Source organism: Marinobacter sp. C2H3 (assembly GCF_037080155.1).
Classification (GTDB): domain Bacteria; phylum Pseudomonadota; class Gammaproteobacteria; order Pseudomonadales; family Oleiphilaceae; genus Marinobacter.
Genome location: NZ_JBBBNZ010000002.1, coordinates 517153 through 630324 on the forward strand (window position 1 = coordinate 517153; position 113172 = coordinate 630324).

Below are 113172 nucleotides of genomic sequence, written 5' to 3' on the forward strand. Positions count from 1 at the left end.
CGAAGCCCTCGGCATCGTCCAGGTGGACGCCGGGCGGGAATGGGTGCGCCTCGAGTTCGGCGCCTCCACCCCGGTGGACCCACTGGTGCTGGTTAAAAAGGTGCAATCTGCTCCCGACCAGTTCCGGCTGGAGGGGGCCAACAGCTTCCGATTCAAGCTGAACGACGACTCCACCGATGGTAAACTCGACGGCATTTCAACCATGCTGGACCAGCTGACGGCCCGGGAGCAACGCCCCAAAGGCTGAAGTCTGCGCAGAACGGGAGTACACCCTTGCGACTGATCACTGCTTTACTTCAACGCCGGGCCCTGCGCCCGATCGCCCTCGTGGTGCTGCTTCTGGCCTCGGGCCAGAGCGGAGCGGCGGACGTTCCGGACGATTTCTACCGGGCCGAATTCGTGATCCTCGAGCGCATCGTTGATCCCGCTGGCATCGCCGAGCAGATGGCCGGACGTGAAGTGCCGGCCACACCGGACACTTCCGAAACTCTGATGGCCGTTAGCCAGGACGGTCAGGCCCGGAGCACGCTGAAACTGGTGCCGGCCAACGAGCTGTCCCTGAACGCCGCCGCCCAGCGCCTGGAGGCCAGCGGCCGCTATCGGGTGCTGATGCGCGCGGGCTGGTACCAGGCATTCCCCCCGGACTACCAGGGAGCGCCGCTGCGGGTCAGCGTTGGCCCATGGCTGGACGGACTGAACCAGCGGGCCGTTGAGGGCACGATCACCATCGACCGCAAACGATACCTGCACGTGGACGTGAACCTGAACCACTGGACCGTGGACGACGCCCCTTCCCTGTCCGACGGGATCTACCAGGCACCGCAGCGCAAGCTGGTCACCTGGATCCACGAGAATCGCCGCATGCGCAGCGAGGAAATCCACTTCCTGGACTCCCCCACCATCGGCGTACTGATCTTCTTCAAGAAAGTGGGCGAGGACTGAGCGCCCCAAGGCCGGCCACGGCGTCCGTGAGGATCCGCTTGACGCCGGCCATGCCTTCATCAATGGCCGCCTCGATCTCGGCCATGGTGATGATGTGGTCGGACTTGCCGGCCGCCCAGTTCACCACCAGCCCCAGGCAGACGTAACGCATCCCCAGCTCCGCCGCCAGTACCGCCTCGGGCATGCCAGTCATACCCACAATGTCACAGCCATCCCGCTCCAGACGCCGGATCTCAGCCGCGGTTTCCAGGCGCGGTCCCTGTGTGGCGCCATAAACCCCTTCGGCGGAATGTGCCACGCCGGCCTGACGGGCGCAGTCGATCAGGATGCGCCGACCGTCCTCGTCGTAAGGCCAGGTAAAATCGATGTGGGTCACGCCCTGCAGCTCACCCTCGAAAAAGGTGCTGGCCCGGCCCCAGGTGTAGTCGATGATCTGGTCGGGAATAACCACATGCGCCGGCCCCATGGCCGGGTGAATGCCACCTACCGCGTTTACGCCAACCACGGTCCTTACGCCAGCATCGTAAAGCGCCCTGAGATTGGCCCGGTAGTTGACCTGATGGGGCGGAATCCGGTGTGGGTGGCCGTGGCGGGCCAGAAACAACACCGACTGCTGGCCCAGGGTCCCGGATACCAGCGGCGCCGAGGGCGCGCCCCAGGGGGTGTCTACCGTGCGCTCACCCTCCAGGGTCAGCCCGGAAAGCGTGGTCAGCCCGGTACCGCCAATGATGCCGACGGGGCTGAGGGTCTGGTCATTCATCGCTTGCGTCCTCATGTTCCGGGTGGTCCGGGCCGCGGCCACCGGATCGGGGTTGTTCGGGTTTGGCTGCCGGCTCGCGATCGGCCTCACGGTCCAGGCGTTCCGATCGCTCGCCGCGGGTCAGTTGCAGACCGTCCGGCAGGTGCAACGTCCGGGTCGGGAACGCCACCTCGGCGCCGTGCGTTTCGATAATGTCGCTGATCCGCAGCAGCACGTCCTGCTTCACCTGCTGGAACGTCACCCAGTCCGTGGTCTTGGTGAAGGTGTACACCATGATGTCCAGGGACGAGTGGTTAAACGCCACCAGGTTAACGATCAGCGTCTGGCTGGGCTCGATATCGTCATGGTTTTCCAGCATGTGGCGGATGTCCGAGACAATGGCCGCCGTTTCGCTGACGTCTGCGTAGCGAATGCCGACGATCTCATTGATACGCCGGTTCTGCATCCGTGAGGGATTCTCCACGGAAATCGTGGTGAACGCGGCATTGGGCACGTACAAAGGGCGCTTGTCGAAGGTGCGGATGGTGGTCATGCGCCAGCCGATGTGCTCCACGGTACCTTCGATCTCACGATCCGGGGAGCGGACCCAGTCCCCCACTTTGAATGGGCGGTCCAGGTGCACGATCATGCCGCCAAAGAAGTTGGCCAACAGGTCCTTGGCGGCAAAGCCGACGGCGATACCGCCCACCCCGCCGAAGGCGAGCACCCCGGAAATGCTGAAGCCCAGCGTCTGCATCATGATCAGGGCAGCCGTAATGAACACCACGGCGCGGGACAGTTTGCTCACCGCATTGACCGTGGTGTAGTCCATCGGCGTCTTCATCTTCACCGGGGACACCAGAGCCTTCTCAACCTCCTTGATCAGGCGCAGCAGGGTCCAGACGATGACCCAGATGAAGCCGATTTCCAGGATTTTCCGATTGGCCGTAAATATCTCGGCTTCGGAAAAGTGGTAAGCCACCTCCGCCGCCCAATACACGCCCTGTAACCAGACAAACGCCACCAGCGGCACGCGGACCGCATGCAGCAGCGCATCGTCCCAGACGTTCCGGGTGCGGGAGAACTTGTTTTCCAGCACCCGGACCAGACGGCTGGCGAGATAGGCAACCACGGCGGTCGCCAGTACCAGAGCAAAAATCAGCAGACTCACCCGCCAGCCCTGGGACAGCACGCCAAAGTCCTGCATCCAGGTGTTCAGGGTGCCCAGAATACGTCCGATCATGGCGTTCCTCAGTCAGTCACCGGTCAGGTCTCGAGTATCGTTACGGGCGTGCCGGGCGCGACCTGATCGAACAGCTCGATCACGTCCCGGTTACGCATGCGAATGCAACCGTGGGAGCGGGGCACACCCATGGGTTCAGCGTCCGGCGTGCCGTGGATGTAGATATAGCGACGGAAGGTATCGACGTCACCGCCCCGATTGTGTCCGGGTTCACGACCGCACAGCCAGAGGATTCGGCTGAGTATCCAGTCGCGGCCGGGCGACGCCTGGGCCAAGGACGGAGAATAACGCTCACCGGTTGGCCGGCGGCCCCGGAATACGGTGTTCTCCGGCTGGCCGGCGCCGATCTTGGCCCGGATGTAGTGCTCGCCCCGGGGTGTGGCACCCGAGCCGTTCTCTTCGCCGGCGCCGACGCTGGCCGTGGAGACCGGCCACTGCGCCACTGTCTCGCCGTCCGCGCCATAGGCGAACAGCATTTGCCGGGCGATCGAGATCACCAGGCGATCAATGACAGGGCGTTGGGGGGAGGACAAACCAATCAGGCTCCGCTCTGAGATTCCAGAAGCGAAGCCTAACCGAGCGAGACAAACTCAGGCAACCGAGAAATTCCCGTAGATGGGTGGTGTGAGCATGGTTTTCTCGGCCTGCATCCCGGCAGCCAGGAACGGCACCAGACGCAGGGCAATCTCCTGAACCGAGGTTTCCACGCCGGTCTTGTTCTGCAGAATGTCCCGCAAAGCGTCCGAACTGGACATGGTGAACGCCGTGGCGCCGAGCATGAACTGGATGCGCCAGTAGCGATCCACCGCGGACAACTGGGGGGTCGCCTGCTTGAGCAATCGCATGAACCGGCTGAACGGCTGGCTGTATTCCTGCTCCAAAAATTTTCGCAGGTGCCCCTGGGACTGGGTGTAGGCGAGCCCGAGCAGGCGCATGAAAATGGCAATGCCCCGCTCGTTGCGCTGGGGCATGCGTACGGCGCTTTCGGTCAGGGCCCAGAGGGTATCATTCAGCGTGGGGGGCTGGCCCTCACAGCGCTCTTCAAGCTCGTCAAAGGCCTGCTCCAGAGTCCCGGAGAACGGCGTCAGGAAGCGCGCGAAGACGGCGTGAATCAGAGCGTTCTTTGAGCCAAAATGGTAATTGACCGCCGCGAGATTTACTTTAGCCTTACTGGTGATCATCCGCAGCGACGTTTCGGAGAAGCCGCGCTCGGCGAACAGTTCCTCAGCGGCGTCGAGAATGCGGTCGACGGTATCGGACTGGGCCATGTTGTTGTCATGCCTCTGGCAATGGTAGCAAACATCTGTTTAAAACATACGTTTGATGCATGACCTTGTCAAGTTCTTGGCTCCGGCGTCGCCGCCACTTCCTGCCAGCCCTCGTCGATGGCGCGCTGGTTGCCTTCAAAAAATGCGCTCTGCAGCCGGCCGTAGGCTTTCTCCGCCTCCAGCATGAAAATCAGATAGCGCCGGACATGCTCCCGGCGGGTCAGGTTCCGGGCCAGCGCCCGCCGTTCGGATAATGCCACCAGGTCGCTGAATCGGGGGTGCCTCAACGCCGGATTGAACTCCGCCATGCCGGCACACTGCCACACCAGCCCCTCCTTGCCCTCCAGATGGGCCACATGTTTACGGGCGTCAGAGAGCAGCCGCTGACGGGTCAGTACAATGTCCAGATAGGACGGCTGGCGACTGTAGACCCGGCGAATCACCGGCACCCCCATCAACAGGATGATGACGAACGCGCCGAAAGCGCCGCCGGCCAGCCAGGCCGGGACCACGCTGGTGAGGCCGCTCAGGAAAAGGGAGGCGGCGATCAGTGCGCTCAGAACCCAGAGGTCCCGGCGGCGCCGTGCTGCCGCCAGCGCGTAGTTGTCAGGCCATCCCTCCATGGCGAGTACGGTAAAATCCATCAGCAGCACCCGGTCGCACTGGCGCAGTTGGAGTCTGAGTTTGCGTTGGCGGGACTCGGCCAGGGCCTGCTCGATGGCGGCCGTCGACGGCCCGGCCTGGTCGGTGCTCTCTCCCCCGGCTTCACCCTCGCTCCCGCCCTGTGGCGCACCGTCGCGAACATCGTCGGTTACCGCGCGGGCAACCCCGGCCTCGGTTACCGACCCGGCCGTGCTTCCCGGTGCGGGACGCACACCGGCCTGCTCTGACACGGGCGCGGCGGGCCCCTCCGATGCCGGGTCTGCTGCGCGTCCCGGCCTGAGCACCGGCTCGCGGGGTGTGGGATGTTCGGCCATAGTAACGGGGTCTCTGGTCGTGAGGGGTCCTTGAGAGGCTATCGGCGGCGCCCGCCCATCCTTGAGCGCCGTGGGACCCGGCGCCGGTGGTAATCCGCTGCGCGGCGGGCAACCCAGCGCCCGGTTGGCAATCCAACGGCGGTGCCGCTATCCTCTGGGACCCATCCGTTACCCAGAGGTTTCACTATGTTTACAGGCATTGTTCAGGGTCTGGCCACCCTCGAGCGGGTGGATGCTCGCCCGGGCCTTTCTACGCTGGCGTTGGCCTTCCCCCAGCAACAGGTCCAGCAGGTCAGCGTTGGCGCCTCGGTGGCCATCAACGGCACCTGCCTGACCGTGACCCGGCAGGACGGCAACGTGCTGCTGTTTGACGCCATGCAGGAAACCCTGCGCCTGACTACCCTGGGCGATCTTACGCCGGGCGACACCGTCAACTTCGAGCGGGCCGCCCGCATCGGCGACGAAATTGGCGGCCATCTGCTGTCCGGCCATGTGCACACCACCGCCACCGTCGTTGACATTGAACGCCCGGAAAACAACGTCACGATCTGGTTCGAGGTGCCCGGCGACTGGCCCCGCTACCTGTTCGATAAAGGCTACGTGGCGATCAACGGCGCCAGCCTGACCATCGGTGAAGTCCGGGGCAACCGGTTTAACGTGCACCTGATACCGGAAACCCTGCGGGTCACCACTTTCGGCCAGGTGCAGGTGGGGGACCGGGTCAACATCGAAATCGACAGCCAGACCCAGACCATCGTCGATACCCTGGCTCGCCTCGGTTATGACCGGCCGGCCTCGAACACCACGAATTTGGGATCGGCGTCCAACTGACGTACCTGCCGGAACACCTGCCCCAGCGTCCGGTGGTAGCCGAGGTGGCGATTGCCCACTATCAGCAGCCGGCCCCCGGGCGCCAGGTGCCTCGCCGCCGCCCGAAAGAGCTTCTGGGCGAGGTGATCGCCCACTACCCCACCCTCATGGAACGGCGGATTCAGCAGAATCCGGTCGAAGTTCCCGGCGTCCGGCCGGATGCCGTCCGCATGGTGGAACTCAGCCCTTACGTCGGGCATGGCCCCAACCACGTTGTAACGGGCGCTGGCCACCGCCTGGCTTGACACGTCGCTGAAGGTAACGGCCAGATCCGGGCGTTCGTGCAACGCCGTCACTCCGAGCACCCCGTTACCGCAGGCCAGATCCAGCACGCGGCCGCCCTCGGGCAGCTCCGCCACCGTGCGGGCCACGTGGGGCAGCAACAGGCGGGTGCCGATGTCCAGGCGCTGGCGGGCGAACACCGCTGGCAACGCCATCAGCTGAAGGCCCTCAGCGGTTTGATAGCCCTTCCAGGCCTCCGCCCAGTCGACCAGTTGCGCCCGTCCCGCCCGACAGATCACCACCCGCGCTTTCTTGCGGGCCGGCAGTACGGCTTCCGTTTCCACCGCGTCAGCGAACACCGCCACGCTGTGATCCGGCAGGTGTTTGATCATGCCTCCGGCGATCAACCGGCCACCCTCCGCCAGCACACCGTTGACCCAGCGCAGAAGCCAAGCCAGATAGTCCGCCTGGCGCGGAATGCGAAGCACCACCAGGTCGAATGGCCCGTCCGGCGGCGACAGCCAGTTGGCCACGGGCCGGCCCGAGGGGTCGCCGTTCAGCGCCAGAGCGCCCGGCAGTGTGGCGCTGTCGGCCACCACGGTCAGTGGGTTGGCCGCCAACCCGAGGCTCAGCGCACCGAACTGATCGTCCACCACCAGCACCCGGGCGCCCGGGCGCTCAGCGAGGGTCGTCCCGGCGGCGTCCAGCAGTTGTTCGTCCGCCGCATCCCAGGCCCGCAATCCCCGGCCCGCCGTGGGCCGTCGCAGACGCAGGCCACCGGTCGGCGTTTGCAGCACATCACTTGTCATTTCAGGCATCCCTGGGCGAGAGTCGAACGCTTGTTCGGTTTTAGGCTGATTACTCTAGAAAATGGTTCTACCTTGAAGGCGTTCATGCAATTCACCCTTCGCCCCTCTACCCCAGGGGCTTTTTTTCGTCCCGGTAACCGGCCTAGCGGCGGCGGAACGCCCGGTACACGATGAATTTCCGGGTTTCCAGCAGCCGTTCAACCTGGCCAAACTGCTGTTGCAGGGCGGCTTCATAGGGCAGGAAGGCGTTGGCCACCACTCGCAGCTCGCCACCGGGTGCCAGGTGCGAGCGCACCGACGCCAGGAAACGTTCGCTCATGGACAGGTCGGTTTTCACGCCGGTGTGGAACGGTGGGTTGGTGACCACGGCGGACCACCGACGGCGGGCGGCCAGCCCGTCCAGCCCATCGGCAGCGAGCAGCTCGCCGCTCACGCCGTGTCGCTGATAGGTCTGCCGGGCGCAGAACACCGCCTGGGCCTGAACGTCCAGGCCATCGACGGGGCGGGGTGACATGCCCCGGGCCTGTTCATGGCGATGCAGCCAGGCGCCGATCACCCCGGCACCGCAGGCGAAATCCAGCGTCGGCCCGGCCAACAGCGGGAATTTCGCCAGCGAATCCAGCAGCAGCGCCGTGCCCTCGTCCAACCGACCAAGGCTGAATACTCCGGGCAGGCCCGCCACGACGAAGCCCTCCTCAGGGGCCGCCGGGCGGGCCACCGTGTCCCATTGCAACCAATCGTCCACCTGAAACGGCGAGGGGCTGGCAGGCGCGGACGCGACCCAGACCTGACAGTGCCGGGCGCTGTCCAGCTTGGCCGCATCCGGCGCGAAGGCCCGGAGCTGCTTGATGGCGCCGGCGATACCTTCGCGCTTTTCGCCGATCAGCATAAGCCGAGCGCCCGACGCCGCCAACGAGGCCGCCAGGGCCAGGCGCAGGTCCAGTTCGGCACGGGCCTTCGGCAGAAACACCACCACCGTGTCCCAGGCCGCCGTTGCCAGGCCGACGTCGTCATAACCAAAGGCCGTTTGCCAGACGCGCGCCTCGCCGGCCGCAGCCCGGAGCGCGTCATGAACGCCGGCCTGGTCGGTCATGGCCAGGCCGGCGTCGACACCGGCGAGTGCGGGCAGCAAGCGGGCGTCCTGAACCCCGAGCACAGCAACACGGCCGCGCAGGGCGCTCAGGTTACGGATCAGGGCATGGTGGGAGTTGGGGAGTTCGGACATCAGACGTGCCGCCCCCCTGGGCGGCCCGCACTACTCATGAGTGTTCTGGCAGCTTGCGCACCCGGCCCGAGCGGACCGGCCGGGCCACCAGCTCATCCACCGACTGGGCCAGCACCGGCTGACGCTCGTCTTCGGAGGAGATGGACAGGCCAAGATCCCGCAGCAGGCCGTCGGCCACGTCGTACACAAACCCATGCACGGTCAGCGGCTGGCCTCGGCGCCAGGCATCCTGGACGATGCTGTTCTCGCACACGTGGTCCACCTGCTCCAGCACATTCAGCTCGCACAGGCGATCCACCCGGTCCTGGGGATTGGCGATGGCGTCGAGCACCGCCTGATGGCGACGCTCCACATCCTGGATGTGGCGCAGCCAGTTGGTGATCAGGCCTGAGCCCTCGCGCATGAGCGCCGCCCGGACGCCACCGCAGCCGTAGTGGCCAACCACCAGGATGTGCTTCACCTTCAGCACTTCCACCGCAAACTGCAGCACCGACAGACAGTTGAAGTCCGTGTGAACCACCACGTTGGCCACGTTCCGGTGCACAAACAGCTCACCGGGCAGCAGATCCACAATCTGGTTCGCCGGAACCCGACTGTCGGCACAGCCGATCCACAGGTATTCCGGCGCCTGCTGATTGGCAAGCCGATCGAAGAACCGGGGATCCTCCGCCTTGATGCCATCGGCCCAGGCCCGGTTCTTGTCCAGAAGATGATCCAACTGCCCCATGACGCTCACTCCCTTGTTCAATTCAGTGAAATTGAACGTGAATCCGCCTTTCGGCGCAAGTCCCGGTTGGTCTTAGCTCTCCGCTACCGTCTCGGCGGCGGACGATTCGGCGGTCTGATGCATGGTGCTCTGGGCCAGATCCAGCAGCTCCCGCAGGGCCACCGAGAACATGGCGTATTCGGGCTCCCGCACGCCTTTGAACTCGCCCAGCATCGACTTCCAGCGATCAATCATCGGCTGGTGCCGCTCCTGCCACTGGGCCACACAACCGGCTACGTCATCGGGGGATTTCGCCAGACGAAGCACGCCGGTGGTCAGTGCCCGCTGCTGCCATTCCAGATCCTCCCGGAAGCTTTCCCGGGCCAGGGCCTGCCAGTGCGACGCCGGCTGAAGCCGGGCGATGGCGTTGGCGAACCAGTTCAGGTCAAGCCGCTCGCCCAAATCGTAGTAGAGGTTGGCGACCGTCTTCAGCGGCATGTCCACCGCCTCACGGGCCTCGATGATGCCCAGGGACGAATACAGGTAACCGGTACCGGCCATGACCGACGCCAGCTCGCTGGGCAGGCCTTTCTCCACCAGCTCATCGTGCCGGGCCTGCCAACTTTGCAGGGCGTGTTCGCCGAGGTAATCCGGCAGGTTGGCGGTAATCGCCCAGACGCTGTCGGCAAAGCGCTCCATGTGGCTGCGCACGTTCAGTTCCGCGCGGCGATTACGCAGCAGCCAGCGCACAGCACGGCGCATCAGACGCATCAGATCCTGCATCAGTTCCATCTGCAGGCTGGCGGGCACGTGGAAATCCAGGGCCTCAATCCGGTCCCACCAGTTGTCGATGCGGAACACATCCCGGGCGATAATCCACGCCAGCGCAATGGACGCGGGGTCCGCGCCGGTGGACTGGTTCAGCCGGTCGACAAAGGTGATCCCCATGTGGTTCACCATGTCGTTGGCAATCTGGGTGGCGATGATTTCCCGGCGCAACTGGTGCTCGCCCAGCTCGCTGGAGAATTTCTGGGTCAGCGCCCGGGGAAACACCTTGTACATCTCGCTGGCCAGCGACGGCTCATCCGGCAGGGCGCTGTCCAGCAGGGTCTGTTTGAGGTCGCCCTTGATGTAGCAAATCAGGATGGACAGCTCCGGGCGGGTCAGCCCCTGCTTGCGGAGCTTGCGCTCGCTCAGGGTTTCATCGTCCGGCAGGAATTCCAGGGCCCGGTTCAGCTTGCCTTCACTTTCGAAATGGCTGATCAGCCGGCGGTACTCCTCCAGACGGGGGCCAGCATCCTCACTGGCGATGCTGATGGCCTGGGTCTGGCGGTAGTTGTTCTTGAGCACCAGGGTGCCCACGTCGTCGGTCATCTCCTCGAGCATGACGTTGCGCTGCTTGCCGGTGAGGTCGCCCATGGCCACCGCCCGGTTCAGCAGGATCTTCATGTTCACTTCGTGGTCGGAACAGTCGACCCCGCCGGAGTTATCGATGAAGTCCGTGTTCAGGCGGCCGCCTTTGAGGGCGTAGTCAATCCGGCCAAGCTGCGTCAGGCCGAGGTTGCCGCCCTCACCCACCACCTTGCAGCGAAGCTCGTCGCCATTGATGCGCAGACCGTCGTTCGCCTTGTCGCCCACATCCGCATGACTCTCGGAGCTGGCCTTCACGTAGGTGCCAATGCCGCCAACCCACAGCAGGTCCACCTGGGCCCGCAGGATGTGGCTGATCAACATGTTCGGCGGCACGCGATCGGCCTTTATGCCCAGCAGTTTCTTCATTTCCGGGCTGACCGGGATGGACTTGGCGCTGCGGTTGAACACACCGCCACCCTTGGAGATGAGCTTGGCGTTGTAGTCGGTCCACGATGAGCGGGGCAACTCGAACAGCCGCTTGCGCTCCTTGTAGCTGGCCTCCGGGTCCGGCGTCGGGTCGACAAAAATGTGAACGTGGTTGAATGCCGCCACCAGTTTCATTTTTTCCGAGCTGAGCATGCCGTTGCCAAACACGTCGCCGCCCATGTCGCCAATGCCGATGGCGGTAAACTCGTCCAGGGCCGGGTTGATGCCCATTTCACGGAAATGGCGCTCAACGGACACCCAGGCGCCCCGGGCGGTGATGCCCATTTTCTTGTGGTCGTAGCCGTGGCTGCCGCCGGAGGCAAACGCGTCCCCCATCCAGAAGCCATACTCTTCCGCCAGACCGTTGGCGATGTCCGAGAAGGTCGCGGTCCCCTTGTCCGCCGCCACCACCAGGTAGTGATCGTCCTCGTCATGGCGGATCACCCGCTCCGGCGGCTCTATGCCGCTGTCCACCAGGTTGTCGGTGATGTCCAGCAGGCCGCGAATGAAGGTTTTGTAGGCCTCGATGCCTTCCGCCTGGAACGCCTCCCGGTCCGAGGGGTCCGGCAACTGCTTGGCCACGAAGCCCCCCTTGGCGCCCACGGGCACGATTACCGCGTTCTTCACCTGCTGGGCCTTGACCAGCCCGAGGATCTCGGTGCGGTAGTCCTCAAAGCGGTCGGACCACCGGAGGCCCCCACGGGCGACCTTGCCACCCCGCAGGTGCACCCCCTCCACCCGGGGGGAATACACGAAGATCTCGAACATGGGCATCGGCAGCGGCATGTCCGGAATCTGGTGCGGGTCAAATTTCACGCTGATGTAGGGCTTGTGACGGCCCTCGGCGCCCAGTTGGTAGTAGTTGGTGCGCAGGGTCGCCTGGATCAGCTCCAGGTATAGGCGCAGCACCCGGTCCTCGCTGAGATTGTCCACATCGTCCAGACCAGCGTTGAACTCCAGCTCCAGCTTCTGCTGGGCGGCCTCGCTCTTACCGGCGCTCTGGTAACGGTCCGGGTCGAACTTGACCTGGAAGGTGTCCAACAGCAACCGGGCGAGGTGAACGTGGTTGACCAGTGTGTTGGAAATAAACGTCTGGCTGTTGGAAAAACGGATCTGGCGCATGTATCGCGCGTAGGTGCGCAGCAGCGCGATCTCCCGCCAGTTCATGTAGGAGGAGAGCATCAGCCGGTTGAAGGCATCGTTCTCGGCCTGGCCGTGCCACACTCGCCGGAACAGATCTTCGAAAATCGGACGGATGCGGTGAATGTCCACCGCCTCGCCGCTGTGGGCCTGCAGCTTGAAATCGTGAATCCACACCGACTTGCCGTGCCGGTCGGCCACTTCAAACGGGTGCTCCCCCAGGACCCGGAAACCCAGGTTGTCGAAAATCGGCATCACATCCGACAGGGGCAACGGTTCATCCGGGTTGAACAGCTTGAAGTGGAGGGTGTTCTCGTCTTCCTCAAGAGCCCGGTAGAAGCTCATCGCCAGATCGTCTTCCGCGGCGGCCTCGGCAATGTGTTCCAGGTCGATCCCGGCCCGGCGCGGTGAGAAGAATTCGGTGTAACTGGCCGGGAATCCGCTGCCCCAGATGCGGAACAGTTCGTTGCCCCGCTCCTCACCGTAGGCTTCACTGAGGGCATCGTAGAGGCCGTCCCGCCAGGACTGGGCCAGCTCAATAACCTGCTCGCGGATCTCGGCCACCGGCAGCTGCCGGTTTTCCACCTGGGGCACCCGGATGGTGAACTGCACCCGCGCCAGCACGGACTCGGAGAAGTGGGTGACAAACTCGATGTCCTCGGCCTCCAGCCGCTCCAGCAGCACCTGCTCCACCCTCAGCCGCAGTTCGGTGTTGTAGATATCCCGGGGGAAAAACGCCAGGCAGGTGACAAACTGGCCGTACACGTCTTCGCGCATGAACAGCTCGATGCGGCGGCGCTCCTGGATGTACAGGATATTCTTGGCCACCTTCAGCAGTTCGTCGGATTCAATCTGGAACAGCTCGTCCCGGGGGTACAGGGTCAGGATCTGTTCCAGCTCCTTGCCGGCGTAATCGTCCCGCAGGAACCCGGAATCCTTCATGACCTTGGCAAACTTGCGGCGCAACAGGGGAATCTCGTCCGGCCGCTCGTTGTAAACCCGGGACGTATACAGACCGAGGAAACGGCGCTCGCCCACCACGTTGCCGTCCTTGTCGAATTTTTTCACGGCAATGTAGTCCGGGTACGCGGGGCGGTGAACGCGGGAGCGCTGCGCAGACTTGGCAAAAATCAGAATGTCGTCGGTCCGGGTCATCTCATGGCGAGTGCGCTGGGGCAGCTCGTCCAGACGAACCCGCTCCGGACGTTCGTTGTTGACCCGCAAAATCCCCCGCTCGGAATCCGGTACCCGCTGAACCAGCAGGCCTTTCTTGTCCTCGGCAAAATCGTATTCGTCGTACCCCAGGAAGGTGAAGTGGTCCGACACCAGCCACGACAGGAACGCCTTGGCCTCGTCCCGGGTTTCCGGGCTGATCCCGGCGGCAATGTCATCGAGTTCCTCGGCGATGGCGTTGACCTTCTCGATGATGCCGCCGAAATCGGACACCGCGATACGAACTTCGTGCAGGACGGCCTGCAGGACCTCTTCAATTTCACGAAGCTCGGCTGGATCGCTGTGACGGTCAATTTCCAGGGCGATAAAGGCTTCGTACTGGGCGTTGGTACCGCCCTTTTTGGTGGAGAACAGTTTCTTGAGTTTGCCCCCGGCGTCCCGCTCGACCCGCAGGATCGAATGCTGGATGGAATGGGTGCCAATCTCGCGCTGGTTGATGGCAATGCGCAGGGAGTCGATCAGGAACGGAATGTTCGGATGGAGGATAAACACGACGGTGTGGGTGGACTGCCAGCCATCGCTTTCCAGATCCGGGTTGAACACGGACACGGGGGTCTGGTCCGGGGCCCGCTTCTGCAGAAACTGCCAGGCCGCGAGGATGGCGCCGTAGGTATCCTGAAATCGTCGACTGACCAGTTCTTCAAGGGGGATGTGCGCGTAATGTTGCTTGGCAAACTCGCCGATGTTCTTTGCTTCCGTCTTTGCGATTTTGCGGGCAAAGGCCTCCGCCAGATGCTCAAAAAACTGTTCCTTGCTGGCCACAGTCAGCGCGTTCATGTGTTACCTCTGGTCTGTATGAAATAAACGTAATCGACGTGTCGTCACATAAGCATAGTCAAACCCTTGATTTTTGCCGGCCGCGCGCCAAAACTGCGGCATCTACTTACGCAACGCACGTTTCCGAGAAGACATCGGACAAGGGGGCTGTCGAATCCAATGTCAATGTCGAACCCAATGCCGTTACAGCATACGTTCACCGAACTCCGGTCTCAGTTAGCCAATCGGATTATTGGGCAGGAAAAGCTCGTTGATCGCCTCCTGATTGCGCTTCTCGCCGATGGCCATTTGCTCGTGGAAGGCGCGCCAGGACTGGCCAAGACCACCGCCATCAAGGCTCTGGCCGACCACCTAGTAGGTAATTTCCACCGCATCCAGTTTACCCCCGACCTGCTGCCCTCCGACGTCACCGGCAGCGAGATCTACCGTCCGGAAACCGGACAGTTCGATTTCCAGAAGGGCCCCATTTTTCACAACCTGGTCCTGGCCGACGAAATCAACCGGGCGCCGGCCAAGGTGCAGTCCGCGTTGCTGGAGGCCATGGGCGAACGGCAGGTCAGCGTGGGCCTGCGGACCTTCCCCCTGGACCGCCTGTTCATGGTGATGGCGACCCAGAACCCGATCGAGCAGGAAGGCACCTACCCGCTGCCGGAAGCCCAACTCGATCGCTTTCTGATGCACGTGGTCATTAGCTACCCCTCCCCCGAAGCGGAGCGCGCCATCCTGCAACTGGCCCGCAACGATTATCGGCAGGGCGCCCCCGCCGCCAGCGTTCGGATCAGCCCGGACCAGGTGTTTGAGGCCCGGAACGCCGTGGCCGACGTGTACATGGCCGAGTCGGTGGAGACTTACCTGCTGGCGCTGGTTCTGGCCACCCGTGACGCCGCCAGCCTGGATCCGGAACTGGCCCGCTGGACCGCGTTCGGCGCCAGCCCCCGGGGCACCATTGCCCTGGACCGCTGCGCCCGGGCCGCGGCGTGGCTGGATGGCCGAGATTACGTCACGCCCGAGGACGTCCGGGCCATGGCCTACGACGTACTCCGACACCGCATTCTGCTGACCTTTGAAGCAGAGGCTGAAGGCGTCACTGCCGATGCCGTGATCCAGCGGCTGCTGGACCGGGTGCCCGTTGCTGCGTGAGCGCCGGCCATGCCCTGACATCCTGTACCAGTCACCCTTACCCGTGCCAGGCCCCATGAACGCAACCGAACCGCTGATCCGTACCAGCCTGCCGGAGCTGATCCGCCTGCAGGCCGACGCCCGGGCCCTCACCCTGCCCGCCGCGCGGCCGGTGCGCAGCCGCCAGGCCGGCCTGCAGCGTTCGAGCCGCCGGGGCCGAGGCATGGTGTTTTCCGAAGTCCGGCAGTACCAGCCCGGTGACGACATTCGCAGCATCGACTGGCGGGTCACCGCCCGCCGTCAGTCCCCCCACACCAAGATCTACGAGGAAGAGCGGGAACGCCCGGTGCTGCTGCTGTGTGACCTGGGCCCATCCCTGTTTTTCGCCAGCACCGGCGCCTACAAGCAGGTGCGTTGCGCCCAGGCGGCGGCCATTCTGGCGTGGCTGGCGCTCTGGTCCGGCGACCAGGTGGGCGGCATCGTTTTCAATGAACACGGCATGGACGTACAACGCCCGGCCCGGCGCAAGAAATCGGTGCTTCGACTCCTTGATGCCCTCGCCCAGTTCCAGCGCTCGGACGCGGACAGCCGGCCAGGAACCGAGCCGCCGCTGACCCTCGACACCGTACTTCAGGAAGCCCGCCGGGTCGCGCACACCGGCGGCCGGGTGTTCGTGATCAGTGATTTCCTGAGTGTGACCGACGCCACCGGCACGCTGCTCGGGGCGCTGGCCCGGCACAACCAGGTCACGGCGTTGCGCGTCCAGGATCCGCTGGAGGAATCGCTCCCGGATCGGGGACGGTTTGCAGTAGCCGGCCAGAACGGACCGGTCTGGTTCGATGCCGGGGACCCGCGGTTCAAGGCGGCCTGGCAGCGCAAAGTGGACGAGCACGAAGCCCGATTGGCGGCCTGCTTCCGCCGCGCCGGGGTGCCGGTGGCCGTGGTCACCACCGCCGACAGCCCGGCCGCGACCCTTCAGCCCCTATTGGGCCAGCGGGGACGCATCGGATGAACGGCCAGGACCCGCTCGCCCAGCTGAGGGATATCCACCTGCCGGCCACCGGAGGCCTCTGGCCGCCGGCACCCGGCTGGTGGGTGCTCGCCATCGTCATCCTCACCGCCGTCGCCGCCCTGGCGGTTTTCCTGGTTCGCCGGCATCGCCGTCGCCGCTGGCGCCGGGAGGCCCGGACGGCCCTGGAGCGCCTGGAACAGCGCGCGGAACCGTCGCCGGCCTGGTTTGTCGATCTGAACACGCTGCTTAAGCAGGTCGCCCGGCACTGTCATCCCGGGCAGCATCCGGAGGCACTGACCGGCGACGCCTGGGCCCGTTTTCTGCTAGCCACTGCGGACGATGCCGACGCCGATGAAACCACGGCGCTGGAGCTGGTACGCGCCTGCTGGCGCCCGGCTTCCACCCTTCCCCCCTGGCAGGCGCTGGCGTTTGCGCATCGCTGGCTGGAGGCACAGACATGCTGACTCTGGCTTATCCCTGGGCGCTGGCTTTTCTGATCCTGCCCTGGTTCCTGCGCCGTCGCCGGCGAGCCCCGGTGGACGCGCCGGTGCTGCCCACCGGCCACTGGCTGGCCGGCCTGCCGGGGGTGCGCAGCGAGGGCAACGCCAGCCCCCGCTGGTACCGGGGCCTGTTGCTGCTGCTGTGGCTACTGCTTGTTCTCGCCATCGCACGTCCCCAGTGGCTCGGTGACGAAGTCCGCCTGCCCATGACGGGCCGGGACCTGATGCTGGTGGTGGACATCTCACCGTCCATGAACGAACAGGACATGTCGCTCCGGGGCCAGAGCATCAATCGCCTGCAGGCGGTCAAGCATGTGCTGGACGACTTCATTACCCGCCGTGAAGGCGACCGTCTGGGCCTGATCCTGTTTGGTAGCGAGCCATACGTGCAGGCGCCCCTGACCTTCGACGTGGCCACCGTCCGCACCCTGATGCAGGAAGCCGGCGTGGGCATGGCCGGCCGCGCCACCGCCATCGGCGACGCCATCGGGCTGGCGGTCAAACGCCTGAGGGAACGCCCCCAGGATCAGAGGGTGGTGATTCTGCTGACCGACGGCGCCAACACCGCCGGCGAGCTGCCGCCGGACAAGGCCACCGACATTGCGGCCGCGGCCGGTGTCAGGCTGTACACCATCGGCATTGGTGCCGATTCCATGATCCAGCGGGGGTTCCTTGGCTCCCGCACCGTCAATCCGTCCCGGGACCTGGACGAGGCGCTCCTCACCCACATGGCGGAAGCCACCGGTGGGCAGTATTTCCGGGCCCGCGACCTGAACGAACTCAACACCATCTACGGCACCATTGACCAGCTCGAGCCCATTGAGCAAGAAGGTCGCTTCTACCGACCCGTCACTGACCTGTTCTGGGCGCCCGCCGGACTGGCTGCGGGGCTCGTCCTGGCAATCTGGCTGGTGTCCGCGTTCCGGCACCGGCGGCCGGTTGGAGACCCCTCCCATGGCTGACCTGCATTTTCTCCGTCCGCTCTGGCTGCTGCTGATGCTGGCCGCACCCCTGCTGGTGTTCGTGGTTCGACGCGCAGGGCGCTCAGACAGTGGTTGGGGGCGATGGATTCCTGCCGCGCTTCTGACTCCCCTGATCCGCCCGTCCGGGCAAAAGCAGCCCGGGCAACGTTCGCCCTTGCTGCCGCTGATTGCGGCGCTGGTGGTCGTCTCGGTAGCGCTGGCGGGGCCGGCCTGGCGCAAGGCACCAACACCGCTGCGTCACACCAGCGATAGCCTGGTCATGGTGCTGGATCTGTCCCTGTCGATGCTGGCCACGGACGCGCAGCCGGATCGGCTCACCCGGGCCCGGCGCAAGATCCGGGACATTCTCGCGGCCCGCCCGGACGGTCTGAACGCGTTGGTGGTTTACGCCGCCGACAGCCACGTCGTGACGCCCCTGACCGACGACACTCGCACCATTGAATCCCTGCTGGACGTGCTGGACCCGGTCATCATGCCGGCCCAGGGCAACCGCGCCGACCTGGGCGTTGCCGAAGCCGTTCGCTTGCTCCGTCAGGGCGCGCCGGGCCGTGGCCGGATTCTCCTGCTGACCGACCAGGTGGCGCCGCGCTACGCCAGCCGGATTGACGACCTCCTGGCAGACACCCCCTATACCCTCAGCACGATCGCCGTCGGCACCCGGGCCGGCGGCCCCATGCCGTTGCCCCGGAACGGATTTATCCGTGACGATGACGGTAAGATCGTGATCACAAAGGCGGACCCGGAAGGCCTCGCCGAACTGGCCGCAGAGACCGGCGGTGGCAGCGCCTCGCTGACCCTGGACGGCCGTGACATTCACGCCCTCGGCCTGGACAACGTCTCTGCCACCGACAGCAAGGCCACCGACGACGACAAAACCGATCAACGCACCGTCCAGCGCTGGCAGGATGATGGTTATTGGCTGCTCTGGCTGGTGATTCCCCTGGTGTTGCTGGCCTGGCGCCGGGGCGGCTTTGCCACCCTGGCCCTGCTGCTGATCGCCTTAATGCCACTGGCGCCCCGGCCGGCCAGTGCCGCCAGTTGGGACGACCTGTGGCAGCGGGAGGACCAGCGTGCGCCGGCACTCATTCAAAAGGACCCGGAGCAGGCCGCGCAGGAGCTGGACGAGCCGGACTGGCGGGCGTCAGCGCTCTATCGCAGCGGCCAGTACGAGCAGGCCGCCAAGTTATTTGACCAGGTGCCAGGGGCTCAGGCCGACTACAACCGGGGCAATGCCCTGGCCCGGGCCGGCAAGCTGCGGGAGGCCCTTCGCGCCTACGACGACGCCCTTCAGGCGAACCCGGATTTTAAAGACGCCGCCGCCAATCGCGCGTTGGTAAAAAAACTGCTGGAGCAACAGCAGAACCAGAAAGGTAATTCGTCCCAGGGGTCAGGAAGCTCGGGAAACCAGAACAACCGCAACAATCAGGGTTCGCAGAACGGGCAGAATAAGAGTGGCCAGGACCAGGGCGGCCAGACCGGGAACGGCAACCGCGGTCAGCAGGGCGGGGACTCGCAGAGCAACAACACGCCTGGCTCGCAGAACGGCCAGTCCCAGTCTGCCCAGGACGGGCAGGGACAGAACAACGCCCATGGCAACGGTCAGCCAAACGACCGCACCGGAGACCAGCAGCCGCAAAACGGCGACGCTCAGGATGGCAACAACGGCTCGGGCGAACCGCCCGGAAAGGCGGCGTCACCGGCGCCCGGCGACACCTCACCGACTCCGCTGAGCCAGGGCCAGGAGCAGTGGCTGCGGCGGATTCCGGACGATCCCGGCGGGCTGCTGCGACGCAAGTTTCTCCAGCAGTATGAACAACAACAGACACCCTCAGACGAAGGTGACACACCATGGTAAACCGCTTCCTGGCACTGCTGGCCGGCTTCGGCGTACTGCTCGCGTTGGCCGCCCCGGCGCTGGCTAAAGGCACGGACACCCTGACCGTGGAGCCGGACCGGACGCAGCTGTACGACGGCGATGTTCTGACCCTGACAGTAAAAGGCAGCATGAAGCTGGACCTGAGCCTGACCGACCTGTTTGATCTGAACCTGTCCGACCTGCCGGCTCCGGACATCGACAAGGTGTCCCCGGACTTCAAGGTGCTGGCGAAAAACCAGCGGTACAGCGTGCAAACCGTCAACGGCGAGACGGTCGGCAACATTACCTGGACCTACCAGCTCGCGCCCACCCGCACCGGGACACTCACGATTCCTGCGCTGACGTTCAAAGGCGCCACCTCCGCGCCGGTCACCATCGAGGTGAAGGACGGGCCGCCCCCGGCCACAACGGGCAACGGCGCGCCCCGGGACAGCTTTATCGAGCTGTCCGCGGACAAGAACGAGGTGTACGTTCAGGAACAGCTGACCCTCACCATCAAGCTCTTTTTCACTGGCAACCTGATCCGGGGCGAACTCTCTGAACCGAGCGACCCGGATACCGTTGTAGAGCCGCTGGGCAAGCAGAGTGAGTACACCCGCTACCGGGACGGCGTGCGCTATCAGGTGGTGGAGCGCCGCTATGCGCTGTTTCCCCAGAAGCCGGGGGAACTGGACCTGGCCCCCATCCGGTTTGAGGGGCAGGCCCGCACCCCGGAAGGCCGGCTCAAATTTCTGCGGGACCGCGAAAACTTCTTCACCTTTACCGTCAAGGACGTGCCGGACAGCTTCTCCGGCGACACCTGGCTGCCGGCCGAATCGCTCACCCTTGCGGACAGCGGCCTGCCAGACAACGGGCAGGTAGCGGTGGGCGACAACCTGACCCGCACCCTGACCCTGACCGCCCGGGGCCTGCCGGCTGAAACCCTGCCACCGCTGCCGGACAGCGCGCCAGACGGTCTGAAGGCCTACCCGGACCAACCCGAGCGCAACACCGACAAACAGCGGGACGGGCTGACCGGTACCCTGACCGAAACCTCGGCCCTGGTGCCGGTGACCCCGGGCAACCACACCCTGCCGGAAATCCGGATTCCCTGGTGGGACACCACCACAGACTCGGAGAAAGTCGCGGTGATTCCCTCCCGGACACTGACGGTGGCGGCGGCCCCCCAGGCGGCCGCATCCCCGTCACCCGCAGGGAGTGACAGCGGCACAACGCCGCCGGACAGCGCGCAGCCCCCGACAAACCAAACGCCCGAGGCCGCCACCGAAAGCGGCGGCCACAGCGCTGGCTACTGGCTGTGGATCAGCCTGGCTCTGGGCCTGGCCTGGTTGGCAACGCTGGTGGCCTGGTATCTGAGCCGTCGGGCGAGCCGGGCCACGCTAACCGGTCAGATCGCGCCGAAAGATGCCCGGGAAAAGGAACAGTTTGACGCGTTGATGACGGCGGTCCGTGCCGGGTCAGCGGAGGCTCCGGCCGCCCTGATCCGTTGGCTCCGGGCACGTCACCCGGGACGCAGCGTGCAGACGCTGGACGACGCCCTGACCCTGGCGGGGGATACCGTGGTCCGTGAACAGATGCAGCGGCTGCAGGCCCGGCGCTTCGCCGCCAATCCGGCTGAGGCACCGGGGCCGGATCTGACGGCACTGGTCAGCGCCCTTGAGGCGCTTCGGCAACGTTCAGACGGGCAGCGCCGGACGGACGCCCTCCCGCCGCTGTACCCTGACACCCTGTCAGGGCGTTAACGGAGGCGCCGACTGACGGCGCCGCGCCTCCTCTATGCCCGCCCGAATGGTCTGGATCTGAGGGTGGTCCGGCGCCACCTCGAGAATGCGCTGCCAGTAACGGATGGCGTCGTCGTAGCGTTCCTCGCCGAAAGCGTTCAGGCCCAGCAGACCCAGCGCATTAATGTCGTCCGGATTGAGCGCCCGGGCTTGCCGGATCAGCCCGGCGATCTCCCCGGTCAGGCGACCCTCGCTGGTGAAAAACAACGCCTGGGCCGCCAGACCATAGGCCGCCGCTTCTGCACGTGGTTGTGCCTGATCACTCTCCGAGACCCGTTGTGCCAGCTGCCGGTAGGCCCAGGCGGCATCTTCATACCGCTGCAACTGCATGTAGCTGCGCCCCAGCATGGCCCAGCCGTCCGGGGACGTATCCTTCCCTGAGGTCAGACGGGCCCGCAAACCGGCGACCATGGCCTCAATGCGGTCGGCCTGGCTACCGTCGCCGGAGGCCAAGGCCGCCAGCGCGTTGGCCTGCTCAATCCGGTCCAGCCCGCCCCAGCGCTCGTAGAGCGTGATGGCCGCCACCGGCAGCACCAGCAGCACCGCAAATGCCACCGCCAGCGCGGCCTTGCGGCCGTCGTTTTTTCCCCCGGCGGAATCCGGCGGAGCCGATCCGGCCCCTGCCCCGTCTACGTCTTCCAAAAGCGCAGCCGCCAGCTCGTCCCGTAGGGTCTGATAGTCCGTGACCGAAAGGCGACCGCTGGCGCGTTCCTCGTCCAGCTCCGCCAGGCGGGAGCGGTAAGCGGCCAGGTTTGCCTGCCGGACAGTGTCGGTGCCTGGCCCAGCGCTGGCCCCTGGGCTATCGGGGTCGGCTTTCTGCGCCTGCATGGCGCGGCGCTGACGGCGCCAGGCCGCCAGCGGATAAAACACAAACGCCAGGGCCAGCGCCACCATCAGCGCCACGAGCAACCAGAACCCGCTGTTCATGCCCCGTCCCCACCGGAACGCCGGCGTGCGGAAGCCGCCGTCAGCAGCCGATCTGCCCGGGCCCGTTGCTGCTCGGTCAGGACGTCGGGTACCGCCCCGGCTCGTCGCCGCTGGCGTACCATCAGTGCAATGGCCACGGCGCCAATCAGCACCGCCAGGATCGGCGTCAGCCAGAGCAACGCCGTGCTGGCATCAAACACCGGCCGGTAACGCACATAATCTCCGAATCGCTGAGCCAGCGCGGTCACGATCGCGTCGTCACTGGCGCCGTCCTGCATCATCCGGTACACCCGGTCCCGCATATCCGCGGCGATGGGCGCACCGGAGTCGGCAATGGTCTGGTTTTCACACATGGGGCAGCGCAGCTCGGACAACAGCGCCTGAAAGCGGGCCTGCTCGGCGGCCGAGGGGAACGGGTAAAGATCCGCGGTACCCGCCTGAGCCTGTGCGTCGGCTGAGGCCGCCGCCACGGGGCTCGCAAGAGCGGTCAGAGCCAGGCACAGCAACAGCGCCAGACGCCCGTTGCCCCGGCCGGTCGGCTGAGCAAGGCCCGCCGTCACGATCCGGCCTTCAGTGTCTGGATCAGGGGCTTGAGCGTCTCCGCCCACACCTGTTCGTTCACAATACCCACGTGGCGATAGCGAATAACCCCATCTGCATCAATCACAAACGTCTCCGGGGCACCGTAGACCCCAAGATCAAACCCGAGGGTGCCGTCGGCGTCAAACACCACCTGCTGATAGGGATTGCCCAGATCCCGCAGCCACGCCTGGGCAGCATCCCGGGTATCCTTGTAATTCATACCGACCAGACGAACGGGTAGGCCCTGCTCCCCGGCCAGATTCCGGGCAAGGGTCACCAGATAGGGGTGTTCATGGCGGCAGGCCGGGCACCAGGTACCCCAGACGTTCAGCAGGGTGATCTGCCCCTGGAACATCGCCTCGGTGTAGCGCTGCCCGGGGTCTGCCAGCCCCGGCAGGTTGAACGGAGGCACCGGGTCGCCCACCAGAGCGGACGGCCGCTGGCTCTTGTCGGTGCCGAGACCAAAATACAGCACCAGTCCCAGGGCAATGGCCAGCAGTAACGGAATAAACAGCAGACTGCGCTTCATGACGCTCCTTGGTTGTTGGAAACACGGGGGGCGGACACGGGCGGTTCGTAAGCCCGTTCAGCGGTCGGCATGGCCACCCGGTAGCGCCGATCCGACACTGCCAGCAGGCCCCCGAGGGCCATCAGCACGGCCCCGAGCCAGACCCAGCGGACCAGGGGCTTGAACTGGATACGCACCGCCCAAGCCCCGTTGCCGAGGGGTTCAGCGAGGGCCACAAACAGATCCCGGAACGGGCCGGCGTCCATGGCGGCTTCGGTGAGTAGCTGACCGCCGGCCCGATACCGGCGTTTTTCCGGGTGCAGCACGGCCACCACGGCATCGGACCCGGCCCGGGTGATGGTAACGGTGGCCCGGTCGGCGTCGTAGTTGGGGCCAGCGGCAGTCACCACCTCGCCAAAGCGGAGGGAGTAGCCGGACAGGGCCACCGCATCACCGGGCGCCATGCGCACGTCCCTGGCCTCACCAAAGCCGGTGACGATGGTCACACCGAGCATGGTCACCGCCACACCCAGGTGGCCGAGCACCATCCCCCAGTAGCTGCGCCCCACCCGGCGCAGGCCGTGCAACCGGCCGCGGCGAGAGGCGGAACGATGCCAGAGGTCCCGTACGATGGCCACCACGATCCACGCCGCGACCACCACGCCTGCGAATACCCACGGCCGGAAGCCGCCGGCACCCACTGACACGGCCGCAGCGGACAGCAGGCTGATGGCCAGCGGCCAGAGCAGTTGCCGGGCCAGCCAGCCGCCGTCGGTACGCTTCCAGTGGGAGAACATACCGGCGCCCATGAGCAGGCCGGTGGCCAGGGCCAGCGGGGTGAAGGTGGTGTTGAAAAACGGCTCGCCCACGGAGACCTTGCCCAGGCCCAGGTAATCCAGCACCAGCGGGTAGAGCGTGCCCACCGCCACCAGCGCCGTGGCCGCCACCAGCAGCACGTTGTTGGCCAGCAGGAAAATCTCCCGGGAAAGCCCCGTGTACCCCGAGGTTGCCTTCACGACCGGCGCCCGGGCGGCGTAGAGCGCCAGGCTGCCCAGCACAGTCAGTGCCAGCAAGCCCAGCAGGAAGCGGCCCCGCTCCGGGTCCGAGGCGAAGGCGTGCACGGACGTCAACACCCCGGAACGGACCATGAAGGTGCCCAGCAGGCTGAGTGAGAACGCCACAATGGCCAGCAGTACCGTCCAGCTCTTGAACACGCCCCGCTTCTCCGTGGCGGCCAGAGAATGCATGAGCGCGGTACCCGCAAGCCAGGGCAGCAAAGAGGCGTTTTCCACCGGGTCCCAGAACCACCAGCCCCCCCAGCCCAGCTCGTAATAGGCCCACCAGCTGCCGAGCGCGATGCCGATGGACAGGAACACCCAGGCGACGGTGGTCCAGGGCCGGGACCAGCGCGCCCAGGCGGCGTCGAGGCGGCCGCTGATGAGCGCCGACAGGGCAAAAGCAAAGGCCACCGAAAAGCCAACATACCCCATGTACAGCATGGGCGGATGGAGAATCAGCCCGATGTCCTGGAGCAGCGGGTTCAGATCGGCGCCGTCGGTAGGTACCTGGGGCAGCGCCCGGTCAAAGGGGTTGGACGTCATCAGGGTAAACAGCAGGAACCCCACGGCTACCAGGCCAAGGATGGAAAGAACCCGGGCCACCATCGCCAGGGGCAGGCCCCGGCTGAAGCGCGCCACCGCCAGCATCCAGCCCGCCAGGATGAGCACCCACAGCAACAGCGAGCCCTCGTGCCCACCCCAGGCGGCACTGGCTTTGTAGTACCACGGTAGCGCCCGGTTGCTGTTCTGGGCCACATAGGACACGGAGAAATCGTCGGTCACGAAGGCGTGCACCAGCAGGACGAACGCCAGCGCGATAAACACAAACACGCCGGCGGCCAGGGGCCGGGCAAACGCCTGCAATGCCGGGCGCCCGGTAACCGCGCCGGCCATGGGCACCAGCGCCAGCAAGACCGCCAGCAACAGCGCGAGAATCAGCGACATCTGCCCCAGCTCCGGGTACATTCCTACTCCTTCCCTTCCCGCTGTGCGGATGGTGATTTAAGAGCCCCCGCCACCTCCGGCGGCATGTACTTTTCATCGTGCTTTGCCAGCACCTCGTCGGCCACAAACCGCCCGTCCGGCGCCAGGCGCCCCAGGGCAACCACACCCTGCCCTTCGGCGAACAGGTCCGGCAGGATACCGGTGTACTCCACCGGCACCGTCGCCTGAAAATCAGTAACCCGGAAACGCACGGTCAGGCTGTCCGGATCCCGCACCACCGATCCGCTCTCCACCATGCCGCCGGCCCGGATGCGGGCGCCCACCGGGGCTTCACCGGCGGCAATCTGGCTTGGGTCGTAGAACAGGTTGATGTTCTGCCGCAGGGCGTAGGCGGTCAGCGCCACCGCCAAGGCAACCCCCGCCAGCAGGAACAGCACCACGGACAGCCGCTTTTTTCTCAGCGCGTGCATGTCAGACGCTCCCGCCGGTATCACGTTCGTCAGAACGGGATTCCCGGCCCGGCCACGCCACTCGTTCGAAGCGGGCCGGTGCCACAGGGGTCCCACTGGCCTGATCGGTCGACGGCCGCTGGCGCAAACCGCGCATGACCGCCCGGCGCGCCACCACGGACTGCAGCACCAGCGTGACCAGGATTACCGCAAACGCCCCGTAACTGGACCAGACGTAGACGCCCCGCCCCCCCATGGCCAGAAAGGCCTCGAAGGATTCAAACGCCATGGCGGCCTCCTTCCGGGTCACGGCTGGCCATGCCCAGACGCTGCGAGACCCAGCGGGTGCGCCGTTCCCGCCAGAAGATGGCAGTCTGAAGGCGCAGGCACGCCAGACCGCCAAAGATCAGATACAGACCCAGCACCGCCAGTAACAGCGGCAGCCACATGGAGGGCGGCATCTCCGGCCGCTGGGTCAGGGTGAACGTGGCGCCCTGGTGCAGGGTGTACCACCAGTCGACCGAATACTTGATGATGGGAATGTTGATGACGCCCACCAGCGACAGAACGGCGACCGCCCGTGCGCCGGTGCGCTCGTCCTCGAACGCCCGATCCAGGGCCAGGACACCGGCGTACAGGAACAGCAGAATCAGCATCGAGGTAATGCGGGCGTCCCAGACCCACCAGGTGCCCCAGGTGGGGCGGCCCCAAATCGCGCCGGTCAGCAGCGCCAGGAACGTCATCGCCAGGCCCACGGGGGCGACGGCGCGGGTGAACAGCGCGGCCAGCTTGACGCGCCAGACCAGCAGGGCGAGCCCCGAGATCGCCATCATCACGTAGATGGATTCCGCCAGAAACGCGCTTGGCACGTGCACGAACAGAATCCGGTAGCTCTCGCCCTGGCGGCCGTCCGGTGGCGCAAAAGCCAACCCCCACACCAGGCCGGCAAGCAGCAGTGCGGTGCCGGACAACAGCAACCAGGGCGTCCAGCGATCGGCGAACCGACTGAATCCCTGAGGCGAACCGAGCCTGTGCAGCGTTGACCACATGCGGTCTCTTTCCTGTTTCAGGATGGTGTTTCTGTTCATGGGGCGTCACCGGCCAGACAGGGTGATGCGCAGCGCGGCGGCGCAGGCAAACGGAGCCAACGTGACCGCCATCACCAGGCCCGCCCCCATGAGCGCCAGTTGACCGGTCACCGGCACGCCGGCCTGGGCCGCCAGCACCGTGCCGGTACCAAAAATCAGCACGGGCACGTAAAGCGGCATCACCAGCAGCGCCAGCAGCAAGCCCCCGCCCCGCAGGCCAAGGGTCAACGCGGCACCGATGGCACCGATCAGGCTCAGTATCGGTGTGCCCAACAGCAGTGTCAGGCACAGCGCTCCCAGTGCCTGACCGGAGAGCCCCAGCAGAGTTCCCAGCAGCGGCGCCAGCAGCACCAGTGGCAAACCGCCCAGCACCCAGTGCCCGAGGACACGGGCCAGTACCAGCAGATACAGCGGCTGGGGCTGCAGCACCCACTGCTCCAGCGACCCGTCCGCGGCATCGTGCCGAAACAGATGGTCCACAGACAACAGCACGGAGAGCAGCGCCGATACCCATAGGATACCCGGCCCAACATCACGGAGAAATGACAGTTCCGGCCCGATGGCCAACGGGAACAGAGTGACCACCATGACAAAGAACAATAGCGGCGTCAGCAGATCCGCCGGTTGACGCAGGGCAAGGCAAAGATCTCGCCGGCAGGTGTCCGCCATAGCCATCAGCGGGCCCACCGTGTTCGGTCGACGCAGATTCACCGCCACGGGAGGCGCCGGCGTTGGCTCCGGGGCCGGTTTGCGCTCCGGCAACCGTTCGGCAGCACCCGCCAGCCGCACACGGTTCAGGCCCGGCCAGTCAAGGCCGTGATGGCTGGTCACCACCACGGCGCCGCCCTCGGCGGCCCGGTCCTGCAGCAACCGCTCCAGTGCCGACACGCCGTCCGCATCCAGGGCGGTGAACACTTCATCAAGCAGCCAGAGGGGCTCATCGGCCAGCAGCAGACGAGCCAGAGCGATCCGCCGCTGCTGTCCCTCGGACAGCAGCCGGGCGGGCATTCGCTCCAGGCCCGCCAGACCGGTGCCCGCCAGGGCCTGCATCAGAGCGGCATCAGGCACGGTCTGACGGCCTGCCATCAAGGCGCGAAGGTTTTCCAGGGGGGTTAGCAGGGGTTTGATGCCGGGCTGGTGGCCCAGGTAAAGCACATTCCGCCGCGTCGCTTCGTCATTCGCCAGCCGGGGCCGGCCGGACCAGAGCACGGTGCCGGCGGCCGGTTCGTCCAGGCCGGCCAGGGTCCTCAGGAGCGTCGTCTTGCCCGCGCCGTTGAGTCCCTCGATCCGCGTCATCGAGCCTGGACGAATCCCCAGCGACAGCGGGCGGAACAGTGGCCGCCCCTGGCGTTCACAGCTCAGATCAACGGTCTGTAGCAGGGGCTCGGTCATCTGGGCCTCAGTAACGATGGAGGGTGCGTTGAACCGCATGGGCCAGGCAGGGCCCGTCGGACCGCCGCAGGCATGGGCAACCCGCTGGCGCCAGTATAGCCAAAGCAATTGCGGATTACCGCGCCCGGTATCATCATGGGACCATGAAGCTACCCGGCCCTATTCCGACATCGTCGCCCACCCAGCCTCCCCGAGCGGGCTCGTCCCTGCCGGCAACCGGCCAGACCCGCCCCGGCGCAGCCACTGACCCGGCGACCGCGGGCTCGTCCGTGCCGGACGCCGCCCGACAGGCGCTGGACCAGCTGCGCCTGCGAGACGGCGAGACTGCCCTCGCCCGCGTCGTGGACGTGCTGAACCGCAAGGATGCCGCGCCGGAGCTGCTGTTGGAACTGCGCAACCGACCGCTTCAGGTCCAGGCGCCCGGCAACCTGCCCGACGGCGCCGCCCTGAAAGCCAATGACTGGCTGACCGTGATGCGTGCCGGCAACGAACTGCGCCTGGTGGGCCGGCTGGCGGAACCGCCGGAGGCCATGCTGTCCCGAGCGCTGATCCAGAAGTTGCCCTGGCAGCAAAGCCTGGGCAGCGGGCTTCAGGCCCTGGCCCGGGCGCTCAGTACCGGCATTCGGCCTGACCCGTCGCCGGGGCAGTTGCCCTCCATGACGCCGCCCAGACCCCTGCCAGAAGCGGCTCGGCAGGCACTGGCCGAGGTGCTGTCCCGGGCACCGTCGCCGGCGGTGCTGCAACCGGGGGCCGGACGCTCGGACACCGCACCGACGCGCATCCGCCAGTGGCTTTCCGACAGCGGGCTGTTTGCCGAACACCGGCTGACGCGGGCGCCCGAATTGCCGCCGGCGGATCTCAAGCTGGCGTTGATGCGGGCCATCACCGCCCTGCTCGATAGCCAGGGACAGCCCACCAGCGCGTTTACCCGGATTGTGCCGGCCCAGAGCCCGGACTTGCTTTCGGCGCCGCTGCAGTTCCCGCTCACCCAGACGGCTACGGCAGCGCCCCAGGACGGAGACAGCACCACCGTGGGCCAGACCCTCAAACTGCTGGCGGGCATGCTCAACCGGATCAGCGTGAACCAGTTGCACAGCCAGGTGCTCACGGCCAGGGCGGGCGGTGACAACACCGCACCCACGGCCACGGTGCTGCTGGAGTTGCCCTGGGTAAACGCCCAGCAGGAACCGCGCACCGCGCAGCTCCGGCTGGAGCAGTACGACTCCGACAAGAACGGCGCCTCGGCCAAGGCTCGCAAGGCCGTCAGCGAATGGCGACTGGCGTTGAGAATCGACCTGGACGACGCCGGTCCGATGCATTTTGACGTGTCCCTGAGCGCCACCTCCGTGGGCGCCCAGGTATGGGCCGCGCGTCACAGTACCCTGCGGCGGGTCAACGAGCAGTTGCCCCTGCTGCGGCGAAGTCTTGTGGATCTTGGCCTGGAGGTAACCGGCCTGGAATCCCGGCTGGGGCTGCCCAAGGGCCCCGAAACCCGGCTGGAACACCGGCTGGTGGATACCCGGGCATGAGCACTATGAGCGACAAAGACCACGCACAGAAACCCACCACCGCCGCCGTGGCGCTGCGCTACGACGGCGACCGGGCGCCGACGGTGGCGGCCACGGGCACCCATGGGCTGGCGGAGGAGATTGTCCGGATCGCCCGGGATCACGGTGTCCCTCTGTATGAAAACCCGGAGCTGGCGGCCACCCTGGCCCGCCTGTCACTGAACGAGGAAATCCCGGAAACGCTGTACCGGGTGATTGCGGAGATTCTGGCGTTCGCCTTTCACATCCAGGGGCGAACGCCATTCGACGACGATCAGGCCACCTGACGCCGACGCAGGGCCGAGACCAGTTCCGCCTCGGGCCGGGAGATGCCGCAGGTGTTCATCAGGTCGTCGATGTCCGCGCCCAGGTCCACCAGGCGAGACGCTTCATCGTAGGAGATCCGCAGCGGATCGTTCTGGCGCATTTCATCGAGGGTGGCGCGCAAGTCATGGAGCTGGCGTTCACAGGTCACCAGGCGCTGGCCGATGCCCAGGCTGCCGCTGGTGGTGGCGTGCAGTTCACGCCCGAGGGTATCGCAGCGTTCCTTGGTGGCGCGCTGCAAGAGCTGGAGCTGACGGCGCTGGCTGACGCCCTGAACAAACAGCAGCGTAAACGCCAGCACAGACAGGCCCCAGGGCAGGTATTCAAGCACTTCACTGACCATGACAAACGTCTCCCGTATTGCGATCCGCTGAGCGGTTGCGGCGGTGGACGTTGCCAGCCCCTGGTTCCCGGAGATTGAATCCGCGACGTTACAGGGAGGCGACCTCCGCCCACTCGTCTTCCGACAGCATTTTGTCGAACTCCACCAGAATGATGAGTTCGCCGTTCTTGTTGCACACGCCCTGGATGAACTTGGCGCTTTCCTCGTTCCCCACGTTGGGCGCCGTCTCAATTTCGCTCGACTTCAGATACACCACCTCGGCCACGGAATCCACCAGGATACCCATCACCTGGTTGGCGGACTCCATCACCACAATCCGGGTGGCGTCGGTCACTTCCGCGTCCATCAGGCCGAACCGGCGGCGGGTGTCGATGACGGTAACCACGTTGCCCCGCAGGTTGATGATGCCCAGGACGTAATCCGGTGCACCCGGAACCGGGGCGATCTCGGTGTACCGCAGGACCTCCTGGATCTGCATGACGTTGATCCCGTAGGTTTCGTCATCCAGCTTGAAGGTCACATACTGCAGGACCTGATCGTCGTGGGCCTGATGCTTCTGTCCGCTCGGGGATGCCATAGTGTGTTCTCCTCATGGGCTGCCCGGCGGGCAACCTGATCGTCAAAATTCCATCGTCGGTGCCCAATACTATAGTCACGGGCACAAACCGTGCCAGCCTGGCTCGGTTTCAATCAGTAACGGCGGCGGGTCAGCTCAGGTCGAGATGATGTTCCCGCTCCGCTCGCACCAGCAGGTCCGCCATGGCGCGCACGTCAATCAAGGCGCACATCTGCTCCACCACGGTCCCGGCCAGCCAGGGCCGCTTGCTGCGGGCGGTTCGCCAGCGCACCTGCTCCGGCTTCAAGGTAAAGGACTGAGCCACGTCGTCACAGGCCAGGCCCCATTCGCTGTTATCCAGCCGAATCACAAACCGGTAGCGCTCCCGGGCGTTGTCCGGGACCCGTCCCGCCATGATCCACTCGGCGGTGTCCACCACCCGCAGGTTCTGGACCTCGTCCGGCCGGATCCCCATGTACCAGCGCGGGCTGCCGGGAATCGGGCGGATGTCGTCGTCCTCAATGCGGTGGATGGCCCCAAGCAGGACCAGCGGCACGGCCAACTGCAGGCCGGCCACGGTGAATATCAGGCATTCAAAGGGCGCCTCGGACCAGTCCGGTCGGGCCGGCGGCGCCGGTTCGGCGGGCTCGGCCGGGCGGCTCGCCTCAATGGCGACCGGCACGGGCTCGGTCGGCACAGCCGCAGGCTTGGGAGCGACAACCGCCGGTTTGGCAGGCGCCATGACCGGTGGCGCAGACGCTGTCGGCTTTTTGACGGCCACAGCCGCCGGCGCCGATTCGGCTTTCGGTTCCGCCTCTGGCGCGAGCTTTGAGGCCGTTGGCGTCGGCACGTCCGGCTCCGGCGCCGCCAACGTGTCGTCAAGCGCGGTTTCCGTGGCCGTGTGCAGCAGGTCGTCGAGGTAACTGGCGAGCGCCGCTTCCGGGTCCGCCAGTTGCGTCGCCGGGCCGATGGGCGTCTTGGTAAACCGGTCAGCCATGGCGGATGCCCTTACTCGCGCCAGCCTTGCCCGCACCGGTGCGCGCCAGCAGGTCATCCAGCAGGCTGTTGTAGGCCCGGACGCCGTGGGTCTCGGCGTCCAGCGACGAGGGCACCTGGCCCGCCTGGCTGGCGTCGCGGAACTTGGTGTCCACCGGAATGGCAAAGCGCCAGAGTCTGTCGCTGTAGGTCTTGCGCAGCAGATTCAGGCTTTTCACGGAAGCCTGCGTACGCCGATCGTAGAGCGTCGGCACGATCGTGTACGGCAGTTCGTTCTTTTGGGAACGCATGATCATCTGCAGGGTGTGCAACATGCGCTCCAGGCCCTTGATGGCGAGAAACTCCGTCTGCACCGGGATGATCAGGTGCTGGGCGGCGGCCAGAGCGTTGACCATCAGAACACCGAGGGACGGGGTGTTGTCGAGCAGCACGTAGTCAAAATCGTCCCAGAGCTGGGCCAGGGCCCGGGAGATAATAAGCCCCATGCCCTCAACGCCCACCATACGCCGCTCCAGGGTGGCCAGGGCGGTGCTGGCGGGAATCAGGGACAGGCCAGGGCAGTTGGTGTCGACAATCAGTTGCGCCGGCAGGCCATCGGGCACCTTGCCCTGATGCTGGAACAGGTCGAACACGCTGTGGGCCAGGGTGTCCGGATCGTGGCCAAACCAGCTGGTCAGTGAGCCGTGGGGATCCAGATCCATCACCAGCACCCGGTGCCCGCGCTGGGCCAGAAGTCCGCCCAGGGTAACCACGGACGTCGTTTTGCCCACACCACCTTTCTGATTTGCGACTGCCCAGATTCGCACGTGTTTCTCCAATCCCGCCGGTGCTGGCCTCACTGGCCTGTAAGCCGGTTATCGGCTACCCCAACGACAACTTGAATAGGTTGCAACGGCAAGCCCTTGCCGTCGCTCGTTCCCGGACGGGACTCAATACAGGATTCGTGCCAGCGCGCGCCGGGCAACCACCCGCCACTAGCGCACGGCACCCCGGACGTTGGCGTCCCGGGAGATCAGCAGCACCACTCGGCGATTTTCCCGGCGCCCCTTGTCGGTGTCGTTCCTGGCCACCGGCTGGTACTGGCCGTAGCCCACCGCTGCCAGCCGCTCCGGCTCAACCCCTTCTCGCACCAGCATGCGAACCACGGCGGCGGCGCGGGCGCTGGAGAGCTCCCAGTTGGAGGGGAAGCGAGCGGTCTGGATGGGCTCGTTGTCGGTAAAGCCTTCCACTTTTACAGCATTGTCACGCCCCTTGAGCACCGTGGCAATCTTCTCCACCAGCTCAAAGGCATCGTAATGGGGTTCCGCGTCGCCGCTGCCGAACAGCAGGCTGTTGGGCAGGTTCAGTTCGATCCAGGCATCGCTGGTTTCAACGCTCACAACGCCCTGACGGATCAACTGATCGAACTCCTGGGACAGCTCATTGGCCATGGTCTGGAGTTCAGCACTGCGGGCCCGCTGCTCTTCAGCGGTCGCCGGCTCGGTGACCGCCGGCGGCGTGGTGATGGTGTCCGTGGCCTCGGGCGCGCTCTGCCCGGGGTTCTGTCCGACGGCGATCGGCTCCAGGGAGCGCTGGGGCGCGTTGAACACGCCGTTCAGGGTCTCCGAGAGCACCTTGTACTTGCCTTCGTTAATGGAAGAAATGGAGTACATGACCACGAAGAACGCGAACAGCAGCGTGATGAAGTCCGCGTAGGAGATCAGCCAGCGCTCTTTGTTGTGCAGGTCGTCCTGGGGTTGCCGGCGTCGCCGCATGCTGTCTCCACGTCGCTCTGGTCCGTCTGCTGTGCGTCAGGTCTGCGCCTAGCGCAAAAAGCCCCGCAGGCGCAGCTCGATGGATTTGGGATTTTCCCCTTCCGCGATGGCAATGAGCCCATCGATCATCATGTCCTCATAGCGGGTCCGGTCCCGGACAATGCCCCGCAGCTTGTTGGCCATGGGAAAGAACAGCAGGTTGGCCAGGGCGACGCCGTAGATGGTGGCCACAAACGCCGTGGCGATACCGCCACCGAGGGTTTGCGGGTCCTCCAGATTGGTCATCACCTGGATCAGGCCCATGACCGCACCAATGATGCCGATGGTCGGCGAATACCCACCCATGGCCTCGAACACCCGGGCGGATTCCAGATCCCGCTGTTCCCGGGTTTCCAGTTCCACTTCCATGATGCCCCGGATGGTGTCGGTTTCGGCGCCGTCCACCAGCAACTGCAGGCCTTTACGGGCAAACCGCTCGGGCTCCCGCTCTGCCAGGGTCTCAAGGCCCAGCAGACCCTGCTTGCGGGCCTTCACGCTCCAGTCGATGACCTTGCCAATACCGTCTTCCAGGCTGACAAACGGCGGCACAAAGACCCAGCGGGCCTGGATCATGGCGCGCTTGAGGGTCTGCCAGGAGGTCTGCAGGATGGTCGCGGCGACCGTGCCCCCGACCACGATGAGCAGGGCGGAGCCGTTGAACAGCGACTCAACCGCACCGCCCTCCAGGAAATTTCCACCCAGGATGGCGGCAAAGCCCAGCACAATTCCGAGCAGGCTGAGCAGATCCATCAATTCACCCCTTCCGCCAGGCGGGGGCCAATGTCATCCAGGGGCAACACACTGTCGGTCAGGCCGGCCTTGGCGACCGCCATCGGCATGCCGTAGATTACCGACGTCTTTTCATCCTGGGACCAGATTTCCGAGCCGGTCTGCTTCATCATCCGACAGCCCTCCCGGCCGTCGGCGCCCATGCCGGTCAGGATCACCCCCAGGGTTTTGCCCGGGAAACTCCGGGCCAGGGAGCCGAAGGTCACGTCCACGCACGGTTTGTAGTTCAGGCGCTCATCCCCCGGAAGAATCCGCACCCGGGCCTGGCCGCTGCGGTTTTCTATCATCATCTGCTTGCCGCCCGGCGCCAGCAGAGCCAGGCCGGGGCGGAGCACGTCGCCGTCCTCCGCCTGGCGCACCTCAATGCGACAGAGCTTGTTCAGTCGCTCGGCAAACGCGGGAGTGAAACTGGCCGGCATGTGCTGCACCAGAACGATGGGGGCGGCGAAGGACGCCGGCAGCGCCGTCAACACCCGCTGCAGGGCCACCGGGCCACCGGTGGAGGTGCCAATGGCCACCACGCTGTAGTGCCGCGGCGCCCGGGACGGGCTGCGTCTCGGGACATCAGCGGTGGGTGCGGGGCTTTCCGGCCGGGGCGTGGCCGGCGGCCGGCGGGCCGATTCCGGCCGAGCCGGCTCCGGGCGGGAAGAGCCGGCGGCGTTGTGGCCAAGCGGAGGCCGAGGCTCGGGCGCCGGCGAAGGGCTGCGCGGGGCCGAGGAACTGGCGCCCCCGCCCCCCGGCCGGCTGCCGGCCACATCCAGCACCCGCTGCACCAGAATGGTTTGCAACTGGCTGAAGCTTCGAGCGATTTCCTCAAAGTTCTTGGGCAGGAAGTCCACCGCACCGGCTTCCAGGGCATCCAGGGTCACCCGGGCGCCCTCGTAGGTCAGTGACGAGAACATCAACACCGGCACCGGCCGGCGACGGAGGATTTCCCGGACCGCGGTGATGCCGTCCATCACCGGCATTTCGTAATCCATGGTGATGACGTCCGGACGCAGTTTTTCCGCCATCTCGACGCCTTCGCGGCCGTTGGAGGCCGCCCCCACCACCCGGATCTTGCCGGACGCAGACAGAATTTCTGTCAGGCGTTTCCGGAAAAACCCGGAATCATCAACTATCAGGACGGATACCGTCATTCCTTTCTCCTGGCAACCGGCCCAACGCCCCATCGGCCAGGCCGGGTCCGTCAATCCTGTCTGTGTTAACCGTAGTGCTGAAGCAGGCTGGGAACATCAATGATCAGCGCGATGCGGCCGTCCCCGGTGATGGTGGCACCGGCCATGCCAGGGGTGCCCTGGAGCGCACGGCCCAGGGGTTTGATCACCACCTCTTCCTGGCCCACCAACTGGTCCACCACAAAGCCCACCTGCTTGGTGCCCATGGCCACAATCACCACGTGGGCGTTCTCGGGCTCCGCTTCACCGGCACTGCGCACCAGCCAGCGCTTGATGTGGAACAGCGGGAACACCTTCTCGCGGACCACGATGCACTCTCGGCCATCGACGATGTTGGTCTTGGTCAGATCCAGGTGGAAAATTTCCACCACGTTCACCAGCGGCAGTGCGAACGACTGGTCCCCAAGCATGATCATCAGCGTCGGCATGATGGCCAGGGTCAGCGGCACCTTGATCAGGATCTTGGTGCCCTTGCCCACCTCGGAGACAATGTTGATCTGGCCGTTGAGCTGGCTGATCTTGGTTTTGACGACGTCCATGCCGACCCCTCGGCCAGACACGTCGGATATCTGCTCCTTGGTGGAGAAGCCGGCGGCAAAGATCAGGTTGAAGCATTCGTTGTTGGTCAGCCGGTCTGCCGCATCCTGATCCAGCAAGCCTTTTTCCACCGCCTTCTGGCGCAGTTTGTTCGGGTCCATGCCGCCGCCGTCGTCTTCGATCACCAGCAGGATGTGATCCCCCTCCTGCTCGGCGGACAGGGTCACGGTGCCGGCCCGAGGCTTGCCGGCCTTTTCCCGCACGCTCGGCAGCTCAATGCCGTGGTCAACGGAATTCCGAACCAGGTGAACCAGCGGATCCGACAGGGCCTCGACCAGGTTCTTGTCCAGATCCGTGTCTTCCCCGTGCATGACCAGGTTGATTTCTTTATTCAGGTTCCGGGCCAGATCGCGCACCACCCGGGGGAACCGGCCAAACACCTTCTTGATCGGCTGCATCCGGGTCTGCATGACCGCAGACTGGAGATCGGTGGTGACCACATCCAGGTTCGCCACGGCTTTGTGCATGTGCTCGTCTTCGCTGGCAGCGCCCAGTCGCTGCAGGCGGTTACGGACCAGCACCAGCTCGCCGACCATATTCATGATGTCGTCGAGACGTTTGGTGTCCACCCGTACCGTGGTTTCTGCCGCAGGGGCGGCGTCCCGGGCGGGTGCCGCCGGGCGGGACTTCTCGGCCGCGGGAGGCGGGCTGTCTGCGGGCGGCGAAGACGCCGTGGGCTTCCGCTGCGGGGAGGTATCCGCCGGGGTCGCCGGGCCCGCGCCGGTGGCGGAGGGGCCGCCGCCCTTACCGTGGAGGTCGTCCAACAGCTTTTCAAATTCGTCGTCGGTGATCAGATCGCCGCCGGCGGTGCCGCCGTCAGCGACCGGCTCCGGTGCTTTAGCCGCTTCGGCAGGATCCTCACCTACCGCCGTCGCGCCGGAAAATTGGCCCTTGCCATGCAACTGGTCCAACAGTTTCTCGAACTCGTCGTCGGTGATTTCATCGTCGCCACCGGCGGCCGGTGTACCGGCGGGTTCCGTCGGGGCGTCATCGCCGCCCTGCTTGCCGTCACTGAGGGCGTCCAGCAACTGCTCGAATTCATCGTCGGTGATGTCACCGTCGCTGTGACTCGCCGTTTCAGCTTCCGGTTCGGGGGCCGCCGCCGTCGCGCTGTCGGCCGGCTGGGCCAGGGCATCCAGGGCGTGAATCAGGGCGTCCGGGGCCGGCGTCGGCTCTTCCCGGTTGCGCACCTCGTCGAACATGGTGTTGACGTAGTCCAGCGCCTCGAGCACCACGTCCATCAGCTCGGCATCGACCCGGCGCTTGCGGTTGCGCAGGATATCGAACACATTCTCCGCGGAGTGACAGCAGTTCACAAGCGCGTCCAGCTGCAGGAAGCCCGCACCGCCCTTGACCGTGTGAAAGCCCCGGAAGATGGCGTTCAGGAGATCGCCGTCATCCGGATGCTGTTCCAGATCAACCAGCTGCTCAGACAGTTTCTCGAGAATTTCACCGGCTTCCACCAGGAAGTCCTGGAGAATCTCTTCATCGGCATCGAGCGCCATGGACTACCCTCTTTCGTCAAAAACCGAGACTGGACAACAGGTCGTCAACGTCGTCCTGCCCAGACACCACATCTTCCCGCTCTGCCGCCTTGATCTGCGGGCCAACGCCCTGCTCGGCGGATTCCTTTTTCTCTTCCAGCTCGTGCACGGTACCGGTGAGCTGGTCGACGTGGCTGGCCATGACCACCAGGCCCAGCAGGTGTTCTTCCACCTCTTTCACCAGGGCGGTCACTTTCTGGATCACCTGGCCTGTCAGGTCCTGGAAGTCCTGGGCGAGGAGGATTTCCGAGAGATTGTTGTAAATGGCGTCGGCATCGCCGGACAGGCTGTCAAAAAACCGGTCAATGCGGCCATACAGTTCCCGGAATTCAGCCGGCGCCATCTCCCGCCGGCGCAGGCGAACCCACTCGTCTTTCAGGGCCACGGCCTCGTCCCGCATGGCGTGGGCCCGGGGCATGGCGTCCTCCACCAGATCCATGGTGCGGTTGGCGGCCTGGCCGGTCATTTTCACCACGTATTCCAGCCGGTCCGAGGCGTCGGACATCTTGGACAGGGCTTCCTGCTGCTCGGCGTTGCGCGGGTCGATCTGGAAGTTGCGGATGGCCTCGTGGAGGCTGCGGGTAAGCCGGCCCACCTCGCGGTACAGGCTCTGATCCCGCACTTCGCTGAGCTCGTTGATCAGCGCCATGGACCGGGCGTAGTCGCCCGCCTGCACGCTCTCGGCCAGCTCCGCCGCCTGGCGCTCCAGGGTTTCCGTCACCTCCGGATCGAGGCCCTGATGGTTCTTCTTGCTGTCGCTCATGAGAGCCATCCGACCTCTGGTTATTGAATGCGTTCGAAGATCTTTTCAATCTTCTCCTTGAGCACCGCGGCGGTGAACGGCTTGACCACGTAGCCGTTCACGCCGGCCTGGGCGGCGGCGACGATCTGGTCCCGCTTGGCCTCGGCGGTCACCATCAGCACCGGCAGGTTCTTCAGATTCTCGTCCGCCCGAACCGCCTTGAGCAGGTCGAATCCGGACATACCGGGCATGTTCCAGTCGGTCACCAGGAAATCGTATTTGCCGCTCCTGAGCATCGGCAGCGCGGTGTTGCCGTCGTCGGCCTCGTCGGTGTTGGTGAACCCGAGGTCACGCAGCAGGTTCTTGATGATCCGTCTCATCGTCGAAAAGTCGTCCACGATGAGGATTTTCATGTTCTTGTCCAAAGGGACCTCCCGTTGGTTGCTCCCGGAATTCGTTCGACCTGTGTGCCTGCATCGCCGGCACCGCCCGGATGAATGGTCTATTGTCAGTCGTTTGGCCCGGTTGTAAAGCGCCGGTTACCAAAAAACACCGTCAGGACATCGTCTTGCGCCGGGCGCCTAGCCGTGCCAGTCCGCCAGACGGCCTCGCAACCGATGGGCGGCCTGGCTGTGAATCTGACTGACCCGGCTCTCGCTGACCCCGATCACCGCACCAATCTCCTTCAGGTTCAGCTCTTCCTGGTAGTACAGGCTCAGAACCAGCTTTTCCCGCTCCGGCAGTTCGTCGATAGCCTGCGCCAGGCTGCGACGGAAGGCGTCTTCGGACAGCCCGTCCAGGGGATTGTCGTCATCGTCTGTGTGGTCTATCGGCAGCTCGCCGGATTCATTGAGCTCATCGAGGCTAAAAAGTCGTCCGCCGTTGGCGTCGGACAGGGAGGAATGATACTCCGCGAGATCCATGCCCAGTTCCTCGGCCACTTCGGCGTCCTGGGCTTCCCGGCCGAGCCGGTCTTCCACGGCCTTGATGGCCTGGGCAATGCGGCGGGAATTGCGGTGAACAGACCGGGGCACCCAGTCACCTTTGCGGATTTCGTCCACCATGGCGCCGCGGATGCGGATGCCGGCGTAGGTTTCGAAGCTGGCTCCGCGAGTGGAGGTGTAACGCTGGGCCGCCTCGAGCAGGCCAATCATGCCGGCCTGCATAAGGTCTTCGAGCTGCACGGAGGCCGGCAAGCGGGCCAGCAGGTGCAGGGCAATTTTCTTGACCAGCGGGGCGTGCGTCTCGACCAGTTCAGAGGGCCTGGCCGACAGCGTCTGTTGGTACATTCCCAGGTGTTTCGCCAATGTCATCTATCCATTATTTTTGGGGCTTGGCTGGATTCGATTCAGACTTCGACGAGCCGCTCCACAAAAAATTCAAGATGCCCGCGGGGGGACGACGGCAGTGGCCAGCTGTCAACCTTATCGGCCAACGCCTTGATGGCCAGCGACGCCTTGGCCCGAGGATAGGCATCAAGCACGGCCCGTTGCCGTTGGACGGCTTTTTTGACGGCCTCGTCGTAAGGAACGATACCGACATATTGTAGCGCGACTTCCAGGAACCGGTCGGTCACTCGCGTGAGCTTTTCGAACAGGTGGCGGCCTTCCTGGTCGTTCGCCACCTGGTTGGCCAGGATGCGGAACCGGTTGGTGCCGTAGTCCCGATTCATCAGTTTGATCAGGGCGTAGGCGTCGGTGATGGATGTGGGCTCATCGCACACCACCAGCAGCAGTTCCTGGGACGCCCGCAGAAACGACACGACCGACTCGGAGATACCCGCGGCGGTGTCCACAATCAGCACATCGATCTGGTCGCCGAGTTCGCTGAAGGCGTTGATCAGGCCAGCGTGTTCCATGGCGCTGAGCTGGGTCATGCGCTGGGTACCGGAGGAGGCCGGCACGATTTTGATCCCACCCGGACCATTGACCAGCACGTCCCGAAGGTCGCACTCCCCGGACAGCACATCCTGCAGGTTGCGGTTGGCGGTGATGCCGAGCAGAACGTCAATGTTGGCCAGCCCCAGGTCGGCGTCCAGCAGGACGACCCGGCGGCCTTTCTGGGCCAGGGCAATGCCGAGGTTGACCGAGACATTGCTCTTGCCAACGCCGCCCTTGCCTCCGGTAACCGCGATCACCTGAACCGGATGTGCTTTGCTCATAGTCTGTCTCTAGTCCTGTGGCCCGGCGGGCCCGGAGTTGTCACCGGCTCAGGCGCCCCGTGCAGCCGCCTCGGATGCCTGTACCGTTTTCAGTCGTTCAACCGCCAGCCGCACCAGCGGAATGGCCTCGGCCGGGTGCAGATCTTCCGGAATGCGTTGGCCATTGGTGTACCAGGCAACCGGGAGGCTGGTTTCCATGACGAAGCCGAGGGATTCGCCCAGGGTCAGGGCTTCATCGAGCTTGGTCAACACACAGCCGGCAAGCTTTGCCATCTTATAGCAATGCCAGACGGATTTCATGATGCGCGGCTGGCTGGTGGCGGCAACGACCAGGTGAGTCCGAACCCCATGCCGGCTGCGGGCGAGCTCCGCCAGTTGCTGCTGGTAGCCCTGGTCGCCGCTGGTCAGGCCGGCGGTGTCGATCAATACGAGGTGCCGATCCGACAGTTCGTCCAGGATGTCATCGAGGGAATGGCTGTCGTCCACCACTCGAACCGGCACGTTCAGGATACGGCCGAAAACGAACAACTGCTCGTGGGCGGCGATCCGGAAGCGGTCCGTGGTCACCAGGGCAATGGAGTCCGGGCCATGACGCAGCACGTAGCGGGCGGCCAGCTTGCCGATGGTGGTGGTTTTACCGGAGCCCGTGGGGCCGACGAGCGCATAGACTCCGCCTTCGTCGAGCCAGTCGGTACGGCCGGTGCGAACGCCCGCCGCCAGCATCTTCAGGGATTGTTTCCAGCCCTCATCCAGCCGTCCGCCCTTGTGCCGACGGGCCAGGGAACCGGCCAGGTCGACGCCCAGGCCGAACTCCTGCAGCCGCTCGCCCAGGCGCTGCTGAACCGCGTTGCTGGCCGGCGCCTGGACCGGGGCTTCCGGCTCACCGCCACCACGCACCAGATCACGCAGGGAGCGCAGCTCCGCCCGCATCTGGGCGAGCTCGTCGGCGTAACCGGCGGACGCCGCGGGCATCGTCGCTGGCTCGGCCAGTTCGGGGCCAAAGGCATCGGCCATTGCCGATTCATCCAATCCAGCACCACCCCGGGCACCGGCCTGGGCCCGCGCTTCCCGGACGTCCCGAATGCGTGCCCGGGAGCGGGCGAGTTCGTCCTCCAGCTGCCGGTGCTGCTCGGCCTGAAGCTCTGCCAGACGGGAGCCGTTGCTGGCCTCGGCGGCTTTGTCCCCCAGGCGTTGGCGCGCCATGTTTTCGTCGTAGTCCAGTGCCGTCACGATTTCGACGCCACCGTCGACCCGGCGGTTCGAGAGAATCACGGCGTCCGGCCCCATGTCCTGGCTCACCTGCTTCAGGGCCTCGGCCATGGTCTTGGCGAAAAAACGTTTAACTTTCATACCTTTGCCTCCCTCGACGCGGCAACGGATGCCCGCCGCTCAGGCGCCTGTGGCCGTTACTGGCCCACCGACGCCACAATCGTGACCTGTTTGTTGTCCGGTATTTCCTGGTAAGACAGCACGTGCAGCCGCTCCACTCCGTAGCTGGCGAACCGCGCCAGCACCGGCCGCAGCGGCCCGGAAACCAGCAGGATGGCCGGTTTGCCGAGCATTTCCTGTCGCTGCACGCTGTCCTGCAGGGAGCGCTGGAGTTTTTCCACCATATTCGGCTCCAGCACCAGCCCGATGTCGTCCTGACCGCCGGATTGTTGACTCTGCTGAACAGACTTAAGCAACAACTGTTCCAGGTCCGGATCCAGGGTGATCACCGGGATTTCCTGGTCGCTGCCGCACAGGCTCTGGACGATCATCCGCCGCAGGGCCTGTCGGGCCACCGTCGTCAGCACTTTCGGGTCCTGGCTGCGGGGGTGGACGTTGACGATGGCTTCGGCAATGGAACGCATGTCGCGCACCGGCACCTCTTCCTTGAGCAGGTTCTGCAGCACCTTCAGCAGCAGGCTGATGGAGATGGTGGTGGGTACCAGCTCCTCCGCCAGCTTCGGCGACAGTTTCTCCAGCTGGTCCAGCCATTTCTGGGCTTCCTCGTGGCCGATCAGCTCGTGGGCGTGCTTCTGCAGGATCTGGTTCAGGTGGGTCGCCACCACCGTGCTGGCATCCACCACGGTGTAACCCAGGGTCTGGGCCTGATCCTTTCGATCCGGCTCAATCCAGCAGGCGTCCAGACCAAAGGCCGGGTCCTTGCCCTCAATGCCCTCGATCTTGCCAAACACCTGGCCCGGATCGATGGCCAGTTCCCGGTCTGGATGGATCTCCGCCTCGGCCAGGGTCACGCCCATCAGAGTGATGCGGTAGACGTTGGGCATCAGGTCAAGGTTGTCCCGGATGTGCACCGAAGGCATCAGAAAGCCTAGGTCCTGGGACAACTTCTTGCGAACGCCCTTGATGCGGCTGAGCAACTGGCCACCCTGGGACTTGTCCACCAGGGGAATCAGGCGATACCCCACCTCCAGGCCGACGATGTCCACCGTGGCCACGTCGTCCCAGCCCAGCTCCCGGGTCTCCCCAGCCGGAGCGGGCAGTTGCCGGCCATCGGCCCCGGCATCTCCCGGGGCCAGTTCGCGGCCCGGCCCGCCGGTGCCCGTCCGGCGGGGGAACGCCTCACCTTCTTCGACCGTCTGCTGGCTCCGGGTCCAGATGAACCAGGCCGCCCCGGCGGCAATGCCACCCAGCCCAAGGAACGCCAGATGCGGCATACCGGGGATCAGGCCCAGCAGAATCAGGATGCCAGCGGCGATGGCCAGCGCCTTGGGGGCGTTGAACATCTGCTCCAGGATCTGGCTGCCCAGTTCCTGGCTGGTGGTGACCCGGGTGACCATGATGGCGGCGGCGGTGGACAGCAGCAGCGACGGAATCTGCGCCACCAGGCCATCACCAATGGTGAGCAGCGCGTAACGCTGCATGGCCAGCCCGAACGTCAGATCGTGCTGAAGCATGCCGATGGCGACGCCGCCAATGATGTTGATCACCAGGATCAGAAGGCCGGCGATGGCGTCGCCCTTCACAAACTTGGAGGCACCGTCCATGGAGCCGTAGAAATCCGCCTCCTGGGCGATTTCCGAGCGCCGGGCCTTGGCCTCATCCTGATCGATCAGACCGGCGTTCAGGTCCGCATCAATGGACATCTGTTTGCCCGGCATGGCGTCCAGGGTAAACCGGGCGCTGACTTCCGAGACCCGGCCCGCGCCCTTGGTGACCACCATGAAGTTGATGATCATGAGAATGGCGAACACCACCAGGCCAACGGCGTAGTTGCCCCCGATCAACACTTCGCCGAACGACTGGATCACCTTACCGGCGGCGTCCCCGCCCTCGTGCCCTTCGAGCAGCACCACCCGGGTGGACGCCACGTTCAGCGCCAGGCGCAGCAGCGTGGCCACCAACAGCACCGTGGGGAAGGAGGCGAACTCCATCGGCCGCATCGAATAGACGCACACCAGGAGGATGACGATGGACAGGGTAATGTTGAAGGTAAAAAACACGTCCAGCAGGAACGCCGGCACCGGCAGGATCATCATGCCCAGCAGGCCCATGAGCATGAGCGGAACGCCGAGATTGCCCCGCGTCAGGGTTTTGACGTTGTTGAGGACGAGCGCTCGATCCATGGGTCAGTCGGTCTCCGCTGGGCGCATCCCGCCAGGCGTGGTCTGGCGGGCGATTGGCCGGTAATGGTTCAGGGTCAGGATTCCGGCGCCGGGCGCCGCTGCTGTCGGTCTCTCGCAAGATCCGTACCAGTGCGTGCAAGAGCGTCACCCGGGCGGCCCGGGGCGTCGCCCCATGCGCCTGACGGCCGGCGCCAGATGCGGTATCCTTGCGCCATTTACCGGGTGCCCGGCCCAGGCCGCCGGGCAAACCCCGACCCACCCATCCAGAGACACAGGTGATCCCATGCCCATCCACGAGGTGAAACACCCCCTGATCCGGCACAAGCTCGGGCTGATGCGCCGCGCCGACATCAGCACCAAGAATTTTCGGGAACTGGCCCAGGAAGTCGGCGCCCTGCTGACTTACGAAGCCACCAAGGACTTCACCCTGCAGGAACACACCATTGACGGCTGGGCCGGGCCGGTCACCGTCGAGCAGATCCACGGCAAGAAAATCACCATCGTTCCCATTCTGCGGGCCGGTCTGGGCATGCTGGACGGCGTGCTGAGCCTGATCCCGGTGGCCCGGGTGAGTGTGGTTGGCCAGATCCGCAACGAAGAAACCCTGGAGGCCAGCACCTATCTGGAAAAACTGGTGGGCGAACTGGACCAGCGCATGGCGCTGATCGTGGACCCGATGCTGGCCACCGGGGGCTCGATGATCTCCACCATCGACCTGCTGAAGAAGGCCGGCAGCACGGAAATTCGCGCGCTGGTGCTGGTGGCCGCGCCGGAAGGCATCCAGCGGGTTCTGGACAAGCACCCCGACGTTTCCATTTACACCGCGTCCGTTGACGAGCGACTGAACGAGAAGGGGTACATCCTTCCAGGCCTGGGCGATGCGGGCGACAAGATTTTCGGCACCAAGCAGAAGGACGTATAAGCATGCAGACTACCCCTCACGCCTCCGTCGGCCAGGAGCCGGTCTGGAAGCAGGTGATTGCCGGTGCCCAGATGCTGCTGGTGGCCTTCGGCGCGCTGGTGCTAATGCCCCTGATCACGGGCCTGGACCCAAACGTCGCCCTGTTCACCGCCGGCCTCGGCACGCTGATTTTTCACATTGTCACCGGCGGCCAGGTGCCGATTTTCCTGGCGTCGTCCTTCGCCTTCATCGCCCCGGTGATCGCCGCCAAGGGCAAGTTCGGCCTGGAGGAAACCCTCGGCGGCCTGATGGCGGCGGGCATCCTCTACGTCATCCTCAGCGGCCTGGTACGCCTAAAGGGCACCGGTTTCCTGCGTCACCTGCTGCCGCCCGTGGTGATTGCCCCGGTGATCATGACCATTGGCCTGGGCCTGGCGCCGGTGGCCGTGCACATGGCCTCCGGCCAGACCGGCGACGGCTCCAGCCAGCTGTTCCCCCGGGATACCGCGCTGTGGATTGCCATGACCTCTCTGGCGGTCACCATCGTGATGTCGGTGTGGGCCAAGGGCCTGTTCCGGCTGATCCCCATCATGGTCGGCGTGGTGGTGGGATACGTGATCTCCGCCCTCGTCGGGATTGTGGACGTGACCCCGATTGTGGAGGCGCCCTGGTTCGCCATGCCGGCCTTCGTGGCGCCGGAATTCAGCTGGGGCGCGGTGCTGTTCATGATTCCGGTGGCCATCGCCCCGGCCATCGAGCACATCGGCGACATCCTGGCCATCGGTAACGTCACCGGCAAGAATTACCTGCAGAAGCCCGGCCTGCACCGCACCCTGCTCGGCGACGGCCTGGCCACCAGCGCGGCGGCGCTGTTCGGCGGGCCGCCCAACACCACCTACTCGGAAGTCACCGGCGCGGTGATGCTCACTCGCAACTTCAATCCAAAGATCATGTGGTGGGCGGCCATCGTGGCCATCGTACTGGCCTTTATTGGCAAGTTCGGTGCGGCCCTGCAGACCATTCCGACACCGGTGATGGGCGGCATCCTGTGCCTGCTGTTCGGCTCCATTGCGGTGGTCGGTCTGAACACCCTGATCCGCCACCAGGTGGACCTGTCCCAGTCACGGAACCTGGTGATCGTGGGCGTGACACTGGTGTTCGGCATTGGCGGCATGGTGCTGGGGCACCTGGAGGGTATTGCCTTGTGTGCAGTCGCCGCCATCGTGCTCAACCTGATCCTGCCCGGCAGCCGGGAAGCCTGGGGCCACGCCATTCACGAAGCAGAGAACGAGCAGTCCGCCGCCCAGTGATACGGCGAGCCCTGACACCGCCGCTCGTGCCGGGCAGTGACGGGCGGCGGTGACTGCCGGCGCAGCGATCAGAGGTCGCGCCGCAGGTCCGGCGGAATCGGGAAGTCCGGCATACCGGGCTTGGCGGCGTGGCCCTTGCGGAACTGCCGGAGCTGGAACACGTAGGCGAGCACCTGGGCGATGGCCATATACAAGCCGTCCGGGATTTCCTCGCCGATGTCCGTGTTGTGGTACACCGCCCGGGTCAGCGGCGGTGTCCGCAGCACTTCCACCTTGTGTTCCCGGGCGATTTCCATGATCTTGAACGCAATCTGGTCGGCGCCCTTGGCGACCACCACCGGCGCCGCCATGCGCTTCTGATCGTATTTCAGCGCCACCGCATAGTGGCTTGGGTTGGTGATGACCACGTCTGCCGTGGGCACGTCGGCCATCATTCGCCGCTGGGCCATTTCCCGCTGCAACTGGCGGATTTTGCCCTTCACCTCCGGCTTCCCTTCGGTGTCCTTATACTCGTCCTTGACCTCCTGCTTGGTCATCTTCAGTTTTTTCTGGTGATCGTAGATCTGGAACGGTACGTCCACCAGGGCAATCAGGATAGTGGCCGCGGACAACAGGAAAAAGCTCCAGCCCAGAGTCCACAGCACGTGTTCCATGGCTGGGCGGGCCGATTCCTCGGCAATGTTGAGCAAATCCTCGGTGCGGGCGTGCAGGATCAGGACAGCCACAGCCAGCACCACCAGAACCTTGGCGATGGCCTTGACCAGTTCCACCAGGGAGCGCGTGGAAAACATCCGGCCCAGGCCCTTGATGGGGTTCATGCGGCTGAACTTGGGGGCGATGGCCTTGCCGCTGAACAGCAGGCCGCCGATACTCACAGAACCGGCAATGGCGGCCACCAACAACACCGCCAGGACCGGCGCCAGGGCCAGCGCGGCGGTCTTGGCGGCCGCCATCAGTTGCAGGCTCATTTCCCGGGTGTCGAAAATGGTGGCCCGCTCCAACACAAAGTTATCCTTCATGATCGCTTCGAGCGCTGCGCCGAGATGCCCGCCGAACATCAGCAGGCCACCCGCGCCCGCCATCAGCACGGCCATCGTGGCCAGCTCCTTGGAACGGGCCGTCTGCCCCTCCTCCCGGGCTTTCTCCAGGCGTCGGGGCGTGGCTTCTTCGGTTTTTTCCTGACTGTTGTCGTTCTCTTCAGCCATGGCGCGTCCGGTCCGGCGTCAGCGGGCCAGCGTCAGGGAATGCCCTGCAGCTGGCGCATGAAATCAAAGGTGTCGCGGGTGTACTGCTCGAAGTGTGGCAAAAAATTGGCTTGCAGCACCCAGATGGCAAACAATCCAAAAATCAGGCCAATCGGAAAGCCCAGGGCGAAGATGTTCATCTGCGGCGCGGCCCGGGTCATCACACCAAAGGAAATGTTGACGATCAGCACCGCGGTGACCGCCGGCAGCGCCAGCAGCATGGCCGCCATGAACATCCAGCTGACTCGGTGCGCCAGGGCCCAGACACCAGCCTGCCCCAGGCCATCCAGGCCAATCGGCAGCGTCCGGAAACTTTCCACGAACACCTCAAGCATCACCAGATGGCCGTTCATGGCCAGAAACAACAGCGTGATCGTGATGGTATAGATTTGCGCCAGCACCGGCACGCTGACGCCGTTGGCGGGGTCCACCATGGACGCAAAGCCCAGGCCCATCTGCATGGCAATCATCTGCCCGGCCACCACGAACAGCTGCCAGAGCGCGGTCACGGCAAAGCCCATCCCGACGCCAATGAGGATCTGCTGGAGGGTGATCACCACGGCGTCCGCGGTCAGCGCGTCCACCTGGGGCGCCTGGGGAATCAGCGGCACCACCAGCACGGTAATCAGCAGCGCGAGCCCCAGCCGGACCCGGGCCGGCACCAGCTGGGTGCCGAAGATGGGCACCACCATCAGGAAGCTGGCCACCCGGAACAGGGGCCAGAGGTAGTGGCCCACCCATTGGCCGATCAGGTCCGCGCTGATCTCCGTCGGGACCATGGGATCAGCCGATCAGGTAGGGAATGCTGGAAATCAGGCGGTGGGCGTGATCCAGCAGCTGGCCCAGCATCCAGGGCCCGGCCACGATGATCACGATCAACGTCACCAGCAGCCGGGGCAGGAAGCTCAGGGTCTGCTCGTTAATCTGAGTGGCGGCCTGGAAAGTGCTGACCACCAGACCAACCACCAGGCCCGGCCCGATGATCACCGTGGACAGCAGCACGATCATCCAGAGCGCTTCCCGGAGGATGTCGATCACGGTTTGCGGTGTCATGGGCGCAATCTCCTTACGGTGCTATAGCCCGTAGCTGGCGGCCAGGGTGCCCATGATCAGGGACCACCCGTCCACCAGCACGAACAGCATGATCTTGAACGGCAGCGAGATGATGATCGGCGACAGCATCATCATCCCCATGGCCATCAGCACGCTGGCGACGACCATGTCGATCACCAGGAACGGAATGAACAGGATAAAGCCGATCTGGAAGGCGGTTTTCAGCTCACTGGTGACGAACGCCGGCATCAACACCCAGAACGAGACGTCCTCCGGGGTCGCCGCCTTTTCGTCCGCCATGCGCATGAACAGGCCCAAATCGTCTTCCCGGGTCTGGGCCAGCATGAACTTGCGGAACGGCTCGCTGGCCAGCTTGACCGCCTCCAGTGAGGTCACCTGCTCCTGAAGGTACGGTTGCAGGGCGGTCTCGTTCACCTGTTCCAGCACCGGCTTCATGATGAAAATGCTCAGGAACAGGGCCAGGCCCATCAGAATCTGGTTGGACGGTGTGGACTGCAGGCCGATGGCCTGGCGCAGGATGGCAAACACCACGATGATGCGGGTGAAGCAGGTCATCATCATCAGCATGGCCGGCAGGAACGTCAGCGCCGTCATCAGCGCCAGCACCTGCAGGGTGACCGAATATTCCTGGTTGCCGTTTTCGCCGGGGGTCACCGTCAGTGCGGGAATGCCGGGCGCGGCTTGCGCCAGGACCGGCATGAGCAGCAAGAACGCGGTCAGGATGCGAAACAGGCCACGGGACGTCATGAGTCGGCGGGGTCCTTGTCCGAGGGTTTCCAGGATTTACCGATCAGCCCCTGCAGGCGCCGGGCAAAATCGCTGTTCGCGGCATCGCCGGCATTCACCACCGGCTCGTCAAACACGTGCAGGGTACGAATGGCGGACGGTGTAATGCCCAGGAGAATCTGTTGGCCGCCCACCTCCACCAGGGCCAGGCGCTCCCGGGCGCCAATGGCCAACACCGAGACCACCCGTATGGCGCCGCTGTTGCCGCCAGACATGCCGCTCATGCGCCGGACCAGCCAGGCGCAGCCGTAGATCAGGGCCACCACGGCCACCAGCCCCAGGCCCAGGCTGACCAGGGTGCCGATGGAACCCGCCGTCGAGGTGCCGGTCTCCGGGTTCATTTCTGCAGCCGCTTGATGCGCTCACCGGGGCTGATGACATCGGTGAGGCGGATGCCGAACTTTTCGTTCACCATCACCACCTCGCCATGGGCAATCAGGGTGCCGTTGACCAGGACATCCAGGGGCTCGCCCGCCAGCCGGTCCAGCTCGATCACCGAGCCCTGGTTCAATTGCAACAGATTACGAATGGGGATCTGGGTATTCCCCACCTCCATGGAGATGGTGACCGGGATGTCGAGAATCACATCCAGGTCCGGGGCGCCGGCGCCCTGGGCGCCCGACGAGCCCGTGAACTCCTCCATCGGCGCGGTGCGCACATCATCGTCGCTGCCGCCGTCTTCCCCCGCTTCCGCCATCGCCGCGGCCCAGTCGTCCTCTCCAACGCTGTCGCCGTCACCGGACTCTTCCATGGCCGCTTCCCATTCCGCCGCGAGTTTTTCGTCCTCGCTCATGTCCTGCCCGTCTTTCTTGTTTTCGTCAGCCATGTCGACCCACCTTCAGTTGTTTCTTGACCTTCGGCAGTGCTGCCTTGTCGTGTATCCGTAGCGCGAGCTTTCCGTCGCGGGTGCCCAACGTCGCCTTGTAGATCGGGATGCCGTTGGCGGTGACCGTCAGGAACTCGGGAACCTCCACCGGAATGATGTCGCCCGCCTTGAACTGCGCCACTTCCCGCAGGGACACCCGGCGCCGGCACACGTCCGCGTTGATGGGGACGTTCACGTCTTTGATGTCTTCCTGCAGCGCGTTGACCCAGCGCTCGTCCACGTCGTCGATGTCGCTCTGAACGCCCGCGTCGAGCACGTCCCGGATCGGTTCGATCATGGAATACGGCAGGGCGAAGTGCAGCTCACCGCCGCCGCCGTCCAGCTCGATGTGGAACGTGCTGATCACCACCACTTCGCTCGGGCTCACGATGTTGGCCATGGCCGGGTTGACCTCGGAGCTGAGGTACTCGAAATCGACCTTGAGCACCGCGTGCCAGGCCTCGGCCATGTCGTGGAACACCTGGTTCAACACCATCTGGACGATGCGGGTCTCGGTGGGGGTGAACTCACGGCCTTCGATCTTGGCGTGGCGGCCTTCGCCACCGAAAAAGTTGTCCACCAGCTTGAACACCAGCTTGGCGTCCAGAACGAACAGCGAGGTGCCCCGCAGGGGCCGGACCTTGCACAGGTTGAGACTGGTGGGCACATACAGGGTGTGAACGTATTCGCCGAACTTCATGATCTGGACGCCGCCGGTGGAAACGTCGGCGTTGCGGCGGAGAAGGTTGAACAGGCTGATACGGGTATACCGGGCGAACCGTTCGTTGATCATCTCCAGGGTGGGCATGCGGCCGCGAACGATACGGTCCTGGCTCGCCAGATCGTAGTTCTTGACCCCGGTGTCATCGGATTCCTCATAGGTATCGATGTCGCCGTCGTCCACCCCGTGGAGCAGCGCATCGATTTCGTCCTGTGACAGCAAGTCCTGCATAGGTTTTCCCGCCCCGTGACTGGGTAGCTACTGCACCACGAAATTTCGGAACAGCACGGCGTCCACATCGGGCTCGCCTTCCTGCTCCAGGGTCTTGTTGACCGTTGCCAGCATGGCATCCACCAGGCCCTGCCGGCCATCCGGCGTTTGCAGGGTCATGAAATCACTGCCCGAGAGCGTCGTCACCAGCCGGCTGCGGATCAGCGGCAGGTGCAGTTTGGCTGCCTCAATCGCCTTGGGATCGGTGGCCTGCAACGACACGAACACCTGGGCGTAATGCTGGCTGCCGTTTGCCTGCACGGTGGTAATCAGCGGTTTTTCAATGTCCACGTAGGAGGCCGGCACGAACGCCGGTTCTTCACTGGCCGTCTCGGCGTGGTCATCGGACCCGGGCAGGCCGCCGCCGAGGAACCAGACGGTGCCGGCCACCGACAGGCCGATGGCCAGGAGCACGCCCAGCACAACCAGCAGAATCAGTTTCAGTTTGCCTTTTTTGGCAGGCGCCCCCTGCGGAGCGTTGTTGTCAGCCATAGTCGTCGCTTTGCCAGAAATCCGTCGGTGACGGCCCGATTCCGGGTCGCTACAGAACTGAATGCAAAGGGCGGGCCATGAATCATGGAACCCGCCCCGTGAACCCGCAGTTTAGCGTCGCCGAAGTCGATGGGCAAAGCCCTCTTTCGACCGTTCAGGCAACCCTTCAGGCAAAAACGTCAACTTCGCCCTTCCAGCTCAGATCCAGCTGGCCACCCGCTGTCTCGTCGCCATCGGTGGCGGCATCCGCCAGTCCCGGGCCCGAGGCGGTGCCACTGCCCTGCCCGTCACCGCCCTGCTCACGGCCGGCCTGCTGGCCGGGCTGGTCAGACACATCAAACTGCGCCAGTGACAACCCCTGATCGGACAGCATGTCACGGAGACGGTGGGCGCTTCCTTCCAACTGATCCCGAACCACGGGGTTGGCCGTGTGCACGGTGATGGTGGCCTGGTCGTTGTGCATCCGCACCTTGACGTCCATCGGGCCCATGTCCGGCGGCGTCAGGTGAATTTCCGCGGTAGACAGGTTCTTGGCGGTGAGCCAACTCAGCTTGCCCATCACCTTATCGCCCCAGTCGGCCTGTCCGACGGGCACATCCACGCTGGTGGCGTAGCTACGAAGCGGCGTTGCCTGCGCCGCCGGGGCATCCGTGCGGGCCTGGAGCGGGGTGGCGCTCTGGGCCTGGCCATTCAGGGTCTGGCCCGCCAGCTCCAGCGCGCCCTGGAAACGCAGACCGCCGGTCAGCGCACCGCGATCCCCGGGCTCTTTGCCGTCACCGGCCAGCACAGCGCCAAGCAGGGGCCCAAGGCCCATGCCGGCCGCCGTTCCGCCTTTGCCCTGCACTGCCAGGCCCGCCGGGCCACCGACCAGGCCGGCCAGCCCCGGCAGAGTGGCGGCGGCAAACGTGCCACCCGCCGCTGGCACCGGCCCGGCGCTGCCCGGAGCGCCCTGGACCGGAGTTGCGGCCGGCGCTGCCGGTTTCAGCAGTGCCCGCAGGTCTGCAAAAGTAATGCTGACGGCGCCTTCAACATCGGTCTGCTCCGCATCGTCAGGCGCCGCTGAAGGATTGGCTGCCGTCGCCTCGGATTCATCCGCCTTATCGGCCTTCCCCGGCTTGCCCGGTTGTCCGTCGGCGTCTGATGGGGTGTTAGCGGCGGTGTCGGCCTTGGTGTCGTCAGCGGACGCCGGCGGTTCAGCCACATCCTTGCACGACTTGTCGTCTGCCTGTTTCGCCTGCCGACGCTCCTGAGCCTGGTCCGCCTGCTGGCGCCGATCGTCGAGATGGGCCTGGTGCTGCCGGGCATCCTGTTGCCGGTTTTCCTGTTGCCGGGCTTCGAGCCGGGAGGTCTGTTGGCGGCTTTCCTGCTGACGTGCCTCCTGCTGCCTGGCCTCAAGGCGCTGCTGTTCGGCGCGGGACACGACGTCAAACCGGCTGTCCTGATCCGGTGTCCGATGGACGTCGGCGGGGGACCCGGCTCGTGGGGCCGGACGCTTGTCAGAGGCCTGATCGGGCATCAGGACCTGGGGTAGAACCGATGATGGCATGGCAACCTCTTGCCGCTTTTTGCGCGCACTGGCGTGAAAATCCGGGTGTCACGTCAGCTTTGCAAAACCGGTGCCAGGCCATAAGGCCGGGAACGGCGTCAGCGGGCCATGAGGGTTTCCAGTTCGGCCACCACAATGGCAAATTCAGCGTCAATCCCGTCGATGCGGTCGGCAGCGCCAGAGAGTTCGCCGGCTTTTCCGGCCCGTTCCAACGCCAGGCACAGAGCACCCAGCTTTGGCGCCCCGATGTTGATGCTGCTGCCCTTGAACGAATGCGCCGCTTTGGCCAGGGCATCGGCGTCTGCATCGGCCAGGGCCTGGCGAAGGGTATGAATGCGCTCTCTGGAATCGGTCACAAAGGTGCGTATCAGAAGCTCGAACTCGTCTTCCATAACGTCCTGGAGTTCGGCGAGGGCGTCGTTGTCCAGGTGGTCGGCGTCGGATTCAGGTGTGCTTCCAGTCATACACAATCTCCACGCGATTGCCGTTCTGGTGAAAAGACAGGTCAGTGGTCAATCGTTTCAGCAGCAGCAGCCCGCGCCCGGCGTAGGCGGGCTCGCTGACGCGGCCGTCATCACTCAGGCTGCCAAGAACCGCGGCGACGTCGAAGCCCTCGCCACTGTCCTCGCAGGCAATCCTGAGCCGGCCGCCCTGCGCCGTGCCTTCATGCTGGAGCGCAAACCGCACCCGGTGGTTACCCACGCTTTGAAGCCGGCGCTGTCGCTCAGCGTAGTAATGGCCGAAGCCATCCGGATTGCGCTTCCAATGAGAGGGCAGCCCCAGTATGCCGTGTTCCAGCGCGTTGTTGTACATTTCCGAGAGCAGCGTATAGATCTCGCCGCTGGAGGGCCTTAATCCCGGGACTTCCAGGCACAGGTGCAGCAGCAGCGGCAGCGGGTTGAAATCCGCCAGGCTCTGGCCCTGCAATTCGTATTCACAGCGCCAGTCCAGGGGCCCGGTCAGGGCCGACGGCCCCACCGTATCCGCCAGGCCCCGCGTCCAACCGGCGTCGTCGGTGACGTCCAGGGCAAACAGGGTCAGATCATCGGACGACGCCGCATCCGCGCTGAATCCGCTCGCCGCCGCCAGGAGTCGTTCGAACGGAGGTCCCTCTTTGTCAGCCAGGGCCTCGCGCACACCAGCCTCCCCGAAAACGTTCCCCGCGTCATCCACGCAATCCAGCACGCCGTCGGTCATCAGCAGTACCTGATCGCCCGGGCGCACTCGCAGGGCCTCCATCTCACCGTCAAAGCGGTCCGCGGGCAGAATACCCAGCGGCAGGAACCGGGAGCGGATCGGCTGCGGCGTCCGACCACCACCGAGCACCCAGCCGTCCGGCAAGCCCCCGTTCCAGGCCCGCACCTGGCCAGCCTTGAAGTCCACCTCAATCATGGCGCCGCAACAGAAGCGCCCGGTCGGCAGAATACGGCACAGCTTCTGGTTCATTTCCCGCAGGATCTCGGCGCCGCCGAATCCCTTGCCGGCCATGCCATAGAATATTTCCGCCACCGGCATGGCGCCAATGGCCGCCGGCAGGCCGTGGCCGGTGAAATCGCCGAGGAACACCACCAGCCCGCCGTCGGGCCGGGGCGTGGCGAACAGGACATCGCCGTTGAAAATCGACTGGGGCGAGGCGTGGTAGTGAATGTTCGGCGCGTCCAGGCAGCCAGAGTGGGCGACGTTGTCGAACACTTGCTTGGCCACCGCCTGCTCGTCCACCAGCTGCTGGTTACGGGCGTGGATCAGATCCCGCTGCTCGGAGAGGGTGTCGTGCATCCGCTGCATCCGGCGGAAGGCGTTCAGCTTGGCGTCAATGATCACCCGGTTGTAAGGCTTGGTGAGGAAGTCGTCGCCGCCAGCGTCAAGGCAGCGAGCCAGGTCGGCGGCATCGGTCAGGGACGTGAGAAAAATCAGCGGCACGAGGCGCTCGCCCGCCAGTGCTCGCATCCGCCGAGCCGCCTCCATGCCATCCATCCGCGGCATCAGGGCGTCCAGCAGCACAATATCCGGGGTGGTCTCCTGAAACGCCGCCACGGCGGCAACGCCGTCCGCCGCCTCAATCACCTCGTGCCCGAGCCGTATCAGCATGCGGCGCAGGATGCTGCGATCCGAGGTGCTGTCCTCGGCAATCAGAATCCGCAGAGGGGGCAAGCTCACTGGATGGCAAACAGCTGTTCAAAGTTGGAAATGGACAGGATCCGACGCACGTCCCGGTTGCAGTTTTCGATGGAGATGCGCGCACTGTCGCCACCGGCGTAGTCCCGGAGTAACAGCAACATGCCCAGGGCAGAACTGTCCAGGTAGGTGGCGTCGGCCAGATCAATCCGGTAACGGGTCACGCCGGCATTACCCTGCTCGTAGGCGTCCCGGAACGCCTGATGGGTGCTGAAATCAAAGCGGCCTTCGATGCAGATAACCAGGGTGTCACCGTCATCGGTCACGCGGGTTTCAATCGCCATGGGGTATACCTCCGGGGGTCCGAGCTTTCCTGCTCCCTGAAGGATAGACCAGCCTGTAAAATTTGCCGGCCGCAGGGCAGGCATCCGGCGCTCAATCCCCGTTGGCGACCAATGACGTGTTACCGTCGGCGTCGCGCAAACGCGCGGCCGGCAGCTTCGTCCGCCAGCTTCTGCTCCCGGGCCGACTGTTCCTGGTCTTCCTGGCGGCGGCAGGTGTCGATGTAGTTCTCCATGCCGCGGCGCCGCTCCCAGGCCGCCCGCCAGGCGTCCCGACGGCTGTCAAAAACACGGCGCACCTGGGCCAACTGCTGTTCCTGCTGACGGATCACCTGGTCGAGCTGTGCCGAGAACGCCTGCCAAGCCTGCAGACGGGTGACCGCGACGGGGCCCTGACGGCCGGCCCGCATCTGTTCGCGGTATTCGGCCTGATAGCGGTTCAGTTCCTCCAGCCGGGCCTGCTGATCATCCACCTGACGCCGGGCCTCGGCCATCTGTTCAAGGGCCTCCTGCTCCCGGCGTTCCTCCACCGCGAGCACCACTTTCAGGCGCTCGGACCGGCGCATCAGCGGCTATCCTGGCGCGGGTTGGGTACGGCGTCCCGGCGGCGCTCCGGGGACCGGCGCTCGGGCACCACCGCCAGCAACTGCTCCACGCTGTCGCCCATAGGCGCCCGTTCGTTCAGGCCCTGCTGAAGAAACTGGCGCATGTCGGGCATGTGCTGGATGGCGAAGTCGGTTTCCGCATCCGAACCCTTTACGTAGGCGCCCACGCTGATCAGGTCCCGAGCCTGCTGGTAACGGGAATACACCTGCTTGAAGCGCTGCGCCCGGGAAAAATGCTCGGCATCCGCGACCTGTGGCATCACCCGGCTGACCGAGGCCTCCACGTCGATGGCCGGATAATGCCCCTCTTCGGCCAGGCGCCTGGACAGGACAATGTGGCCGTCCAGGATCGCCCGGGCCGCGTCGGCGATGGGGTCCTGCTGGTCATCCCCCTCGGTCAGCACCGTGTAGAACGCCGTAATGGAGCCACCGCCGGGGCGGCCGTTGCCCGTTCGTTCCACCAGTTGGGGCAGCTTGGCAAACACCGAGGGCGGGTAGCCCTTGGTGGCCGGAGGTTCGCCTACGGCCAGGGCGATCTCCCGCTGGGCCTGGGCGTAGCGGGTCAGGGAATCCATCAGCAGCAGTACCCGCTTGCCCTGGTCCCGGTAATACTCGGCAATGCGGGTGGTGAGCATCGCGGCCCGCAGGCGCATCAGGGGGGAATCGTCCGCCGGCGAGGCCACCACCACGGAACGGGCAAGCCCTTCGTCACCGAGGATATCCTCAATGAACTCCTTCACCTCACGGCCCCGCTCGCCCACCAGGCCAACCACGGTGATGTCGGCGTCGGTGAACCGGGTCATCATGCCCAGCAACATACTCTTGCCCACGCCGCTGCCCGCGAACAGGCCCAGGCGCTGGCCCTGGCCAACGGTCAGCAAGGCGTTGATGGCGCGGATGCCCACGTCCAATGGCTGGCGGACCGGGGCGCGGTTCAGGGGGTTGATGATGTCGCCGGTGAGCGGCACCCGGGCTTCCGCCTGCAGCGGGCCACGACCGTCGAGGGGTTCACCACTGCCGTTGAGCACCCGGCCAAGCATGTGTGGCCCCACCGGCACCCGACTGGCGGCGGACAGGGGCACCACCCGGGCACCGGGGCGCAAACCGTCAATGGCGGTGAGCGGCATCAGGTAGACGCGCTCGTCCTCGAACCCCACCACCTCGGCTTCCACGCTGTTGCTGCCCTGCCCCTGGATTTCACAGCGGTCGCCCACCACCATGGGACAACCCACGCACTCGAGGGTCAGGCCGACCATGCGGGTCAGGCGACCAGAAAGCTCCGGCGCCGGATCAGCGTCGATTGCCGAGGCTAGCCGCCCCAGGCGCTCAGCCAGGGGGCTGGTCATCGCCGTTGTCCCTGTCTTCGGTGTCGAAGGTTCTGTCGTCGGCTCTGTCGATCGGGCTCTCGGCGGGCGCTTCCGCAAGCAAATCCCGATGAAAATCGCTGAGGGTGGTGGCCGCACCTTCTCCGACGTCACCAGGTTCGGCGCTCAGGGTATCGTCCAGCATCCGCTGGATGACTTTCTGGAAGCGTTTTTCCACGGTGTAATCCACCAGGCTGTGGCGGGATTCGACCCGGCAGCCGCCGGGGAGCAGGCTATCGTCCTCCACCACCGTGGCGGCGGATTCCAGACGGTCAGCCACTTCCCGCACCGGCTCGAGATCGTCCGGATGAACGTGGATGCGTACCGCCTCGGCGGTGGACGGCAACGCCGCCAGAGCTTTGCGGACGACATCCCGGATCTGGCTGCTGTCGATGGTGAGCTCCCGGAACAGCACGGCTCGGGCCAGTGAGGCGGTCAGGTGCACCAGCGCGGCTTCCAGCTCGTCCCGATGCCGAGCCACCGGATGCACCAGTTCCCCCATCATCGCCTCAAGGCGTTCGAGGGTCGCGTCGACCCGCTCCCGGGTGTCGGCCTCGCCCCGGGCCTGGCCCTCAGCACGGCCTTCCTCCTGCCCGGCGGCCAGCCCTTCCTGGTGGCCCTGCTGATACCCTTCCGCGTGGCCCTCGCGGTAGCCGGCTTCCCGGCCCTCCTGAAACCCATCTTCCCGGGCCGCCTGGCGAATCTCGTTCAGGTCAGCGGCGGTCAGCGGACGCACATCCCGCTCTTCCTCCCGGGGACGCTCGTTGCCGTCGGCGTCAAGCAGGGGCAGCTCCCAGCGTTCGTACGCGGTCAGCTGCTCCTTGGGAATGCGTTGCGGGATCTTGGGGGAGTTGCTCATTACATCATTTCTTCGCCGGCACCGCTGAGGGTGATTTCACCGGCCTCGGCCATGCGGCGGGCAATGGTGATGATATCCTTCTGGGCGGCCTCGACTTCGCTGACCCGCACCGGGCCCTTCGCTTCGAGGTCATCCTGAAGCAGCTCGCCCGCCCGCTTGGACATGTTCTTGAAGATCTTGTCCTTGACGCCATCCTCGGCGCCCTTGAGGGCCACCACCAACACTTCGGAGGAGACTTCCCGAAGCAGCGCCTGGATGCCCCGGTCGTCCACTTCCCGGAGATTATCGAAGACAAACATGAGGTCTTCGATGGTGGACGCCAGATCCGGGTCCATGTCCTTGATGGAGTCCATCAGACCGCCCTCGATGGAGCGGTCCATGAAGTTCATGATGTCCGCCGCCCGCTTGACGCCGCCAATGCGGCTGGTCTGGGAAGCGGCGCCGCCGGAGAACTGCTTCTCCAGGATGTCGTTCAGTTCCTGCAGGGCCTGGGGCTGGATGCTCTCCAGTGAGGCGACCCGCATCATGACGTCGAGGCGAACCTTTTCATCCAGGGTAGCCAGGATTTCCGCGGCCTGGTCCGGATCGAGATAGGAAATGACGATGGCCTGAATCTGCGGGTGCTCGTAGCGGATGATGTCACCCACCGCCCTGGGTTCCATCCACTTGAGGGTGTCCAGGCCGGTAGTGTTGCCCCCGATCAGGATGCGGTCGATCAGGCTGGCGGCTTTGTCGTCCCCCAGGGCCTGAGTGAGCATGGCGCGGATGTAGTCGTCGTTGCCCACGCCCAGGCCGGTCTGGCCGCCAACAGCGTCGACGAACTGGTCGAGCACGAAGGTGACTTCGTCTTTGGTGACGTCCTTCATCTGGGCCATGGCCACGCCGACCCGCTGCACTTCCTTCGGGCCCATGTGCTTGAGCACCTGGGCGGCGTCCGCCTCCCCAAGGGACATAAGCAGGATCGCAGCCTGTTCAACGCGGGGAATCTTGCGCTGGAGCTTTTTCGGGGCTTCGCCCCCGGGAGCGGCTTGGTCAGTCATCGACGTTCACCCATTGGCGCATGACCTGGGCGACCCGGGCCGGGTCCTCCGCAATCAGGCCTTTCAATGCATTCAACTGCCTATCATAGCTGTCCGTAGCGCCCGGCAAAAGCAGTTCATCCCCGGACGACATGGCCTCTCGCAGGGCGCTGTCGCTGCCCAGGCTGGCGAGGTCGTCGCCATCACCCATGCCATCGGATTCCGCGCTACGGCGACCGCCGCCGGACAGCGTCTTGAGGGTGGGCCGCAGCAGGCCCAGCACCAGAATCAGGATCACCAGGCCGGCCAGTACCTGCTTCATCAGGTCCCAGAACCACGGCTGCTCCCAGAACGCGGGCGCGTCCACCGCCACTTCGGTTTCCGGCGCAAACGCGGTGTTCATGACGGTAACGCTGTCGCCCCGGGCCGCGGAATACCCCACGGCGTCCCGGACCAGCATGTTCAGGCGCTGCAGTTCCTGTTCCGGCCACGGCTGGTAGCTCACGGCGCCGGTATTCGGGTCGACCACTTTCATGTCGTCCACCGCCAGCGCCACGGTCACCCGCTTGACGGCGCCCCATTCGCCCCGTCGATAGCTTACCGTGCGGTCAATCTCATAGTTGCGGGTCGCCTCCCGGCGCTCATTCACCGGTGTCTGAGGGGTTTGGGCCTGGCCATTCTGGCCGGCCTGCTGTCCCTGGGCGTTCTGCTGGCCAGTGTTTGCGTTGGTCTGCTGGGGTACCGTTGCGTTGCCCGGCGGCTGGTTGGAGAGCGCGCCGGGGATACCCTGGGCGCCGCCGCTGCCGCTGTTCCGCTCGGTGAGCTCGCGCTCGCTGCGGATAGCCTGCTGATCCGGGTTGAACAGTTCCTGGGCCTGCTCGTTGGCGGCAAAATCCAGGTCTGCCGAGACTTCGGTCCGGAAGCGGCCGTCGCCCACGATGGGCCCGATCAGCGATGCCACCCTCTGGCTCAGGCGCTCCTCGACCTTCCGGGTATAGTCGTATTGGTCTTTCAACTGGTCACCCGCACTGTGGCTGTCTTCGCCGGTGAGCAGATTGCCGTTCTGATCCACAACGGTGACGCCGTCCTTGTTCATCATCGGGACGCTGCCGGCCACCAGGTTCACGACGGCGGCAATCTGCTCGTCTCCCAGACGCCGGCCGGCAAACACATCGAGAAACACGGACGCAGACGGCGCTCGGGCGTCCCGGATGAATACCGAACGTTCCGGAATGGCCAGGTGCACCCGGGCGCTGCGAACACCGCGCATTGCACCGATGGTGCGGGCCAGTTCGCCTTCCAGGCTGCGACGGTAGCTGATGGTTTCCATGAACTGGGAGGTGCCCAGGCCCTGCTCCTGGTCCAACAGCTCGTAGCCCAGGGCCTTCTGGTCCGTAACCCCTTCCGCCGCCAGCTTCAGCCGGGCCTCGTAAACCTGATCCGAGGGCACCAGCAGCGCGCTGGTTCGGGGGTCCATTTTGTAGTCGATACCAGCCTTATCGAGAATCGTGGTGACGTCCTGCGGGTTGTAGGACGACAGGTCACCCACCACCGGCTGATAGTTGGGTTCCTGGGCCCAGAGCACCACCGCAACGCCCAGGGCGACGCTGGCCGCGAGGCCCACCATGAGGCCCACCTGGCGCAGCAGGTGCAGGCGACCAAACCCCGCAAGCAGCGCGCTACGGCTTTCCGGCGCCTCGTTGTCGAGGGCTGCGGGGGCATTGGTCTGGTTGGCTTCCGCCGGTACGCTGGCCATGTCGTGGCTCCGTTATCAGATCGGCATGTTCATGATGTCTTCGTACGCCTTGACCACCCGGTTGCGAACCTGGGTCAGGGCTTCGAAGGAAACCGAGGATTTCTGCGAGGCAATCATCACCCGGGTGATGTCCACGCTTGGATCGCCCATTTCATAGGCGGTCCGCAGCTCACTGGCGTTGTTCTGGAGATCGTTGACGTGGTTCACGGCGCGCCCGAGGAGATCACCAAAACTCGGCGTTTCCTGGGTTTCCTGGGCCTGCCGGGGGCGGTCGATCCGTCCCGGGGCCATGCTGTCCTGCTCAATGCGCTGATTCTGCACCATCTGGGACCGCAGGTTGCGGATTTCGGACAACACGCTGTTGATGTCGGCTCGCTGTACCATGATCTCTCCTCGCCCTGTCTTGCCGGCGCCCTGTCGCGCTCCGGGCCGTCTGGGTGAGCAAAAGCAAAACTCAGGCCAGGCTGATTTTTACCAAAGATTTCATGTGATTAATGAAGAGCTCATGGGCGACACGCGCAGGCGCAACGGTTTTTTGACAAGGGCAACGGTTCAACACTTCAAACGGCGGGCATAAAAAAAGGCACCCTATGGGTGCCTTGAAAAGGAGTAGAATCGAAATGCCTCACGCCATCGCGAGTTCGGCGTCAAGATCGATCCCGGCGTCGCGCATCTGAGCCAGCTTGTATCGAAGGGTCCGAGGGCTGATGCCCAGCTGTTCAGCCGCGCGATTGCGACGTCCGCGCTCTCTCTTCAACGTCTGGATAATAATACGGAACTCCTGCTGTTTCAGATCATCACCCAGAGAAGCGGCCAGCGCCTGGACTTCTTCCGGGGTCTCTGGCACCAGGAAATCCGCCTCCCCGGCTTCCGATACGGCGGCATCCAATGGCACCGACGGTGCTGGCGGCGCCATGGACGGCAGGCCCGCTGGCGCGACCACCGGCTCCCGTCCGGAAATGCCCAGCTCCAGGCACAGGTCGCCGGCGTGAATCACGTTACCCTGGTGCAGCACCAGAGCCCGCTGAATCGCGTTATCCAGTTCCCGGACGTTGCCCGGCCAACGATGAGTGGTCAGGGCCTGGCGGGCATCCGGCGCAAACGTAATGCCCGCCAGCTTCATTTTCTGGCAGTGCTTGCGCAGCAGGAACTGCGCCAGAGGCAGGACGTCCAGGGGTCGCTCGCGGAGGGGCTGCCAGTGCATCGGGAACACCGTGAGTCGATAGTACAGGTCCTCCCGGAACTTGCCTTCCCGGACGTAATCCGCCAGGTCCCGGTTGGTGGTGGCCACCACCCGGACGTCCAGGGAAATGGTCTTGCGACCACCGACCCGCTCGACTTCGCGCTCCTGCAACACCCTTAGCAGTTTTGATTGCAGGCCCAACTCCATTTCGGAAATCTCGTCCAGCAGCAATGTGCCGCCGTTGGCTTGCTCAAACTTGCCGGGGGCGGAGGCCACGGCGCCGGTGAACGCGCCCTTCTCGTGGCCAAACAGGATGGCTTCGAGCATATTCTCGGGAATCGCCGCACAGTTGATGGCCACAAAAGGCTGGCCGGCGCGGGGCGACTGCTGGTGTATGTAACGGGCCAGCACCTCTTTGCCGGTGCCGCTCTCTCCGGAGATCATCACCGTGGAATCGGACTGGGCGACTTTGCTGGCCAATTGAAACAGGCGCTTGCTGATCGGGTCTTCCGCCACCGGCTGATCGCCGGATTTGGGCTTGCTGCCCCCCACTACCCGGGAAACCGCGTCCACCAGAACCTGGGGCTCAAACGGTTTGACCAGATAATCGATGGCCCCGGCCTGCATGGCCGACACGGCATGGCTGATCTGGCCGTAGGCGGTGATCAGCATCATCGGGAGCCCCGGGTAACTGCGCTGCACCTCGTCAAGTAGCTCATGCCCGGACATACCGGGCATGTTAACGTCGCTGACCACCAAGTCCACGGGCGCTTCCGCCAGCCGCGCCAGCGCCTGCGCCCCGTTCTCCGCTTCGCGAACGCGAAAGCGCGCCAGCTCCAGCGTCGTCACCAGCGCCTCGCGAAGATCGTGGTCGTCTTCAACTATCAGAATCTGGGCCTTCGCCATGGATGCCTCCGATCAGCTCTGTCGGTTCAACAGGGGCAGGCGCAGCGTGGCCACGGCCCCGCCTTCCTGCCCCGCTGCAATGGAAAACTGCCCCTGATGGGCCTTGGTCACCGCCTGCACCACCGCCAGGCCAAGCCCCGTGCCGTGGGACTTCGTGGTGTAGAAGGCTTCCATCAGGCGGGCGGCGTCTGCCTGGGCAAAGCCAGGGCCGTTATCACGAACCTGCACCTGCAGCTCGCCGGCCTGGCCGGCAACGGCAACCGACACATTGGTGGCGCCGGCCTCCAGACTGTTGTTGATGAGATTCATGAAGGCGCCCACCAGCGCCTCCCGGTTGCACATCAGAGTGGCCCCCGCCGATAGCTGGCTCTCCAGACTGACGGACACCCCCGTCGCCAGACGCAGGCCTTCAACCGCGGCACGCAGTGCGGTTACCAGAGCCTCGGCGGGCAGGGCTTCGGCCAGACGGGTCTCGCCCCGGGCAAAGATCAGCATGTCCCGAACCTGCTGCTCCAGATGCGTCAGCCGGGACATCAGGCGGGCTGCACAGCGCTGGCGCATTTCCTCGTCCAGGGTCGGCTCACTGAGGTGGCCACCGTAGAGAATGGCGGCCGACAGCGGCGTGCGGATCTGGTGGGCCAGGGAGGCCACCATGCGACCCATCTCGGACAACCGTTGGGCATGGGCAAGCTGGGACTGAAGCTGGCGGGTCTCGGTGAGATCGGTCAGCAGAATCAGCTGTCCAGGCTGGTTTTCCATGGTGCGGATCTCAATGGACACCCGGCGTCCGTCTTTCAGGGATACCTCGTGGCCATCGTCCCGCCGGGGCGCAAAGCAGCGGTGGATGACGTCCACCCAGCGTTCACCCTCGAGTGGCTCACCCAACAGCAAGACCGCCGCCGGATTGCTCTGGCTGACCACACCCTGGCTGTCCAGCACCACCACCCCGGCGGGCAGCGCCGTGAGCAGTGTGGACAGGCGATCCGCCAGCCGCTCCTTTTCCTCAAGCTCCTGCTGACGTTGCTGGGATTCCAGGTTGAGTTTGCCGGACAGCTGGTTCACCCGGGATTCGAGGGTCCGGTAGGAGTCCGTTATCTGCTGGGACATCTGGTTGAACAGACGGAGGGCGGAATCCACGGCTTCATCGTCGTGCTCCGGAAACAGCGCGGTCACCTTGTGATTCGCGTCGGCCGCGGCATTTGCCTTGGCGGCCAGAACGTATTGTGGCTGACTCATCCCTCACTCTCCTGACGCCCCGGGACTCCGGGTGGTTGGGTCATTCGTGTGGATGAGCTAAAGCGAGGTTTATGCCAAGTCCCGTTTTTGTATGTATTTCAATACATAACGGGAACCAGCCGCGGACAGGTGACGGAATTCCGTCGGACGGGATCGGGCGCCCGGGGCGCCCTCAGGACTCCTCGGTCTCTTCCCGGAGACCGTACTTGCGCACTTTTTCCACCAGGGTGGTGCGCCGGATACGCAGCTTCTCAGCGGCCCTGGCCACGACGCCGCCGGCTTCATCGAGGGCCTGCTGGATAAGTTGACGCTCCAGATTGGCCAGGTAATCCTTCAGGTCAAGGCCATTGACCGGCAGCAGCGCCGGCGCGTCCAGGCCCACCAGCCCGGGCACCATGGAGGGCATGCCGGAATCCTCAACCGAGCGGTTCTCGTCCAGATCGTCCACGTAACGGAACTTCTTCGGCAACTCCTGCACGCCAATCACGCCATAGGGGTGCATGATCGCCAGACGCTCCACCAGGTTCGCAAGCTCCCGAACATTGCCAGGCCAGTCGTGACGGCACAGGCTCATGATGGCTGCGGAGTTCAGGCGCAGGGAGCCCCGCTTTTCCTTTTCCATGCGGGCAATGAGCTCGTTGATCAGGAGCGGGATGTCCTCCACCCGCTCCCGCAACGCCGGCATCTCTATGGGAAAGACGTTCAGGCGGTAGTACAGGTCTTCCCGGAAATTGCCCGATTCAATCATCGTTTCCAGGTTCTTGTGGGTCGCCGCGATGATCCGGACATCGGCGGTCTGTGTCCGGTTGCTGCCCACCCGCTCGAAGGTTCGCTCCTGCAGCACCCGAAGGATCTTCACCTGCATGTTCAGGGGCATATCCCCGATTTCATCCAGGAACAGGGTGCCGCCTTCGGCCATTTCGAAACGCCCCACCCGGGCTGTAATCGCGCCGGTAAAGGCGCCCTTTTCGTGGCCGAACAGCTCGCTCTCCAGCAGCTCGGCGGGAATGGCGCCACAGTTGACGGGCACAAAGGGCTTGTCCCGGCGGGTGGAATGGTAGTGCAGGTTACGGGCAACCACTTCCTTGCCGGTGCCGGACTCGCCGGTAATCAGCACACTGACGTCTTTGTCCGCCACCTGCTCCATTAGCTGGCGCACCTGCTGGACCTTGCGGCTGGTGCCCACCAGGCTGCGAAACAGCTGAACGCCGCGCTGTTGGGCTCGTCCCCGGGAGCGGTCAAACTGGTCCCGGTAGACCTGCGCGCGATAGAGGGAGTCAATAAACTTGGTGTAGTTGAGGGGCCAGTGCAGCCGGGCAATGACCCGGCGGCCGTGTTCTTCGGAGAGCCCGGCCAGCGACGGATCACCCACCAGCAGCACCGGAATACCGTCGCTGACGCCACACACTTGCGCCACCATGGCTTCGGCGCCGTCCTCTTCCCCATTCACGATAGCCACCGACAGCGTGGCGGCGTGCCCGGCGTCCTGTCCGGCGGCCTCCAGCAGCGACAACGCGTCGTCGCCGGCGACCACCTCTTCCTCACCGAGGAATTCGAGGATAGTCAACATGTCCCGGCGCCTGGCCTCATCCTGGCTCAACACCAGCACTTTGTTATTTTGAGACATTCTCGCGAATCTCTTGGGGAATTTGTGCGGTATTTAAGACGCTTGATCGCCGCGAGTCAATTTTATGACGCTACCGCGGCCGGTTCGACGAAATATCGTGGTAAGCCCGGGCAGCACTGCGATTGCGGTTCACGCCTTTCAGCGCCTGCTCGGCCTCCGCCCGGGCATCGGTGGCCTGTTCACTGGCCATGCCCACAAACCGCTGCAACTGTTCGAGGCGCTCGCGCACGACGGTAGCGTCCAGGTCGCCGGCGGCAAGGGCCGTCATGACGCCAGCGACCCGGGGCTGTACCTGGGCGTTCAACCGGGAGAGCGCGCTCCAGTCCTGTTCCACCAGAGCCTGATCAAGCTGCGCCAGCAGGGAATCAAGCTGGTCAAGGGGTGTCGTTTGCGGGGTCATTGCGGGCCTCCATCAACGTGCCTGGGGACATGATGGCAGGGGCTGGGCGGTGCGACAAGCGCGGACCACCCTGCCCCACAGCGAACGGCATGACCTATCGACGGGCCGCCCGGCGCGCAGCCGCCGCGGTGAATTCGTTGCGGCGGAATCCGGGGTTGAAATCGTAAGCCGGATAACCGTTGTCCAGACCATCGACGTAGTAGCGTCGGGCCTTCAGATCGTAGGTGGCCTCCAGGGTCGTCCAGAACACCGGCTCACCGTAGTAGGTGATGTTGTGGGCCTCAGACACCCGCCAGAGGTGGCCTTCGCTGTCGTAGGCTTCCGACGCCAGGATCTGCCAGCTGTCTTCATCCAGGTAGAACACCCGGCGGTGGTAGACGTGGCTGATGCCCGTCCGCAGCGTGGCTTCCACCACCCAGACCCGGTGCAGCTCGTATCGGGTCAGCGCCGGATTGAGGTGTCCGGGGCGCAGGATGTCCGCCGGCGTTACGCCCGCGTCATGCAGCTTGTAGGCATTGTATGGCACGTAGAGTTCACGCTTGCCCAGGAGCGTCCAGTCGTACTGGTTGGGCGCGCCGTTGTACATGTCCTTCTGATCGACCGTGCGCAGGGACGATGCGTTCGGCAGATCGGTCTCGTAAGCCAGGTTCGGCGACCGGCGCAAGCGGCGGGAGCCGGCGTCATACCGCCACGCCAAGCGGGGCGAACGAATCTGATCAAGGGTTTCATGCACCAGGGTGATGGTGCCGGCCAGATTGGACGGCGCCACAGTGTTGGTTTTCAGATAGAAGATCTTGTTGTCGATGTCCGCAAGGCGGGCGCCGGTCTTGCTGTAGGCGAAGAAATACTCGTAGTCGTTGACCACCGGATTGAAACTGCCATCCACCTGGGGCGTGGCCGACGCGCTGCGAAACGCCACTTCCTGGCCGCGGTACCTCAGGATATGGTTCCAGATCACCTCAAGGCCGTTTTTCGGAATCGGGAACGGGCTGGTCATAATGGTGTTGCGCACGCCGTTGCCGTTTTCCAACAGCTCGGCCTGAGTGGCGTTCTCCACCGATTTCTCATACACCGCCGGGGGGAAGGCGGCGGTACGGCGCGTCTGGTATACCGGCATCACGAAGTCCGGGCCGTAGGCCTCGAGCATGGCCGACTGGCCGTCCGTGAGGTGCGCCTTGTAGAGTGCTTGGTTGTCTTGGGTAATCACGAACAGTGGCTGATCCTTTGGGAACGGGTTCACCTCCACCTGCCCGGGTTGCCAGCCCGACGGTGGCTCACTCAGCCCGCCGTCCCAGGCCGGGATGCTGCCCGAGGCGTTACCCGCGCGCTCGGCGCCCACCGGCGTGAGGTCTTTCCCCAGCCGCGCCGCCTGTTCAGCGCTGACTTTTGCAAAAGCCGGAGCGGACGTGACGAGCCCTACCAGAATGGCGATGGCCAAGAACCGGATTCCCATGTGCGTTACCTCGCATTAGTTGATCGGCTGAGGCTTTTTGCCAGATTCAAACGCTTGTTTCAATCGATTGTTTGTATCTTTTTTTGACAAGCCCGGAGCGCCAGATCCGGAGGGGCAGAAATTAACGGAGGAATCGGTTATACTGAGCCGTTACGTGAACGGACATTGGTGAGCGCCGGGGCCATCCGCGCTGACCGGCCTTATCCTCTTGGCCTAACCCCTTGGAGTGTTGAGCCCATCATGAGCGATTCCTGGCATTCGTTGCTGTCGCAAAAGCTGGCCCTGGCACGGGCGCTGCTGATCCGCAGCAGCCAAGCCACCAGCCAGGTTGACGCGGATGCATCGGGGGCATTGGCAGGGGAAGCCTGCCGGCAAGGGGCAATCGAACTGATACTCAGGGCCCGACGGCTGCTACTGACCATGATTGCGCGCCTGTACCAGCAACGGCACGCCGAACCCGTCAGCCTGGATGAAATCAGGACGCTGACCGGAGATGGCAATCCGGACGTAGAACAGCTCGTAGAACTGGCCCGAACGCCAGGCAGCTGGTGGCATCACCTCGACCAGCTTGAACACGGCCAAAGCCACCCACCGGCCGCCCGAAAAACCGTGTCAGCGGATAACATCATTGCCGTTGCCCGGGAGACGGGCCCGGACCGTTCAGAGGCGGCACTGTTGGAGACACTCAAGGCGCTGAAAGCGTTCGCGGACGAGCTGAGTGAACGTCACGGTGAGTGGTGAGGCCGGTATCCGACACTTGCCACGCACGTCGAACCCGGCGTGGATGTGGGAACCGGCAAGAACGTATGTGAAATTTTCCCAGCACACAGGTTTACTGAATGTCACCCTCGTTTTATGAAATCGTACAACTGAGCAACGGCGACTACGCGCTCCGTCGGATTGATGACGACAGCGCTCCCCTGGTGAAAATCTCGTTTTCCGAAGAAGCCCGGGAAATGATGGAGGACCGGGACATCCAGGTCGCCAAGGCCATGATTGCCGCCGGCATCGAAGCCGTTGGCAATGTGACCCACGATATTGATTGGGAAGACGACGATCTCGACAGCTGGGACGCCGAACCGACCTACACCCTGCACTGAGTCAGCGCCGGCGGGGCGTCCGACGGCCGTTATCGCTGGCGAAGCACGACACCGTGGCTACGCCCTTCGGCGGAAGCCGCTTGAAGCGCTTTCAGCGTGGCCCGGCCCGGCCGATCGGTCCACAGCACCACGGCGTGGCAAGTTCCGGCCCTGAGCGCCCGCTCAGCCAGCTCTGTCGCCGGATGCTCGGCAGTTGATCGCAGAATCAGCAGCTCACCCGCCACAATCCCGTGCATCTTCTGCCATTTGCTGACCAGAGCCGCCGGTGGATCAATCCAGGCCAACCAGCGTTTCTCCTGATTTAGCTGGGTCAACATGGGCAACAGCAGCTGGAAGTTCTCTACCTGTCCGGCCGGGAGAATAATCTCCGTGACATTGCCCACTGCCTCATCGGCCCGCGCCGACTCCGTGCGCAGCACCGCCCGACGCCGGAGACTGCCTGGCTCCGCCGGGTGGGCCGAATGGGCCGGACTCGCTGGGAAACCCGCTGCCCTCACTTGAGGTTGGTACGCCAGATTCTGATTGAAGCTCAGCTGTTCCATATCTCACCCGCGTGCGTGCTGGATCGTTGACATCAGTGGAGTTCGGAGCGCCGGATAACGCCGACGCCCAACCCCTCAATGAACAGTTCCTGCTCCGACAGGTCCACTTCGATCGGGGCAAATTCCTCGTTCTCGGCAATCAGGTACACTTTCGTGCCCTCACGCCGGAAGCGTTTGACGGTGACCTCTTCGCCGACCCGTGCCACCACCACCTGACCGTTGTGAACGTCCTGGGTGCGATGCACCGCGAGCAGATCACCGTCGAGGATGCCGATGTCCTTCATGCTCATACCCCGAACCCGCAACAGATAGTCCGCGGACGGCGAGAAGAAATCCGCCTGAAGGGTGCAGTGGTCCTCAATGTGTTCCTGGGCGAGGATCGGGCTGCCAGCCGCCACCTGGCCGATGACCGGCAGACCAAGGTCGGGCTCCGCGTCCGGCAGGCGAATGCCCCGGCTGGCACCCGGCACCATCTCAATGGCGCCTTTGCGGGCCAGTGCCCGCAGGTGCTCTTCCGCCGCATTGGCGGACCGGAACCCCAGCTCGCTGGCGATTTCCGCCCGGGTCGGCGGATAACCGGTCTCGTCGATGTAACGCCGGATGATATCCAGCACCTGGGATTGCCTTGCGGTCAGTTTCATTCGCGTATCCTCGCCGTTGCGCTCGCAACCTGACTATTCAGCCGGCTCAACTTGCCTGTTTGTTTATACAGTATCTGGACTATATACAGTGTTTTATCCAGTGTAAAGGCAGCCCAACGATTTTGTCATTGAGCGGTCAGGCCGGCCGGAGACCGTCTGTGTTAAGGTGTGCGCTCAACGACCGCAAAGGAATCCTGACGATGGGAAGCACCGAGACACTGGCCATGCCCGATGTGCGGCGGACCACCCCGGGGCAAGACCGCTCCGGAGATGAGCGCCGCGTGGGCGTTGAGATTGAGCTGTCCGGCCTCAGCTACGAGGCGCTGGTCAACAAGGTGTCATCCCTGCTTGACGCCCCGGCCCATGAGACCGCCCGATACGTGTCCGAAGTTGACACAGACCTGGGCCCGTTTGTGATTGAGCTGGACTCTGATCCGATAAAGGAACTGGACCTGGCCGACGAGCGTCTGCCCCGCTCCCTGCGAGACCTTGGCAGCCAGGCCATGGATGTCATTGACGCCGCCGCGGAGAAGATCGTACCGCTTGAGGTGGTCAGCCCGCCGGTACCCCTCTCGCGCCTGCACGAAATCGAGGCCCTGGTGGACGAGCTCCACCTGGCCGGCGCCCAGGGTAGCCGGGAGGCCATCTATTTCGCGTTTGGCCTGCAGCTGAACCCCGAATTGCCGGACCTGAAGCCGGAGACCCTGGTTCGCTACCTGCAGGCCTTTGCCGGCCTGTACGATTGGCTCCGCCACCGGCACCAGTTGGACATCAGCCGCAAGTTCACCACCTACATCGAGCCCTGGGACAACGAGTACGTCGACCTGCTCATGGCCGACGATTACGCGCCGGACCAGGAGACCCTCATGCGGGACTATCTCCGGTTCAACCCCACCCGCAACCGCGCGCTTGATCTGTTGCCACTGTTTGCCCATCTGGACAGGCCGCTGCTGGAAACCTACGTTGAGGACCCGCGCATCAAGACCCGACCCACCCTGCACTACCGGCTGCCGGATTGCGACATTGGCAATCCCGACTGGCACTTTTCCACGGTCTGGAACGACTGGGTAATGCTCGAGCAGATCGCCAATCGGGCCGAACACCTGGCGGAACTGCGGGAAGCCTACCGGGGCAGCCGCGCGTTCAGCTTTCACAACCTGACCCACCGGTGGCGCGAAGAAGTGCAGAGCTGGCTGGATGCCCGTGGCTATGTCTGAACCCGGTTTCAACCCCCATGGGGTCACGATTGGCGTGAGCGTTCCCCGGCGTCGATCGATTGCCCACCGGCTGATTGGACTGGCACTGCGTCTGCAGGGGGCGCGCGTCCGTTACCTGCGGCCGGGGCCGGGTCGTAGCGTCGACGGGTTGGATGGCCTGGTCCTGGCCGGCGGTACCCACGTGCACCCGGCACGCTACGGGCAGCAGCCCACCGTCAAGGCAAACTATGACCTGTCCCGGGACACCACCGACCAGCAACTGCTGGAGGCCGCCAGCAGCCAGTGCCTGCCGGTACTGGGGATTTGCCGGGGCGCCCAGTTTGTTAACGTCTTCCGCGGTGGCAGCCTGTGCCAGAACGTCACACCGCTTCGGGTAAACACGCGCCACAGGCCCTTGCTGTTGCCACTGCAGACCGTCCGCGTGGTCACCGACAGCCGGCTGGGAAGGATTCTGGATGCCCCCGTCATTGGGGCCAACCGCATTCACAGCCAGGCCATCAAGCGACTCGGCGGCGCCCTGCGGGTGGTGGCCGTCGACAACGACTGCTTCGTTCAGGCCTTCGAGGGCACCGGTCCGCAGTGGCTCGTGGGCGTGCAGTGGCACCCAGAATACCTGTTGTATCATCCCGGCCACCGCCGACTGTTCCGAGTCTTTGTCCAGGCCGCCCGTGCCTTTCGGGCCGGTGAGCGGCCACCTGCACCCATAACCGGTGAGCTTCATCACCGACGCGCCCAAGGAGACCAGCCATGATCCGCATGCCCCGTGTTTCTGCCCCCCACCCCCGGATGAACAACCGCCGGCCCTCGAAGGCCGGCCCGCTGCTTGCCGGCCTGATGCTGGCGATTGCTCTGGTGCCCGCCGTGGCCAGCGCCGGTGAGCTCAGCCTGACCGGCCAGGGCGCGGTTCGCTATCAGCCCGACAGCGCCACGCTGTCCTTCAGCGCGACGGCGGAAAACCCGGACGCCGCCACGGCCTCAGAGCAGGTTCGCAAACAGATGTCGGCGTGGCGCAAGAAAACCGCTCAATGGCGGGACCAGCTTGAGGATTACACCGACGCCAGCCTAAGCCTGTACACTCGGCCCGTGCCTTCCCGGGACGGATCCAGCAGCGACCACCAGGTGGCGGTTGCCTCCCAGACCGTCAGCTTTACCCTGCACGATCTCAAGCTGCTGAACCCGCTGCTGGAGCAGGCCCAGGCCCTGGGCCTGGAATACCAGCTCAATCCCCGTCAGTTTTTCCACTCTAACCAGGAAGCCCTGGAACAGCAGGCCCTGGGGAAGGCCATCGACAACGCCCGGGCGCAGTGCGCGTTTGTGGCCTCGAAACTGGGCCAGTCCTGTGGTGCGGTGAAGAGCATGACGGTTAACGGCGGCTATCGCCCGGTTCCGGTCATGATGGCGGAGGCCCGCATGACCAAGGACGCGGTCAGCAGCGTCGGGCCCCAGGACATCGAGGCGTCCGTCAGTGTGACGTTCGAACTGGACTGAGGCCAGGGTACGTTTCCCATGGTGGCCTGGCGCCACCATGGCTCAGAAGTCCCGGGTGTAGAATATGTCGAGGGACGCGGCCAACCCGCTGGCGGCCTCAAGGTAGAAATATTTTCCCAAATCGTAGCGCAGCGCCACCGTGGTGATGGGCTCGAAGATACCAACGCCGTAACGCACGCTCAGATCCTGGGTCAGGTAGCCGCTGGCCACCACGGACGTTGCATCACCACTGCCCTCGGTTTCCAGCGCCAGATTACGGATACCCAACTCGTTGCCCACCTTGCCGGTCAGTTTGCTGGCCTGGGTTAGCCCCAGCGACAGGGCCGCCCGGTCCATGGCTCCGCGGTCACCCTGGCTTTGGGGCGGGCGCCCAAGAATCAGGTAACTCAGGGCGTCGGACTGCGGCATGTCGGGATTGGAGAAGACCTCCGTCTGGGGCGACTGCACCGGCCCGCTCAGGCGCAGGCCCGCCGTCACACTGTCGACCTGACGGATGGCTTCCACGTCCAGGTAGGGCTGCGTCAGATTGCCGACGAACAGCAGCCGGGCCTTGCGCAGTTCAAGCTCCTGCCCATAGGCTTCGTAGCGTCCGTCCACCAGTTGCAGGGTGCCCCGGGTATCCAGATCGTTACCGATGCGCAGGTTGCCCTCCAGGTTGCCGGTCAGCCCAAAGGCAGAAAAGGTCACCTCGTCGTCGCCCACCCGGACGGTCACGTCCATATTCAGCGCACGGATGGCGGGCTCCGGTTTGTCCGCACCGACCACCACTTCGTCATCGGATACTTGCACGGCCTGTTCCGGCAGCGACTGGATTTCCACCTCGCCCCGGGGCACATCGACCTGCCCGATGACAGACAGCTCACCCTGCTCGAAGCGAATGGTGAGATCCGGTGCGACTTCCACCCGGGCGTAGGGCTCGACGGTTACGGGAATCCGGCGGCCTTTGATGGCAATGTCCGCGCTGGGGCCGCCAGAACCACCCCAGCCGACGGTGCCGTTGACCGAGGTATCGCTTCGGGCGTTACTGCGAATGCGCCCGTCCAGCGTCGCCGACTGGCCCTCAAGGGCCACCTCAAGATCGATCTGCTCCATTGGGACCGGCAGCGTCGGGTCCATCAGGCGGCCGTCCGAGAGCACCAATTGCCCGGTGACGGCTGGCTTGAGCAGGGGCCCGCTCAACGTGCCGTGGCCGTTGATGTCGCCGCCCACCTCCTGCAGCCCGGTGAACACGCCGGCGAGCGCGAGATCCAGGTGTTTGAGATCAAACTCGCCGTCAACGGGATAGGATGGACGGGACGGATCAATGGTCATGGCCAGCGACAGGTCGCCCACTCCCTTGCCAGCGACATTAACCTTCACCCGCGCACGGTCTGGATCAAGGTTCAGGTGGGTGGTCAGCGTCTGGTAGTCGAGGGGTTTCCAGTCGCCGTCCACCAGAACCTCAAAACGCCCCTGGCCCGCATCGAGATCAACGGTGCCCGTCGGGCCCTGATCCGTGAGCGTGAATCCGATCTGGCCGTTCAGCGTCGCCTGCCACCGGAGCGTATCCGGCAACAGGGGCGCCAGGGCCTGGGTCGGAAAACCGGTAATTCGGTAGGCGATGTCCGGGTTGGGCCAGAGCTGCTGATCGTCCGCGCACACGGTGCTCTGCTGCCAGCGCCAGCAGTGCTGGCCGAAGGTAACCCCCTTATCCGCCCGCCAGCTCAGCGCGGCCGGCGCTTCCAGCTGCCAGCGCTGATCCTGCTCCGGCACGTCGATGCGGCCGTTTTCCAGCGCCCCCTGCCAGCCCTTGCCGTCGTTGACGAATCCGCCGGCGAACGCCAGGCGGATTCGATCTTCCGGCTGCTGGATGTCCAGGGTCAGCCGGTGTTTGCCGAGGGTGCCGTCCAGCCCGGCGTCAATCGAATCCGCGCGCTGCCCGGCGGCCTCCAGCCCGGTCACCGCGAGCGACGACGACAGGGACCGATCCGCGGAAAGCGTTGCGTTCAGGCGTACCGTTTCGGCGCTGACCTGGTCCTGCCAGGCCACGCCATCGGCGGTCAGGCTCAGCTTGCCCGTCGGCGCGGCGGCCGTTCCGGAGACGGTAGCCTGGCCCTCAATGCGCCCCTTCAGGCCAGGCAAGATTTGCTCGGGCGTGGGCAACGCCAGTGAGAACCGCCCGTCCAGCCGCTCGCCCCAGGTGCCCTTGCCCCGAATCCGGTTGTCGCCAACGTCCACTGCCAGGTCGCTGAGCTGCCAGGCACCACTTCGGGTGTCCAGCGCCCCACTGGCCCGGGTGGGCTGCTTCTGCCAGCGCCCTTTCAGGTCCCAGCTCGCGGTGAGGCTGGGCACCGGGCCATCCGTCAGGTGGCCCTCGCTCTGCACCTGGCCGTCCAGGCTCGCGGTCAGCGCCGGCAGCCAGTAGCCCGGATTGAAGCCGTCCAGATCCAGCTGGGCCTGCCAGCTCAGCGGTCCCTGAAACCCCAGCTGTGCCTGCCCGTCCAGGGAGCCGGCCGGGCTGGCCAGGCGCAACCTGGGCACCTTCAGGCCCTGGCCATCGCCTTCCAGAGAGGCCGTGACCCGGGCGCCCCCCAGCGGGCCCTGGGTATTTGCCTGCAGGTCGGCCTGGTAACGCCCGCCCCGGTAGCTGGCCTTGCCGTCCAGTGACGACACGGTGACCGGGGGCGGTGCCATGCCAGGTATCAGGGTGAACCACGGAAAACGGTCCAGAGACAGGTCCGCTTGGGCATCGAGCCCGTCAGACCAGTTCACCTCGCCGTTGACGGTCACGGTGCCTTTGCCTTTGCCTTTGCCGGCTTCCGCGTCGCCTGCCGGCGCCGCCGATAGCGTCAGTTGGATCTCCCGGGCGGCCCCGGCGCTGACGAGGCCCTGCAGGTTAACGCTGACCGGACCCTGGGTACCGGGGAGACTGGCGCTGCCCCGAGTCTGGAAGCCGTCGGCCAGGGAGCCGGCCGCCGTCAGGTCAATGTCATTGAAGGTCAGCGTTTTCGGCAGGTCGCCGGTTGCGGCGAACCGGGGCGAACGGACCGTCAGTTGCGCCGGCAGATCCGGATCCAGCGGCGCCACGCCACCGTTGAACGTGGCTTCCAGATAGCCCGCGCTGCTGCCGCTTAGCCGCAGGTCATGGGCACTGCCCTGCAGCCGGGTCGACAGCGTCCAGGGACCGTCATCCGGCGATGGCAGGCCCACCTCCAGCGCCAGATCAAGGGGCCAGTCGCCACGGGTCTCCAGTTTCCCGTTGAGCGACAGGGACAGATCGCCCCGCCGGTAGGACAACGCCCTGACCTGCCAGTCGGCGCCCGACCCCTCCAGCCGGGCGGAGAACGTGTCCCACACATTGGCGCCGTTCACGGTCAACGCACCAACCGCCACCCCGGACACATCCAGTGACACGGGCAGGTCCAGGGTGGGCAGGTCGATGGGGCCGGCCGATGCGGTGGCGTCTTCACCGGGGACCGTCACCACATCGACCTGATCGGCGGTCAGGGCATCCACGCAGAGGGTCTTGGCCAATAGGCAGCGGGGTGACCAGTCCAGATGCGGGGCCTGGATATCCAGGCGAACCCCAAAACCCTGCCAGCGCAGGCGATCCGCCCGCCAGTCCCCCAGCAGCGTGCCGCCGGAGCGGTCCACCGTCAGGCCCGGTACCTGGGACAGCAGCCAGGCGGTGCCGTCGCTGGTGCGAATAACGCCCACGGTGGCCACCAACAGCAGCATCGGCACGCCCACCAACAGCACCAGAGCAGTCCACAGCCAGCGACGGGCCCGGTGACGGTGGGATGCCGGGCCCGGCCCCTCGGGCGGCGTCTCAGTAGGCGCTGGCGGATGCTCGCGGGGTTCCGTCATAGCTCTGGCCCCATGGAGAAGTGGATGCGCCATCCGCCGCCAAACTCCGGGTCGAGGCCTTTGGCCACATCCAGCCGCAGCGGGCCAACCGGGCTGACCCAGCGAATGCCCACGCCGGCGCCCGTGGCCAGCGGATCAAACACGTTGTTGACGGCGTTGCCGTGGTCCACGAACACGGCGGCGCGCCAACGGTCGGCAAACTGATACTGGTATTCGGCACTCCCCACCATAAGAAAGCGTCCGCCCACGGCCACGCCGTCGTCGTTTTCCGGCGACAGCGTCTGATAGCCGTAGCCGCGCACGCTCTGGTCGCCACCGGCAAAGAACCGCAGGGACGGGGGCACGTCGGAAAACTGGTTGGTGGCCACCGCACCAAACTGGAAGCGGGCGAGAAACCGGTGCCGGTTCGCCAGGGTGTAGAGCCCGCGGGCCTGGGTGTACACATGCAGGATGTCCACGTCGGAAAACACCGCCCGGTGTGAGCCGGTGACATCAAACTGCAAACGGAACCCCCGGGACGGATCCAGGGGCGCGTCCTGGTGCAGTTTGCTGTAACTCAGCCCGGGCAACAGCAGGCTGCTGTTGCCGGATTCGGCACCGCCGACGTCGTAGCGCTCGCCCTCCCACCGCAGGGACGCCACCTGCAGCCAGCCGCTATCGAGCTGATGCTGCCACTGTTGGCCGAGAGTCAGGCGATCGGAGGCGATGTTTTCGATGTCTTCCCGCTGGTAGCCGGCGGTCAGCCGTATGGCATCCGTCATCGGCGGATCCAGGGGCAGCTCGTAGTAGGTCGACAGGCTCTGCCGGGGATTGGACAGCTCGGCTTCGGCGCCCCGCTTGTGGCCCATGGGGTTGATCCAGTGCTCGGTCCAGTTGCCTTTGATCCGGGGGCCCACGTCCGTGGAATAGCCCACACCCGCGGACACCGAGCGGGGATCCCGGCGGGTCAGGTCCACCCCGACGGGGATCACCCGGTCCTTGGCATCCGCCGGGGATGCGTTGATGTCCACCCCGGAAAAATACCCGCTGGACGACAGATAACGATTCAGCTCAGCAATACGGTCAGCGTGGTAGGGGGTGCCTGGCTCGAAGGTGACGTAGTCCTCCAGCAGGGACAGTTCGAACCAGTGGTCTTTGGCGAAGGTGACGTCACCCAGCCGATAGCGCTCGCCGGACTGGTACACCAGCTCGATGCGGGCGCTGTGCTGTTCCGGATCCACCGTGAGCGTATGGGTGACAAACCGGCCGTCAAAGTAGCCCAGCTTGCGTGCCCGTGACTGAATCGTATCCCGAAGGTTGGTGTAAGCGCCGTGATCCAGCACATCGCCTTCTGCGGGCGAGGCCGGCAGCCGCTTCATGAACGCCGGATCCTGACCCGCCGGGCCGCGAATCTCCACCTGCCGCTTGGTCACCCGTACGGGCTCCCCGGGGTCGATCTCCAGCGTCAGCGTCGCCAGCGTCTCATCATCGCCACCGCTGACCGACCAGGTGACCACCGGCTGGTAGTAACCCAGCGCCCGCAGTGCCTTTTTTGCCTGGTCCACCGCCGTCGGCGCATAGCGCCGCAGATTGTCCTCGCTGCGGTCATCTACCTGGCCAATGAACGCTTCCGCGTTGGCCTGCAACGCCGGATGATCGCCCTTGACCGTCACGTTGACCTGCTGGGCAGCCACCAGCCCCGGCAGCAGCATCAGACAGACGAGCGCGCGCACCGAAGACAGCGCTCGGGTGCGAAGCGGGGGCGGATTCGGGTTACACTCCAAAATTACACTCTTCCGTCAGGACGTTGCGTGGGTCCATGTTGCACATAAACCGGGAAAATCTGAAGGCCAGCCATCAACTGCTGTGGTTCATCATCGACATGGTCATGCTGGCCCTGCTGTTTCTGAATCTGGCGCTGATCATCTGGGACTCGATCTACAATGTCACCGCCGTGCAACAGGGACTGGCCAGTCATCTGCCCTGGCTTCATCAGGCCTACGAGCCCATTCACGAGCAATTCTTTTTCTACGACCTGGGCTTCGTCGCCATTTTCCTGACGGAGTTCATCGTGCGCTGGGGCTATGCCATTCGCCAGGACATCTACGACCGCTGGTATTTTTACCCGTTTATTCACTGGTACGACCTGGTGGGCTGCATTCCGGTAGGCAGCTTCCGCTTCCTGCGGATTCTGCGGGTGGTGTCCATCGTGTACCGCCTGCACCAGTACCGGATTATCGATGTTACCAACACCCGCCTCTATCGGTTTCTGAACTTCTATTACGATGCCTTCATGGAGGAGTTGTCGGATCGTATCGTCGTCAAAGTGCTCTCCGGCGTTCAGGACGAAGTACGCCGTGGCTCACCGCTGTTTGATCACATCCGGCGGGACATCCTGTTCCCGCGCCGGGACATGCTGGCCGAGTGGCTGTCCCGCCGGGTCGCCGATGCCGCCCAGGAGGGCTACCTGCCCAACCGTGGCGCCCTGCGCCACTATCTGGAACAGCAGGTAAACCAGGCGCTCAAGCAAAACGTTGAGCTGTCCCGGCTGAAGTACCTGCCGGTGGTGGGGCCAACCATTCAGGGCACGCTGGAGGATGCGGTGGGCGACATTGTTGCCACGGTGATTCACCAGATACTGGAGGACCTGGCCAGCCCGGACAACCACGGCTTTGTCAGCGACCTGGTCGGGGCCCTGCTGCCGGAGCCGGACGATGCCAGCCAGCGGGACGACGCGCTCATTGACCTGGTGGTGGATATCATTGAGGCGGTCAAAGGCCAGGTGGCGGTGAAGCATTGGCGCGCGCGGCTGCCGTGAGCCGCGATGAGTGATTACAAAGGCGATGGATGAAGACGGGCCGCAAAACCCGTATCCTAGGGCGTTTCACAGGAAAATTGCAGGACGTAGGTGGCGATGCTCCCCCGACCCAAACTGAACGCCTTTCAGAAGAAAATCCTTGCGGCCGGTATTCCGGTCGTCCTGCTGGCCGGTCTCTGGCTGTCGGGAAACTCCACGGCGGTGACCACGCCCATTGAACTGACCCTGAAACCGGACACAGGCGCCGCGGCCACAGACACTGCCGGCCAGAGTGAGCCGGACCCGAAGCAGGAAACCTACACGATCCAGCGCGGGGACACCCTGAGCCAGCTGTTTGATGCACGGCACATCCCCGCCAACGTGCTTCACCGCATCCTTGAGGCGGATTCCGAATACCTCGCCCTCGAAACCCTGATGCCAGGCACGGAGCTGACGTTCCAGTTTGACGATCAGCAGGCGCTGGCCGCCCTGTCCCTGAAACTGGATCCGGCGCGCACCGTTACCTTCAGCCGGCAGGACGACGACTCGTTCCAGTACGGGCTGGTGGAAGCGGACACCCACTGGGAGTCCCAGATCCTGACCGGGCGGATTGAGGGCAGTTTTTACCGGTCGGGCCTGAGGGCGGGACTGACCGACGCCCAGGTGGTCAGCCTCGGCCAGATTCTCAAGCACAAGATTGACTTTCGCCGCGCCCTCCGCGCCGGCGATCCGTTTGCGGTCATCATCGGCCATGAAATTACCGACGACGGTGACGAGGCAACCGGTAAAACCCGCATCGAAGGGGCCACCCTGATCCGGGGCAAAACCACCTACACCGCGTTCCTGCACTACGATGGCAACTATTACGACCAGTACGGAGAAAGCGTGCTCCCCGCCTTCCTCCGTTGGCCGACGCAGCGGCACTACCGGGTAACCTCCTCCTTTGACCCCAACCGCCTGCATCCCGTGACGGGCCGCCACGCGCCCCACAACGGCGTCGACCTGGGCACGCCCTCGGGCACGCCGGTGATGAGCACCGGCGATGGCGTGGTCAGCCGGATTGGCAATCACCCCTATGCGGGCAGGTACATCGACATTGATCACAACGGCTCGTTCGAAACCCGCTACCTGCACCTGAGCAAGATCCTGGTACGCCGGGGCCAGCACGTGAAACGGGGCGAGAAAATCGCTCTGTCCGGGGCCACCGGCCGGGTAACCGGCCCGCACCTGCACTTTGAGTTTCACATCAAAGGCCGGCCGGTGAACCCGCTGACCGCCAAGATTCCCACCGCCGCCAGCGTGCCCAGGGCCGAGCTGGCCGGTTTCAAGGCCAAGGTGCACCGGGAGATGGCCTTGATGGATGAAGCCGTCGATCCGAGCAGGCAACTGCTGGCCCAGAAACAGAGCGATTAACCAACAGGCCCTGTGAAAAGGCCTGGCGGACTTTCGCCTTGGGTTATCCGTGATCGCCTGTTGTCGGTCCAGGCCATCAGCTGCGGTGATCGAACCGCTTGGAAAACTCGATGCCGGCGGTCACCACCGCATCGCTCAGCCCAAGCTCCTGCTGCAGGTTGGTCACCATCGCCGGGCCACCGCGCAGGTAATAGGCGGCGACCATGTTGCGGTCTACCCCGGCCTTGCTTTGTGCCAGCTCATAGGCGGTCCGGAGTTCAAAAGCCGCTTGCCCGTAGAGGCCCTTGGTCATCAGGACGATGCCCAAATCGTTGCGGATTTCTGCGCGGGCGGGCGCCTTGCTCTTCGCCGATTGCAGGGCTTCCAGCGCCTTATCAACGTCGCCGCGTTTGACGTAGACGACGCCCAGTCCGTGATAGGCCTCTGGGCTGCCGCAGGCCTCAACGATCTGCTGGTAGGCATTCTCGGACAATTTGAGCTGGTCCACCTTCCCGAGGAGCTGGGCCCAACGAAGCCAGTGGTACTGGGTCTGGAATTCCAGGGTCTCGAGCCGGGCCAGGGCCGCGTAGTTCTGCGACTTGGCCATCATGGCATCGATGGCGTCGAGCTCCACCCGCTGCTCCGGGGATACCGTGGTGGAACAGTTGATGTTCAACTCCCGCCGCCGGTTCGCTTCTTCCTCCGAGACCCTCTTTGCCGATGCGGCCGACACCTCAGAGGTCGGTTTCTCCGGCTGTGACGCTTCCACGGCCCTGGTGGTCGGGCCCGTCTCCTCTTCCAACGGCGGCGGCAGGGCGCACCCGGAAACCAGCAACGCCGTCAGCAGGGCGGTGCCCGGAAGGCCAGTGGACAGTCGGAACATCATTCGGTTCTCCTTGCTCGTAAATCCTGAGATATCAATAGATAGCAGATCGCGGGACGATATCCCAACCGTCGGCCTGTTAAATTCCGTAGTGACGTGTAACAAAAAAGGCAGGGCCCCAGTGGACACCCTGCCTCTCGATCCCGATATCAACGGCTGGCGTGGCGTACCATCCGATGACGCCTTACCGCTCCAGAATCGCCGTCACTCCCTGGCCGCCAGCCGCACAGATAGAGATCAACCCCCGGCCGCCGCCTTTCTGCTCCAGCAACTTGGCGAGGGTCGCGACGATGCGGCCACCGGTGGCCGCAAACGGATGCCCCGTGGCCAGACTGCTGCCCTTCACGTTCAGACGCTCCCGGTCGATGCTGCCCAGAGGCTTGTCCAGCCCCAGGCGTTCCTTGCAGAACGTCGGGTCCTCCCAGGCCTTGAGGGTGGAGAGCACCTGGGCGGCAAAGGCCTCGTGGATTTCGTAGAAATCGAAGTCCTGAAGGGTCAGGCCGGCCTTCTCCAGCAGGCGTGGCACCGCGTAGGCGGGCGCCATCAGCAGACCTTCCTTTTTATCGACAAAGTCCACGGCCGCCACCTCGGAGAAGCTCAACCAGGCCTTGACCTCCAGGTTGTGGGCCTTGGCCCATTCCTCGCTCGCCAGCAGAACACAGGAAGCGCCATCGGTGAGCGCGGTGCTGTTGGCAGCGGTCATGGTGCCGTTTTCCCGGTCAAAGCAGGGTTTGAGCGTGGCGAGCTTTTCCAGCGTGGTGTCCGGGCGCAGGATATTGTCGCGATCCAGGCCAGCCAGCGGCGTTAACAGATCATCGAAGAAGCCCTCGTCATAAGCCTTTGCCAGCTTCTGGTGGCTTTCCCAGGCCAGGATGTCCTGTTCGTCCCGGGGAATGTTCCACTCTTTGGCGGTGATCTGACAGTGATCGCCCATGGACAACCCGGTGCGGGGCTCACCGTTCTCCGGGATTTCCGGTACCAGGTGGCGGGGGCGAAAGCGGCTCAGGATCTTCAGGCGTTCGCCGGCGGTACGGGCTCGGTTCAAATCCAGCAGGATGTCCCGGAGGCCCTCGCCAACCCCGATGGGCGCGTCCGAGGTGGTGTCGGTGCCGCCGGCAATGCCACACTCAATCTGGCCCAGGGCAATCTTGTTGGCCACCAGAATGGTCGCCTCGAGCCCGGTGCCGCACGCCTGTTGAATGTCATAAGCCGGGGTTTCCGGCGCCAGTCCGGCGCTGAGCACCGCCTCCCGGGTGAGGTTGAAGTCCCGGGAATGCTTGATCACCGCACCGGCGACGACTTCACCCATGCGTTCGCCGTCCAGGCCAAAGCGGTCTACCAGCCCCCGAAGCGCGGACGTGAGCAACGACTGGTTGCTGATCTTGCTGTAGGCCGTGTTGGATTTGGCGAACGGCACTCGGTTTCCGCCCAGTACCGCAACACGGCGGACGCCGTTGGGGGCAGCCGCCCCTGGCGTGGATTTCTTGGGGGCGGCGGTCTTGCGGCCGGCCGCAGATGGACGACGTTTGGCAGTGGCCCCGCTGTCCGTCTTGCTGGCAGCGCGACGGCGGGGTTGTTTGGGCTCGGTCATGGTTCAGGTCCTTGTGGGTTACCGGATAACAGCGAGTCTACCGACCCCACGCTAGGCCTCATTGGCAGCCCTGACAACCCGGAACCCGCCTTGAGTCAATACAAAAACCGGCAGATTCTTTACCCTGTGTTGCAACGTCCCATTCCTGTGACCAACAAGGAACCACCCATGTCTGACCTTTACCTGAAACTTGTGAGTACGCCGGTGGGGAAATCCGCCGCACAAACCCTGGGCCTGCCTGCGCCCGTGCCCCTGCGTCGACTGAAGCGGACCGATGAGCCGTTCATTGAAGGCGACGTACTGATCGGCGCCGCGAACGGTGCAAAAGCGATCGCCACCCTGGGGCGCATTCTCGGCGCCAGCGCCGCCAGCCTGCACCATGCGACAGGGCCGCAGACCCTGTCGGATTCGGCCAGCGCCGGCAACAAGGCCCGGGCCTTGACCCTGCCCCCCGAGAACGACCGCCGCTTCTCGGCCCTGGTCTTCGACGCCACCGGCATTCGCACCCCGGATGAGCTGCGGGCCGTCTACGACTTCTTCCACCCGACCATCCGCAATCTGGCCGGCAACGGTCGGGTTCTGGTGATTGGCCTGGACCAGGCCAGCTGCCGGAAGGCGCCTCACGCCGCCGCGCAGCAGGCCCTTGAGGGGTTTGTTCGCGCCGTGGGCAAGGAAATCGGCAAGAAAGGCGCCACGGCGAACCTGATCCGCATGGTGAATGGCGCGGACGAGCAGCTTGAATCCAGCGTGCGCTTTTTCCTTTCCCCGCGATCAGCTTATGTGGATGGGCAGGTGGTCCGAATTGCTAAAAGCGCGTCGGCACCGGCCACCAACCCGGTCGCACCGCTCAGCGGCAAAGTCGCGCTGGTCACGGGCGCCTCACGGGGCATCGGTGCCGCGATCGCCCAGACCCTGGCCCGGGACGGCGCCAAAGTCATCGGGCTGGACATTCCGGCGGCCCTGGACGATCTGCAGACAGTGACCGACAGCCTGGGTGGCAAAGCGCTGGCCTGCGATATCACGGACGAAAACGCGCCGGCGCAGATTGCCGATTTCGCTGAGGAACACTTCGGCGGTCTGGATATTGTGGTTCACAACGCCGGCATCACCCGGGATAAAACCCTGGGCAACATGCCCGAACACTTCTGGGACATGACCATCGCGGTGAATCTGAGCGCCGAGGAACACATTGACGAAACACTGCTTGAACGGGGCCTGCTGAAGGAGAATGGCCGTATCGTGTGCATCTCGTCGATCAGCGGTATCGCCGGTAATTTTGGCCAGACCAACTACTCCACCGCCAAGGCCGGCGTGATTGGCTACGTGGAATCCATGGCCCGGCAACTGAAAAACGGCGTTACCATCAACGCCATTGCCCCGGGCTTCATCGAGACCCAGATGACGGCAGCCATGCCAATGACCATCCGCGAAGCGGGCCGGCGCATGAACAGCCTGTCCCAGGGTGGGCAGCCGGTGGATGTGGCCGAGGCCATTGCCTGGTACTGCAGCCCCGCGTCGGGCGGCATCACCGGTAACGTCGTTCGGGTCTGTGGCCAGTCGCTGATCGGGCGCTAGAACGAAAAAAGGGCCGATCCCATCGGACCGGCCCTTTTTCGGAAATCTGGTGGGTGGTGCAGGGATCGAACCTGCGACCCTCGCCTTGTAAGGGCGATGCTCTCCCAGCTGAGCTAACCACCCAGAAAGTGGCGGAGCGGACGGGACTCGAACCCGCGACCCCCGGCGTGACAGGCCGGTATTCTAACCAACTGAACTACCGCTCCGCGTCAGTTCCGGGCGTTCATCTCCGGAACTTGAAACCGGATGCACGATCCGGCCTGGAAACTCGATGAAGTGGTGGGTGGTGCAGGGATCGAACCTGCGACCCTCGCCTTGTAAGGGCGATGCTCTCCCAGCTGAGCTAACCACCCGCACGACCTCTTCGAGGCTTTCCGTCGCTTGCTCTCTCAAGCAAGTGAGACGCGCATTTTAAGCATTTCGTCGGCAGTGTCAAACCTTTTGCCCGGATTTTCCCGAAAAAATCCCTGGCAACCAAAAAGTGGATAGTTTTCAGACACCTTACGCCGATGAACGGGGCCGTTTGCGGCCAGCTCGGGGTGCTTTCGCCGGGGTCGACGGCGCGCGCTGGCCCGCCCGCGCGGCCTTCTGGTTCAGCGCCAATTCGCTGACCCGTTCGCGGCGTTCGGCGGGCACCGAACGACTGGCCAGCTCGCCGTTCCAGGCGTCCAGGCGCTCTCGCCAGTGCGCCAGCCGCTCGACCAACCGTGCTTTCATTCCATGTTTTGATGCCATTCCCGGGGTCTCCCTTCCAACGAATCTCCCAAGTTTAGCACCGCCCATCACGCCGGCAATGATTCTTCCGGAGCCGTCCTGCGTCAGCAGGGCAAATCCTCAGAAGGGCCACCAGCCGTCGCCCCCGGCGGCATCTTCTTTCTCGCGCTGGGCCTCAATGCCGGCGTACTGGCGCTCCAACGCCTCGAGCTTTCGGTCCGACTCCAGCTCCACATCGGCGCTCCCGAAGGGCCAGTACCAGGGACCAGTATCCAGTTTGCCTTCCGCTTCCAGGCGTGCCAGCTCCTCTTCCCGAGCCTGCTCCAGGGCCGCCTTGCGTGCCACGTAGTCCTCGTCCTGGTTGGCCCGGACAATGGACGTACCGGCGTGGTTCGGCGCCAGCATGTCGCTGTTCAGAAAACGGGTCGACACCAGTTCATCCGCCTGCATGGCGTAATCCCGGGTCACCAGTTGGAGATCGCCGTGGGCCAGCGGATCGTCCGGGTCGAGGGAGGGGTTCACCTCGTCCGGCTCACTCAACTCGTTGTAACGCAGATAATAGATGTGACCCGGCTCGACCGTCAGGGTGGCATCGGCGATCAGGCTCAGGCTGAACGAATTGAGCCCCTCCAACCCCAGCAGCGGCCGGCGCATCGCAATGTGACGTTCGCCGGGGCTGACTTCCAGCCAGGTGTAGCTGTCGTTTCGGATATTGAAGTAGTGAACGTCATCGATGTAGACGCTGGGGGATTCAATCTCATCGGCCGCCCACTGGGAATCGGTGCGGTAAAAATACAGCAGCGCGTTGGACGGGTTCCACTGGTCGTTCGGGATATGCACAAAATCCGGGCCGGAAACCGGATGCAGATAGGCCCCGGTACTTTTACCGATGGATTGGTAGACCGTGCAACCGGAGCTGGCGGCCGCCACGGCCAGCCAGACCCCCACGGACCAGAGGGAGAGCCGACGCCCAGTGCGGGGCCGGTCGCGGAAACGCTTGCTCATGGTTCTGACTCATCGTCCTGTTACGAGTGATCCGATCATAACAGGGGCAAATCGGCAGAAATGAGAGCTACCGCAAGGGAACGCAACAATCGGTTACAAACCTCAGCAATCGCCTCGTCCCCTCGCCATCCTCGCCCCGGGGGAGGATGGCGTTGCTGCCTTGAGGCGCCGACTCACTTGGCGGCAGAGCGGGCCCGCAGCTGATCCACCTCCTCGGATAATCGCACCAGTCGCGAGGTGAGCTGCGCCCGGGACGCATCGATGGCATCAACGGTCTTGCCCAGGTTGGCCAGCTTGTCCGAGAGTGCCTGGATCGTGGCTTGCTGCTTCGGATTGTCCGCCTGCTTTTCCAGGGCGGACACCCGGCCGTCCAGACCGTCGAGGGTCAGAGATTGTTCACGGCCAAACCGCTCCAGGCGGGCTTCTACGGTTTTATCCACGCCATCAAGCCGCTGGCCAATTGAGGCGATCTGCTCCTGCGACTGCTGTTGCTGCTGTTTGATGGCCGCCAGATCGGCCTCCAGCGCCTTTTTGGCCTGGGCCAGATCCGTGGACAGGCTCTCGATCGCCTGCTTGCGCTCGGCCAGGTCGTCAGACAGCGCCTTGATTTGCCCCTGCTGCTCGTCGAGCCGGGCCTTGTTGCGCTCGTTGGCAACCACCCACAGCTTACGGATCTCGCTGTTCGCGGTCTCAAGCGCCTTGGTGTTGGATTCGATGCGACCGGTCAGGCTGTCGCCTTTCTGCTGAAGGCTCTCCCCGGTTTCAGACAGCTCCCCCTCAAACCGCGCCAGCGCCAGCTTGCTCTGGCGGGCCCAGTAGTCGGCTTCTTCAAGCTGAGATTCGAGGGCCTTAATCCGCTGTTGCTGCAGGTACCAGCCCGCCCCGGCCGCCACCGCCACCAGCACCAGAGCGAACCAGAGCAGAGCGCGCCCCCCACCGGTTGATCGCCCCCCCCGGGGTGCCTTGGGCGATTGATCACGGCCGTTGCCTGAACGCTTGTCTCGGGGCGCCGGGGCCGGCTTTGCGGCCGGCGCCGGGCGGGGATTGCCACCCCCAATGGGCGCGCCCGCGCGCAGTTCGTCGTCGTCAGGTCGAATCGGGTCCATGGCAACTCCGCTGATTGCGTGAAAGCGACGATCATACCGTCTCCGCGGCGCCAGAGAAACGTCGCCACTCGCGGCGCCGGGACCAGCCGTCGGCTCGCCCCATCCCGTGCGGCTGGATTCCCGGGGAGTTTGCAGGAAAGATAGCCAAATCATACAATGGCCGGCTTTCCAACCACCTCGGGACGTTGCATATGCAGCCGCTTGCAGGACTCATCATGGGCTCGAAATCCGACTGGCCCACCATGGAACACGCCGCCGCCATGCTCGAGCGGCTGGGTGTACCCTACGAAACCCGGGTTGTCTCGGCGCATCGAACGCCGGACCTGCTGTTTGATTACGCCAAAACCGCCGCCGAGCGGGGCCTGAAGGTGATCATCGCCGGCGCCGGCGGTGCCGCCCATCTGCCCGGGATGGTGGCCTCCCAGACAGCGCTGCCGGTGCTGGGCGTCCCGGTGCAGTCGAAAGCCCTGAACGGTCTCGATTCCCTGCTGTCCATCGTCCAGATGCCCGGCGGCATTGCGGTGGGCACCCTGGCCATTGGCAAGGCTGGCGCCACCAACGCCGGCCTGCTGGCCGCACAGATCATCGGCACGTCGGACAGCCGCGTCCGCGAAGCCGTCGAGCAGTTCCGGGCCGAGCAGACCCAGACCGTCCTCGACAACCCTGACCCGCGAGACTGAACCCGGGTATTCCGGACAGGAGAACGCACATGCGAATCGGTGTACTTGGCGCCGGCCAACTCGGGCGAATGCTGGCGTTGGCTGGCTACCCGCTGGCCAAGACCTTTGTGTTTTACGACATGTCGGGCAGCCCGAGCGCCGGGCTGGGTGAGATCATCATCGACCGGGAAGGCGAGTACCTGGACGATCTGCTGTCCCGGGTCGACCGGATCACCTACGAATTCGAACACCTGCCGGTGGGGATTGCCGAGGAACTGGCGAAGCACAAGCCGGTACACCCCTGCCCCCGGGCCCTCCAGGTCTGCCAGAACCGTGAGGCGGAAAAAACCCTGTTCGGCGAGCTGGGCATTCCCACGCCCAAGTGGCAGGTGGCAGACAGCGCCGACGCCCTGGCCCGTGCCGCCGAAACGCTCGGCTGCCCGGTGGTGGCCAAGTCCGTGACCGAAGGCTACGACGGCAAGGGCCAGGCGGTCCTGAGGGACCCCGCAGATGCGGCAAACGCCTGGGCAGCGATCGGCCACCACCGCCTGATCGTCGAGAAGTTCGTGGAGTTCCGGCGGGAGGTGTCCATCATTGCCGTGCGCGCCGAGGATGGGGCCGTCGCGTTTTATCCGATGGCAGAGAACACCCACCATGAAGGCATATTGCGCTACTCCATTGCGCCGGCCCCCAGCCTGAGTGACGCGGTGCGCGCCGACGCCGAGCGCTACATCCGCGCGCTGCTGAACGAATTGAACTACGTGGGCGTATTAACCCTCGAGCTGTTTGAGACCGCCGACGGTCTGGTGGCCAACGAAATGGCACCACGGGTGCACAATTCCGGGCACTGGACCATCGAAGGGGCCATGACCAGCCAGTTCGAAAACCACATTCGCGCGGTCAGCGGGCATCCTCTGGGCAACGTCGCCGCCCGTGGTCTAAGCTGTATGATCAACATCATCGGTGAACACGGTGACATCGAGCGAATTCTGGAACTGCCGTACGCGCACGTCCACCTGTACAACAAGGGGGAACGGGCGGGCCGAAAACTTGGCCACGTCAACGTACTGGCGGACAGTTACGAGGAGCTGGTCTGGCGGGTACGCAACTGCGCGCAGTTCCTGCCCGGTTGCCCGGAGTTTCACAGTTCACTGACGGCAAGGGGTTGATTTGGCACAAATCGCCCCTATAGTCAGTTACCGGTATCCGTTCGTTAACGATATCGCCGGTTAACGACTTACACACAAACAGAGAGACAGGGAGAACGACCTCATGGCCTTTGAACTTCCCGCACTGCCCTACGAAAAGAATGCACTGGAACCGCACATCTCCCAGGAAACCCTCGAGTACCATTACGGCAAGCACCACCAGACCTACGTCACCAAGCTGAACGGCCTGGTGGATGGCACCGACAACGCCAACAAATCCCTGGAAGACATCATCAAGAGCGCCAGCGGCCCGCTGTTCAACAACGCCGCCCAAGTGTGGAACCACACCTTCTACTGGCACTGCCTGAGCCCGAACGGCGGCGGTGCGCCGACCGGCGCCGCCAAAGACGCCATTGAGAAGGCGTTCGGCTCCTTCGAGAACTTCAAGAAGGAGTTCAACGACAAGGCTGCCAACAACTTCGGTTCTGGCTGGACCTGGCTGGTGAAGAAGGCCGACGGCAGCGTCGCCATCGCCAATACCAGCAACGCGGAAACCCCGCTGACCGGTGCGGACAAGCCGGTGCTGACCGTGGATGTGTGGGAGCACGCCTACTACATCGACTACCGGAACTCCCGCCCGAACTACCTCGAGGCGTTCTGGAACCTGATCAACTGGGACTTTGTGAACAAGAACCTGGCTTGATGCCGGTTCTGCCCAGATGAGGCCGGAGGTGCGCTGCGCGCGTGTCACCGGTAAAAAGCGCCCGCCCCGTGCGGGCGCTTTTGTGTCTGGCCGAGACAAAACCAGAACAAATTGATACACGACGCGCTCGCGAACTGTCTAAAAATCAGGGATATTCTGTGCGGTAGACAATAAAATACACCATACTTATTTTTCGGAACGATGGAACGCGGGATCCACCGGCTTCCCCAACGGAATTCCCTGACGGACTGACCTCGGACAATGCCTCAGCCACTGCAAACGGAACAGCATCTCGGGTACCGGATCCTGCTGTGGACCCTGGCCATCGCCCTGATTGCCGGCGTTCTGATCAGCTGTGTTCAGGTGTCTCTCGATATGGTCCGGGTGTCCGATGAGCTGGACGCCGATGCCGGCCAGACCATCGCAACCGTGCAGGACTCCGCCACCCAGGCGGTGTTCAGTATCGACGCGCAGCTGGCCAGCCAGGTGGTGGACGGCCTGTTTGCCAAGGAAGCGGTTCGGGCCGTCCGCATATCCCACCCCAGCGGCGAAACCCTCGCCGAACGGCGCCGCCCACTGGAAACCACCGATTTCCGCAGCCTGACCGACCCGATCTTCCGGCAGCAGCGTGCCTACCGCCGAGCACTGATCCGGGCCAGTGAGCCGGGCACGGTCTACGGCTATCTGGACGTCGAGTACGACACCGCGCCCGCCGCCCGGGTGTGGCTGAACCGGGCCGCAGTCACCTTTACCTCCGTGATTGCCCTGGCCATGGTGCTGTGTGGCCTGATGTTCGTGGTGTTCCACGTGTTGCTGACCAGCCCGCTGTTGCGCATCGTTCGCTCGGTGCGCCAGGTCGAGCCGGACCAGCCGGACAACCGTCTGCTGGCGATGCCAGAAGGCCACGGCCGGGACGAACTCGGGCTTTGGGTAAATACCACCAACAACCTGCTGGTGGCGATTGCCGAGAGCCAGAAGAGCCGCCGGGAGGCGGAGGACCGCGCCACCCAACTGACCCAGTTCGACAAACTCACCGGGCTGAACGGCCGGGATACCTTCATGGACGCCTTGAGAGGTGCCATCCTGGAAGCAGCCAGCCACGGCCGGCAGCTGTCCCTGTATGTGCTGGGCCTGGACGACTTCAAATCCATGAATGAGCAGTTCGGTTTCCGGACCGGAGACCAGCTTTTGATCAGCGTTGGCCAGCGCCTCACCCAGACCCTGGGCAGCAGCCGGTATACGGTCGCCCGCCTGGGCAGCGACCAGTTTGCGGTGCTGGAAACCGAACTGCGGGACGGCTTCCAGGCCGCCGATACCGCCGAACAGATTCTGACGTGCTTTCGGGCGCCGGTGGACGTGAACGGCCAGCGTCTGTCCTCGTCCGCAACCGTGGGGATTGCGCTCTATCCGGCCGACGCCGGCGACGCTGAACGCCTGCTGCAGAGCGCCGAGCAAACCATGGCGCTGGCCAAGCAGAACGGACGCAACCACTTCCAGTTCTATGTGGCCAGCATCGACCAGGAAATCCGGGACCGTAAACAGTTGGAAAAAGACCTGGTGAATGCCCTGGAGCTGGGCCAGTTCCGGTTGGTCTACCAGCCCCAGATCAACCTGGAAAGTAAACGGGTGATCGGCGCCGAGGCGTTAATCCGATGGGAGCATCCGGAGCGGGGCAACGTGCCACCGGATTACTTCATTCCCGTGGCGGAAACCAGCGGCAGCATCATCGCGATTGGCCAATGGGTGCTCGACCAGGCTTGCGAACAAGCGGCGCGCTGGGCCGCAGACGGTCAGCCGATTCGTATGGCGGTCAACCTTTCCGCCGTGCAGCTGAGCAAAGACAGCATCGTCGACGATATCCTGGCAACCCTGGCCCGGCATCAGATCCCCGCGGGCCGCCTGGAGCTGGAGGTGACGGAAACCAGTTTCATGACCAACCTTCAGGACGCCGTGGACAAGCTGCGGGCACTGCACCGGGCGGGCGTCAGTATTGCCGTTGACGACTTTGGTACGGGCTACTCGTCTCTCACCTACCTGAAGCAGATGCCGGTTCAGCACCTGAAAATCGACAAGCAGTTCATCCGGGACCTGCTGGTTAACGAGGAAGATACCCGTATTGCCAACACCATCATCGATCTCGGCCGTAGCCTGAACCTGACGGTGGTTGCGGAAGGGGTGGAAACGGCGGAGCAGGAATATTACCTCTCCCAGCGGGGCTGCAAGCTGGCCCAGGGCTATTTCTTCAGCAAGCCGCTGCCGGCTGACGAGTTTGAGACCTTTGTCCAACGCTTTCACCAGCAGATGGTCGAAAATAACCTCTGATCGTTCAACCAAGGAGTTACCATGGGTACCACCGTTATCGGCCTGGTGGTCATCGCCGCCGTCGTCCTCTACCTTGTGTTTATCTACAACCGGCTTGTGTCGCTGCGCAATGAATTCAAGAATGGGTTCGCGCAGATTGACGTACAGCTCCAGCGCCGCCATGACCTGATTCCCAATCTGGTCGAGGCTGCCAAGGCCTACCTGGCCCACGAAAAGACCACGCTGACCCAGGTGATGGAGGCCCGCAACAACGCCGTGAGCGCCCAGCAGGACGCCGCCGGCGATCCGGGCGACAGCACCCGCATCCAGCGCCTGGGCAGTGCCGAGAACCTGCTGACCAAGGCCCTGGCGAACTTCTACGCCGTTGCCGAAAACTACCCGGACCTGAAAGCCAACGAGACCATCCAGCAACTGATGGAAGAGCTCTCAAGCACCGAAAACCGGGTGGCGTTTGCCCGCCAGGCTTACAACGACGGCGTGATGGGTTACAACACCTTCCGGGAGCAGTTCCCCAACAACCTGATTGCCGGTTTCTTCGCCTTCAAGGAAACCGCCCAGTTGCAGTTGGAGTCTCCCGAGGCCCGGCAAGCGCCCAAAGTCAGCTTCTGACCCGTTACGATGGCCTCCACCGGTTTCTTCCAGCGCCAGGCCAGTGCCCGGCGCAATACCCTCTGGCTGGTGCTGCTTTTTATCACCGCAGTCCTCCTGATCACCCTTGCGGTGACTCTGGTGGGTTACCTGGTCACACGGCATGACGGGCCCGACGTGCCGTTTCAAGCCTGGCTGCTGTCCAATCAGGGGCTGATCACCGCCGGTGCCGCGGTCAGCCTGATTACCGTCGGCTCGATGGTGAGATGGATAGACCTTGCCGGCGGCGGCGACCGGGTTGCCCGCATGGTTGGCGCCCGCCTGATTCCCCCGGACACGACCGACGCCGACGAACGCCGCCTGCGCAATGTGGTCGAGGAGATGGCCATCGCCAGCGGCGTTCCGGTGCCAGACCTTTACGTTATGGATCAGGAAACCGGCATCAATGCGTTTGTTGCCGGTTATACGCCGGGGGAGGCGGTGATGGTGGTGACGCACGGCGCCGTCACCCACCTGAACCGGGACGAGCTGCAGGGCGTCGTGGGCCATGAGTTCAGCCATATCCTCAACGGCGACATGCGGATTAACGTGCGGCTGATCGCCCTGCTCGCCGGCATACTGATGATCGGGCAGATCGGGGGATTCCTGCTCCGCTCCATGTCCTACCGTAGCGTGGGCTCCCGGCGGGATAACCGGGGGCAGGCTTTCCTGGCCATTGTCGGCCTGGCGCTGCTGGTGATTGGCTACGTTGGGGTCTTTTTCGGCCGCCTCATCCAGGCGGCCGTGTCCCGGCAGCGGGAAACCCTGGCCGACGCGTCTTCGGTTCAGTTCACCCGCAATCCGGAAGGCATTGGCAGCGCCCTGTTCAAGATTGGTATCAAAGGCGGCTTTCTGGAGGCCACCCGACACGCCAGCGACATGAACCACATGTGCTTTGGTGAGTCCACCCGGATGCGCTTCAGCGGCTGGCTCGCCTCCCATCCGCCCATCGAAGAGCGCATTAACCTGATACAGCCGGGCCTGCTGGCGCGCCTGCGCAGCCGGATGCGGGACAGCACCCCGGCGGCCGATCTTACGGCCGGTGCACGGGCAGCTCCGCTGGAAGCCACCGGCTTTTCCGGACAGATCTCCTCGCTGGCTACCGACATCCTTCAGCCTGTACAGCGCCGGCGCGGGCACCAGGGCGCTGCCGTTGCGCCCGGGACACCGGCACTGTCCGAGCGCGTCGGCCAGAATACACCGGAAACCGAGGCCTTTGCCCTGCGTTTCCTGAACAGCCTGCCTGCCACCTTCCGGGACCTTCTGTATACCCGCACCGGCGCCGTCCAGCTGTGCTACGCCCTCGTTGTATCCGGCCTGCCAGAGGCAGACCGGGGCCCGGCGCTGGCGGCGTTGGCCAATCCGGAGTCCCAGCCGGCGCTGGCCGTGCAGCCGGACCTCATGGCCAAGTACTTCCCCACCCTGGAACAACAGGGGGATGGGGTACGCTTCCCTGCCCTGGAGCTGGCCATGCCCGCGCTGCGCAAACTCGATCCGGACGAGCGGGCCGGTCTGATTCGGAACGTGCGAACGCTGGCGGAGGCAGACAAGCGCATCAGCCTGTTCGAGCTCGCCCTGGGCAGTTTCCTGCAGCGTCATCTCGGGGCGGGTGCGGGGCGGCAGGTGCCGGTGCAGTTCCGCCGTTACGGCGCCGTTATTGAGGACATTCGCCAGCTTATGAGCCTGATGGCCAGGGCCGGCACCGACGACCCGAACTCCGCCGAGGCGCTGTACCGGCAGGCCATGGCCGGATTTGGCGACCAGCAGAGCGCCCGCGCTCCCATGGCAGGCCGGGTAAGCCTCAAGGCGCTGCAGACGTCCCTCACCCGGCTGAACCGCCTGTCGCCGCTGCTGAAGCCGGCAATCATCGATGCCTGCGGCGAGTGTGTGACCCACGACGGCCTTATCGACGCCAAGGAATATGAGCTGATGCGACTGATCGCCGACCAGCTTGACTGCCCGATGCCGCCGATCTGAGGCGGCCAGGCGCGGGACGGTTTGACGCGTCGTGACGGAGGCAGGTTGGGGAAAACGGCGGCGACGCGGTTGGAGAGGCCGGGCATCGGACGCTGCCCGGCCATTGTCATTTAGCGGTCATCGAACAGGTCGTTGATGGGCGGGCGGTCCTTCTGCTCGGGCATGCCCAGCACCTCCCGGGTATGCAGATCCACATCCCACAGCGCCTTGTACTTGCGGTCGGTGGCGACGTTCGCCTCGCCCTTCTCCATCATGATGGTCGGGCGCAGGAACACCAGCAGGTTACGCTTCACGCGGCTGCGGGACTCCGAGGAAAACAGCCGGCCCAGCACCGGAATGTCACCCAGCAGCGGCACCTTGCTCTTGGTCACCTGAAGGTCGTCCCGGGTCAGGCCACCGAGCACAATGGTTTCCCCGTCGTCCGCCAGAACCGTGGTCTTGATTTCACGCTTGTTGGTGACGATGTCCGAGGCGTTCTCAATGCTGTCCGCAACGTTCTCTGTGGTTTGCTCCACCACCAGGCGCACCAGGTCATCCGCGCTGATGGTCGGGGTGACTTTCAACGTCAGACCCACGTCCCGGCGCTCGATGGTGGTGAACGGGTTGGTGGCGTTGGTTCCGGTGGAGGTGTACTGCCCGGTCCGGAACGGCACGTTCTGGCCAACGGTGATTTCCGATTCCTGGTTGTCGAGCGTGATGATGCTGGGCGTGGACAGCAGGTTGGCCGCGCTGGAGGTGGCCAACGCCTGAATCAGCACGCCCCAGCTGATGCCGTTTTCGTTTCGCTGACCGGCGCCGACGGTGATGCCTCCCAGCGCCGGCGCAATCGGGGAATCGCTGATGATGGCGGTGAGCACGTCACTGAGGCTGCGGCCAACATTGCCAAAATTGGTTCCGACCACCGGGGTGGATTTTCCGGACTCATCACCGGCCGCGAGCTGGACCCCGAGATCCCGGCCCACTTCGTCGCTGATTTCCACGATCGCGGCTTCGATCAGCACCTGGGCGCGGCGAACATCCAACTGATTGACGATTTCCTCGGCTTCCTGCATCAGGGAAGGATCGCCACGCACCACCAGCGCGTTCAGACCCTCATCGGGGAACACCGCAAAGCGGTTGTTGGGGTTACCCGTGCTGCCCGCCGCGCCGCCGCTGCCGCCTTCTTCCTTCAGGCGCTCGCCCATCACGCCCTTGAGGATTTCGGCGATGTCCTTGGCGTTGCCATGCTTCAGCCGCAGCACCTTGGTGGTGCCGCCGGTGGCCGAGGGCTGGTCCAGCTTGCGAATAAGGCCGCGCATCTTCTCCCGGAAGGATTCGTCACCCCGGAGAATCAGCCGGTTGCTGCGCTCGTCGGCGGTGACGCTGTACTTGCGTACGGCGTTCTCGCCGCCTCCCTTGCCCAATTCATCCGGCGCCAGTTCCTTGAGCAGCTCCACCATATCGCCCACCCAGGCTTCTTTGAGCTGGATCACCTCTACCTCGTACTTGGAGGGGCTGTCCAGTTCCTTGACGATCTGTTCGATGCGCTCGATGTTGGTCCGATGATCGCTCACAATGAGCGCGTTGGCCGCCGCCACACCGGCCAGATGGCCGTATTTCGCCACCAACGGCCGCAGGATAGGCACCAACTCCAGGGCGTTCGCGTTGTTGACCTGAATCACCCGGGTGATCAGCTGCTCCGACGGTATGGTGTCAAATCGCTCCAGCGATTCCCCGGACTGCTTCGCATCCACCTGCTGGACCACCTTGATGGCCTCTTTACCTGGGATGGCGGTAAACCCGTGCACGTTGAGCACCGCCAGGAACAGATCGTAGATCTCGTCCTTGGTCATCGGCGCACTGGACAGCACCGTCACCTTGCCCTTCACCCGTGGGTCCACCACAAAGCTGTAGCCGGTGATGTCGGCAACCTGAGTGACAAAGGCGCGAATGTCGGCGTCCTTGAGGTTCAATCGCCAGGTTTTTTCCTCGGCATGGGCAAAAGACAGAACGCTCATCAGGATGAGCAGGGCGAGCGCGCGGAGGGCGTTGATCTTATGGTTGTACATCTGGCGTTGTCGTCCTGTTGTGGTACACCCGGTCAGCGCCACTGCTCGGGTATGGCATAACTGATGGTGAGGAGGCTTCCGTCTCGCTCGATGTCGATATCCAGACTGGCCTGATTGGACCAGCTGTCCAGCAGGGTCTTGTCCTGCTCTATATCCCCCAGGGGCTGGCCGTTCACCGCCGTAATCACATCCCCGGCTTTGAGGTTAACGGCATTCAGCAGCGGATTGGAGCCGTCGTAGACGTAACCGGAGGCTCCGCCTTCTGCCACGGGCTTGAGACCGTAACGGGCCAGCGCGGCGGCACCGTCGCTGTCGAGTTGGGCGCGGGCATCCGCCAGAAAGGCATCCGGCGATTCTGCCGACTCTACCGGTGCTTGCGCAACCTCGGCCAGCGAGTTGTCCTCCTCGAACGTCAGTGTCTCATAACGCCCGTTGCGCTTCAGAAGGATCCGCTGGGGCTCAACGTCCACCAGCTCGGCGTTTCCGGGCAGGGTATCACCGATACGGTACCAGGCCGTTTCGCCGTCGCTTCCAGACACTATAGCACCGGACCCAGCCGACGGGTCCCCTACCAGTACTCCCTCAAGGCGCAGGCGCAGAGCCGTTTCCGGTGCGGAGGTACGAACCGCCTCCGCCACACCGGCCGACTGGGGTGCCGAACCGAAAAACGCATAGCTCGCCAGAGGCGCGCCCGCCTCGCCGGCCGCCATGGCGACGGCACCGGCTGACGGTGACGGCACCGGGCGGTCTGTCCAGGCAATCAGCCACGTCGCTTTTGCCAGTACCAGCCCGAGATACACCGTGAGCGCCACCAGGGCAAGGTTTGCCAGACGCCGGGCGATCACAGTGCGCTTCCCAGTGATTGCCGCACCCGGAAGACCACCGAGCCCGGCTGCGCCGCGTCCGGCCAGGGCTGGCCCGCCAGATCCACCATGCGTTTATAGACACGGATATCCATCATGCCGTTCGCGCCTACCGTAGCATCCGCCGCCGGACCCTCTGCGCCCCGGGCCGCGATTTCAAGGTTAATGCCGTTACCCGTGCCGCTCAGCGTGGCCTCCATGGGTGGAAAGCTGGCGGTACCGGTCTGGTTGCCCATGGGCCAGGTCACCCGCCCACCGGGCCAGGTGGCCAGACCGTCCGCTTTCGCCAGCCTCTGATCCGCCATCGTCAGCGCCAACCGGTCGATACGCACGTCGCCCTCAATCATGGCACCGCCACTGCGGCGAATCAGCTCTGCGAACTCGGCGACGGCGACAGAACCGGAGGCGTTGAGCGACAGCGTTTCTGGCCAGGCCAGGCGCACGGTACCTGACAAACCGGATCGGGCGGTCGTGACCGAGACATCGGCGGGCAGGCTCACGTCAGACAGGGACGGCCATCCAAGCCGCCAGTCTATGCGAACCGGATACCCGGCAACGGACAGGCCCGCCGCACCGTCCCAAAGCGTGCCAGAGACTTGCTGCACCTGAACGCTCGGGGGCAGCGCCACGGCGGCGCGAGCTTGCTGCCAGAGCCAGCCGGCCGGCACTTGCCAGATCAGCGCGGCGGCGTACACAAAAAGACCAAGCGCGACCAGCAACACCAGTTTGCCCGGGCGGAGAAATGCGTTGGCTGAGGGGTCGGTCGTCATTCAGAAACGGCGTGTGGTTTGGGACTGATCGCCGAGTCTAGCAAAGGCCTGCGTCAAGTGCATGACTGAACATAAAAAACCCCGCGCCCGTGTGAACGGGTGCGGGGTTTTGGTCGACGGCTCGGGCAGATGCTGTTGGATCAGCCCCTGCCGGTCGCATCGGACAGCATGATTACATCATGCCGCCCATGCCACCCATACCGCCCATGCCGCCCATATCCGGCATGCCACCAGACTTCTCGTCTTCCGGCTCGTCCGCAACCATCGCCTCAGTGGTGATGATCAGGGACGCTACGGAGGCAGCCGCCTGCAGGGAAGAACGGGTAACCTTGGCCGGATCGAGAATACCCATCTCCAGCATGTCACCGTACTGCTCGGTGGCGGCGTTGAAGCCGAAGGAGCCTTCGCCTTCCTTCACCTTGGCAACCACCACGGAGGACTCACCGCCGGCGTTGAACACGATCTGACGCAGCGGGGCTTCCATGGCACGGCGCAGGATGTTAACCCCGGCCTTCTGCTCTTCGTTGATGGCATCAACCTTATCCAGAGCCGCAATGGCGCGGATCAGGGTCACACCACCGCCCGCGACAATGCCTTCTTCAACGGCGGCGCGGGTAGAGTGCAGCGCGTCTTCAACGCGGGCTTTCTTCTCTTTCATTTCCACTTCGGAGCCGGCGCCCACCTTGATGACGGCAACGCCGCCAGCCAGCTTGGCGACGCGCTCTTGCAGCTTCTCTTTATCGTAGTCAGAGGTGCTGTCTTCGATCTGCTTGCGGATCTGCTCAACGCGGGCTTCGATATCCGCCTGGCCACCGGCACCGCCGATGATGGTGGTGTTTTCCTTGGTGACGTTGACACGCTTGGCGGTGCCCAGGTCATCCAGGGTGGTGTTTTCCAGGGTCAGGCCCACTTCCTCGGAAATCACGGTACCACCGGTCAGGATGGCGATGTCCTGCAGCATTTCCTTGCGACGGTCACCAAAGCCCGGGGCCTTCACGGCGTTGACCTTGACGATGCCGCGCATGTTGTTGACCACCAGGGTAGCCAGGGCCTCGCCTTCGATGTCTTCGGCGATGATCTGCAGGGGTTTGCCCGCTTTCGCAACGGCTTCCAGCACCGGCAGCAGTTCGCGGATGTTGGAGATCTTCTTGTCCACCAGCAGGATGTACGGGTCATCCAGCTCGGCAGACATGTTGTCCTGGTTGTTGATGAAGTACGGGCTCAGGTAGCCGCGGTCGAACTGCATGCCTTCAACCACGTCCAGCTCGTCTTCAAGGCCACGGCCTTCCTCAACGGTGATGACGCCTTCCTTACCGACTTTTTCCATCGCGTCGGCGATGATCTTGCCGATGGTCTCGTCGCCGTTGGCGGAGATGGTGCCGACCTGGGCAATCATCTTGCTGTCGTCGCAGGGCTTGGCCATCTCGCGAATGGCTTTGACCGCCTCGGCGGTGCCCTTGTCGATGCCGCGCTTCAGATCCATCGGGTTCATGCCCGCGGTGACGGCCTTGATGCCTTCGTTGACGATGGCCTGGGCCAGAACGGTTGCGGTGGTGGTACCGTCACCGGCGGTTTCGTTGGCCTGGGAAGCCACTTCTTTCACCATCTGGGCGCCCATGTTTTCGAACTTGTCTTTCAGTTCGATTTCCTTGGCCACGGACACACCGTCCTTGGTCACGGTCGGCGCGCCAAAGGACTTTTCCAGAACCACGTTACGGCCTTTCGGGCCGAGGGTAACCTTTACGGCGTCCGCCAGGATGTTGACACCTGCGACCATACGCTTGCGGGCGCTGTCACCGAATTTCACGTCTTTTGCTGCCATGTCTTCTATTCCTGTTCGTTAAACCGAAATTGAATCAAAGGATGTCGTGCGCGGCCGTGCTTACTCGAGCACGCCGTAGATGTCGGCTTCGCTCATGATGAGCAGTTCTTCGCCGTCGATCTTCACGGTGTTACCGGCGTACTGGCCAAACACCACGGTGTCACCCACCTTGACCGCCAGCGCACGGGTTTCGCCGTTGTCCAGAATGCGGCCATTGCCGACAGCAAGCACTTCGCCCTGGGACGGCTTCTCTTTGGCGTTACCCGGCAGCACGATGCCACCCGCAGTTTTTGATTCTTCTTCCTTACGGCGTACGACAACACGATCGTGTAGCGGACGAATTTTCATTGCTCGGTTTCTCCAATAGTCAGATTAATGTGGCAATGACGGTTGTGTTTACGGGCCGGCCCGGCATCGCCGTCCGGCCCCAGTGCCCGGCCGGCTAACCTTCTGATCTACAGAGGTTATCGGCCCGCAGCGAACTTGTGTGACGTTAATGGGGCTGGGGGAATCGTTTTCAATACCCCCCACCAAAAAATTTTCATTTTTTCTGGAGGCGATCGTGGTCCCGCTCGGTGTGGTCCTGGTACTCCCCGTCGATAACGTCACCGCGCTGATCGAACGGCCCCCGGGGACCGAACGGACCCTGCCCGCCGGCAAACGGACCGGCGCCGCTGCCAAACTGCATGCTGGCCCCCTGCCCTGAAATCACCAGGCGCTTCATGGCCTGCCGAACAAGCCACTGGCGACTTCCCGGCAGCAGGCACAACAGGCCAAACGTGTCGGTAATGAAGCCCGGCGTCAGCAGCAGCGCGCCGCCTGCCGCCAGCACCAGGCCTTCAGCCACTTCCTGAGCTGGCAGCTCGCCGCTGTTGAGGCGCGCACGGGCACGGGTGAGCGTTGCCAGCCCCTGCTGGCGCAACAACCAGCCGCCGATCATGGCGGTCAGCAGCACCAGGCCAATGGTATTGAATACCCCGATAATGCCGCCCACTTTGATGAGCACCGCCATTTCGGCGATGGGCAGCAGGATGAAAAGCCCGAAGAAGATCGGCAAAATGCCTCCTTTAAGTGTTGCTGTTCATTCTCCAACCATTGGGGCACCCCATGAAACTTCAAGATTCCGTGATTGCCGTAACCGGCGCCGGCCAGGGCCTCGGCCGGGCCATGGCCGAATACCTCGCCGCCCGGGGCGCCCGGCTGGCGCTGATCGACCTGGTCCCGGAGAAACTGGAAACCGCCGCCATCGCCTGCCGGGAAGCCGGCGGAGATTCCCGAATCTATGTCTGCAACGTTGCTCGCGAGGACGAGGTGGACGCCACCTTCGCGGCCATCGCTCGGGATTTCGGGGCGCTCAACGGAGTGATCAACAACGCCGGCATCCTGCGGGACGGTCTGCTGATCAAGACCAAAGACGGTGAGATCACCCAGCGAATGGAGCTCGCTCAGTGGCAGGCGGTCATCGATGTCAACCTGACCGGGGTGTTCCTGTGCGGGCGGGCAGCCGCCAGCCAGATGATCGCGCTGGGCAACGGCGGTGTGATCATCAACATCGCGTCAATCTCCCGGGCGGGCAACATGGGCCAGAGCAACTATTCCGCCGCCAAGGCAGGGGTGTCCGCGCTGGTACCGGTCTGGGCGAAGGAGCTCGCCCGCTATGGCATTCGATGCATGGGCATTGCGCCGGGGTTCATTGAGACCGACATGGTGGCGTCGATGAAGCCGGAGGCGCTGGAAAAGATGACGGCGGGCATCCCGCTGAAGCGGATGGGCCAGCCCGAGGAGATTGCCCAGACAGCGGCGTTCATCTTCGAGAACGAGTACCTGTCCGGGCGGATGATTGAGGTGGACGGCGGATTGCGGCTCTGACTACGGAAGCCAACGGTAGGTTTTCATGGAGACCCGGCCGTTGGTGACCTCAACGCCCTCCCCGGCCAGCAGACGGGATTGCCGGTTAAAGGCCTCGGAGCCCTCGGGAAACGCGATCTGCCCGTTGGTTCTGAGAACCCGGTACCAGGGGACCGAGTGGCCGGCGGGCAGCTTACCGAGGGCTCGCCCGACGAACCGGGCCTGGCGGCCAAGGCCCGCCATCTCTGCGACCTGGCCGTAGCTGGCCACCTTGCCGGCGGGAATGGCGGCGACCACCTGCCAGATTTTCTGCTCTTTTGTGGGTTCGTCCATGGCGTCAGCGGCCCTCACGGTATTCCCGGAACAGCCCGGCGCGGGCCAGGTAGAGAATCAGCACAATCGCCGGCAGGCCCATCACCGCCGACACTGTGAAAAACGTCCCGTACCCCGAGTCCGCCACCACAATACCGGAAAACCCGCCCAGGAACTTGCCGGGCAGCGTCATCAACGAGCTGAACAGGGCGTACTGGGTGGCGGTAAATGAGGCACTGGTCATGCCAGACAGCCAGGCGATCAGGGCAACGTTGGCAATGCCGCCGCTGAGGTTGTCGGCGCTGACCACCAGGGCCAGGGTGGCGAGGTTGGGTGGATGCTGAGCAAGGACGACGAACAGCAGGTTGGTGCCGGCGGTCATGATGGCGCCGGCCAGCAGAATTCGCTGCACGCCCAGTCTTGCCACCAGAAGGCCCCCGATAAAGGAGCCCGCGATGGTCATGAAGAACCCGAACACCTTGGTGACGTCCGCCACCTCGGTTTTGGAGAAGCCCATGAAGTTCAGGTAAAACGGATTGGCCATCACGCCCATGGCAATATCGGCCACCCGGTAAAACGCCACCAGGGCCAGGATCGCCACCGCTAAACGCCGATAGCGCCTGAAAAAATCCAGGAACGGACCGGCGACGGCGGCGTAAAACCAGCCAACCAGCCTCGCGATCCGGGGCGAAAGGTGGCTGCGACTGGCCGCCTCCTGCTCGATGCGATGGGCAATATCCGCGGCAGCGGCAAAGTGGTTGACGGCGGGCTCCCGCACCAGCAACACGGTCAGCACACCCACGCCGACCAGCGCCGCCATGGCCTGGTAGGACACCTGCCAGGACCAGAATTCAGCGAGGTAGAGCGCCCCGGCGCCCGCCACCAGCAGCGCAACCCGATAACCAAAGATATAAGTGGCGGCCATCGCCGCCTGCCAGCGCTGCTCGGCGATCTCGATGCGATAGGCGTCGATGCTGATGTCCTGGGTGGCGGAGGAAAACGCCACCAGCAGCCCGAATAGGGCGAGTTGCTCCGGATGCGCCACGGCGTCGGTGCCGGCCATCAGCATCAGGCCGGTGGCAATGCCGGCCTGGGCCAGCAGCATCCAGCTGCGCCGCTTGCCCAGCCACCGGTCAAGCAGCGGCAGGGAGACCCGGTCGATCACCGGCGCCCAGATCACCTTGATGGAGTAGGTGATGCCCAGCCAGCTGAAAAACCCGATGGTGGCGGTATCCACGCCAACGTCCGCCAGCCGGGCATTCAGGGTGGAAAACACCAGGAGAAACGGCAGCCCGGCCGAGAACCCGAGGAACAGCATGGCCACCACCGGCCAGTGGGCATAAGGGCCGGCCAGCGCACGGAGACGGTGGAAGTTGGCGGAAAACGGAATCGTTGCTCTCCCGGTCAGTCGCGGAAGTTGTTGAACTGCAACGGCACGTCCAGGTCCGCCTCGCGCAGCATGGCGATCGCGGTTTGCAGGTCATCCCGCTTCTTGCCGGTCACCCGCACCTTATCGCCCTGGATGCTGGCCTGGACCTTGAGCTTCTGGTCCTTGATCATCTTCACGATTTTCTTGGCCATGTCCGTCTCGATGCCTTGTTTGAGGGTGAAGTGCTCCTTCACCAGCTTGCCGGCCTTGCTCTCGCCGTCCTCGGACAGCGCCCGGGTGTCGATGTTGCGCTTGGCGAAGGCCATCCGAAGCATGTCCCGAAGTTGCTCCAACTGAAACTCCTGCTCGGCGCTGAGGGTCACCCGCTCCCCTTCCAGCTCGATATCGGCCTCTACGTTTTTGAAATCCCAACGGTTACCCAGCTCCCGACGGGCCTGATCCACCGCGTTGGTCACCTCGTGCATCTCGATTTCCGAAACAATGTCAAAAGAGGGCATGGTCGTTATTCTCCGTTTGGTGAGGCGGGTATACTGCCGGTAAAAACTGAGTCATGAAAACGGGGTCAGATGAAACTCATCTGACCCCTGATTCAGCCCAAGTTCACGGTGCACGAAATCATACCAACTGAACCCAGGCACCGCATCCGACAATCGACGGCCAAGAAGTAGAACCCGATGCCTAATCTCGACCTCCCCATCCTTGTGGTGGACGACGCAAAATTCAGCAGCATGGTGGTCAGCCGCACCCTGAGGGCTGCGGGCTACCGCGATGTCCGCATTGCCCACAACGCCCCGATGGCCCTGGACCTGATGGAACAGCGCCCGGTAAGCGTGCTGATCGCCGACTGGCTGATGCCGGAAATGGACGGGCTGCAGCTCACCGACCGGGTGCGCCAGCAGGACGAACAGAACAACCACTACACCTACGTGATCCTCCTGACCGCCCGGGAGAGCGTGGAGGCGCTGTCCGAGGCCTTTGATCGGGGCGTGGACGACTTCATCTACAAGTCGAACATGACCAAGCAGCTGGTACCCCGGATCTTCGCCGCGGACCGGATGGCGGACCGCCAGAACGCCCTGCTCCGGGCTAACAGCCTGCTGATCGAAAACAATCGGGAGCTGGAAGCCACCAACATCATCGACCTGGAAACCGGTCTGTGCAATCAACGCTACGCCCGGGAACGGTTGACCAAGGTGCTGCGCCACGCCGAGGCCCGGGGCGGCGCCGGTGCGTACGTGCTCTGCGGTATCCGCAACTGGCAGGATTTGCGCCGCAACAACCCGCCCTCGGTAATGGGTGAAGTGGCCGTGGGCATCGGCCGGCGCCTGAGCAATCTCATTCGCCCCATTGATGCCCTGTGCCGGGTTGGCGACAACCAGTTTGCGATCGTCTCCTATTTCCCAAACAGCGAACACTGCACCACCACCGCGTTCCGCCGGATTTTCGACGGCATCAATCACAAGGCCCTGAAAACCACCGCCGGCTTCCTGTCCGTGGAAGCCGGCATGGTGCTGTGCAAGGCGGACGCCCAGGACGGCACCCCCTCAGTGCAGGACATGGAACGGGCGGCCATGGAAGGGCTGATGGATGCCTACGACACCCGCCGGTTTATTGAATGTGCTCCGGCGCTGAAGCCCGAGGAAGGGGTCAGATGAGTTTCATCTGACCCCGGGTTAGGGGAGTCAAGGGTCAGATGAAGCTCATCTGACCCCGGGTTAGGGGAGTCAGGGGTCAGATGAAGCTCATCTTACCCCGGGTTTAGGGGAGTCAGGGGGTCAGATGAAACTCATCTGACCCCGAGTTGTGTCCCCCCAGTTGACCGAGTCACAAACCGTAACAACCCCATACACATCTACCACAGACCGGCTTGCTCTCCGGCGCTATTCTGAAACCGTGGAATCAAGCAGTATCCCCCCAGGGCGGAGGAGCCGCGCAGTACCTCCGCCGCTATCTGGGAGATTCCAAAGGATCAACGAAGTTTCAGGCACTTTCGTTCTTTCCGACTTCTTGAGGCCAGCCATCGCGCTGGCCTTTTTGTTTTAAGGCCAGGCATCAAACGTCCGCCTGATCGCCCGGCTCCTGGCCTTCGTTGCCACCCTCACCACCACGCCGCCGGTAATCCCCGGGCGTCTGGCCAGTGGACGCTTTGAACCGCCGGTGAAAGGAGGCAGTCTCGCTGTAGCCCAGGCGCAGGGCAATGTCCGGGATACTGAGATCCGTGCGGGTGAGAAAATCCTCGGCCAACTGCTGACGCACATCATCCAGCAACTGCTGATAGGAAACACCTTCCTGGCTCAGCTTTCGCTGCAGGGTTCGGCTGGTCATGCCCAGCGCCTCAGCGACCATATCCTGACGAGCGACCCCTTCGGCCAACTGCTTCTGAAGACAGCGCTTTACCCGGGTGGTCAGATCCGTGTCGGTTTGCAGGAGGGCCAGTTGGGACAGCGCGTGCGCCTCCAGCGTCTTGCGCAGCTGCGGATCCGGCTGGCGCAGGCGGGTAACAAGCAGATCCCGATGCAGGGTGACGCGGTTCTCCGGCGCGCCGAACGTCACCGGGCACCGCCACCGCCTGGTGTACTCCGCTTCCAGCGCCGGGCCCGGGGACGGGCGCTTCAGCGTCACGCGAAGCGGCGAAGCCTCCGGCCGATCCGCCAGCCAGCGGGCGTAATTAATCCAGGACGCAAACACGTTATCCACCAGATGCGGCCAGACGGTAGAATCCGTGAACTGGCAGGTCCATTCCAGCGAAACCGCCTCCCCGACCATCGCGAGCCGCGTGACCCCCATGTCACCCACCAGCTTCTCGAACGGGGCGATCCGCGCCACCGCCTCGCCAAGCGTGGCGCAGCTCATGGTGATGTAACCCAGAACGCTGTAGGAACCCGGCTGCACAAAATCGCCGGTCTCAAGACCCAGGATCGGGTTACCGGACACCTCAGCAAGCCGCCGGATAAACGTCTGGAATTGCGCGCCGTCGACCCTGCCATCGTCGGAGGCAAGAATATCCGGGCTGAGCCCCGCCGCCTCAAACAGCGCGCCAGTCTCAATGCGGTTGGCGTCCGCGAAGCGAACGTATTGTCGAAGGGCCGCCACGGAGGCGGTTCCGAGGGGTGTCATTGTTGTTATCCGTATCAACGGGGGGGCAGACAACGGGGTCAGATGAGACTCATCTGACCCCAGCTTTACCGTGACCCCAATTGTCATCTGACCCCAGCTTCGAAATCGGGGTCAGATGAGACTCATCTGCCCCCAACTTCAACACGCAATCAGAGCTTGCGGCCCTTGCCGGCGGCAATCCGAAGCCGCAGGGCGTTGAGCTTGATAAAGCCTTCCGCGTCCTTCTGATTGTACGCGCCCTGGTCTTCCTCAAAGGTCGCGATCTTCTCGTCGAACAGGGAATCGGCGGACTTGCGGCCGACCACATCAACGTTGCCCTTGTACAGCTTCAGGCGAACGGTGCCGTTCACGTAGGTCTGGGTCTGATCGATCAGCGCCTGCAGGGCTTCACGCTCCGGCGACCACCAGTAGCCGTTATAAATAACCTCGGCGTAGCGCGGCATCAGGCTGTCTTTGAGGTGGGCCACTTCACGGTCCAGAGTGATGGACTCGATGGCGCGGTGGGCCCGCAGCATGATGGTGCCGCCCGGGGTCTCGTAGCAACCGCGGGACTTCATGCCCACGTAGCGGTTCTCGACAATGTCCAGGCGACCAATTCCGTTGGCGCCGGCCAGCTTGTTCAGGGTTTCCAGCACCTCGTGGGGCTTCATGTCCTGACCGTCGATGGCAACGATGTCGCCCTTCTTGTAGGTCAGTTCCACGTAGGTCGGCTTGTCCGGAGCGGCTTCCGGAGACACGCTCCAGCGCCACATGTCGTCCTCGGCTTCCGCCCAGGGATCTTCGAGGTTGATGCCCTCGTAGGAGATATGCAGCAGGTTGGCGTCCATGGAGTACGGGCTCTTGCCCTTCTTCTTCTCCACCGGGATGTTGCGCTCATCACAGTAAGCCAGCAGCTTTTCGCGGGAGTTCAAGTCCCACTCACGCCAGGGGGCAATCACCTTCACGCCCGGCTTCAGAGCGTAGGCGCCCAGCTCGAACCGCACCTGATCGTTGCCCTTGCCGGTGGCGCCGTGGGAAATGGCATCCGCGCCGGTCTCGTTGGCAATTTCCACCAGGCGCTTGGCGATCAGCGGGCGGGCAATGGAGGTGCCGAGCAGGTACTCGCCCTCGTAGATGGTGTTGGCGCGGAACATCGGGAACACGTAGTCGCGCACGAACTCCTCGCGCAAGTCCTCAATGAAGATTTCCTTGACGCCCAGCGCCTTGGCTTTCGCCCGCGCCGGCTCGACTTCTTCGCCCTGGCCAATGTCGGCGGTGAAGGTCACCACCTCACAGTTGTAGGTGTCCTGCAGCCACCGCACGATGACGGATGTGTCGAGGCCACCAGAATAGGCCAGCACCACCTTTTTGATATCAGACATGCCCTTGCTCCAGACTGGACCGAATGGATGTGTGGAAATAAGGGCGCTTATTGTACGGGACGGCGGTGGGATTGGCTATTGAGTGGGCTCGGGGTTTGGATAGGGGTCAGGTTTGGATAGGGGTCAGATGAAAGCGTTCATCTGACCCCAGGGCCGGGGCTTGGGCATGAGCTAGGGGGCAGATGAGACTCATCTGACCCCAGGGCTGGGGGGGGTGACATGACAACGGGGTCAGATGAGTTTCATCTGACCCCAGGCAGCCTCCGGCTTGCGTCAGCCCGCGTGCTGCTGGCTGACCACCTCTTCACGGATGCCATCCCAGCCGTCCTTAATGGAGCGGAGCAACGTGGCAACCTCATCCAGCTTGCTGGCGTCGTTCTTCACGTTGGCCTCGAACAGCGTGCGCTCCATGTAGTCGTACAGGCCTTCCAGCCTGACGGCCAGGTCGCCGCCCTGTTCAAAGTTAAGGAAACTCCGGAGGCCACCAATGATCTCGATGCTCTTGGAGATCAGCCGGCCTTTGCCTTCAACGTCGTTCGCCTGCATGCGTGCCTTGGCCATGTTGATGCGCTCGAGCGCGCCCGCATAGAGCAGCTGGATCAGCTTGTGCGGATCGGCATCGGTGATACTTGTCTGGGTGTTGACGCGCTGGTAAGCCTGTAACCCATTCATAAAAGACCTCACGTTTTCGTTCGAAGAGACGACCGGGCCGTCACTTCTTCTGGTTGTTCTGCGGCGCCAACGCCGCCAGCTGCTGGCTCACGTAACTCTGGGTGCTGTTGAGCTGGGAGATCAGCGAATCGGCCGCGGTGAACTGCGATACCAGCCGTTCACGGTAAGCCTGTATCCGGTCATCCAGCCTGGACTGCTCTTCCTGAATGCGTTCCGCATCTTTACTGATGCGGTCTGTCTTCGCCTCGATCACGCCATCCGGGCCGACCAGGCTGGTGACCAGGTTGACCGCGCGCTCGCCCACCCCTTCGATGAAGTTGATGACCCCGCGATCTCCGGTCGCAGCCCCGGCAATCCGGAGGCGGATGCCCTTGGCGTCGCCGGGGCCGGTCACGGTCAGTTCCTGGCCGTCGCCTTTGGCGAGTTGGCCATTGACCGTGCCGGCCACGTCCTTGCCCAGAGTGCCGGTTTTCACTGACAGACCAAGAGATGCCCCGTTTTCCACGGACATGACGCTGACGTTGGACCGACTACCGTAACTGCCCGAGGTAAACTGGAGTACGCCGCCGCTGTCCAGGCTGACCTTGACGGACTGTCCCGCCGCATTCAGGGCGGTGGCGGCGTTCAACTGGTTCTGGATCTCATCCACCAGGTCTTGGGCCGTGGCGTAGGTTTGCTGGGTCAGCGACAGGTTAACCGTGGTGCTGCCGTCCACGGTCAGTTCCAACTGATCGTTGGTGGCATCGATGGTGACGCCTGCGCCGAGGGCGGTATCGCCCTTGACCCCGCCCTGGGTGGCCGCCTGCGTGATCCGCACCTTGTAGCTGCCGGCCTGGGTATCGGAACTGCCCCCGAGAAACTGAAGGTCCGCGTCGGTCGCCTTGCCCTGTTCGGCAAAAAGCGCGGTCACGCTGTCCGGGTCCGACTTCAGCGCCTTTTCAAACTTGGCACTGTCGAAGCTCAACCCGCCGGTCTTGTAGTCGGTGGTGATCCCCACATCGGCCAGGGTCCGGATGCTCGCATTTTCCAGGCCCGGAACGACCCGCGTCAGCACACCGCGCAACTGAGACTGGATAGCCCGAACCGCCGAGTCGCCGGACAGGATACCCCCCTGCCCGGTTTCCGCGTTGTAGCCCGCCAGCCCTTTGATGGTGGCCTGGAGGTTGTTGAATTTGTCGACGAAGGCAGACACACGATCCGCCACCGCTCCGAAATCCTGCTCGACCTTGATCACCGACGAAACCCCTGCTTCGGTGACGTCGAAACTCAGGCCGTCAATCACGTTGTCGATGGTGTTGGTAGGCCGGGTAATGGTGATGCCATTGACGTCCACTTTGGCGTCTTTTGCTGCAACCGTTTCCTGAAGATTCTGGGTCGTACCGTCGAACGCAAATTGGGACAGCCCGCTGGCATCGGTGTTCACGCCGTCGTCATCGGCCACGGTCACGGAAATGGCGTTGGCCGTGCCGGTCTTTTCCGAGGACATGACCAGCCGGTAGCCGCTACCGGTGTCCACAACGCCGGCGGTGACGCCAACGTTGGCGTCATTTATGGCCTCGGCCAGCCCCTGGAGCGTGTTGTTCGTCCCGTCGATGGTGAGCGTCTTGGTCGAGTCGCCGGATGTGATGGTGAGCGAGCCTGTGCCGATGGAGGTCGCGTCTTTGTCTGCGAACGTGGCGGACGCGAGGGATTGCGACTGGGCAAGATCAATCACATTCACCGTGTAGTTGCCGCGGCTGGCCTTGGCGCTGTCAACGGTGACGCTGACGGACTCGTTGGATGATGTGGCGGAAAACGCCTTCAGATTATCCGGCGCACTGAGCTGCCGTAGCGGCAAGCGCAGGTCTGTGACGGCGCTGCGAAGTGTGCCGTAGGCGGAAATCAGGGCTTCGTTGGTTTTGGACCGCAGATCCAGACGGCTCTGCGCAGGCTTGCGCTCTGCAGCCACCAGCTGGTCGACGAGGTCTGATGTCAGAACCCCCGATCCAATGCCCAGTGATGATATGCCCGCCATGGTGTGTCCTCCACGTGGAGTGAGCCAACTGTCTGTTCCTGTTATCGGCCGGGAGCGGCAAAACTTTGCCCCCGCAGACCACGAAACCTGTAACAGTATGTAAGCAAAAACACCGCTACGCCAGAAGCGTAGCGGTGCTGAAAGGCCGTTGTATCACGCCCTGGCGCCCAGTCAGGCGTCAAACTTTGGCGTTAAACAACGTCAGCGGTTCATCCTGCTGCAATTTCTTTGCCAGTCTCAAGGCCACCTCATCGGGAATCTGACGGATAACTTCCTGAGTCTGCTGATCCACCACCTTGACGACGGTTTGCCCCAGTTCATTATCGACCTCAAACTGCAGATCCCGCTGAACATTCTGGACAAAGTCGTTGAGCTGGGAGACCGCCTGGTCGAGCTGCTTGCGCTGATCCTCGGCCTGCGTTTCCAGCTTCTGGGCTTCAGACACGGGGCGAGGCGACACAACGTTGGCGCCCCCGACCTGAGCTGATGCAACAGGCGATGCCTGCGCAGGAGATGACGACAGTGCCTTGGCCGGCGCTGCACTCTTCACGAGCCGCAGATCCGGGCTGTTCAGGTTAACGTCATTCATAGCGTTACCTCGCTACCCTGTAACGGCGGAAAGCCGGGACCCGAAGGCCCCGGCTGTTACCGCGTTGCCCCTTACTGCAGGAGGGACAGGACCTGCTGCGGCCGGGCATTCGCCTGGGCCAGGACCGAAATACCGGCCTGCTGCAGCACCTGGGACTTGGCCAGCTTCGCCGTTTCCGCCGCGAAGTCCGCATCCAGGATCCGGCTCTGAGCAGCGCTCAGGTTGGTGCTGGTGGACTCCAGGTTGGAGATGGTGCTCTCAAACCGGCTCTGGATCGCACCGAACTTCGCGCGCTGGGAGCTGATGGTGCTCAGGGCGGCGTCGACGGTCTTCAGGGCCTGGGTGGCGCTGTCGAAGGACGTGATGTCCAGGTCAGCGACGCTGCGCAGCTCGGAGCCTTTGTCGGCGAAGGCGTTGGAGCCGGTCACGTCAACCGCGAAGGAGCGGTCAGAATCCAGCTGGATGTAACCACTCACCGCCACGTCTTCCGCCGTGGTGTCCGCGGTCAGCGTTGAGGCCGAGCCTGCGTCCACCAGCGCACCAGTGGCATCGCGGGACTGCTTGGTGACGCTGACGTTGCCGGCGTTCTGCACGCCAGTGTCGCCCACGGTGATGTCTTTACCCGTCTC

General features: G+C 64.2%; 107 protein-coding genes, 3 tRNA genes and 1 pseudogene (2 of these 111 cut by a window edge). 29 read left to right on the top strand and 82 right to left on the bottom strand.

The genetic code is table 11. The features are described from left to right. Together mfd and V3388_RS07430 are read left to right on the top strand one after the other, a co-directional pair. Positions 1-247, top strand: partial view of a transcription-repair coupling factor gene (gene mfd / locus V3388_RS07425; protein ID WP_336366893.1) — the 3' end only. 3275 nt of this gene lie to the left of the window's left edge; 247 of the gene's 3522 nt are visible here — the last part of the coding sequence; the start codon falls outside the window, past its left edge; its stop codon occupies positions 245-247. Positions 248-273: 26 nt separating this feature from the next. After that, the gene (locus V3388_RS07430) at positions 274-942 is read left to right on the top strand and encodes a CsiV family protein (RefSeq protein WP_336366894.1); all 669 of its coding nucleotides are present in this window, start codon (positions 274-276) and stop codon (positions 940-942) included. Here the strand turns inward: V3388_RS07430 and V3388_RS07435 are convergent. The 5 genes from V3388_RS07435 to V3388_RS07455 all read right to left on the bottom strand — a co-directional run bounded on the left by V3388_RS07435 (position 920) and on the right by V3388_RS07455 (position 5169). Continuing rightward, positions 920-1702, bottom strand: a complete 783-nt coding sequence (locus V3388_RS07435; RefSeq protein WP_336366895.1) for an S-methyl-5'-thioinosine phosphorylase — start codon at positions 1700-1702, stop codon at positions 920-922. The two genes, V3388_RS07430 and V3388_RS07435, sit on opposite strands and share 23 nt — an antisense overlap. Next, positions 1695-2924, bottom strand: coding sequence for a mechanosensitive ion channel family protein (locus tag V3388_RS07440; protein WP_336366896.1), 1230 nt, complete (start codon positions 2922-2924; stop codon positions 1695-1697). The genes V3388_RS07435 and V3388_RS07440 overlap by 8 nt, the downstream gene beginning before the upstream one ends. A 23-nt stretch (positions 2925-2947) precedes the next feature. After that, the gene (locus tag V3388_RS07445; RefSeq protein WP_442915618.1) at positions 2948-3457 is read right to left on the bottom strand and encodes a L,D-transpeptidase family protein; all 510 of its coding nucleotides are present in this window, start codon (positions 3455-3457) and stop codon (positions 2948-2950) included. 57 nt (positions 3458-3514) lie between these two features. Then, on the bottom strand, positions 3515-4192 hold the full coding sequence (locus tag V3388_RS07450; protein WP_336366897.1) for a TetR/AcrR family transcriptional regulator: 678 nt from the start codon (positions 4190-4192) through the stop codon (positions 3515-3517). 68 nt (positions 4193-4260) lie between these two features. Next, entirely contained in the window at positions 4261-5169 is a 909-nt protein-coding gene (locus V3388_RS07455) for a hypothetical protein (protein WP_336366898.1), read from the bottom strand. Between the two features lie 186 nt (positions 5170-5355). Here V3388_RS07455 and V3388_RS07460 point away from each other — a divergent pair, with 186 nt between their 5' ends. Next, positions 5356-6000, top strand: coding sequence for a riboflavin synthase subunit alpha (locus tag V3388_RS07460; RefSeq protein WP_336366899.1), 645 nt, complete (start codon positions 5356-5358; stop codon positions 5998-6000). Here V3388_RS07460 and V3388_RS07465 read toward each other — a convergent pair. The 4 genes from V3388_RS07465 to V3388_RS07480 form a co-directional block, all read right to left on the bottom strand. Continuing rightward, positions 5949-7070: a class I SAM-dependent methyltransferase gene (locus tag V3388_RS07465; protein ID WP_336366900.1), complete on the bottom strand. Its 1122-nt coding sequence runs from the start codon at positions 7068-7070 to the stop codon at positions 5949-5951. The genes V3388_RS07460 and V3388_RS07465 overlap by 52 nt on opposite strands. A 142-nt stretch (positions 7071-7212) precedes the next feature. After that, positions 7213-8295, bottom strand: coding sequence for a methyltransferase (locus V3388_RS07470; RefSeq protein ID WP_336366901.1), 1083 nt, complete (start codon positions 8293-8295; stop codon positions 7213-7215). Between the two features lie 34 nt (positions 8296-8329). Next, complete coding sequence (can, locus tag V3388_RS07475; RefSeq protein WP_336366902.1) at positions 8330-9022, bottom strand: carbonate dehydratase; 693 nt, start codon at positions 9020-9022, stop codon at positions 8330-8332. 72 nt (positions 9023-9094) lie between these two features. Then, positions 9095-13990, bottom strand: a complete 4896-nt coding sequence (locus V3388_RS07480; protein ID WP_336366903.1) for an NAD-glutamate dehydrogenase — start codon at positions 13988-13990, stop codon at positions 9095-9097. A 165-nt stretch (positions 13991-14155) separates the two neighbouring features. On the opposite strand from V3388_RS07480, the gene V3388_RS07485 reads away from it, so the two are divergent. Genes V3388_RS07485 through V3388_RS07510 form a run of 6 tightly spaced genes read left to right on the top strand, consistent with a single transcriptional unit; the run spans position 14156 to position 21222 of the window. Further along, positions 14156-15130: an AAA family ATPase gene (locus V3388_RS07485; protein WP_442915619.1), complete on the top strand. Its 975-nt coding sequence runs from the start codon at positions 14156-14158 to the stop codon at positions 15128-15130. Positions 15131-15185: 55 nt separating this feature from the next. Continuing rightward, on the top strand, positions 15186-16121 hold the full coding sequence (locus V3388_RS07490) for a DUF58 domain-containing protein (RefSeq protein ID WP_336366905.1): 936 nt from the start codon (positions 15186-15188) through the stop codon (positions 16119-16121). Further along, positions 16118-16585 (top strand): DUF4381 domain-containing protein, encoded by a 468-nt coding sequence (locus tag V3388_RS07495; protein WP_336366906.1) that lies wholly within the window; start codon positions 16118-16120, stop codon positions 16583-16585. The genes V3388_RS07490 and V3388_RS07495 overlap by 4 nt, the downstream gene beginning before the upstream one ends. Next, the gene (locus tag V3388_RS07500) at positions 16579-17583 is read left to right on the top strand and encodes a vWA domain-containing protein (RefSeq protein WP_336366907.1); all 1005 of its coding nucleotides are present in this window, start codon (positions 16579-16581) and stop codon (positions 17581-17583) included. The genes V3388_RS07495 and V3388_RS07500 overlap by 7 nt, the downstream gene beginning before the upstream one ends. After that, the gene (locus V3388_RS07505; RefSeq protein ID WP_336366908.1) at positions 17576-19459 is read left to right on the top strand and encodes a VWA domain-containing protein; all 1884 of its coding nucleotides are present in this window, start codon (positions 17576-17578) and stop codon (positions 19457-19459) included. Before V3388_RS07500 ends, V3388_RS07505 begins: the two co-directional genes overlap by 8 nt. Next, a complete protein-coding gene (locus V3388_RS07510) occupies positions 19453-21222 on the top strand; it encodes a BatD family protein (RefSeq protein ID WP_336366909.1) in 1770 nt (589 codons plus the stop codon). The genes V3388_RS07505 and V3388_RS07510 overlap by 7 nt, the downstream gene beginning before the upstream one ends. Here the strand turns inward: V3388_RS07510 and ccmI are convergent. The 9 genes and pseudogenes from ccmI to ccmA form a co-directional block, all read right to left on the bottom strand. Further along, complete coding sequence (gene ccmI / locus V3388_RS07515) at positions 21211-22188, bottom strand: c-type cytochrome biogenesis protein CcmI (protein WP_336366910.1); 978 nt, start codon at positions 22186-22188, stop codon at positions 21211-21213. The genes V3388_RS07510 and ccmI overlap by 12 nt on opposite strands. Beyond that, the gene (locus V3388_RS07520; protein WP_336366911.1) at positions 22185-22748 is read right to left on the bottom strand and encodes a cytochrome c-type biogenesis protein; all 564 of its coding nucleotides are present in this window, start codon (positions 22746-22748) and stop codon (positions 22185-22187) included. The genes ccmI and V3388_RS07520 overlap by 4 nt, the downstream gene beginning before the upstream one ends. After that, positions 22745-23299 (bottom strand): DsbE family thiol:disulfide interchange protein, encoded by a 555-nt coding sequence (locus V3388_RS07525; RefSeq protein WP_336366912.1) that lies wholly within the window; start codon positions 23297-23299, stop codon positions 22745-22747. Before V3388_RS07525 ends, V3388_RS07520 begins: the two co-directional genes overlap by 4 nt. After that, positions 23296-25302, bottom strand: coding sequence for a heme lyase CcmF/NrfE family subunit (locus V3388_RS07530; protein ID WP_336366913.1), 2007 nt, complete (start codon positions 25300-25302; stop codon positions 23296-23298). The genes V3388_RS07525 and V3388_RS07530 overlap by 4 nt, the downstream gene beginning before the upstream one ends. Before the next feature lie 2 nt (positions 25303-25304). Then, positions 25305-25751 (bottom strand): cytochrome c maturation protein CcmE, encoded by a 447-nt coding sequence (gene ccmE, locus V3388_RS07535; protein WP_336366914.1) that lies wholly within the window; start codon positions 25749-25751, stop codon positions 25305-25307. A 1-nt stretch (position 25752) separates the two neighbouring features. Beyond that, positions 25753-26019: a heme exporter protein CcmD gene (ccmD, locus tag V3388_RS07540; RefSeq protein ID WP_336366915.1), complete on the bottom strand. Its 267-nt coding sequence runs from the start codon at positions 26017-26019 to the stop codon at positions 25753-25755. Beyond that, complete coding sequence (locus V3388_RS07545) at positions 26009-26779, bottom strand: heme ABC transporter permease (protein WP_336367299.1); 771 nt, start codon at positions 26777-26779, stop codon at positions 26009-26011. The genes ccmD and V3388_RS07545 overlap by 11 nt, the downstream gene beginning before the upstream one ends. Positions 26780-26824: 45 nt before the next feature. Continuing rightward, the gene (gene ccmB / locus V3388_RS07550) at positions 26825-27493 is read right to left on the bottom strand and encodes a heme exporter protein CcmB (RefSeq protein ID WP_336367300.1); all 669 of its coding nucleotides are present in this window, start codon (positions 27491-27493) and stop codon (positions 26825-26827) included. Positions 27494-27598: 105 nt separating this feature from the next. Then, positions 27599-28210: pseudogene (gene ccmA / locus V3388_RS07555) on the bottom strand (cytochrome c biogenesis heme-transporting ATPase CcmA); the annotation flags it as partial. A 143-nt stretch (positions 28211-28353) separates the two neighbouring features. On the opposite strand from ccmA, the gene fliK reads away from it, so the two are divergent. Together fliK and V3388_RS07565 are read left to right on the top strand one after the other, a co-directional pair. Next, on the top strand, positions 28354-29739 hold the full coding sequence (gene fliK / locus V3388_RS07560) for a flagellar hook-length control protein FliK (protein WP_336366916.1): 1386 nt from the start codon (positions 28354-28356) through the stop codon (positions 29737-29739). Beyond that, entirely contained in the window at positions 29736-30044 is a 309-nt protein-coding gene (locus V3388_RS07565; RefSeq protein ID WP_336366917.1) for an EscU/YscU/HrcU family type III secretion system export apparatus switch protein, read from the top strand. The genes fliK and V3388_RS07565 overlap by 4 nt, the downstream gene beginning before the upstream one ends. Here the strand turns inward: V3388_RS07565 and V3388_RS07570 are convergent. From V3388_RS07570 to flhA, 14 genes are all read right to left on the bottom strand, one after another. Next, entirely contained in the window at positions 30032-30424 is a 393-nt protein-coding gene (locus V3388_RS07570) for a DUF2802 domain-containing protein (protein WP_336366918.1), read from the bottom strand. The genes V3388_RS07565 and V3388_RS07570 overlap by 13 nt on opposite strands. An 88-nt stretch (positions 30425-30512) precedes the next feature. After that, entirely contained in the window at positions 30513-31001 is a 489-nt protein-coding gene (locus tag V3388_RS07575; RefSeq protein ID WP_336366919.1) for a chemotaxis protein CheW, read from the bottom strand. 130 nt (positions 31002-31131) lie between these two features. Then, positions 31132-31977, bottom strand: coding sequence for a chemotaxis protein CheW (locus tag V3388_RS07580; protein ID WP_336366920.1), 846 nt, complete (start codon positions 31975-31977; stop codon positions 31132-31134). Beyond that, the gene (locus V3388_RS07585; RefSeq protein WP_336366921.1) at positions 31970-32782 is read right to left on the bottom strand and encodes a ParA family protein; all 813 of its coding nucleotides are present in this window, start codon (positions 32780-32782) and stop codon (positions 31970-31972) included. The genes V3388_RS07580 and V3388_RS07585 overlap by 8 nt, the downstream gene beginning before the upstream one ends. Positions 32783-32950: 168 nt before the next feature. Further along, positions 32951-33730: a flagellar motor protein MotD gene (gene motD, locus V3388_RS07590; RefSeq protein ID WP_336366922.1), complete on the bottom strand. Its 780-nt coding sequence runs from the start codon at positions 33728-33730 to the stop codon at positions 32951-32953. A gap of 48 nt (positions 33731-33778) precedes the next feature. Beyond that, positions 33779-34519: a flagellar motor protein gene (locus V3388_RS07595; RefSeq protein ID WP_336366923.1), complete on the bottom strand. Its 741-nt coding sequence runs from the start codon at positions 34517-34519 to the stop codon at positions 33779-33781. Continuing rightward, positions 34519-35697 carry a protein-glutamate methylesterase/protein-glutamine glutaminase gene (locus V3388_RS07600; protein WP_336366924.1) on the bottom strand — a complete coding sequence of 393 codons (1179 nt, stop codon included), beginning with the start codon at positions 35695-35697 and terminating at the stop codon, positions 34519-34521. The genes V3388_RS07595 and V3388_RS07600 overlap by 1 nt, the downstream gene beginning before the upstream one ends. Positions 35698-35762: 65 nt before the next feature. Then, entirely contained in the window at positions 35763-37838 is a 2076-nt protein-coding gene (locus tag V3388_RS07605) for a chemotaxis protein CheA (RefSeq protein ID WP_336366925.1), read from the bottom strand. Positions 37839-37854: 16 nt separating this feature from the next. Then, on the bottom strand, positions 37855-38640 hold the full coding sequence (locus tag V3388_RS07610; RefSeq protein WP_336366926.1) for a protein phosphatase CheZ: 786 nt from the start codon (positions 38638-38640) through the stop codon (positions 37855-37857). 20 nt (positions 38641-38660) lie between these two features. After that, a complete protein-coding gene (cheY, locus tag V3388_RS07615) occupies positions 38661-39044 on the bottom strand; it encodes a chemotaxis response regulator CheY (RefSeq protein ID WP_011785448.1) in 384 nt (127 codons plus the stop codon). 156 nt (positions 39045-39200) lie between these two features. After that, on the bottom strand, positions 39201-39932 hold the full coding sequence (locus V3388_RS07620) for an RNA polymerase sigma factor FliA (RefSeq protein ID WP_336366927.1): 732 nt from the start codon (positions 39930-39932) through the stop codon (positions 39201-39203). A 35-nt stretch (positions 39933-39967) separates the two neighbouring features. After that, positions 39968-40780 carry a MinD/ParA family protein gene (locus V3388_RS07625; protein WP_336366928.1) on the bottom strand — a complete coding sequence of 271 codons (813 nt, stop codon included), beginning with the start codon at positions 40778-40780 and terminating at the stop codon, positions 39968-39970. Between the two features lie 48 nt (positions 40781-40828). Beyond that, positions 40829-42130: a flagellar biosynthesis protein FlhF gene (gene flhF / locus V3388_RS07630; protein WP_336366929.1), complete on the bottom strand. Its 1302-nt coding sequence runs from the start codon at positions 42128-42130 to the stop codon at positions 40829-40831. A gap of 56 nt (positions 42131-42186) precedes the next feature. Beyond that, positions 42187-44352 (bottom strand): flagellar biosynthesis protein FlhA, encoded by a 2166-nt coding sequence (gene flhA, locus V3388_RS07635; RefSeq protein ID WP_336366930.1) that lies wholly within the window; start codon positions 44350-44352, stop codon positions 42187-42189. Between the two features lie 283 nt (positions 44353-44635). Between flhA and upp the strand changes: the two genes are divergently transcribed. Together upp and V3388_RS07645 are read left to right on the top strand one after the other, a co-directional pair. After that, positions 44636-45274, top strand: coding sequence for a uracil phosphoribosyltransferase (upp, locus tag V3388_RS07640; RefSeq protein WP_336366931.1), 639 nt, complete (start codon positions 44636-44638; stop codon positions 45272-45274). Between the two features lie 2 nt (positions 45275-45276). Next, on the top strand, positions 45277-46563 hold the full coding sequence (locus V3388_RS07645; RefSeq protein ID WP_336366932.1) for a uracil-xanthine permease family protein: 1287 nt from the start codon (positions 45277-45279) through the stop codon (positions 46561-46563). 68 nt (positions 46564-46631) lie between these two features. On the opposite strand, the gene flhB is transcribed toward V3388_RS07645, so the two are convergent. The 23 genes from flhB to V3388_RS07760 all read right to left on the bottom strand — a co-directional run bounded on the left by flhB (position 46632) and on the right by V3388_RS07760 (position 68425). Further along, positions 46632-47768 carry a flagellar biosynthesis protein FlhB gene (flhB, locus tag V3388_RS07650; protein ID WP_336366933.1) on the bottom strand — a complete coding sequence of 379 codons (1137 nt, stop codon included), beginning with the start codon at positions 47766-47768 and terminating at the stop codon, positions 46632-46634. A 32-nt stretch (positions 47769-47800) separates the two neighbouring features. After that, positions 47801-48586, bottom strand: coding sequence for a flagellar biosynthetic protein FliR (gene fliR, locus V3388_RS07655; protein ID WP_336366934.1), 786 nt, complete (start codon positions 48584-48586; stop codon positions 47801-47803). A 4-nt stretch (positions 48587-48590) separates the two neighbouring features. Next, on the bottom strand, positions 48591-48860 hold the full coding sequence (gene fliQ, locus V3388_RS07660) for a flagellar biosynthesis protein FliQ (protein WP_336366935.1): 270 nt from the start codon (positions 48858-48860) through the stop codon (positions 48591-48593). A gap of 21 nt (positions 48861-48881) precedes the next feature. Beyond that, on the bottom strand, positions 48882-49628 hold the full coding sequence (fliP, locus tag V3388_RS07665) for a flagellar type III secretion system pore protein FliP (RefSeq protein ID WP_336366936.1): 747 nt from the start codon (positions 49626-49628) through the stop codon (positions 48882-48884). Beyond that, positions 49625-50008: a flagellar biosynthetic protein FliO gene (gene fliO, locus V3388_RS07670; RefSeq protein WP_336366937.1), complete on the bottom strand. Its 384-nt coding sequence runs from the start codon at positions 50006-50008 to the stop codon at positions 49625-49627. The genes fliP and fliO overlap by 4 nt, the downstream gene beginning before the upstream one ends. Then, positions 50005-50493, bottom strand: a complete 489-nt coding sequence (gene fliN, locus V3388_RS07675) for a flagellar motor switch protein FliN (RefSeq protein WP_336366938.1) — start codon at positions 50491-50493, stop codon at positions 50005-50007. The genes fliO and fliN overlap by 4 nt, the downstream gene beginning before the upstream one ends. Continuing rightward, complete coding sequence (gene fliM, locus V3388_RS07680) at positions 50486-51484, bottom strand: flagellar motor switch protein FliM (RefSeq protein ID WP_336366939.1); 999 nt, start codon at positions 51482-51484, stop codon at positions 50486-50488. The genes fliN and fliM overlap by 8 nt, the downstream gene beginning before the upstream one ends. Positions 51485-51511: 27 nt before the next feature. Beyond that, a complete protein-coding gene (locus V3388_RS07685; RefSeq protein WP_336366940.1) occupies positions 51512-52015 on the bottom strand; it encodes a flagellar basal body-associated FliL family protein in 504 nt (167 codons plus the stop codon). A 166-nt stretch (positions 52016-52181) separates the two neighbouring features. Beyond that, positions 52182-53561, bottom strand: a complete 1380-nt coding sequence (locus V3388_RS07690; RefSeq protein WP_336366941.1) for a flagellar hook-length control protein FliK — start codon at positions 53559-53561, stop codon at positions 52182-52184. Positions 53562-53659: 98 nt separating this feature from the next. Then, positions 53660-54025 (bottom strand): Hpt domain-containing protein, encoded by a 366-nt coding sequence (locus V3388_RS07695; RefSeq protein ID WP_336366942.1) that lies wholly within the window; start codon positions 54023-54025, stop codon positions 53660-53662. Continuing rightward, the gene (locus V3388_RS07700; RefSeq protein ID WP_336366943.1) at positions 54006-55718 is read right to left on the bottom strand and encodes a PP2C family protein-serine/threonine phosphatase; all 1713 of its coding nucleotides are present in this window, start codon (positions 55716-55718) and stop codon (positions 54006-54008) included. Before V3388_RS07700 ends, V3388_RS07695 begins: the two co-directional genes overlap by 20 nt. Further along, the gene (locus V3388_RS07705) at positions 55715-56020 is read right to left on the bottom strand and encodes an STAS domain-containing protein (protein WP_336366944.1); all 306 of its coding nucleotides are present in this window, start codon (positions 56018-56020) and stop codon (positions 55715-55717) included. Before V3388_RS07705 ends, V3388_RS07700 begins: the two co-directional genes overlap by 4 nt. 119 nt (positions 56021-56139) lie before the next feature. Then, entirely contained in the window at positions 56140-56583 is a 444-nt protein-coding gene (gene fliJ / locus V3388_RS07710) for a flagellar export protein FliJ (protein WP_336366945.1), read from the bottom strand. Further along, entirely contained in the window at positions 56583-57968 is a 1386-nt protein-coding gene (gene fliI / locus V3388_RS07715; RefSeq protein ID WP_336366946.1) for a flagellar protein export ATPase FliI, read from the bottom strand. Before fliI ends, fliJ begins: the two co-directional genes overlap by 1 nt. Next, on the bottom strand, positions 57949-58845 hold the full coding sequence (locus V3388_RS07720; protein WP_336366947.1) for a flagellar assembly protein FliH: 897 nt from the start codon (positions 58843-58845) through the stop codon (positions 57949-57951). Before V3388_RS07720 ends, fliI begins: the two co-directional genes overlap by 20 nt. Continuing rightward, complete coding sequence (gene fliG, locus V3388_RS07725) at positions 58845-59885, bottom strand: flagellar motor switch protein FliG (RefSeq protein WP_336366948.1); 1041 nt, start codon at positions 59883-59885, stop codon at positions 58845-58847. Before fliG ends, V3388_RS07720 begins: the two co-directional genes overlap by 1 nt. Then, positions 59878-61620: a flagellar basal-body MS-ring/collar protein FliF gene (fliF, locus tag V3388_RS07730; protein ID WP_336366949.1), complete on the bottom strand. Its 1743-nt coding sequence runs from the start codon at positions 61618-61620 to the stop codon at positions 59878-59880. Before fliF ends, fliG begins: the two co-directional genes overlap by 8 nt. Positions 61621-61635: 15 nt before the next feature. Continuing rightward, positions 61636-62004 (bottom strand): flagellar hook-basal body complex protein FliE, encoded by a 369-nt coding sequence (gene fliE / locus V3388_RS07735; protein WP_336366950.1) that lies wholly within the window; start codon positions 62002-62004, stop codon positions 61636-61638. A 241-nt stretch (positions 62005-62245) separates the two neighbouring features. Beyond that, positions 62246-63709 (bottom strand): sigma-54-dependent transcriptional regulator, encoded by a 1464-nt coding sequence (locus tag V3388_RS07740; protein WP_336366951.1) that lies wholly within the window; start codon positions 63707-63709, stop codon positions 62246-62248. Between the two features lie 12 nt (positions 63710-63721). Then, the gene (locus V3388_RS07745) at positions 63722-64945 is read right to left on the bottom strand and encodes a sensor histidine kinase (protein WP_336366952.1); all 1224 of its coding nucleotides are present in this window, start codon (positions 64943-64945) and stop codon (positions 63722-63724) included. 172 nt (positions 64946-65117) lie between these two features. Continuing rightward, entirely contained in the window at positions 65118-66572 is a 1455-nt protein-coding gene (locus V3388_RS07750; protein ID WP_336366953.1) for a sigma-54 dependent transcriptional regulator, read from the bottom strand. 70 nt (positions 66573-66642) lie between these two features. Further along, on the bottom strand, positions 66643-66972 hold the full coding sequence (locus V3388_RS07755; protein ID WP_336366954.1) for an SOS cell division inhibitor: 330 nt from the start codon (positions 66970-66972) through the stop codon (positions 66643-66645). Positions 66973-67066: 94 nt separating this feature from the next. After that, positions 67067-68425 (bottom strand): DUF1329 domain-containing protein, encoded by a 1359-nt coding sequence (locus V3388_RS07760; protein ID WP_336366955.1) that lies wholly within the window; start codon positions 68423-68425, stop codon positions 67067-67069. Positions 68426-68665: 240 nt separating this feature from the next. On the opposite strand from V3388_RS07760, the gene V3388_RS07765 reads away from it, so the two are divergent. Together V3388_RS07765 and V3388_RS07770 are read left to right on the top strand one after the other, a co-directional pair. Continuing rightward, positions 68666-69166 (top strand): DUF6586 family protein, encoded by a 501-nt coding sequence (locus tag V3388_RS07765; RefSeq protein WP_336366956.1) that lies wholly within the window; start codon positions 68666-68668, stop codon positions 69164-69166. 98 nt (positions 69167-69264) lie between these two features. Continuing rightward, positions 69265-69525, top strand: coding sequence for a hypothetical protein (locus V3388_RS07770; RefSeq protein WP_336366957.1), 261 nt, complete (start codon positions 69265-69267; stop codon positions 69523-69525). Between the two features lie 29 nt (positions 69526-69554). Here the strand turns inward: V3388_RS07770 and V3388_RS07775 are convergent, their stop codons facing one another. Beyond that, positions 69555-70067, bottom strand: coding sequence for a cell division inhibitor SulA (locus tag V3388_RS07775; RefSeq protein WP_336366958.1), 513 nt, complete (start codon positions 70065-70067; stop codon positions 69555-69557). Between the two features lie 32 nt (positions 70068-70099). Then, positions 70100-70708 carry a transcriptional repressor LexA gene (gene lexA, locus V3388_RS07780; RefSeq protein WP_336366959.1) on the bottom strand — a complete coding sequence of 203 codons (609 nt, stop codon included), beginning with the start codon at positions 70706-70708 and terminating at the stop codon, positions 70100-70102. 200 nt (positions 70709-70908) lie between these two features. On the opposite strand from lexA, the gene V3388_RS07785 reads away from it, so the two are divergent. The 3 genes from V3388_RS07785 to V3388_RS07795 are packed head-to-tail and all read left to right on the top strand — an operon-like array spanning position 70909 to position 73413. Then, on the top strand, positions 70909-71925 hold the full coding sequence (locus tag V3388_RS07785; RefSeq protein WP_336366960.1) for an amidoligase family protein: 1017 nt from the start codon (positions 70909-70911) through the stop codon (positions 71923-71925). Continuing rightward, positions 71918-72676 (top strand): gamma-glutamyl-gamma-aminobutyrate hydrolase family protein, encoded by a 759-nt coding sequence (locus V3388_RS07790; protein WP_336366961.1) that lies wholly within the window; start codon positions 71918-71920, stop codon positions 72674-72676. Before V3388_RS07785 ends, V3388_RS07790 begins: the two co-directional genes overlap by 8 nt. Further along, entirely contained in the window at positions 72673-73413 is a 741-nt protein-coding gene (locus V3388_RS07795) for an SIMPL domain-containing protein (protein ID WP_336366962.1), read from the top strand. The genes V3388_RS07790 and V3388_RS07795 overlap by 4 nt, the downstream gene beginning before the upstream one ends. A 42-nt stretch (positions 73414-73455) precedes the next feature. On the opposite strand, the gene V3388_RS07800 is transcribed toward V3388_RS07795, so the two are convergent. Both V3388_RS07800 and V3388_RS07805 read right to left on the bottom strand, forming a co-directional pair. Beyond that, positions 73456-77259 carry a translocation/assembly module TamB domain-containing protein gene (locus tag V3388_RS07800; protein ID WP_336366963.1) on the bottom strand — a complete coding sequence of 1268 codons (3804 nt, stop codon included), beginning with the start codon at positions 77257-77259 and terminating at the stop codon, positions 73456-73458. Continuing rightward, complete coding sequence (locus V3388_RS07805) at positions 77256-78950, bottom strand: autotransporter assembly complex protein TamA (protein ID WP_336367301.1); 1695 nt, start codon at positions 78948-78950, stop codon at positions 77256-77258. The genes V3388_RS07800 and V3388_RS07805 overlap by 4 nt, the downstream gene beginning before the upstream one ends. Before the next feature lie 107 nt (positions 78951-79057). On the opposite strand from V3388_RS07805, the gene V3388_RS07810 reads away from it, so the two are divergent. Further along, the gene (locus V3388_RS07810; protein WP_336366964.1) at positions 79058-80056 is read left to right on the top strand and encodes a hypothetical protein; all 999 of its coding nucleotides are present in this window, start codon (positions 79058-79060) and stop codon (positions 80054-80056) included. 96 nt (positions 80057-80152) lie between these two features. Next, positions 80153-81448, top strand: a complete 1296-nt coding sequence (locus tag V3388_RS07815) for a peptidoglycan DD-metalloendopeptidase family protein (RefSeq protein ID WP_336366965.1) — start codon at positions 80153-80155, stop codon at positions 81446-81448. 76 nt (positions 81449-81524) lie between these two features. On the opposite strand, the gene V3388_RS07820 is transcribed toward V3388_RS07815, so the two are convergent. Both V3388_RS07820 and V3388_RS07825 read right to left on the bottom strand, forming a co-directional pair. Further along, positions 81525-82313, bottom strand: coding sequence for a tetratricopeptide repeat protein (locus V3388_RS07820; protein WP_336366966.1), 789 nt, complete (start codon positions 82311-82313; stop codon positions 81525-81527). 181 nt (positions 82314-82494) lie between these two features. Further along, complete coding sequence (locus V3388_RS07825; protein WP_336366967.1) at positions 82495-83901, bottom strand: acetyl-CoA C-acetyltransferase; 1407 nt, start codon at positions 83899-83901, stop codon at positions 82495-82497. A 168-nt stretch (positions 83902-84069) separates the two neighbouring features. Here V3388_RS07825 and V3388_RS07830 point away from each other — a divergent pair, with 168 nt between their 5' ends. Then, positions 84070-85476, top strand: a complete 1407-nt coding sequence (locus V3388_RS07830; protein ID WP_336366968.1) for a 3-oxoacyl-ACP reductase — start codon at positions 84070-84072, stop codon at positions 85474-85476. 47 nt (positions 85477-85523) lie between these two features. Here the strand turns inward: V3388_RS07830 and V3388_RS07835 are convergent. From V3388_RS07835 to V3388_RS07860, 6 genes are all read right to left on the bottom strand, one after another. Beyond that, a tRNA-Val gene (locus V3388_RS07835) sits at positions 85524-85599 on the bottom strand. Between the two features lie 6 nt (positions 85600-85605). Further along, positions 85606-85682, bottom strand: a tRNA-Asp gene (locus V3388_RS07840). Positions 85683-85753: 71 nt separating this feature from the next. After that, positions 85754-85829 (bottom strand) — tRNA-Val (locus V3388_RS07845). Between the two features lie 148 nt (positions 85830-85977). Then, positions 85978-86211 carry a hypothetical protein gene (locus V3388_RS07850; protein WP_336366969.1) on the bottom strand — a complete coding sequence of 78 codons (234 nt, stop codon included), beginning with the start codon at positions 86209-86211 and terminating at the stop codon, positions 85978-85980. A 99-nt stretch (positions 86212-86310) separates the two neighbouring features. Continuing rightward, positions 86311-87195 (bottom strand): DUF2846 domain-containing protein, encoded by an 885-nt coding sequence (locus V3388_RS07855; protein ID WP_336366970.1) that lies wholly within the window; start codon positions 87193-87195, stop codon positions 86311-86313. 173 nt (positions 87196-87368) lie between these two features. Further along, positions 87369-88301: a hypothetical protein gene (locus V3388_RS07860; RefSeq protein ID WP_336366971.1), complete on the bottom strand. Its 933-nt coding sequence runs from the start codon at positions 88299-88301 to the stop codon at positions 87369-87371. A 191-nt stretch (positions 88302-88492) separates the two neighbouring features. Here V3388_RS07860 and purE point away from each other — a divergent pair, with 191 nt between their 5' ends. From purE to V3388_RS07890, 6 genes are all read left to right on the top strand, one after another. Continuing rightward, a complete protein-coding gene (gene purE / locus V3388_RS07865; protein ID WP_336366972.1) occupies positions 88493-88981 on the top strand; it encodes a 5-(carboxyamino)imidazole ribonucleotide mutase in 489 nt (162 codons plus the stop codon). A 29-nt stretch (positions 88982-89010) separates the two neighbouring features. Then, complete coding sequence (locus V3388_RS07870) at positions 89011-90129, top strand: 5-(carboxyamino)imidazole ribonucleotide synthase (RefSeq protein WP_336366973.1); 1119 nt, start codon at positions 89011-89013, stop codon at positions 90127-90129. 103 nt (positions 90130-90232) lie between these two features. After that, entirely contained in the window at positions 90233-90811 is a 579-nt protein-coding gene (locus V3388_RS07875) for a superoxide dismutase (RefSeq protein WP_336366974.1), read from the top strand. Positions 90812-91072: 261 nt separating this feature from the next. Next, the gene (locus V3388_RS07880) at positions 91073-93133 is read left to right on the top strand and encodes a putative bifunctional diguanylate cyclase/phosphodiesterase (protein WP_336366975.1); all 2061 of its coding nucleotides are present in this window, start codon (positions 91073-91075) and stop codon (positions 93131-93133) included. A gap of 21 nt (positions 93134-93154) precedes the next feature. Continuing rightward, a complete protein-coding gene (locus tag V3388_RS07885; protein WP_336366976.1) occupies positions 93155-93742 on the top strand; it encodes a LemA family protein in 588 nt (195 codons plus the stop codon). A gap of 9 nt (positions 93743-93751) precedes the next feature. Beyond that, positions 93752-95737, top strand: coding sequence for a M48 family metallopeptidase (locus V3388_RS07890; protein WP_336366977.1), 1986 nt, complete (start codon positions 93752-93754; stop codon positions 95735-95737). Positions 95738-95847: 110 nt separating this feature from the next. On the opposite strand, the gene gspD is transcribed toward V3388_RS07890, so the two are convergent. The 6 genes from gspD to V3388_RS07920 form a co-directional block, all read right to left on the bottom strand. Next, positions 95848-97785, bottom strand: coding sequence for a type II secretion system secretin GspD (gene gspD, locus V3388_RS07895; RefSeq protein ID WP_336366978.1), 1938 nt, complete (start codon positions 97783-97785; stop codon positions 95848-95850). 32 nt (positions 97786-97817) lie between these two features. Beyond that, positions 97818-98630 carry a type II secretion system protein N gene (locus V3388_RS07900; RefSeq protein ID WP_336366979.1) on the bottom strand — a complete coding sequence of 271 codons (813 nt, stop codon included), beginning with the start codon at positions 98628-98630 and terminating at the stop codon, positions 97818-97820. Then, on the bottom strand, positions 98627-99418 hold the full coding sequence (gene gspN, locus V3388_RS07905; protein ID WP_336366980.1) for a type II secretion system protein N: 792 nt from the start codon (positions 99416-99418) through the stop codon (positions 98627-98629). The genes V3388_RS07900 and gspN overlap by 4 nt, the downstream gene beginning before the upstream one ends. 172 nt (positions 99419-99590) lie before the next feature. After that, positions 99591-101240, bottom strand: coding sequence for a chaperonin GroEL (gene groL, locus V3388_RS07910; protein ID WP_336366981.1), 1650 nt, complete (start codon positions 101238-101240; stop codon positions 99591-99593). A gap of 60 nt (positions 101241-101300) precedes the next feature. After that, the gene (gene groES / locus V3388_RS07915) at positions 101301-101588 is read right to left on the bottom strand and encodes a co-chaperone GroES (RefSeq protein WP_336366982.1); all 288 of its coding nucleotides are present in this window, start codon (positions 101586-101588) and stop codon (positions 101301-101303) included. A 193-nt stretch (positions 101589-101781) separates the two neighbouring features. Beyond that, positions 101782-102297: an FxsA family protein gene (locus V3388_RS07920; RefSeq protein ID WP_336366983.1), complete on the bottom strand. Its 516-nt coding sequence runs from the start codon at positions 102295-102297 to the stop codon at positions 101782-101784. Positions 102298-102347: 50 nt separating this feature from the next. Between V3388_RS07920 and V3388_RS07925 the strand changes: the two genes are divergently transcribed. Continuing rightward, positions 102348-103109: an SDR family oxidoreductase gene (locus V3388_RS07925; RefSeq protein WP_336366984.1), complete on the top strand. Its 762-nt coding sequence runs from the start codon at positions 102348-102350 to the stop codon at positions 103107-103109. On the opposite strand, the gene V3388_RS07930 is transcribed toward V3388_RS07925, so the two are convergent. The 3 genes from V3388_RS07930 to V3388_RS07940 all read right to left on the bottom strand — a co-directional run bounded on the left by V3388_RS07930 (position 103110) and on the right by V3388_RS07940 (position 105287). Then, a complete protein-coding gene (locus V3388_RS07930; RefSeq protein ID WP_336366985.1) occupies positions 103110-103421 on the bottom strand; it encodes an MGMT family protein in 312 nt (103 codons plus the stop codon). It lies immediately after the preceding gene. 4 nt (positions 103422-103425) lie between these two features. Further along, the gene (locus tag V3388_RS07935) at positions 103426-104724 is read right to left on the bottom strand and encodes an AmpG family muropeptide MFS transporter (protein ID WP_442915620.1); all 1299 of its coding nucleotides are present in this window, start codon (positions 104722-104724) and stop codon (positions 103426-103428) included. Positions 104725-104804: 80 nt separating this feature from the next. Beyond that, positions 104805-105287: a YajQ family cyclic di-GMP-binding protein gene (locus V3388_RS07940; protein WP_336366987.1), complete on the bottom strand. Its 483-nt coding sequence runs from the start codon at positions 105285-105287 to the stop codon at positions 104805-104807. A 177-nt stretch (positions 105288-105464) separates the two neighbouring features. Here V3388_RS07940 and V3388_RS07945 point away from each other — a divergent pair, with 177 nt between their 5' ends. Continuing rightward, positions 105465-106445: a response regulator gene (locus V3388_RS07945; protein WP_336366988.1), complete on the top strand. Its 981-nt coding sequence runs from the start codon at positions 105465-105467 to the stop codon at positions 106443-106445. A 397-nt stretch (positions 106446-106842) separates the two neighbouring features. Here the strand turns inward: V3388_RS07945 and V3388_RS07950 are convergent, their stop codons facing one another. The 6 genes from V3388_RS07950 to V3388_RS07975 all read right to left on the bottom strand — a co-directional run. Next, the gene (locus tag V3388_RS07950; RefSeq protein WP_336366989.1) at positions 106843-107907 is read right to left on the bottom strand and encodes an AraC family transcriptional regulator; all 1065 of its coding nucleotides are present in this window, start codon (positions 107905-107907) and stop codon (positions 106843-106845) included. 149 nt (positions 107908-108056) lie between these two features. Then, a complete protein-coding gene (locus V3388_RS07955; protein ID WP_336366990.1) occupies positions 108057-109268 on the bottom strand; it encodes an argininosuccinate synthase in 1212 nt (403 codons plus the stop codon). Positions 109269-109541: 273 nt separating this feature from the next. Next, positions 109542-109940 carry a flagellar export chaperone FliS gene (gene fliS, locus V3388_RS07960; protein WP_336366991.1) on the bottom strand — a complete coding sequence of 133 codons (399 nt, stop codon included), beginning with the start codon at positions 109938-109940 and terminating at the stop codon, positions 109542-109544. Positions 109941-109980: 40 nt separating this feature from the next. Next, on the bottom strand, positions 109981-111954 hold the full coding sequence (gene fliD / locus V3388_RS07965) for a flagellar filament capping protein FliD (RefSeq protein ID WP_336366992.1): 1974 nt from the start codon (positions 111952-111954) through the stop codon (positions 109981-109983). A gap of 178 nt (positions 111955-112132) precedes the next feature. Then, a complete protein-coding gene (locus V3388_RS07970) occupies positions 112133-112543 on the bottom strand; it encodes a flagellar protein FlaG (RefSeq protein WP_336366993.1) in 411 nt (136 codons plus the stop codon). A gap of 71 nt (positions 112544-112614) precedes the next feature. Beyond that, a protein-coding gene (locus V3388_RS07975) for a flagellin N-terminal helical domain-containing protein (RefSeq protein WP_336366994.1) crosses the window boundary here: on the bottom strand, positions 112615-113172 show its end. Its footprint extends 930 nt past the window's final position; only the last 558 of its 1488 coding nucleotides appear in the window; its start codon lies beyond the right edge, outside the window — the gene reads right to left on this strand; it ends in the stop codon at positions 112615-112617.

Bases quoted from the DNA above. Each gene is read 5' to 3' on its own strand.
- V3388_RS07685 (WP_336366940.1), bottom strand. From the start codon at position 52,015: ATGGCTGACAACAACGCTCCGCAGGGGGCGCCTGCCAAAAAAGGCAAA.
- fliE (WP_336366950.1), bottom strand. From the start codon at position 62,004: ATGGTACAGCGAGCCGACATCAACAGCGTGTTGTCCGAAATCCGCAAC.
- V3388_RS07775 (WP_336366958.1), bottom strand. From the start codon at position 70,067: ATGGAACAGCTGAGCTTCAATCAGAATCTGGCGTACCAACCTCAAGTG.
- V3388_RS07510 (WP_336366909.1), top strand. From the start codon at position 19,453: ATGGTAAACCGCTTCCTGGCACTGCTGGCCGGCTTCGGCGTACTGCTC.
- purE (WP_336366972.1), top strand. From the start codon at position 88,493: ATGCAGCCGCTTGCAGGACTCATCATGGGCTCGAAATCCGACTGGCCC.
- V3388_RS07930 (WP_336366985.1), bottom strand. From the start codon at position 103,421: ATGGACGAACCCACAAAAGAGCAGAAAATCTGGCAGGTGGTCGCCGCC.
- V3388_RS07885 (WP_336366976.1), top strand. From the start codon at position 93,155: ATGGGTACCACCGTTATCGGCCTGGTGGTCATCGCCGCCGTCGTCCTC.
- V3388_RS07480 (WP_336366903.1), bottom strand. From the start codon at position 13,990: ATGAACGCGCTGACTGTGGCCAGCAAGGAACAGTTTTTTGAGCATCTG.
- V3388_RS07795 (WP_336366962.1), top strand. From the start codon at position 72,673: ATGATCCGCATGCCCCGTGTTTCTGCCCCCCACCCCCGGATGAACAAC.
- V3388_RS07565 (WP_336366917.1), top strand. From the start codon at position 29,736: ATGAGCACTATGAGCGACAAAGACCACGCACAGAAACCCACCACCGCC.
- V3388_RS07765 (WP_336366956.1), top strand. From the start codon at position 68,666: ATGAGCGATTCCTGGCATTCGTTGCTGTCGCAAAAGCTGGCCCTGGCA.
- V3388_RS07705 (WP_336366944.1), bottom strand. From the start codon at position 56,020: ATGGCGATTGAAACCCGCGTGACCGATGACGGTGACACCCTGGTTATC.
- V3388_RS07805 (WP_336367301.1), bottom strand. From the start codon at position 78,950: ATGCTGCTGCCGGGGCTGGTGGCTGCCCAGCAGGTCAACGTGACGGTC.
- fliS (WP_336366991.1), bottom strand. From the start codon at position 109,940: ATGAATGGGTTACAGGCTTACCAGCGCGTCAACACCCAGACAAGTATC.
- flhB (WP_336366933.1), bottom strand. From the start codon at position 47,768: ATGGCTGAAGAGAACGACAACAGTCAGGAAAAAACCGAAGAAGCCACG.
- V3388_RS07470 (WP_336366901.1), bottom strand. From the start codon at position 8,295: ATGTCCGAACTCCCCAACTCCCACCATGCCCTGATCCGTAACCTGAGC.
- V3388_RS07945 (WP_336366988.1), top strand. From the start codon at position 105,465: ATGCCTAATCTCGACCTCCCCATCCTTGTGGTGGACGACGCAAAATTC.
- V3388_RS07455 (WP_336366898.1), bottom strand. From the start codon at position 5,169: ATGGCCGAACATCCCACACCCCGCGAGCCGGTGCTCAGGCCGGGACGC.
- gspN (WP_336366980.1), bottom strand. From the start codon at position 99,418: ATGACGACCGACCCCTCAGCCAACGCATTTCTCCGCCCGGGCAAACTG.
- V3388_RS07570 (WP_336366918.1), bottom strand. From the start codon at position 30,424: ATGGTCAGTGAAGTGCTTGAATACCTGCCCTGGGGCCTGTCTGTGCTG.
- ccmB (WP_336367300.1), bottom strand. From the start codon at position 27,493: ATGGCTATGGCGGACACCTGCCGGCGAGATCTTTGCCTTGCCCTGCGT.
- flhF (WP_336366929.1), bottom strand. From the start codon at position 42,130: ATGAAAGTTAAACGTTTTTTCGCCAAGACCATGGCCGAGGCCCTGAAG.
- ccmD (WP_336366915.1), bottom strand. From the start codon at position 26,019: ATGGCGTTTGAATCCTTCGAGGCCTTTCTGGCCATGGGGGGGCGGGGC.
- V3388_RS07815 (WP_336366965.1), top strand. From the start codon at position 80,153: ATGCTCCCCCGACCCAAACTGAACGCCTTTCAGAAGAAAATCCTTGCG.
- V3388_RS07495 (WP_336366906.1), top strand. From the start codon at position 16,118: ATGAACGGCCAGGACCCGCTCGCCCAGCTGAGGGATATCCACCTGCCG.
- V3388_RS07950 (WP_336366989.1), bottom strand. From the start codon at position 107,907: ATGACACCCCTCGGAACCGCCTCCGTGGCGGCCCTTCGACAATACGTT.
- upp (WP_336366931.1), top strand. From the start codon at position 44,636: ATGCCCATCCACGAGGTGAAACACCCCCTGATCCGGCACAAGCTCGGG.
- fliR (WP_336366934.1), bottom strand. From the start codon at position 48,586: ATGGTCCCGACGGAGATCAGCGCGGACCTGATCGGCCAATGGGTGGGC.
- V3388_RS07875 (WP_336366974.1), top strand. From the start codon at position 90,233: ATGGCCTTTGAACTTCCCGCACTGCCCTACGAAAAGAATGCACTGGAA.
- V3388_RS07490 (WP_336366905.1), top strand. From the start codon at position 15,186: ATGAACGCAACCGAACCGCTGATCCGTACCAGCCTGCCGGAGCTGATC.
- V3388_RS07485 (WP_442915619.1), top strand. From the start codon at position 14,156: ATGTCGAACCCAATGCCGTTACAGCATACGTTCACCGAACTCCGGTCT.
- V3388_RS07755 (WP_336366954.1), bottom strand. From the start codon at position 66,972: ATGACCCCGCAAACGACACCCCTTGACCAGCTTGATTCCCTGCTGGCG.
- V3388_RS07625 (WP_336366928.1), bottom strand. From the start codon at position 40,780: ATGAGCAAAGCACATCCGGTTCAGGTGATCGCGGTTACCGGAGGCAAG.
- flhA (WP_336366930.1), bottom strand. From the start codon at position 44,352: ATGGATCGAGCGCTCGTCCTCAACAACGTCAAAACCCTGACGCGGGGC.
- V3388_RS07830 (WP_336366968.1), top strand. From the start codon at position 84,070: ATGTCTGACCTTTACCTGAAACTTGTGAGTACGCCGGTGGGGAAATCC.
- lexA (WP_336366959.1), bottom strand. From the start codon at position 70,708: ATGAAACTGACCGCAAGGCAATCCCAGGTGCTGGATATCATCCGGCGT.
- V3388_RS07760 (WP_336366955.1), bottom strand. From the start codon at position 68,425: ATGGGAATCCGGTTCTTGGCCATCGCCATTCTGGTAGGGCTCGTCACG.
- V3388_RS07435 (WP_336366895.1), bottom strand. From the start codon at position 1,702: ATGAATGACCAGACCCTCAGCCCCGTCGGCATCATTGGCGGTACCGGG.
- V3388_RS07820 (WP_336366966.1), bottom strand. From the start codon at position 82,313: ATGATGTTCCGACTGTCCACTGGCCTTCCGGGCACCGCCCTGCTGACG.
- V3388_RS07890 (WP_336366977.1), top strand. From the start codon at position 93,752: ATGGCCTCCACCGGTTTCTTCCAGCGCCAGGCCAGTGCCCGGCGCAAT.
- ccmE (WP_336366914.1), bottom strand. From the start codon at position 25,751: ATGCACGCGCTGAGAAAAAAGCGGCTGTCCGTGGTGCTGTTCCTGCTG.
- V3388_RS07505 (WP_336366908.1), top strand. From the start codon at position 17,576: ATGGCTGACCTGCATTTTCTCCGTCCGCTCTGGCTGCTGCTGATGCTG.
- V3388_RS07525 (WP_336366912.1), bottom strand. From the start codon at position 23,299: ATGAAGCGCAGTCTGCTGTTTATTCCGTTACTGCTGGCCATTGCCCTG.
- V3388_RS07600 (WP_336366924.1), bottom strand. From the start codon at position 35,697: ATGACGGTATCCGTCCTGATAGTTGATGATTCCGGGTTTTTCCGGAAA.
- V3388_RS07720 (WP_336366947.1), bottom strand. From the start codon at position 58,845: ATGAGCAACTCCCCCAAGATCCCGCAACGCATTCCCAAGGAGCAGCTG.
- V3388_RS07800 (WP_336366963.1), bottom strand. From the start codon at position 77,259: ATGACGGAACCCCGCGAGCATCCGCCAGCGCCTACTGAGACGCCGCCC.
- fliN (WP_336366938.1), bottom strand. From the start codon at position 50,493: ATGGCTGACGAAAACAAGAAAGACGGGCAGGACATGAGCGAGGACGAA.
- V3388_RS07925 (WP_336366984.1), top strand. From the start codon at position 102,348: ATGAAACTTCAAGATTCCGTGATTGCCGTAACCGGCGCCGGCCAGGGC.
- fliI (WP_336366946.1), bottom strand. From the start codon at position 57,968: ATGACCAGCCCCCTGGCTGAGCGCCTGGGGCGGCTAGCCTCGGCAATC.
- gspD (WP_336366978.1), bottom strand. From the start codon at position 97,785: ATGTACAACCATAAGATCAACGCCCTCCGCGCGCTCGCCCTGCTCATC.
- V3388_RS07870 (WP_336366973.1), top strand. From the start codon at position 89,011: ATGCGAATCGGTGTACTTGGCGCCGGCCAACTCGGGCGAATGCTGGCG.
- V3388_RS07855 (WP_336366970.1), bottom strand. From the start codon at position 87,195: ATGAGCAAGCGTTTCCGCGACCGGCCCCGCACTGGGCGTCGGCTCTCC.
- V3388_RS07580 (WP_336366920.1), bottom strand. From the start codon at position 31,977: ATGGCTGACCGGTTTACCAAGACGCCCATCGGCCCGGCGACGCAACTG.
- V3388_RS07530 (WP_336366913.1), bottom strand. From the start codon at position 25,302: ATGTACCCGGAGCTGGGGCAGATGTCGCTGATTCTCGCGCTGTTGCTG.
- V3388_RS07690 (WP_336366941.1), bottom strand. From the start codon at position 53,561: ATGCCATCATCGGTTCTACCCCAGGTCCTGATGCCCGATCAGGCCTCT.
- V3388_RS07970 (WP_336366993.1), bottom strand. From the start codon at position 112,543: ATGAATGACGTTAACCTGAACAGCCCGGATCTGCGGCTCGTGAAGAGT.
- V3388_RS07465 (WP_336366900.1), bottom strand. From the start codon at position 7,070: ATGACAAGTGATGTGCTGCAAACGCCGACCGGTGGCCTGCGTCTGCGA.
- V3388_RS07545 (WP_336367299.1), bottom strand. From the start codon at position 26,779: ATGTGGTCAACGCTGCACAGGCTCGGTTCGCCTCAGGGATTCAGTCGG.
- ccmI (WP_336366910.1), bottom strand. From the start codon at position 22,188: ATGAACAGCGGGTTCTGGTTGCTCGTGGCGCTGATGGTGGCGCTGGCC.
- V3388_RS07850 (WP_336366969.1), bottom strand. From the start codon at position 86,211: ATGGCATCAAAACATGGAATGAAAGCACGGTTGGTCGAGCGGCTGGCG.
- V3388_RS07460 (WP_336366899.1), top strand. From the start codon at position 5,356: ATGTTTACAGGCATTGTTCAGGGTCTGGCCACCCTCGAGCGGGTGGAT.
- V3388_RS07750 (WP_336366953.1), bottom strand. From the start codon at position 66,572: ATGTCTCAAAATAACAAAGTGCTGGTGTTGAGCCAGGATGAGGCCAGG.
- V3388_RS07740 (WP_336366951.1), bottom strand. From the start codon at position 63,709: ATGGCGAAGGCCCAGATTCTGATAGTTGAAGACGACCACGATCTTCGC.
- V3388_RS07825 (WP_336366967.1), bottom strand. From the start codon at position 83,901: ATGACCGAGCCCAAACAACCCCGCCGTCGCGCTGCCAGCAAGACGGAC.
- V3388_RS07500 (WP_336366907.1), top strand. From the start codon at position 16,579: ATGCTGACTCTGGCTTATCCCTGGGCGCTGGCTTTTCTGATCCTGCCC.
- V3388_RS07880 (WP_336366975.1), top strand. From the start codon at position 91,073: ATGCCTCAGCCACTGCAAACGGAACAGCATCTCGGGTACCGGATCCTG.
- V3388_RS07860 (WP_336366971.1), bottom strand. From the start codon at position 88,301: ATGGACCCGATTCGACCTGACGACGACGAACTGCGCGCGGGCGCGCCC.
- fliO (WP_336366937.1), bottom strand. From the start codon at position 50,008: ATGAACCCGGAGACCGGCACCTCGACGGCGGGTTCCATCGGCACCCTG.
- can (WP_336366902.1), bottom strand. From the start codon at position 9,022: ATGGGGCAGTTGGATCATCTTCTGGACAAGAACCGGGCCTGGGCCGAT.
- fliG (WP_336366948.1), bottom strand. From the start codon at position 59,885: ATGACTGACCAAGCCGCTCCCGGGGGCGAAGCCCCGAAAAAGCTCCAG.
- V3388_RS07940 (WP_336366987.1), bottom strand. From the start codon at position 105,287: ATGCCCTCTTTTGACATTGTTTCGGAAATCGAGATGCACGAGGTGACC.
- V3388_RS07745 (WP_336366952.1), bottom strand. From the start codon at position 64,945: ATGAGTCAGCCACAATACGTTCTGGCCGCCAAGGCAAATGCCGCGGCC.
- V3388_RS07610 (WP_336366926.1), bottom strand. From the start codon at position 38,640: ATGAGCGACAGCAAGAAGAACCATCAGGGCCTCGATCCGGAGGTGACG.
- V3388_RS07620 (WP_336366927.1), bottom strand. From the start codon at position 39,932: ATGACATTGGCGAAACACCTGGGAATGTACCAACAGACGCTGTCGGCC.
- V3388_RS07955 (WP_336366990.1), bottom strand. From the start codon at position 109,268: ATGTCTGATATCAAAAAGGTGGTGCTGGCCTATTCTGGTGGCCTCGAC.
- fliP (WP_336366936.1), bottom strand. From the start codon at position 49,628: ATGACGTCCCGTGGCCTGTTTCGCATCCTGACCGCGTTCTTGCTGCTC.
- fliJ (WP_336366945.1), bottom strand. From the start codon at position 56,583: ATGCGCCGGTCCGAGCGCCTGAAAGTGGTGCTCGCGGTGGAGGAACGC.
- V3388_RS07645 (WP_336366932.1), top strand. From the start codon at position 45,277: ATGCAGACTACCCCTCACGCCTCCGTCGGCCAGGAGCCGGTCTGGAAG.
- V3388_RS07440 (WP_336366896.1), bottom strand. From the start codon at position 2,924: ATGATCGGACGTATTCTGGGCACCCTGAACACCTGGATGCAGGACTTT.
- V3388_RS07595 (WP_336366923.1), bottom strand. From the start codon at position 34,519: ATGGATCTGCTCAGCCTGCTCGGAATTGTGCTGGGCTTTGCCGCCATC.
- fliM (WP_336366939.1), bottom strand. From the start codon at position 51,484: ATGCAGGACTTGCTGTCACAGGACGAAATCGATGCGCTGCTCCACGGG.
- motD (WP_336366922.1), bottom strand. From the start codon at position 33,730: ATGCGGCGACGCCGGCAACCCCAGGACGACCTGCACAACAAAGAGCGC.
- V3388_RS07785 (WP_336366960.1), top strand. From the start codon at position 70,909: ATGGGAAGCACCGAGACACTGGCCATGCCCGATGTGCGGCGGACCACC.
- fliK (WP_336366916.1), top strand. From the start codon at position 28,354: ATGAAGCTACCCGGCCCTATTCCGACATCGTCGCCCACCCAGCCTCCC.
- V3388_RS07770 (WP_336366957.1), top strand. From the start codon at position 69,265: ATGTCACCCTCGTTTTATGAAATCGTACAACTGAGCAACGGCGACTAC.
- fliD (WP_336366992.1), bottom strand. From the start codon at position 111,954: ATGGCGGGCATATCATCACTGGGCATTGGATCGGGGGTTCTGACATCA.
- V3388_RS07605 (WP_336366925.1), bottom strand. From the start codon at position 37,838: ATGGCGCTCGATGCCGATGAAGAGATTCTCCAGGACTTCCTGGTGGAA.
- fliQ (WP_336366935.1), bottom strand. From the start codon at position 48,860: ATGACACCGCAAACCGTGATCGACATCCTCCGGGAAGCGCTCTGGATG.
- V3388_RS07790 (WP_336366961.1), top strand. From the start codon at position 71,918: ATGTCTGAACCCGGTTTCAACCCCCATGGGGTCACGATTGGCGTGAGC.
- fliF (WP_336366949.1), bottom strand. From the start codon at position 61,620: ATGGCCAGCGTACCGGCGGAAGCCAACCAGACCAATGCCCCCGCAGCC.
- V3388_RS07575 (WP_336366919.1), bottom strand. From the start codon at position 31,001: ATGGCATCCCCGAGCGGACAGAAGCATCAGGCCCACGACGATCAGGTC.
- groL (WP_336366981.1), bottom strand. From the start codon at position 101,240: ATGGCAGCAAAAGACGTGAAATTCGGTGACAGCGCCCGCAAGCGTATG.
- V3388_RS07810 (WP_336366964.1), top strand. From the start codon at position 79,058: ATGTTGCACATAAACCGGGAAAATCTGAAGGCCAGCCATCAACTGCTG.
- V3388_RS07695 (WP_336366942.1), bottom strand. From the start codon at position 54,025: ATGACTGGAAGCACACCTGAATCCGACGCCGACCACCTGGACAACGAC.
- groES (WP_336366982.1), bottom strand. From the start codon at position 101,588: ATGAAAATTCGTCCGCTACACGATCGTGTTGTCGTACGCCGTAAGGAA.
- V3388_RS07450 (WP_336366897.1), bottom strand. From the start codon at position 4,192: ATGGCCCAGTCCGATACCGTCGACCGCATTCTCGACGCCGCTGAGGAA.